This window comes from Cupriavidus basilensis (assembly GCF_000876015.1).
In the GTDB taxonomy this organism is placed as follows: Bacteria; Pseudomonadota; Gammaproteobacteria; order Burkholderiales; family Burkholderiaceae; genus Cupriavidus; species Cupriavidus basilensis_B.
On sequence record NZ_BBQM01000012.1, the window covers coordinates 447552 to 558624 of the forward strand.

The following is a 111073-nucleotide window of genomic DNA, read 5'->3' on the forward strand; positions in this document are numbered from 1 at the left end:
GGGGCAGGGCGGGATCGCCTTGGTCACAATCTACACGCGACCGGCACGGCACAGCCTTGCGTTTTACGCATAGCAGAAATGCGCCATATGCCGGGCGCGCAAGGGGGGCGGCCATAACAATCACCACATTGCCCGGCCTTGCCGCCGATCCGCCGCCGCCGCTCGCGTGCCGCGCCGCAACAATCGCGCCGTGATCGTGCTGTGAATCGCGCTGTGAATCGCGCCGTGAATCGCCATACGAATCGCGCCACCAGCCGCCGGCGCAGACCTGACCGCAGTGCATCATCCGAAGACCGACATGACCCAGACTCCTGCCGCCACCGCGTCCACCCATTCCGTTTCCGCCGCGCCGGCCGCCCGCACGGGCGGCCGCGTGCTGGTCGACGCGCTGCGCATCCACGGCGCCGAGCGCATCTTCTGCGTGCCCGGCGAAAGCTTCCTCGACGTGCTCGACGCCCTGCACGACCAGCCCGCCATCGACCTGATCGTGTGCAAGCACGAAGGCGCCGCGGCCAACATGGCCGAGGCCGACGGCAAGCTCACCGGCCGCCCGGGCATCTGCTTCGTCACGCGCGGGCCGGGCGCCACCCACGCCAGCATCGGCGTGCACATCGCCGCGCAGGACTCCACCCCGATGCTGCTGTTCGTCGGCCAGATCGCGCGCGGCCACAAGGGCCGCGAGGCGTTCCAGGAAGTGGACTACGGCGCCATGTTCGGCTCCATCGCCAAGTGGGTGGTGGAGATCGACGACCCCGCGCGCATCCCGGAACTGGTGGCGCGCGCGTTCCGCTGCGCCACCTCGGGCCGGCCCGGCCCGGTGGTGATCGCGCTGCCCGAGGACGTGCTCGACGGCCTGTGCGAGGTTGCCGACACCCCCCGCTACCAGCCCGTGGCGGCGGCCCCGCGCGCGGCCGACGCCGAGGCGCTGGCCGCGCTGCTGGCCGGCGCGCAGCGGCCGCTGGTGATCGCCGGCGGCGCCAACTGGAGCCCGCGCGCGGCGGCGGACTTCGCCACCTTCGTGCGGCGCTGGGACCTGCCGGTGGCATGCGCGTTCCGCCGCCAGGACGTGCTCGACAACCGCGACCCGCACTACGTGGGCCACCTGAGCCTGGGCGTGAGCCCGGCGCTGGCCGAGCGCGTGCGCACCGCCGACGTGATCCTCGCCTTCGGCACGCGCCTGGGCGACATCGCCACCGACGGCTACACGCTGCTGGAGGCACCCACGCCGCGCCAGCGCCTGATCCACGTGCACGCCGACAGCGCCGAGCTGGGCCGCGTCTACCAGCCCGAACTCGCCATCGAGGCCGGCACCGAGACCGGCGCGGCCATGCTGGCCGCGCTGCCGGCCCCGGCCAGCGTGGCCTGGGGCGACTGGACCGGCGCCGCGCGCGCCGCGCACATCGCCTTCGTCACGCCGGGCAAGCCGCACGCCGAACTCAGCGGCGTGGACATGACCGCGGTGGTCGACCACCTCAACCAGACCCTGCCGGCCGACGCCGTGCTCAGCAACGGCGCCGGCAACTACACGGTCTGGCTGCACCGCTATTACGCCTACCGCCAGCCGCGCACCGAACTGGCGCCCACCTGCGGCGCGATGGGCTACGGCCTGCCGGCGGCCATCGCCGCCAAGCTGCGCGACCCGCAGCGCACGGTGGTGTGCTTCGCCGGCGACGGCTGCTTCCTGATGTACCCGCAGGAGATCGCCACCGCCGCCGCCTACGGCGCCAACCTCGTGGTGGTGGTGGTCAACAACGGCATGTACGGCACCATCCGCATGCACCAGGAAAAGCGCTACCCGGGCCGCGTCAGCGGCACCGACATCCCCAGCCCGGACTTCGTGGCGATGGCGCAGTCGTGCGGCGCCTGGGCCGAGCGCGTGACGCGCACCGAGGACTTCGCCGGCGCCTTCGAGCGCGCGCTGGCGGCGGGCAAGCCCGCCGTGCTGGAGCTGACCACCGATCCGCGCCAGATCACCCCGGCCATGCGCATCGCCGGCTGACGGCGGCGCGTGTCCGGCGGGCATGGGAAGACAGGGAAGACAAGGACCACAAGACCGGCCCGACCCATGACGCCGGACAGCCGCCGGCACCTGATATACGGCGTGCCGCATACGGCACGCCTCGCACCAGATCCATAACAAGAACGCAGAACAGGAGACCCTTCGCATGACCACTGGCACGCTGGATGGCCTGCGCGGCCATTTCTCCGGGCGGCTGCTGACCGCGCCCGACGACACCGCGCCCTTCCTGACCGACTGGCGCCGCAACTTCACCGGCCGCACGCTGGCCGTGGCGCAGCCGGACACCACGGCGGACGTGGCCGCGGTGGTGCGCTGGTGCGCGGCGCACCGCGTGCCGCTGGTGCCGCAGGGCGGCAATACCGGCATGGTGGGCGGCGCCGTGCCCGACGGCGGCGGCCACGCGCTGGTGCTGTCCACCGCGCGCCTGAACCGCATCCGCGAGATCGACCCGCTCAACAACACGCTGACCGCCGAGGCCGGCTGCATCCTGGCCAACGTCCAGCAGGCCGCGCAGGAGGCGGACCGTCTCTATCCGCTCTCGCTCGGCGCGGAGGGCAGCTGCACCATCGGCGGCAACCTCGCCAGCAATGCCGGCGGCGTGCAGGTGCTGCGCTACGGCAACACGCGCGAGCTGTGCCTGGGGCTGGAAGTGGTCACGCCCGACGGCGAGATCTGGGACGGCCTGCGCGCGCTGCGCAAGGACAATACCGGCTACGACCTCAAGCAGCTGTTCATCGGCGCCGAGGGCACGCTGGGCGTGATCACCGCCGCCACGCTCAAGCTCTATCCGCGCCCGGCCGCGCGCATGACCGCGCTGGCCGCCGTGGCCGACCCGCATGCCGCGCTGCGCCTGCTGGAGCTGGCCCAGCGCCGGCTGGCCGCCACGCTGACCGCGTTCGAGCTGATGAGCGGAGCCTGCATGGCGCTGGTGGCGCGCCATTTCCCCGATTGCCGCGCGCCGTTCGAGCAGGACCATCCCTGGTACGTGCTGCTGGAAAGCAGCGACCCGCACAGCGAGGCGCACGCCACGCAGGCGTTCGGCGAGCTGATGGAAGAAGCCTTCGAGGCCGGCATCGTGGCCGACGCGGCCATCGCCGCCTCGCTGGCGCAGTCCGACGCGCTCTGGCGCATCCGCCACCACCTGCCCGAGGCGCAGTCGCTCGACGGCGGCGACAACGTCAAGCACGACATCTCGGTGCCGATCTCGGCCATCGCCACCTTCATCGAGCGCACCAGCGCCGACATCGTGGCGGCCCACCCAGGCGCGCGCGTGCTGGCCTTCGGCCATCTCGGCGACGGCAACCTGCACTACAACGTCAGTGCCCCGGCCGGCCAGCCGCAGGCACCGTTCGTGCAGGCCAGCGGCGCGGCGGTCAGCGCGCTGGTGTACGAGGCGGTGGCGCGCGTGCGCGGCTCGATCTCCGCCGAGCACGGCATCGGCCAGCTCAAGGTCGGGAAGAACGCGCACTACAAGTCCGCCGTGGAAATGGCGCTGATGCAGAGGATCAAGCAGGCGCTGGACCCGCACGGCCTGATGAACCCGGGCCGGCTGCTGCCGCCGCGCTGACAGGCGAACCGGGAAAGCCCCGCAGAGGGCAGGAAGAAAGCCCGAGGAAGGTAGGAAAGAAGCCCAAGGAAGGCCAGGGAAGGCTCGAAGAAGCCCCGAAGAAAGCCGAACCACAAAGCTCGCAAAGAGCAGGAGACACCGATGCAAGATGCAACGCACAAGCGCGGCCGCCGCGCCTCGCTGCTGGCCCTGGCCGTGCTGGCCGCCACCACCGTCTGCGGCGCGCTGCCGGCGCGGGCCGAGACCTGGCCGGCCAAGCCGATCCGCCTGATCGTGCCGTTCACCGCGGGCGGCAACACCGACATCGTGGCGCGCCTGGTCGCGCGCGAGCTGCAGAAGTCGCTGGGGCAGGCGGTGGTGGTGGACAACCGCCCGGGCGCTTCGGGCAACATCGGCGCCGACACCGTGGCCAAGTCCGCGCCGGACGGCTACACGCTGCTGGTGGGCACGGTCGGCACCAATGCCATCAACGCCAGCTTCTACCGCAAGATGCCCTATGACACCGTCAAGGACTTCGCCGCGGTGGCGATGGTCGCCTCGGTGCCCAACATCCTGGTGGTCAACCCCGGCGTGCCGGCCAACAGCGTCAAGGAGCTGACCCAGTACGTCAAGCGCGCCAACGGCAGCACCACCTTCGCCTCGTCCGGCACCGGCACCTCGATCCATCTCTCGGGCGAGCTGTACAAGGTCATGACCGGCGTGTCGATGGTGCACGTGCCCTACAAGGGCAGCGCGCCCGCCGTGACCGACCTGATGGGCGGGCAGGTGCAGCTGATGTTCGACAACGCGCCGACCTCGCTGCCGTTCGTCAAGGCCGGCAAGCTCAAGGCGCTGGCCGTCACCGGCGCGCACCGCATGAGCGCGCTGCCCAACGTGCCGACGATGGAAGAAGCCGGCCTGCCGGGCTTCGTCACCGGCTCGTGGTTCGGCGTGTTCGCGCCGGCGCGCACGCCGCGCGAGATCGTCACGCGCCTGAGCGACATCATCATGGCGGCCTCGGCCCGCCCCGATTTCCGCGAGGCGCTGGTGACCGCCGGCGCCGATCCCGACCCCAAGCCCGCCGCCGAATTCCAGGCCTTCGCGCTGGCGGAGAAGGTGCGCTGGGAGAAGGTCGTCAAGGCGGCCGGCGTCTCGGTCGACGAATAAACCGGCGCCCGGCAGGCCGCGCCGGGCGCGCCCCCATCGAGGAACCATCATCATGAGCAATCCCGCCCCCGCCACTCCGCGCCCTGCCACTTCGCGCCATGACGCCGCCGCGCTGCGCGGCATGGCCCAGGCCATGTTCGCGCGCGCCGGCATGCCGGACGACCGCGCCGCCGACGTGACCGACATCCTGATCGAGGCCGACCTGATGGGCCACGACACGCACGGCCTGCAACTGCTGCCGACCTACCTGGCCGAGATCGAGAGCGGCAGCATGGCGGTCACGGAAGACTACGACGTCATCTCCGAGCGCGCCGCCGTCGCCACCTGGGACGGCAAGCGCCTGCCCGGCCCGTGGCTGACCCTGCGCGCGCTGGAAAGCGCGATGGCGCGCGCGCGCGACTACGGCACCGGCACCGTGACCATCCGCCGCTCGCACCACATCGCCTGCCTGGCGGCCTACCTGGAGCGCGCCACGCGGGCCGGGCTGGTCATGCTGCTGTTCTCGTCGGCGCCGGGCGCGGCCACCGTGGCGCCGTTCGGCGGCACCCGCGCGGTGTTCTCGCCGAGCCCGCTGGCGGTCGGTTTTCCCACGCCCGAGGGCCCGGTGCTGATCGACGTGTCCACCTCCATCACCACCAACGGCCTGACCGGCCGCCTGTACAAGGAAGGCAAGCGCCTGCCGCACCAGTGGCTGATCGACGAGCACGGCAACGCCAGCGACGACCCGGCCGTGCTGTTTCCCCCGCACGCCGGCTCGATCCTGCCGCTGGGCGGGCTCGACGTGGGCCACAAGGGCTTCGCGCTGTCGCTGATGGTGGAGGCGCTGACCGCCGGCCTGACCGGCCACGGCCGCGACGACCCGGGCAAGCGCTGGGGCAACACCGTGTTCCTGCAGATCCTCGACCCGGCCGCGTTCGCCGGCGAGGAAGCCTTCGCCACGCAGATGGGCTGGGTGGCGCGCGCCAGCACCGGCAACCCGCCGCGGCCCGGCGTGGACCGGGTCAGACTGCCGGGGCAGGGCGCGCTCGAGCGCAAGGCGCGGCAACTGCGCGAGGGCGTGGCGCTGAACCCGGCGATCCTGCCGCAGCTCGCGCCGTGGCTGGAAAAGTACGGCATGGCGGCGCCCGCGGCGCTGGCCTGAAGACCGGGGCATTGGCGGGGGCGCTGGCCGGCGGCCGGCGCCGTGCGGTAAGCTCGCGGAATCCGGCATCCGCCTGCCATCGTCCGCCGCCATCCATGCAAGCTTTCAGCCTCGACCTGTTCCTCCGCCTTTTCTCCGGCCTGCTGTGCGGGGTCCTGCTCGGGCTGGACCGCAACCTGCACGGCAAGCCGGCCGGCGTGCGCACGCTGGGGCTGGTGTCGCTGGGCGCCGCCGCCGCGGTGTGCGTGGTGACGGTGTCGGGCCATCCGCCCGATGCCATGTCGCGCGTGCTGCAGGGCCTGCTGACCGGCATCGGCTTTCTCGGCGTGGGCGTGATCTCGCGCCACAGCAACGACGACAAGCCCCAGGGCCTGACCACGGCGGCGGCGATCTGGCTGGCCGCCATCGTCGGCGCGGCGTGCGGGGCGGGGTACTACGCCATCGTGGCGATCGCGCTGGCGCTGGGGCTGCTGCTGCTCCTGATCGGCGGGCGCTTCGAGCGCGGCCTGCGCCGGCGCCTGCGGCAGGAGGAAGCGCTGCTGCGCGAGCACAAGCGCCACCGCGACTTCGGCGGCCACGGCCCGGAAGGCAGGCAGGGCGAGCAGGGCGGCAACCCGCGCGCGATGCCGCCGGGCCTGGACGAAAGCTGAGCCGGCGCGGCGCTTTCCTGCCCGCCTCCTTGCTCGCCTCCTTGCCCGTCTTTTTTGCCGGTCTGCCGTCCGTCGGTCTGACTGTCCGTCTATCCGTCCGTCTTCCTGCCCGCCGCTCAGCGCGCCTGCGCTTGCAGCGCCGCCTCGATGCCGCGCACGCTTTCCACCAGCAGCGGGCGCACCGTTTCCAGCAGCATCGCGGCCGGCACGATGGCGGTGGGGCCGCTGCATGACAGCGTCATCGGTGGCAGCGCGCGGCCCGGGCGGAACGCGGCGGCGATGGAGTTGATGTCGGGCAGCCATTCGCCGAACGACGTGGTGCAGCCCATGCGCCGCACCTCGGCGCCGCCGTGCGCCACGATGGCCTCGGCGCGCGCGGCGTCCAGCCCGTCGTGGCGGCGGAACGCGGCCAGCGCCTGCTTGCGCTCGGCCGGCGGCAGCGCTTCGAGATAGGCGCGCCCGGCGGCCGTGGTCAGCCCCGAGATGCGCGTGCCCGCCGCCACGCGCAGCGTCAGGTAGGACTCCGACTGGCAGTTCTCGTAGATCAGCATCTGCGCGCGGTCGCGCACGATCAGCGAGGTCACGCCCTGCGACAGGTCCGCCAGCGCCCGCATGAAGGGGCGCACCACCTCCAGCACGTCCACGCCCTGCTGCGCCGCCGGCGCCATCGCCAGCGCAGAGCTGCCGAGCTGGTACTTGGCCTGCTCGGGGTCCAGGCGCAGGTAGCCCAGCTCGGTCAGGGTATGGGTCAGGCGCGACACGGTGGACTTGGGCAGGCCGCAGCGCTGCGCCAGCTCGGCATTGCCGAGCCGCGTCTCGTAGCTGCGGAAGCACGCCAGCACGTCGAGCCCGCGCGCCAGCGCGGTGACGAAATGCCGGTCTTCCTTGGGCTGGGCGCCGTCGTCGGGCGGCGGCGGGTCCGGATCGTCGAGGTTGTCCATGCGCGGGCGGTGACTGGCGGGGCCGTGGATGCGGATCAGCCGGCGGCGGCCAGCATCTCGCGCAGCTTCGCCTTGAGGATCTTGCCGGACGGCGCGGCCGGCAGGTGCTCGACGACGCGCACCTCGTGCGGGATCTTGTATGGCGACAACTGCTCGCGCAGGAACGCGCGCAGCGCGGCCGGGTCCAGCGCCATGCCGGCGCGCACCTCGACGAAGGCGACGACTTCCTCGTTGCCCTCCACCGCGCGCCCCACCACGGCGGACTGCAGCACGGCCGGGAAGGCGTTGATCGACTGCTCGACTTCCTCCGGGTAAACGTTGAAGCCGGAATGGATGATGATTTCCTTGGAGCGGCCGACGATGAACACCGCGCCGTCGGCGTCGATGCGCGCGAGGTCGCCGGTATGCAGCCAGCCGTCGGCGTCGATCACCTGCGCGGTCAGGTCGGGGCGGCGGTAGTAGCCCTTCATCACGTTGGGGCCGCGCACCAGCAGCTCGCCGCTGCCGTCTGGCAGCGGGTCGCCCAGGCGGATCTCCACCTCGGGCACCACCGGGCCGACCGAGCAGTCCGCGCGCGGCGATTCCACGCGCGTCTGGCATACCGTGGGCGAGGTCTCGGTCATGCCGTAGCCGTTGTTCAGCACGATGCCGAAGCTGCTTTCGAAGGCGGCCTTGAGCGTCTCGGTGAGCGGCGCGCCGCCGGACTGCGCCATGCGCAGCGCGGGCGCGCGCAGCGGCGTGGCCTGCGCGCGGCTCCATTCGATCAGCTTGGCGTACAGCGCCGGCACGCCGTGCAGCACGGTGAGCTGCTGTTCGGCCAGCGCCCGCGCCAGCGTCTCGGGGCGGAAGCGCGCCTCGTAGAACACCGTGGCGCCGTTGGACAGCGGCCCCACCAGCAGCACCGACAGGCCGTACACGTGCGACATCGGCAGCACGCCGTAGACGCGGTCGCCCGGCTGCACGCGGCCCTGCGCGCGGTTGGAGCGGCCGATGAACATCATGTTGGCGTGCGTGAGCATCACGCCCTTGGACGCGCCGGTGGTGCCGGTGGTGTAGATCAGCGCGGCGACCTGGTCGCGCGCCGCCGGCTCGACCGGCTCGGGCACCGCCGCCGCGTTCACCGCGCCCACCAGCAGGCGGCCCACGTGCGGCCACTGCGCCGGCTGCGCGCCGCGCGCCAGGCCGTGCTCGCGCGCTTCCGCATGGGCGCCGTCCAGGTACAGCGCCACGCGGGCGCCGGCATGCTCGACGATGTTGCCGATCTCGCTCTGCGACAGGCGCGCGTTGACCGGCACGGCCCACGCGTCGAGCGCGCTGAGCGCCAGGATCAGCACCGCGCAGCCCACGCAGTTCTCCGTCACCAGCACCACGCGGTCGCCGCCGCGCACGCCCAGCGCCGCCAGCGCGCGGGCGGTGCCGGCAATGGCGCCGTCGAGCTCGCCGTAGCGCAGCGAGCGCTCGGCATCGACCAGGGCCAGGCGCTCCGGATGGCTGCGCACCCAAGGCGCGATGGTCTGGTGCAGGCGGGTGAACGCGGTGGCGGGGGAGGTGGCGGGGGTGGCGGCGATGGAATCGGCGCGCGATTCCGCCGCCGGCGCGGACGCGCCGGGCGTGGTGGTGCTCATCAATGTCTCCGGGCAAGGCTTTCCGGCGTGGCCGCCGGATTTGTTCGATGGCGGCAATAGTCCCATCGATCGCCGTGCCCGTCAACTGCACCGTGGAACCCATGTTCTGCATTGCGGAACATGGATGGGAGGACGCCAGAAGCCGGGCGTCAGAAGCCGGACGTCAGAAGCGGAAGCGCGCCACCCCGGCCGCCAGCCCGGCGGCCTGTTCGTCCAGGCTCGCCGCCTGCGCCGTCACCGCTTCGACCAGCTCGGCGTTCTGCCGGCTGGTCTGCTCGAGCTGGGCCACCGCTTCGCCGACCGCGCGCACGCCCTGCGCCTGCTCGTCGGCCACGCCGCACAGCCGCTCGGACAGCGCGTGGCTCTGGCCGACCGCCTGCTCGATGCCGCTCATGGCGCTCACCACTTCCTGGCTCAGCTGCGCGCCGCGCGCGATCTCGGCGGTGGCCTGGCCGATGGTGGCGCGGATCTCGCGCGCCGAGGTGGCGCTGCGCTGGGCCAGTCCGCGCACTTCTTCGGCCACCACCGCGAAGCCGCGCCCGGCTTCACCGGCGCGGGCCGCTTCCACGGCCGCGTTGAGCGCCAGGATGTTGGTCTGGAAGGCGATGCTCTCGATCACCCCCACCATCTCCGCCACGCTGCGCGAATGCCCGTGCACGGCGTCCATCGCGCCGCTCATCTGGCTGACCACGCCCATGCCGGCGTCGGTGGCCTGGCGTGCCTGGCGCGCCATCGCGCTCGACTCCGTGGCCTGCTCGCGGGCCTGCCCGACCAGGGTGGCGAGGCGCGCCACGCTGTCGGTGGCGGCGGCTAGCGCGCTGGCCTGCAAGGCGGTGCGGCGCGACAGGTCCTGGTTGCCGCCGGCGATGCCCGCGCTGGTGGCGGCGATCTCGCCCGACGAGCGGCGGATGTCGGCCAGCACGCCGGCGAGCTGGTCGCGCATGCGGGCCAGCATGCACATCAGGCTGCGGGTGTCGCCGCGGCGCAGCGGCACGGCCTGGCGCAGGTCGCCGGAGGCGATGCGGCTGGCCACCTCGGCGGCGTCCGCCGGCTCGCCGCCGAGCTGCGACAGCAACTGGCGCGCGGCAAACCAGGCCAGCGCCGCCGCGGCGGCCAGGCTGGCCAGCAGCATGGCCACCATCAGGCCCTGCGCGCGCAACTGGCTGGACGTCACCGCGGCCACGGTGTCGGCGGCCTGGCGCTCCTGGCGGGTGCGCGCGGCCTCCACCACGGTGGCGAGCTTCTGCAACTGCTCGCCGAGGAAATGGCCGTCCACGGAAACCGCGCTGTCGAACTGCAGCGGGTCGAGCGGCTGCTTGCGCAGCAGCGCCACGTAGCTGCCCAGCAGCGTGGCGGCGCTGTCGCGTTCCTTGCGCAGCGCTTCGGCCTGCGCCGGCGTGGCCGCGCGCACCACGGTGAGGGCCTGGTCGAGCCGCGCCAGGGTGGTGTCGATGTCGGCGCCGGCCGCGTCGCGCTCGCTGCCGCTGGTGGCCAGCGTGAGCGAAAGCTGGGCGCGTTCCAGCCGGGCCAGCGCCGACTGCGCGCGCTCGGCCGCGATGGCGCCCCGCATGTCGCGCTGGTACAGGGTGTCGGTCATCTGCTTGACCGAGACCAGGCTGACGATGCCCGTCAGCCCGACCGCGGCGCCGAACGCATAGACCAGCGCGAAGGCGATGCACAGGCGCGCGGCCAGCGGCAGCCGGCCCAGCCAGGCGGGCAGGCGCGGGCCCGCGCGGCGGGCGGGGGAGAGTGGAACGGCGGCTTGCAACACGGTGAGGACTCCGATGGGCCTCGCGGCCCGCATACTGACCCTGGTCGCCGCGATCCGGCCCGCCGTGCGCCGGCGGCCGCCGGCGGCGACTTCTCTTATGCCGCGCATGCTGGGATACCTCTGTGACAAAACCGTGACACCCTGACCGGCCATTGGGGTAATACCCATTGTCATCGGCGTGTCATATCGCTGACATGAAATACGTGTGCGCCACACCGGCCTCCCCGCGCCGCGTCCGCCTCCACCACCAGCCGCCGCCCAATCGCCATCCATTCGCCATCCATTCGCCGCGTTTTATCTCGCCTCCCGCTCACGTTTCGTTACGCCTGTCCGTTATCCGTTCATGTCCAACGCTTCCCCCCTGGCCGGCGTGACCTTGCCGCGGCTTCGCTTGCCGCCGCTGCACACCGTGTTCCAGCCCATCGTTGCGTTCGGCACCGGCGAGATCCTCGGATACGAAGCGCTGGTGCGCGGCCCGACCGGCTCGCAACTGGCCATGCCCGATGCGCTGTTCCGCCTCGCCCGCAACGAGGACGACACCGTGCAGATCGAGCTGGAGGCGGCGCGCACGGCGTTGTCCTCCAGCGCCGCGCTCGCGCTGCCGGGCAGCCTGTTCCTGAATTTCAGCACGATGGCGCTGCGCTGCCTGCTGGCCGACGGCGGGCGCGCGATGAAGGCGCTGGTGGCCGGCAGCATCGACCCCGCGCGGGTGGTGATCGAGATCACCGAGCAGGCGCAGATCGAGCATGCCGAGCGCTTCGGGCAGGCGATGGGCGTGCTGCAGGAGCTGGGCATGCAGTACGCGCTGGACGACTTCGGCACCGGCCACGCCAACCTCGACCGCCTGATCCACCTGACGCCGCACTACGTCAAGCTGGACAAGTCGCTGGTGCGCGGCATCGGCACCAGCCCGCGGCGCCTGGAGATCGTGCGCACCATGCTGGCGCTGGCCAAGGCGCTCGGCTGCGCGGTCATCGCCGAAGGCATCGAGGATGCCGACGAGCTGGCCGTGCTGCGCGACCTCGGCGTGCCGTTCGGGCAGGGCTACTACCTGGGCCGGCCAGCGGCGCAGCCGGTCATGGCGGTCGCGCCGCAGGCGCGCCAGGCGCTGGGGTCCAAGCAGATCGCGGTGTTCCCGCAGACGGTGCGCTCGGCGCGCCCGGGCGTCACCGCGGGCAAGCTGATGCGGCCCGCGCCGGCGGTGCGCGCCGGCATCACCAACAACGCGCTGCTGGACCTGTTCCACGCGCGCCCTGGCCTGCACGCGGTGGCCGTGGTCAACGACGACGGCACGCCGCTGGCCATTGTCAACCGGCATTATTTCCTCGACCGCTTCACCGCGCCGTTCCACCGCGAGCTGTACGGCAAGAAGAACGGCATGAGCCTGGCCAGCCGCGCGCCGCTGTGCTTCGACAAGGGCGCCGGCATCGACGAGATGGCGCGCGCGCTCGCCGGCGAGGACCAGCGCCCGCTGGCCGACGGCTTCATCGTGACCGAGCAGGGGCGCTACGCCGGGCTGGGCACCGGCGCGGACCTGATCCGCGCGGTCACGGAAATCCGCATGGAGGCGGCGCGCTATGCCAACCCGCTGACCTTCCTGCCCGGCAACATGCCGCTGAACCGCCATATCGACCGCCTGCTCGACGCCGGCGCGGAGTTCCATGCCTGCTATGTCGACCTCAACCATTTCAAGCCCTACAACGACCAGTACGGCTACTGGAAGGGCGACGAGATGCTCAAGGGCGCGGCCGCCCTGCTGGCGCAGGCGTGCGACCCCGCGCGCGACTTCCTCGGCCACGTGGGCGGCGACGACTTCCTGGTGCTGTACCAGAGCCCCGACTGGGAAACCCGCACGCGCACGGCCATCGCCGGTTTCAACCGCGCCGCGCGCGAGCTGTACACCAGCGCCGACCGCGAGGCCGGCGGCATTCACGGCGAGGACCGCCTCGGCCAGCAGACCTTTTTCCCGGCCGTGACGATGGCCGCCGGCGCGGTGCGCGTGGGGCCGCGGCCGGCCGACGGGCCCGCCGGCGGGCCCGGCCCGTGGCGGCTGGACAGCAGCCATATCGGCGCGGCCGCGGCCACCGCCAAGCGCGAGGCCAAGAAGGCCAGCAGCGGCTTCGTCGTGATCGACCTGCGCGAGCTGATGCGCGACGGGCGGCTCGGCGCCTGAGCGCGGCCGGCCCGGCGGCGCGCGCCTAGCCCCCGGCGCGCCGGTTGCGCCGGCTGACGCCGGCCGCGGTTTCCTCCAGGCGGTAGCCCTGCCCGTAGACCACCGAGAGGACCACGCCATTGCCCGGGTGCAGCGCCAGCGTGCGGCGCAGGCGCGAGACCAGGTTGGCCAGCGCGCGCGAGCCCGGCGGCAGCGCGTAGCCCCAGATCGCGTGCTCGATCTGCGCGTGCGGCATCACCCGCCCGGCGCCCGAGAACAGCAGCGCGGCGAGGTCGAACTCCTTGGGCGTGAGCGCCACGCGCTGGCCGCGGAAGGCGGCGCGGCGCGACAGGCAGTCCAGCGTGTAGGGCCCCATCGCGATGGCGGGGCCGGGGGCCGCCTCGCGCGCGCCGGTGCGGCGGCGCAGCGCGTGCAGCCGCGCCACCAGCTCGCGCGCGCGCAGCGGGCGGATCATGTAGTCGTCGGCGCCCGCCTGCAGGGTGTTGACGACCGAGTCCTCGTCGCGCCGGTCGGACAGCACCATCACCGGCAGCTCGCCGCTCCACGCCGCGCGCACCGCGCGCACGGCCTGCACCGCCGGCATGTCGGCCAGCTCGTGGTCGATCAGCAGGACGTCGTAGCGCGAGCGGTCGATGCGCTGGAACAGGTCTCGGCTGGCATGGTACGTGTGGCAGTGCATGCCGGCGCGGAGCAGGGAATCCGACAGGGCCTCGGCCTGAACCGAGCGGTCCGCTAGCAGTGCGATCTTCATGGGGGAATGTCCAACTGGCGTTTGGGCAAATGGCGGGCGGGCGCGCGCATCCGCCGCCCGGCCAGACGGGCAGCCATGCGCTGGACCGGGATGGGCTGGGCCTGTCCCGCAAGGCGATGCGGGCAGCATAGTCCGCGCCGGGCCGGATATTGATCGGAGCTGTCCGCAAGCCCAGGCAGAGCATTCCCAAAATACCCGGCGACTCATCCTGTGCGGCGGGCGCGCCAGCGGACGCGGGCGCGCCCGCCGCAGCGCGCATACATGATTTGTCCGAAAGCGCCGCCCGACGTTATCCACAGGATGTGTGGATAAGCGGGGCCCGCGCGGGGCGCGCGGCCAATGGGGGCGGAAGGATGCCGGCCTGCCTAAATTTTGGGCAGTCGCGCGGCGAGGCAGCGCGGGCGCGGCGGCACCCGCCGGGCGGCGGGTGCGGTGGTGGTGCCAGTGCCGGCCGGGGCGGCCGGCAGGGTCAGAACGCCGAGATCGGCCGTCCCGTCAGCGGGTAGTTGGGATCGTTGTAGCCGTGCGTGGAGGCGTGGCCCGGGCGCACCAGGCTGTCCACCAGTGCTTCTTCGTCGGCCGACAGCGCCACGCCCACGGCGCCGAAATAGTCCTCGAACTGCGCCAGCGTGCGCGGCCCGGCGATCACCGAGCTGACGATGGGGTTGGCCAGCACCCAGGCCGTGGCGAACTGCCCGAGCTGGAGCCCGCGGCCCTCGGCATGCTGCTTGAGCGTCTGCGCGATGACCAGCGATTCCTCGCGGAACTCGGTTTCCATCATGCGGCGGTCGGCGCGGCCCGCGCGCGAATCCTGCGGCGGCTGCTGGCCGGGCAGGTACTTGCCGGTGAGCACGCCGCGCGCGATCGGGCTGTAGGGCACCACGCCCAGGCCGAAGTGCTGGCAGGCGGCCAGGATCTCCACCTCCGGCATGCGGTTGAGCAGGTTGTAGTAGGGCTGGCAGACCACCGGGCGCGGCACGCCGAGCCGGTCGCACAGCGCCGCGATCTCGGCGATGCGCCAGCCGCGGAAGTTGGACACGCCCCAGTAGCGGATCTTGCCGGCGCGGATCAGGTCGCCCATCGCGCGCACCGGCTCTTCCAGGTTCTCGCCGGGGAAGTCGCGGTGCAGGTAGAGGATGTCGAGGTAGTCGGTGCCCAGGCGGCGCAGGCTTTCCTCGGACTCGCGCAGGATCCAGTTGCGCGAGTAGTGCGAGCGGTTGGGCGCGGCGTCCATCGGGTTGCCGAGCTTGCTGGCCAGCACCCAGTCGTGGCGGTCGCCGGCCAGCAGGCGGCCGACCATGCGCTCGGAGGCGCCCTTGCTGTAGACGTCGGCGGTGTCGATGAAGTTGACGCCATGCGCGCGCGCGCTGTCGACGATGCGGCCGGCTTCGGCCTCGTCGGTCTGGTCGGCGAACATCATGGTGCCCAGGCACAGGGCCGATACCTTCAGGTTGCTGGCGCCCAGGCGCCGGTATTCCATCTTGAACTCTGACATTGCGGTCTTCCTTGACGATGCGGTACTGCGGCGGAACGAAAAGCGCTACAGCTTAACGCTAGTCGCGAAATTCTGCCGGGCCTATGCCAGAATGGCGGGCATTGCGATCCGCCGCCGCCAGGCGCTCTCCGACGGCCATGCCGAGTCCTTCCCTGATTGCCGTGATCGTGCTGGCCTTCCATGCGCTCGGCGTGCTCGCGGCCCTGCATGCGGTGATGACGGTGCGCACGGCGCCCGGCGCCATCGCGTGGGCCGGCTCGCTGGTGATGATGCCGTACTTCACGCTGGTGCCTTACCTGATCCTGGGCAGCAGCAACTTCGCCGGCTACGTCAACGCGCGCCGCTTCAACAACGACCGCCTGCGCGAGGTCACGCACGACATGGACCCCGGCGAGCGCGCCGCGCGCGACGCCTGCGTGGTGCACTCGCCCGAGCAGGCCTGCCTGCGCGCCTTGCCGCGCCTGACCGGCATGCCGTGCCTGGCCAACAACGCGGTGCGCCTGCTGGTCGACGGCGAGGACACCTTCGCGGCGATCTTCGCGGCCATCGCCGCCGCGCGCCAGGTGGTGATCGTGCAGTTCTTCATCGTCCACGACGACGCGCTCGGCCGGCGCCTGCAGGACCTGCTGCGCGAGCGCGCCGCGGCCGGCGTGAAGGTCTATTTCCTCTACGACAGCATCGGCTCGCACGCGCTGCCCGGGCACTACGTCAAGCGGCTGCTGGCCGGCGGCGTGGAGGCGCGCGCGTTCGCCACGCGGCGCGGCTTCGTCAACCGCTTCCAGCTCAATTTCCGCAACCACCGCAAGCTGGTGATCGTCGACGGCGCCCGCGCGTTTACCGGCGGCCACAACGTCGGCAACGAATACCTGGGCCTGAAGCCGCCGCTGGCGCCGTGGCGCGACACCCATATCGAGATTCGCGGCAGCGCCGTGCTGGACCTGCAGATGGTGTTCGCCGAGGACTGGTACTGGGCCGCGCGCGAGGTGCCGCTGCTGCTGCCGCCGCCGGCCGCGGCCGCCGGCGGCATGACTTGCCAGGTGGTGCCGTCCGGGCCGGCCGACGCGCAGGAGACCTGCTCGCTGTTCTTCGTCGAGGCGATCCAGTCGGCGCGCTGGCGCCTGTGGATCACCAGTCCGTACTTCGTGCCCGACGAGGCCGTGTTCGCGGTGCTGCGGCTGGCCGTGCTGCGCGGCGTGGACGTGCGCATCCTGCTGCCGGCGCGCCCGGACCACCTGGTGGTGTTCGCCGCCTCCACGCTGTACGCCTACCAGGCCGTGTGCGCGGGCGTGAAGATCTACCGCTACCAGCCGGGCTTCCTGCACCAGAAGGTGATCCTGATCGACGACGAGGCCGCCGCGGTGGGCAGCGCCAACCTGGACAACCGCTCGTTCCGCCTGAACTTCGAGCTGATGGTGATGACCGCGGACCGAAGCTTCGCCGCCGGCGTGGCCGCCATGCTCGAGACGGATTTCGCCCAGGCGCGCCGCATCGGGCCCGACGAATACCTGGGCGGGTCGCGCCTGCGGCGCGTGGCCATGCACGTGGCCACGCTGTTCGCGCCGATCCTGTAGCGCCGCCGCAGCACCGTCGCGCGGCGAGCGGCGGGCGCTCAGAGGTCGCCCTGCGTCGCCTGCGAGGCCACGGCGGTAGGCCAGTCGCGGCGCATGATGATGTAGGTAAAGGAGGTCGACCAGCCGATCAGGATCAGGCCCACCAGCGGCTCGATGCTGGCGATCAGCCGCGTCGCGCCGATCGGCGCGATGTCGCCCAGGCTCTGCGTGGTGTAGGTCTCCAGCGAGAAGTAGATGTAGGTGATGGGCTGGACCGGCTGCGGCCCGCCCAGCCCGCCGAGGCCGAGCACGTGGCCGGCCACCCAGTAGCCCGCACCGAACACGATGGCTTCCAGGCAGTGGGCCACGATGATGCACAGGATCAGCACGCCCACGTTGACGCGCCCCGACCAGCGGTGCGGGCTCATCGCCGAGAGCAGCCGCAGGGCCTCGTAGTGGATGACGACCACCATCACCGTGAGCACGCTGGCGCAGAGCAGCGCCAGAAGATCGTGGGTGCTGAATTGCATCGGTCTGTCCTCGCGTTGCCAGTAGGCATAGTGACCGCCGCCGCGCCCGGTGCGTTCCGCCCGCGCGCGTATCCGTGCCGTCACGGACTGTCTGGAATGTAACGGCGGATCACGAGGATTGCCAGTACGCCGCATGGCGCGGCGCCGGACCGTGGCTAGTCGAACTCCACGTAGATCTCGCCGCGCGGGCCGTCATAGCCCAGGCGCGGCAGCTTGCCGTGCTCGCGGCTGGTGCGCGCCAGCGCGCGCAGCTCGGCCTGGCGGGCGGGCTCGCGCAGGTTGCGGCGCGCGCCGGTGCTGATCTCGGTCGGGCCGCACTGGGGGTTGCGGCAGCCGTACAGCACCCATTGCCCGTAACTGCCGCGGCGGATGCGGGTTTCTGCCGGCATGCCGCAGAGGGGGCAGGTATCTTGTTGTTTTGGGGTCATTGCGGGGGTTCCGCGCGCCGGGCGCATTGGCTCGATGGCATGGAATCCTGAGTCTGCGCAGTTCGGCGCCGCATTGCTTCCCCCCTGGCGAGGGGGGTGGTTTCGGGTGCGCGCCGCGCGCAGGACGCCGCCGGACGGGAAGGGCGGTCCGGGAAGATGCGGACGAGGCGACGCATGGGACCCGCCGGCCCCGGCGTGCGGCTTCAGCCGGCGCGGTAGCTGTCCAGGCGGTTGTAGAGCGTCTTGAGGCTGATGCCGAGCGAGCGCGCCGCCTGGCGCTTGTCGCCCTCGTGGCGGGCCAGCGTGGCGAGGATGATCTCGCGCTGGGCGTCGGCCAGCGAGGTGCCGATGCGCACGTTGACCACGCCGTCCAGCGTGGACGGGCGCGGCGGCTGGCTGGCGATGTTCGGGTTGGCGATGTCGATCACGCGGTCGGCCAGGATGAAGGCCCGGTACACCGTGTTCTTGAGCTCGCGCACGTTGCCGGGCCAGCCGTAATGGCGCAGGCGCTCCACCGCGGTGGCGGAGAAGGTCTTGTCGGTGCCTTCGATGGCGTTGAACTCGGCCAGGAAGTGCCGGGCCAGCAGGGCGATGTCCTCGCCGCGCTCGCGCAGCGGCGGGATGTGCAGCGGGAACACGGCCAGCCGGTAGAGCAGGTCCTCGCGCAGCCGGCCATCGCGCACGGCTTCGACGGGATCGCGGTTGGTGGCGGCGAGGATGCGCACGTCGCACGCGATCTGGGTGTCGCCGCCGACACGGTGGAAGGTGCGGGTCTCCAGCACGCGCAGCAGCTTGATCTGCATGTCGGGTGCCATTTCCGTGACTTCGTCAAGGAACAGCGTGCCGCCGCGCGCCTGCTCGAAATAACCGGCCTTCTGCTGCACGGCGCCGGTGAAGCCGCCTTTCTCGTGGCCGAACAGCTCGGACTCGATCAGCGCGGCCGGGATCGCGCCGCAGTTGACCGCCACGAACGGGCCGCCGCGGCGCGCGCCGCGCTCGTGCACGGCGCGCGCCACCAGTTCCTTGCCGGTGCCGCTTTCGCCCACCGCCAGCATGGTCACTTCGGTGGCGGCCACGCGTTCGATCTGGGCCAGCAGGCGCCGCATGACCGGCGACGCGCTCTGCCACAGCAGCGCCGCCGGCCCCGGGACCGCGACGCGCGGCCCGCCGTCCACCGGCGGTGCCGGGGCGCGGTCGGGGACGGGGGCGGCGGAGGCGGCGGAAGTGTCGGGCTGGCTGCTTGGCATCGGCGGGGGCAGGGCGGCAATCTGGCCCAATGCTATCGCTTGCGGAAGCCCGAGGCCACCCTTTTGCGGCCAAAGTGCGAACTTGTTCGTCAAGGCGTGGCGTTGTCAGACAGACACCGGCATCGCCGCCCGCCGCCCCCGCATAGAATGATTCATACCCCGCTTTTCCCCCTTGGCGCCGTGACCTGCTCCGGCCCGGCAGCCGCCGTGCCGGCGGCGCCTCCCGGCGGCAGCCGCGCGCTGGCCGATGGCTCCCCTACGGACGATATGCCCCACATCCTGATCGTCGACGACGACGAAAACACCTGTGCCGCGCTGTCGGAAATCGTGGCGGCCGAGGGCTTCACCTCCGCCACCGCCGGCGACCTGCGCGAAGCCTGCCTGCAGGTCGGCTGGCAGATGCCCGACGCGGTGCTGGCCGACCTCAAGCTGCCCGACGGCAGCGGCATGGACCTGTTCGGCGAAGTCGGCACCGCCGGCGTGGAAGTGATCCTGATGACCGGCTACGCCAGCGTGGAGTCCGCCGTGGACGCGCTGCGCCTGGGCGCCACCGACTACCTCGTCAAGCCGATCAACGTCACGCGCCTGCGCACCATCCTCAAGCGCATCGCCACCACCGGCGACCTCAAGGCGGAGATCCACTCGCTGCGCGGCGAGCTGCGCCGCTATGGCCGCTTCGGCCGGCTGCTGGGCAGCTCGGAGGCGATGCAGGTGGTCTACGACCAGTTGAGCCGGGTCGCGCCGACCGAGGCCACCGTGCTGCTGGTCGGCGAAAGCGGCACCGGCAAGGAACTCGCCGCGCAGACCCTGCACGAACTCTCGGCGCGCCGGCGCCAGCCGTTCCTCGCGGTCAACTGCGGCGCGATCTCGCCCACGCTGATCGAGTCCGAGATGTTCGGCCACGAGCGCGGCAGCTTCACCGGCGCCGAGCGCCAGCACAAGGGCTATTTCGAGCGCGCCAACGGCGGCACGCTGTTCCTCGACGAAATCACCGAGATGCCGGTGGAACTGCAGGTCAAGCTGCTGCGCGTGCTGGAGTCCGGCGCGTTCATGCGGGTCGGCACCCACCGCGAGCTGCATGCCGACGTGCGCGTGGTGGCCGCCACCAACCGCAATCCCGAGGAAGCGGTGGCCGAAGGCAAGCTGCGCGCCGACCTCTACCACCGCCTCAACGTGTTCCCGGTCGAGCTGCCGCCGCTGCGCGCGCGCGGCGACGACGTGGTGCAGATCGCCAACACGCTGCTCGCGCAGATGAACGGCGAGCACGGCACGCAGCGCCGCTTCGCGCCCGAGCTGCTCGACAGCCTGCTGCTGCATGCGTGGCCCGGCAACGTGCGCGAGCTGCGCAACTTCGTGCAGCGCGCCTACATCATGGCCGACCACGACCTGATCGCCGACGCCCACGTGCCGCTGCAGATGGCGGCCACCACCTCGTCGGCCACGGCGATGGTGTCGGTGCCGGTCGGCATGTCGCTGGCCGAGGCGGACCGCCAGCTGATCTTCGCCACGCTGGAGCAATGCGCGGGCGTGAAGAAGCATGCCGCCGAGATCCTCGGCATCAGCCTCAAGACCCTCTACAACCGGCTGGAAGAATACGCCGCGCGCGGCGAGCTGCCCGAATCGCTGCGCGCCAACGGCAGCGGTGCGGTGCCGCCGGGCTAGTGCTGCTGCGGTAATGCGGACGCAGGCGGCATGCTTATTGCGTGATGGCAAGGGGGCGGGCATGCAGCCCGGAAATATCGATGTCGCAACCGCATTCTCCTTCCGACGGCGCCCGGGGCAACGACGGCGATGCGCCCGCGCACACGCACGCGCCCGGCGAGGTCAGCAGCAGCGCCGAGGTGGCCGGCCTGATTGGACAGGTCGCGCACGACCTGCGCTCCGCGCTCAACGGCGTGCAGAGCTGGGCCTACGTGCTCGACCACACACTGGACACGCCGCCGGCCAGTGCGCGGCGGGCGCTGGCCGGCATCCGCACCGGCATGCAGCAGCAGGTCGCGCTGATCGAGCACATGGAAGAAGCCGTGGCGCTGCTGGCCGATGAAAGCGCGCCGCAGTGGCAGCGCACCGACCTGGACGCGGCGCTGCGCGCGGCCATCGAGGCGGTGCGCCCGTTCGCGCAGACGCGCGGCGTGGACTTGCCCGATCCGCCCGGGGCAGCGCCCGCATCCGCGTCGGCATCCGCGCCGGTGGCCATCGACGCCGACCCGCGCCGCCTGCCGCCGCTGCTGCGGCACCTGCTGATCCACTGCGTCCGCCACGCGCGCACCGGCGACGCCGTCGAGGCCGCGCTCCATGCCGGAGCGGACCACGTCACGCTGCGCATCACCGAGAGCCGCCTGTCCAGCGAAACCCGCCGGCACGAGCGCATTGCCGTGCTGTCGGATTTCTTCCTGCGGCGCCCGCTGCCCGAAGGCGGCGCGGCGCGCGCGCGCCAGGGCACCGCGCTGATGCTGGTGCGGCGGCTGGTGGAAACCCACGGCGCGCGCATCGAGGCCGAAGGGGCGGGCGGCGGCCCGGACACCGGTTCCGTGTGTATCGCCGTGTGCTTTCCGGTGCAGGCGCCGCGCGCCTGAGCGGGCGCCGCGACCCCGTAGTTTTTACCGGCCGCGGCATAAACTGCACGGCGCCGCGCGGGCGCATACCGGCCGTTCAACATCCCGCTCGCCGCAGGCGGGCGCGGGGAGGAAACCGAGGCGTCTACCGTGCCCCGATCTCTTTCACGCCGACGGCCGTCCGCCCAGGCTCCCGCCGCCATCGACGGCAATGACCTGCCCGGTCACGTAGCCCGCCGCCGGCGACAGCAGGAACGCGATCACCGACGCCACCTCTTCCGGCTGGCCGATCCGTCCCATCGGGATGGAGGCCAGCATGCGCCGCTCCTCCTCGCTGCCGGGCTGGCTTTTCTGCCGGAACAGCGCGGTCTCGGTCGGCCCGGGCGAGACCGCGTTCGAGGTGACGTTGAAGCGGGCGAACTCCAGCGCCCACGTGCGCGTGCATCCGACCAGCGCGCTCTTGGCCGCGGAATAGGCGGTCCTGTCCGCCGCGCCGCGGATGGCGCGGCTGCAGACGTTGACGATGCGCCCGCCGTTTGCCTCGAGCAGCGACGGCAGGCAAGCCTGCGTGACCTGGACGGCGGCGCGCAGGTTGGTGTCGAGCACCGTGGCCAGGCTGGAGAAGTCGAGCGTGGCCAGGCTCTGGGGCAGGGCGATGCCGGCGTTGTTGACCACGCCGGTGATGAAATGCCTGCGGTTGACGGCCGCCAGGACTTCCGCCGTGGCGGCGAGATCGGCAAGGTCGCAGGACCAGAAATCGCCGGGGAAATCCTTCGGCCGGGTGCGCGCGAGTCCGACGACTTGCTGTCCGCCGGCCGCCAGCATGTGGCTGAGGGCCAGGCCGATTCCCTTGGATGCGCCGGTGACGAGTATGGCTCGGGGGCGGGTTGTCATCGTGGTGCTTCCTCTTTTGGCAGGTTGGCGCGCTGGATGGCTTCTCCCCATTCGACCCGGCGCTTTCTCAGGTAGTTGTCCATGTCGGCGCCGTTCGCGCAGAGCGCGTCGGTGCCGCGGGTTTCCAGGACGTCGCGGAATTCCTTGTTCTTGCAGATGTCGAGCAGCGCGGCCTCCAGTCTGGCCATGACCGGCTTCGGCGTTCCCCTGGGCGCCGCGAGGCCGACCCACGAATCGGCGTCGATCGAATGGAAGCCGAGTTCCTTGAGGGTCGGGACCTCCGGGGTGTGCGGCCAGCGCGCGGGGCTCGCCGAGGCAAGCAGGCGCATCTTGCCGTCCTTCAGGTAGGGCACGATGTCCGGCGGGTTGCTGACGATCACCGCGACCTGGCCGCTGAGCAGGGCGTTCGATACCTCGGGCGCGGACTTGTAGGCAACGACCTCGAAGTGCGTGCCGAAGCGGTGGTTCATGTCGGCCAGGATCAGCGTGTTGAGCGCGGAGGACGAACCCATGAACACCCCGGGCCCGCTCTTGGCGGCCGCGATCAGTTGATCCATGGTCTTGTACGGCGACTTGCCCTGCACGGCGACGCCGTAGCGCGGCATCGCGAACGCGCCGGCATAGGCGAAGTCGTCGATCGTGAAGTTCACCGCCATCAGGTGCGGCAGCACGGCCATCGACGATCCGGTGACGATCGTCAGGTTGTACCCGTCGGGCGCCTGGCGCCTGGCCAGGTCCAGGGCCAGCGCGCCCTGCGCGCCGGGACGGTTCATGATGACGACGGGCTGGCCGAGCGCCGTCTCGAGGCGCTGGGCGAAAGCGCGCGCGAGCAGGTCGATGTAGCCGCCGGCGCCATACATGACGGTCAGCGTCACGGGGCGGGCCGGCCACGCCTGCTGCGCCATCGCCGGCGCGGTCATCGACATCAGGATCGCTGCGAGGGCAGCCAGAAATCGCTTGCGGTTCATCCGGGGTTGTCTCCATGTCCCCGCCTGTGTGAAACGGCGGTGTCTGTGTTTGTTGTTGGCGAGGTCTGCACCGTGGGCAAAACGGTGTCGCGTGGAGTATAGAGGCCGACCCTGTTTGGATCAATAAGATTATCAATAATAATATCTTATGGTTTGGAGCCGAGATCGCAGCCCCGGGGCGGGCAGCTTCGGGGGCAACGGGACGCATCGGTCCACGGCCGGTCCCGCCATGCGGCGCCGGCGGAAAGGCGGGATGGCAGGAAGACAGTTCTTATCCGCGCAGGCGAGGGGTCCGCCGTTCCTGCGCGGACCGCGCCCGCTGCGGCGGAGGCGGCGGCAGGTCGCCCGGCGGCGGGTCGCTGACCGGTGCCGGCGGGTCGGGGTCCGGCACCTCGGGCGGCGGGATCTCCGGCGCCGGCGGCGCCGGATCGGGTTCGGGCGTGATGTGGAGGCGCTGTGCCGTCATCGTTCTCTCCAGGTTCGTCGGCGGGGCCGCGCTCAGGCGGCCTCGTCCAGTTCTTCGAGGATCTTCGCCAGCGCTTCCAGGTCGACCGGCTTGACCAGATGGCGGTCGAAACCGGCCGCGCTGGTGCGCCGCAGGTCCGCCGGCTGGCTGTAGCCGGTCAGCGCCACCAGGCGCACGCGCCGCAGTTCGGGGATGGCGCGCAGCCGCCGCGCGATCTCGAAGCCGTCCATCGCCGGCATGCCGAGGTCCAGCAGGATCACGTCGGGCTGTGCCTTGACCGCGCGCACGATGGCGGCGGGGCCGTCGATGGCCGTCACCACGGTATGGCCCATCGCTTCGAGCGTGAGGGCCATCGCCTCGAGCGCGTCGATGTTGTCGTCCACCACCATCACCGTGCGCGGCGTGCCGGGCCGGGGGCGCGGCCGGCCGGCTTCCGGCTGCCAGCTCTGCCAGGGCTGGGCCGGCAGCGTGACCACGAAGGTGCAGCCCAGCGCGGCGCCGGCGCTCTGCGCATGCACCTCGCCGCCGTGCAGCTTGACCAGCTTCTGCACCAGCGACAGGCCGATGCCCATGCCTTCCTGGCCGCCCGCCGCGGCGGGCTTGTCGCCGTGATGCGCGGTGGCGGGGTCGAAGATGTCCAGCAGGGCCTGCGGCGAGAGGCCGGGGCCGTTGTCCCGCACCTTGATGGTGAGCAGCTTGCCGTCGCTGGCGACTTCGATCGCCAGCTGGCCGCCGGGCTGGGTGTAGCGCGCGGCGTTGTGCAGCAGGTTGCTGAAGATCTGCGTCAGCCGCACCAGGTCGCCGCGCACCGGCATCGGCCCTTCGGGCACGCTCAGGCGCAGCGTGTGGCCGCGCGAATCGATCAGCGGGCGCACGGCTTCCACCGCGGTGCCGAGCGCGGTGCGCAGCTCCACCACGTCGTCGCGCAGCACGATGCGGCCCTGCGTGAAGCGCGAGATGTCGAGCAGGTCGTCCACCAGCCGCGTGAGGTGGTGCAACTGGCGGGCGATGATGTCGCGCGCCTTGAAGGTGTCCTCGCGCGTCGGCGCGCAGCGCATCAGCAGGTCGGCCGCGCTGCGCATCGGCGCGAGCGGGTTGCGCAGCTCGTGGGCGAGCATGGCGAGGAAATCGTCCTTGCGCCGGTCTTCTTCCAGCAGCATGCGCTCGGCGCGCTTTTGCCGCGTGATGTCCTGGTAGATGCCGGCCACGCGGTAGAACCTGCCGGCCGCGTCGGAGACCGGAAACGCGCGCGCGCGCACCTCGCGGGTCTCGCCGTCGCCGCGCACGAGCTGGAACTCGGCGTCCATGTGGCCGCTTGCCATCATCGTGTCGAGCGCGGCGGCCATGCGCGCGCGCTCGGCGGGCGCCACCCAGTCCAGCCAGCGGCCGGGATTGTGCCTGAACTCGTCGAGCGGCCGGTCCCACAACCGGGTGAAGGCGGGGCTGACGAACAGGAACTCGCCGCCGGCGGGATCGAGTATCCACAGCACGTCGGACAGGTTCTCGGCAAGCTGGCGCAGCAGTTCCTCGCTCTCGCGCAGCGCCTGCGAGGTGTGGCGCGCGGATTCCTCGGCGCGGCGCATGCGCAGCAGCGCGTTGATGCTGGAGACCAGCTCCTCGGCTTCCACCGGCTCGATCAGGAAGCTGTCCGCGCCGCCGTCGAGCGCCTGCACGCGGTGGCGCGACTCGGTCAGCGCGGCCGAGGTCTGCAGCACCAGCGTGCCGGCGGTGCCGGGGTCGCTCTTGATCAGGCGGCACACTTCGAGGCCGTCGATGTCGGGCAGCTTGACGTCGAGCAGCACCAGGTCCGGCGCGTGCTGGCGCACCAGCGACAGCGCGGCGTGCCCGCTGGCCGCCTCCAGCACGGCGAAGCCCGCGCGCTGCAGGATGCGGCCCTTGATGTAGCGCGGCCCGTCGCTGTCGTCGACGTTGAGGATCAGCGGCCGCGCGGCGGCGTGGGGGCGTGATGATGTGTTCATGGCGTGTTCATGGCGAACTCAGCGATAGCGGGCATCGGATGGCGCGGCCGGACCGTCCCGTTCTGCCGGCAACGGGTCCGTCTCGTTTGTAAGAACTACCGGGAAGCCCGGACCGCGACCGGTAGCTTCTGCATGCGGCGTGGGCGCCACGGTTTCCCCCTCGGATGCCGGTCCCGGCGATGGCCGCCGGCCTGCAACGGTTTGCGGCGGCGGGCGCGGCCGGGCCGGTTTTTCCAGCGGCGCGGCGCGCGGCCCGCACCGGGGACGAGGGGCAAGAGCCGTGCCCGTGGGCGGGACCGTGGCCGCGGCGCAGTCCCGCGCGGGCGGGCCGCGCATCGTCCCGGTCCGGCAACGGACGGGCGCCGGCATGCTTGCCGCGGCGTGCGGGAAAGTGAAACCGGCCAGACTTCCGGCCCGTTCCGCGCCGTGCTGCCAGACCGCCGGACGCCGGTGCCGGCCGCGGCTCTCCAGCGATGGGAGCGCGCTCGTGCTACCTTAGCGGGCTGGATGCTGCCAAAGCGCGCCGCCTTGCCCTGCCAGGCCAGCACCGGCGCCAATACCGACTGACATGAATGACACAGAAATCGAGCTGATCGGCTCGGCCCGCTTGCCGACACGTTTCGGCAAATTCACCGCCACCGCCTTCAAGGGCGCGGTCTCGGGCATCGAACACCTGGCGCTGAGCGTGGGCGACATCGCCGGCGAAGCCGTGCTGACGCGCCTGCACTCCGAGTGCCTGACCGGCGACGTGTTCGGCTCCTGCCGCTGCGACTGCGGCGAGCAGTTGGAGCTCGCCATGAAGAAGATCGCCGAGGAAGGGCGCGGCATCCTGCTGTACCTGCGCGGCCAGGAAGGGCGCGGCATCGGCCTGGGCCACAAGATCCGCGCCTACGCGCTGCAGGACCAGGGGCTGGACACGGTGGACGCCAACCTGGCGCTGGGCCAGGAAATCGACGCCCGCAACTACGCCTTCGCCGCCGACCTGCTGCACCAGTGGGGCGTGAAGTCGATCCGGCTGATGAGCAACAACCCCAAGAAGAAGCAGGCGCTGGAAGCCGCCGGCATCACGGTGGTGGAGCAGATGCGCCATGTCATCCCGTCCAACGCCGAGAACGAAAAATACCTCGCCACCAAGCGCGTGCGGATGGGGCATCTGCTGGACTGAGCGCGCCGCCGCGCCACGGCCGGCGCGATGCGTAAAAGCCACGAAAGGCGCACAAAACTGGCCGGCATGTCCGGCTCTCCAGATACACTCGTGTCTCGACGCCATCATCAGCCGGTTTTGAACATGCTTGCCCAGATTCAACGCAGTTGCGGTGAAAGTGCGGTGCGCCTGCGCCGGGTGCTTGCCAGGGAAGTCCACCTCGACGTGCGCCAGCCGGCGCAGATCAAGCGCATCCGCCTGCTGGGCTGGCTGGCCTTCATCGGCTTCCCGGTGTTCTACGCGGTGTGGACGTTCGGCTTCCCCCAGCCCTACGAAAGCCTGGTGCTGCGGCTGGTGGCCATGCTCATGTGCCTGCCGCTGCTGGTCACGCGCGACCTGCGCGAGCGCAAGTGGCTGCCGGCGTATTTCCTGTTCACGCTGACCTACTGCCTGTCGTTCTTCTTCGTCTATCTGTACCTGATGAATCACGGCAACCTGGTGTGGTCGCAATCGCTGGTGATCGCCGTGATCATCCTGTTCAACTTCAGCGGCTGGGTGGGCGGCGCGGCCTCGCTGGTGGTGGGCACGGCGGCGGCGTGGCTGGTCTATACCTACGTGACGCCGCCGCCGGCCGGGCTGCTGGAGGTCAACTGGCCGGTGGAGCTGCCCATCATCGGCTTCACCATCTGCACGATCGCCGTGCTGAAGATCGACCAGCGCATCCTGATCCAGGAAAAGCTCGACGGCATGGCCATCGCGCTGGGCACGGTGGCCCACGAGCTGCGCACGCCCATCCGCAGCATCGGCTCGACGGCGCTGGGCATGGGCCGCTACCTGCCGGGCCTGATCCGCTTCTATGAAGAGAACGAGACGCCCGAGAACTCGCTCAACCTGCCGCGCGCGCACTTCGGCCTGATGAAGGACGCGCTGCCGCGCATCCAGCTGGAGGTGGAGCGCATGAACCACGGCATCGACGTGCTGCTGGTCAACGCGCGCGGCGGCGCCGACCGCGAGCCTGGCGAGCCGTTTCCGCTCGGCGCGGCCGTGCGCGAAGCGCTGGCGCGCTACCCGTTCGAGGCCGGGCAGCGGGAGCGGGTTCATGCCGATCTCGACGACGATTTCCTGGTGCGGGCCGAGCAGAAGCTGCTGGTGATGGTGCTGTTCAACCTCATCAAGAACGCGCTGCACGCGCTGGCCCGCGCCGGGCACGGCGAGATCCGCCTGCGCCTGGAGCGCGGCCCCCGGCGCAACCGGCTGGTGTTCCGCGACACCGGCACCGGCATTCCCGAGCGCGAGCTGGGGGCGATCTTCAGGCGCTTCCACACCTATCCGCGCAACGAGGGCACCGGCATCGGGCTGGCCTTCTGCAAGGAAACCATCGAGGCGTGGGGCGGGCGCATCCACTGCGATTCGGTCGAGCACGAGTACACCGAGTTCGTGCTGGAGTTCCCGCCGGCCACGCCGCGGCGCGAGGCCGCGGCGGCGGAGTGACCCGCGCGGTCAGACCACGCGATCAGGCCGCGCTGTCCGCCACTTCCAGCACGCCGCCGTCCACGGGCTGCCGCGGCGCGGCCTGGCGCGCCACCGGCGCGCGCTGCCGGCGCTGGCTGGAGCGCCAGCTGGCCAGGCCCACTTCGTCGCGGATCTCCGCGCACACCTGGATCAGCCGGTCGGTTTCCACGGCGGTCAGGCAGGCGTTCATGGTCAGCCGCATCAGCGCGCGGTCGCGCGCCGTGGCCGGCGCGCAGAACACCGCGCCGAAGATGCCGCGCGACTGCAGCGCGTCGCGCAGCACCAGCGTCTGCTCCTCGGTGCCCGACTCCAGCGCGATGATCTGCTCCGACCCCGCCGACACGTTGTAGCCAAGCCTGGCCAGCGCGCCGCGCACGTAGGCGGAAATGGCGTGCAGGCGGGCGCGGCGGGCGTCGGCCCTGGCGATGAAATCCGCCGCGGCGTCGAACCAGGCCAGCTCGTGATGCAGCAGCCCCGAACTGAAGATCGCGGGGCGCGACTCCGCGGCAAAGTAGCCCTTGAACGAGGCCGGGCACGTGACCAGCCCGGCGCGCCCGCCAAAGGCCTTGGCCAGGCTGGCGGTCTGGAAATGGACGCGGCCCGACAGCCCCAGCGCGGCCACCAGGCCGGCACCGCCGGGGCCGTGCGTGCCGAGCGAGTGGGATTCGTCGACCACGATCACGCTGCCGGTGCGCTCCGCCACCTCGACGAAATCGGCTAGCGGGCACAGGCTGCCGTTGGTGCTGTAGACCGAGTCCACCACCAGCACGCCGGGGCCTTCCTTGCGGATCTGGCGCTCGGCGTGCTCGGCGTCGTTGTGCATGAACGGCACCGCGCGCGCGCGCGCCGCGTGGGCGCCTTCCCACAGCGACATATGCGCGAGCATGTCGAGATAGACCGGCGTGCGCTCGCTGGCGATGCTCTGCAGCAGGCCCACGTTGGCGGCCCAGCCCGACTGGCACAGGATGCTGGCCTCGGCGCCGGCGAAGGCGGCCAGCTTGTGCTCGAGCCGGCTGGTCGGGTTGTCGCCGTACTGGAACACGGCCGACATCAGCAGCTCGCTGCCCGGTCCGCGCATGGCGGCGGTCTGGGCCATGACCAGCTCCTGCTCGCCCAGCAGGCTCAGATAGTCGTTGCTGGAAAAATGCACCGCGTCGGGTCCCGGCTGGCGGCCGTGCAGCAGGTGGCTGCCGCCCCAGCGCTTCTGCACCCGCTCGACCTCGTGCCCCGCCACGCGCGAGGTGATGAAGTCGGGCCATGCCGCGGCCGAAGGTGCCGGTGTGGCCGCCGCCTGACCCGCTGCACGACCCCGTTCCAGACAACCCGTATCCATTCTGTTCATTACATTCCCCTTGGAATCACTCCGACGAAAATGCCGGCCGAGGCGACAGGGTTGCCAGGCGGCCGGCGAACGTCGCCGCAGCGCGAGCGCGGTCCGCATCCATTGTTTGCAACGTATGGGATGGAGGGAACGGACCGCCCGAGACTGATCGCGTGTTGCGCCGACAAGCTATTCTGCCGTGTGGACGGGGAATTCTCCCGCCCGCTTGTCAGCACTTGTGACGCCGGGATCGCAGGGAAGTGGCTGTAAAGCCACAGAATGATGCGCGCAGGCGCCTCGATGCCGCCGACGCCGGTGCCAGCGGCGTTTCGGCGCAGCGCGCCGCCGCCATGACGGCGGCGCCTTCAGGCCATCGCGCGCGCACGGCATCGACCGCCAGCGCCGCGCCGCTGGCCTTGCCGCGCCCGCCATTCATGCCGGCAGGAACAAGCCGGCCGGCGCGCTGTAGGCGTGCGCCGACAGCGTTTCCGGGGGCCACCCTACAGCGGGGGCTGCCCGGCTTCCATATCTTGAAGAGGTGGCGCGGGGCGGCATGCATCGGTGTTCCGGTGTCCCGCCGCGGGCCAGCGTGACCGGTATGTCGTCTTCACGGCGTCATTCCTCTGTCAAACACGAATCCCTCCAAGGAGCTGACATGGCTGACAAGAACGTTTCCGTACTCAATGACCTCATCGAGGTGTCGCGCGACGGCGAGCAAGGTTTCCGCAAGGCCGCGGAAGACGCGCAGAACCCGGAGCTGAAGTCGCTGTTCTCCAGCCGCGCGAGCGAGATCGCCGCCGCGGTGGACGAGCTGCAGGTGCAGGTGGCCGCGCTGGGGGGCAAGCCGGAGGACCACGGCAGCGTGTCCGGCGCGCTGCATCGCGGCTGGATCAGCCTGCGCACCGCGGTGGCCGACCGCAACGACCTCGCCATCCTCGAAGAAACCGAGAAGGGCGAGGACGTGGCCAAGAAGAAGTACGCGGATGCGCTGCAGGAAAGCGAACTGAGCTTCGACATCCGCGCGCTGATCGAGCGCCAGTACCAGGGCGTGCTGCGCAACCACGACCTGATCCGCGACCTGCGCAACCGCTATCGCGCGGCCTGATGAACGGACCTGTCCGCGCCAGGTGCTACGGCGGCGGCCCGGCCGGACGGCGAGCGCGTGCCGCCGCTCCGGGCGGGCGGCACGGCGCGCCGCCGCCATGCGCGGAGGCGGCGCGCCGGCGCCGTCTGGCATCCCGCCGCAAAGCCCCCTAAGATCAAGATACATCCACCTCGTCCAGGACCAGGCCATGACCAAGCCCGCCGCGCCCAAGCCGCCAGCGCCGCCCCATCCCGCCACGCCGGCACCCGGCGAGGACCAGCAGGAAGACGACCTGGACGAAGCGCTGCGCGAGACCTTCCCCGCCAGCGACCCGATCGCCGTGGACCCCGACCGGCCCGACAAATAAGGCCGCGCTCGAATAAGGCCGCGCTCAGGCCAGCTGCCGTAGCTGGCCGATGACCTTCATCAGTTGCCCGTGGGCGACGATCACGCCCGACTCGTCCTGCAAGGCCTGCTGGTAGCGCTCGCGGAAGGCGGGCTCGCTCTGCGGGCCGAACAGCTTCTCCGCGGCGGCGGCCACGGCGCGGCAGGTCTGGTCGTGGTGCTCGGGAGCCTCCAGCTCTTCGTCGATCTCGATGATCAGCCGCGAGAGCGGGTCCAGCCAGCGGAAATACGGCTCCTCGGTCACTATCTGCACGAACAGCCCGGCCGGGATCGGGCCATACAGGCGCTCGTACTCGGCGCGGCTGAGCATGATCAGTTCCTTGTGCGCCTTGAGCAGCGCGGCGCGCAACGCGCGCAGTCCGCTGCGGCGGTCCTCCTGCCTGGCGAGGAATTGTTCGTTCTGCATATCCCTTCTCCCTGTTCTTGTCGCGCGGCGCGCTCGCCTGCCAGTATAGGCAGCGCCGTCCGGGCGGCGGGAGCGCAGGCAGCGCGGCGCGGCGCGGCGGGACCGGGGCGGCCGCCCGGCGGGTGCGTTCCCCGCCCGCGGCAGCCACCCGGCGGATCAGTGCTGCCCGGCCTTGCGCAGGGCCTTGTTGGCGTACATGGCGGCGTCGGCCTCGGCCAGCAGCGCGGCCACGTCGCCGTGCCGCGCCGGGGCGAGCGCGATCGCGCCCACGCTGAACTCGATGTCGTAGCCACGCGCGGCGCGGCGGTTGTGCGACGCCACGCCGGTGCGCAGGCGCGCCAGCGCGTGGGCGCCGGCCGTGGCATCGGTGCCGGTCAGCAGCGCGACGAACTCGTCGCCGCCCAGCCGCCCGATCACGTCGGAGTCGCGCAGCGCGCGGCGCAGCTCGGTGGCGAAGGCCGCCAGCGCGTAGTCGCCCTCGGCATGGCCGAAACGGTCGTTGACGCTCTTGAAGTCGTCCATGTCGAAGAACAGCAGCGTGGCCGGTTTGCCCAGCCGCTTGCAGACATCGAGCGTGTGCTGCGCCAGCGCGGAGAAGCCGCGGCGGTTCGACAACTGCGTGAGCTCGTCGGTGGTGGCCAGTTGCAGCGCCGCCAGTTCGTGCTCGGCCATGCTCGCCAGGTCGCGCAGCAGGGCGCGGTCGTCGTCGCCGAAGTGGCGCGGCTGCATGTCGATCAGGCACAAGGTGCCGAGCTTGCAGCCGCCCGCCGCCGACAGCGGGCAGCCGGCGTAGAAGCGGATGCCCGGGTCGTCCGTGACCAGCGGGTTGTCGTGGAAGCGCTCGTCGAGCAGCGCGTCGGACACGGTCAGGATGTCGTCGTCGAGGATGGCGTGCCCGCAGAACGAGATGTCGCGCGAGGTCTGGGTGGCCGACATGCCCATGCAGGACTTGAACCACTGGCGGTTGGCGTCGACCAGCGTGACCATCGCGATGGGCACGCCGAACAGGCGCCGCGCCAGCCGCGTCAGGCGGTCGAAGCGTTCCTCGGCGGCGGTGTCGAGCAGGTTGAGGGACCGCAATGTCTGCAGGCGGGTCGTTTCATCGGCGGGAATCGAAGGTACCTTCATGAGGTTTCGGCGACGGAAGTGGGGGCTGGCGGCATGCCGCATGCAGTGATAACGGCGCAATCGGCGCGAAATGTATGCCGGCCGCTTCGATCGCCCGCGTCATCGCGCACGCCCATCTCCTTGCCCGAAGGCCGCCATCCCCGCCGGAGGCAGCCGCCGCGCGGCGCTCAGCAGCGCCGCCGCTCCATCTGGTTGCGCAGGAAGAAGTAGCGTCCCCGGTAATGCTCCACCTCGGGCAGGCGCGCGCTGCGGCGCGCCGCGTAGTCGGCCTCGAGATCGCGCATCTGGCGCGCCAGCGTGGCGCACTGGTCGAGCCCGGCGGTGCGCGCCTGCTCGTTCTGCTCGCGTGCCAGGCGCGCCTGGTAGGCGCGCTCCTCGGCCGCCCGTTTCTTCAGGAACTGCTGGTTGGCCGCCTCGGTGGCCGGTTCCGGGCTGATGCGCGAGAGATTGCCGCCCACCTCGGCGGCCCGCCATCCCGGCGGGCAGGTGGTATCCGTGTAAAGGGTCTTGCCGCCGTCGACGCATTTGCCGGCGTGGGCAACGCCGATGCTCAGGCTCAGGGCGAGCAGGACAAGCCAGTGCCGCATGGGGTCTCCTGTGGGCGCCCCAGCACGGGCGCATCCGGTTGCCGCGGATGGCCGCACGCGCCGGCGCTGTCGCGCGCATCGGTCGCTGCGCGGATTGGTCGCTTTGTCTGTGTTGTCCGCGTGTGGCCTGCCCGGCATTCTTATGCCGCGCATGCGGCTTGTCCAGCCCCGTTGGGCGGCCGCGACACGTTGCGCGGGTGCCGAGCCCGGGTGCCGCCCGGGCGCTCACTTCTCGCCGCCGTCCAGCGTGCCGATCAGGTCGGCCGCCACCGAGCGGCGCGCGTCCGCCGCGCGGAAATAGCGCACCAGCGTCGCCACGCTGGTATGGCCGGTCATGGCCATCGTTTCCGCCAGCGGCACCTGCCGCGCCGCCGCCTCCGTGACGAAACCGGAGCGCAGCGAGTGCGCCGAGAAGTCGCCCTCCAGCCCCGCCAGCTCGCAGCGCTGCCGGACGATCTTGCGCACCGCCGCGGGCGACAGCGCCTCGCCCACGTGCCCGCCGCGGCGCACGCGCCGGAAGATCGCCCCCTCGCTCAGCCCGGCCGCCCGCAGCCAGGCCGCCAGCGCCGCGCCGGCCGCGCCGATCACCGGCTTGGCGTTGTCCGGCAGGTCGGAGCCCGACTGGTTGGTCTTGGACCAGCCCAGTTCATAGACGAATTCGCCCGGCCCGAGCCGCGTCAGGCTGGCCAGCGTGGCGCCGGCCACCTCCGAGCGCCGCCGGCCGCCGCTGGACCACGCGAACAGCAGCAGCGCGCGGTCGCGCAGGCCGATCAGCGAATCGTCGCAGGTAGCCAGCAGCCGCGCCAGCGGCTCGCGCGTCAGCGCCGCCTTGCGCGCCGGCCGCTCTCCGCGCCGGGCATAGGCGCGGCGCGTGCGGGACAGCAGTTCGCGCACCGCCGGGTCGGCGCAGGGGTTGGCATGGCCCTCCAGATGATGCGCCTTGGCGATGACCGCCAGCCGGTGCGCGAGCGTGGCCAGCGCGGGCGGGCCGGCACGGGCCTTGAGCCCGCCGGCGACCAGCGCCGCGTCGATGGCCGGCGGCAGCTCGCATACCGGGCCCTGCGGCGTGCTGCGCGTGGCGTGGTCTACCAGGAACTGGAGGACGACCGCCGGCTGGAGGGGAAGGGCGACCGGCTGGCCGTAGCGCAGGGCGAACCAGCCCGCCCAATAGCGGAGTGCGGAACGATAGCTGGCCACCGTGTTGGCGGATTCGCCTTCGCGGTACAGCGCTTCAGCGGCCTGGCGGCCAAGCGGATCGAGTTCGGACGGACGAAGCGGCGCGGGGAAGTCGACATCGGAAAGGGCGGAAGAAGGATCGGACCGGCCCGCCACGCCTTGCGGCGCGGCATCGGCGGCATTCTTCGCTGCGTTTTCCGGGCTCCGGCCAAGGCTAGGGGGCGTTTTACGGGAAATCATATTAAATATGATGTAAGCTGTATCAAATTATACATCAAGGCAGGATAAGGCGCGATAACTATTCCTTATCGAGCCTTATCTGCTTGTCTGCCGCCAACACCGCCAGGACGATTGCCCAACCATGCAAAACGCCGACTTTCCCGCCGCCACCCGCGCCCGCGCCATCACCCGCGAAGACGTCTGGCAGGCCGCCGACGCCTTGCTGCTGGCCGGCCAGCGCCCGACCATCGAACGCATCCGCCTCCATCTGGGGCGCGGCTCGCCCAATACCGTCAGCCCGCACCTCGACGCCTGGTTCGCTGGCCTTGGCGCGCGCCTGCAGGACCCCCAGGCGTTTGCGGCCCCGGCCAGCCTGCCCGATCCGGTGAACCAGGCGGCCCGCTACCTGTGGGAAGCCGCGCAGGCCGAAGCCCGCGCCGCGGCAGCAGCCGGCTTTGCCGACCGCGAGGCCGCCTTGCGGGCCGCGGAGCAGACACTGGAAACGGAGCGGGGCGCCCTGGCGCAGGAGCGCGCGGTGCTGGAAGCCCGCCTGCAAGCCGCCGACAGCGCGCTGGCCGAACTGGCCCGCGCCCGCGACGAAGCCGGCGAGCGCGCCGCTCGCGCCGAATCGCAATTGCAGGCCCGCGAGGCCGACAACCAGGCATTGCGCGACCGGCTGGCGCAAGCCCAGCAGGAGAAAGACACCCAGCGGACCGAAGCCGCCAGCCAGCGCGCGGCCTGGGATAAGGAGCGCGAGACGATGGCCGAGCGGGCCAGCGCGAACGAGCGCCGCATGGCGCTGGAACTCGATGCCGCGCGCGTGGCGGCGAAAGAAGGGCAGCGACTGCTGGAGGGCGAACGCCGCGCGGCGCAACAGAAACTGGCCGAAGCCGCGGACGCCGCCGCGCGTCAGGCCGGCGAGGCGACGCGGCTCGGCAATCTGGTGGCGGTGCTGGAAGAACGGCTCAGGCAGCAGGAGGGGATGCTGACGGAATACCGGCAGTTGCTGGAGAGCCGTGGCGGTGCTGTGCCGGAGACCCAGCGCGCGGTGCGGCCGGGTGTGGCAAGGAGTCGTCAGTTACGGGCGGCTAGGGCGCCACGGGTGAAGATTTGAGGGCGACTCTGTATAAAGCAAAAAATTAAGATTGAATCGTAAGATTCTGATTTATATATGGATTTATAAATATCTAACGTATCACATCAGAAGGCATCGGAACCCCCTTGTCCACCACGCCATGCGTGGGCAGGCTACAGCATGCGTGCGGGCACGCGGGAACAAACTCGATCTGCGCCGAGCGCGAAGGCAGGCCAGCGATCGGCACGTTATAGGAATCTCCCGGCTCCACGACGTGAACGCGGTCGACCTGAAATCCTCTGATGGCCAGAAATCGCCCAATTGTCTCTGCCCGGCCCTTTGCGAGCGACTTGCCCGCCCGCTCGCTGGCGTCTGCATGACCGTAGATACCGAAGTCGCTGTAGTTCGGGTAATGCACTTTCAGGTCCGCGAGCCAGCCGCCAAGGCGAAGAGCATTTTCGGCGTCGAGCGCCGCGGAATTGTCCGGGAAAACAAGGTCCAGACCCTGTGCCGGGCTACATGCGAGCGCCGCTGTTGTCATGCAACTGGCGACCATTGCGAGGATATTATTCAGAGCAAACGACATAGCCGGCGATGTTATCCGCATTTACAAGAGTCCTTGGATCTTTAGCATTGGCCATTTTCTTCGCGGTCAAAGTGGAATACCAAGGATCGCGCGAACCAAATACGTCATCGAAGTGAGAGACCTCATGCACTAAGGTCAGCAGTTGAGAGTCGAATAGCGGATGACGGTGGCGCAAAGTGCAAAAATCCAATCGGATGGCAATAGTATGGGTAGCCGTGTCCGGCGCGCAAACTTCTGCAACAGCGCCTGGACTTTCCGGGCGAGAGACACATCCCACCGTACGCATCGCCTCGTAGGAATATCGGATGAAGTTGGCCGGGCCTAGAATCGCTAGAACGTGCCGCATCCTTTCTAGTCCCGAGGAAATGGCAGAACGGGCTTCCTGATCTGCCATGCCAAACCAGGTCCGAAACCACTCCTGATCGGAGGCATTCCATCGTGCCAGTTGTTGGACTCGCTCGTTTACGAGGCCAAGCGCTTCATCACGAAGTATCAGGATATGCTTGCGAAAGTCCTCATTGCTCATGTTCGGGCAGATCAGATCCGGGTGATCTCTCAGGTTGCCGGACTCGTCTTCCGTAAATTTTTCACTGGTTGCTGGCCTGTAAGTACTTGGCACCCCTTTGGGCTGGCCGAGATCGCTCCGAATATTGACAGCAACGACAAAGCTGTTTTGCGAAGGAATGACCAGCGCCTTGTCTTTGCACTGGCACATCACTCTAGCTCCCAGGACAAGAATCTTACGCCCGTCCGTGAGCGTGAAGGAGGGAGATACATCATTCAACACTGGCCCACCTACATTGCAAACCGGGCAGGTAGCAAAATCCCCCTCTGCGGCGACAGGGACGCCGTGGTGGCTGAAGGTTGACACGGTTGAAATCAGCACTCCGTTATTGGCTGTCCTGTCCCCATGTTTCAACACCTCCCGCATGTCGCTCACATTCGTCTCCGCTATCTCGCTACACATCGAGGATGGATGCGTAGGATCTAATTTTCGTAAGAAATTAGAAACCCCGCACTAAGATTTTCTCCCATGTCGCAGAATGCTGCTGTTTTGGTACTATTTGTTGCGCTTTGGGTGTGGACGGAATGTAAAGGTAAGTGAAATCTGAGTTGAGGCGGGCAGGATATTTGGTATTGCCAAATAATTTAAATGCTTCTGCCTCATTTTTCGATTTCGAAAAATAGAAGATTAATCTGATCTGTATGGGGGAGGCGAGAGGCAATGGGCCTTCCTATGGCGAATAGAGAACCATTCGGGAGATGGTTCCCATGCCAGCACTACTGACTAGTATTGAAAACCCAGCTTCTCGCCAGTTTCAATCCAGATGCTTATAAAAAAACGTCGTCCCGCAAAACGCCCCGTCCGGCATCAGGGCATATTTCGGCACGGTGCCCACCGCTTCCCATCCCGCCCTTTGATATAGCCGCTCGGCGTCGCCGCCGGTAACGGTATCGAGCACCAGCACGGTCTTGCCTTCCGCGCGCGCCACCGCGTCGACGGCCGCCATCAGCCGCTGCGCAACCCCGCGGCGGCGTGCCCGGCGGTGGACCAGCAACTTGGCAACGTCGGCCCGATGCGGCTGGTTGTCGGGCTGGGCAAGGATCAGTTGCACGGTGCCGAGGATGCCGCCGTCGTGGTCTTCGGCGACCAGCAGGGCGCGTTCCTCGCGCGAAACGCCCTCGGCCACGCCGCGCCAGAATGCCTCGGCCTTGTCGCGCGGCAGCGGCAGCATGAAGCTGACCGAGGCGCCGCCTTCGACACAATCGACCAGCACGTCGGCCAGGGCCGGCACGCTGGCCGCCGCTTCGTCGGCGCCGAGCCGGCGCACGCGGACATCGTCAGTCATCTGTTTCTCCGTGGCGGTGAAACCTCAAGTCATTTCCAGAAATGACCTGCAACCTGCTGATTAAAATGCGATTTACTGCGAATCAACCATTCCGCAGCAAATGCTTCTGGATCTTGCCGCTGGTGGTCTTGGGCAGCGCGTCGAGCAGGTAGTAGCGGCGCGGACGCTTGTAGGCGGCCAGCCGGTCGCCGTGCACGAGGAAGGCATCGAGCACTTCGGCGCCGATCTCGGCGCCGGGCTTGGCGACCACGTAGGCGGTGACGATGTGGCCCCAGGTTTCGTCCGGCTCGCCGATCACGGCGGCTTCGAGCACGCCGGGGTGTTCGATCAGCGCATCCTCGACTTCGCGCGGGTACACGTTCTCGGCGCCCGAATTGATCATGTAGTCGATGCGGTCGCGTACCCAGAGATAGCCGTCTCCGTCCAGGCTGCCGAGGTCGCCGGTGTGGTACCAGCCGTAGGCGAGGGCGCGCTCGTTGGCGTCCGGGCGGTTGAGGTAGCCGGCCATCATGCACGGCCCGCGCACCAGGATCTCGCCGACTTCGCCGGGCGCGCACGGTTGGGACGGGTCGGTGGGGGCGCCGTCGTCGCTCAGGGCGGCCACCACGAGGTCGTGGTTGAGCGAGGGCAGGCCGGCCGAGCCGGCGTGGCTGAGTTGCTCGTGCGGATACAGCACCGACATGCACGGCCCCATCTCGGTGGTGCCGTAGACCTGGACCAGGCCGGCGCCGATGGTGCGGTCCCACTCGCGGATCAGGTGCGGCGCCATCGACGCGCCGCCATACTCGACCAGCCGCAGCGAGGACACGTCGCGCGTGCTGACGTCGGGGTGGTGCAGCATCATGGTGATCATGGTCGGCGCGGCGAAAAAGTGCGTGACCTTTTCCTGCTCGACCAGCGCCCATGCCTCGCCGGCGTCGAAGCGGCGCAGCAGCACCTGCGTGGCGCCCAGGTGCAGGCGCGGCAGGAAGCTGGTGTGCAGCTCGGCGGTGTGGTTGAGCGGCGCGATCGACAGGCCCACGTCCTCGCGCGACAGCGTCATGACCTGATGCATCATCGCGTTGTGCGCCAGCTTGCTGCGGTGGGTGTGCAGCACGCCCTTGGGCCGGCCGGTGGTGCCGCTGGTGTACATCAGGATGCAGGGATCGTTCTCGTCCACCGCGATGCCGGGCGCGTGGTCCGGCTGCGCGGCGGTCAACGTGTCCAGCCGGTGGGTGGCGAAAGCCGGCGCGGGGCCGGGATCGGCATAGATCCAGTGCGTGGTGCCGGGCACCAGCTCGGCCGCCTTTTGCACCACGGACGCGCCTTCTTCCTCGAACAGCAGCGCGCGGGCCTTGCCGTCTTCGAGAATGAACGCCAGCTCCTGCGCCGCCAGCCGGTAGTTGACCGGGTTGAAGATCGCGCCCACGCGCGCCACCGCCAGCATGCTGAAGACGAAGGCCGGGGTGTTGTAGAGGAAGGCCGCTACCACGTCGCCGTGGCCGATGCCGATCGACCGCAGCGCGTGGGCATGGCGGTTGACCTCGGCTTCCATCTCGGCATAGGTCCAGGCGCGGCGCGCGGCGCCCATGCCGGCGACCAGCGCGGTCTTGCGCGGCAGGTAGCGCGCGGGCCAGGAAAGGGTGTCGCTCAGCGTAAGGACGTGACTCAAGGCAATGCTCCGACGGCGAGAAAAGGGAAAAAAGGGGGAAACCGGGCGGCATGGCGCCGGCCGGTCAAAACCCTCGAATATAAGCGGCGGGCCGCTTTTTGGGAAATAACCAATCGCATTGTGCATATGCGCGGTGGCCGGGGTTGCCGCCCGCCAGCGTTGATATGGCGCATATGGCATGCCGTGCGGGCAAGCCGCGCGCAACCACTTGGCGCAAGACCGCCGGCTGGCCCGGGGCGCACAATCGTAGCGACCGCCGGCCCGCCCGGCCGCCCGCCAAGACCGTCCACCAAGACCGCCCATGAAAGACACCTGCCAGGACCTGCTGGTCGAATACCGCGAGCTCGACGCGCTGGCCGCGTCCCTGAACGCCGCCCAGTGGCGCCAGCCCGGCGCCTTCTACGGCTGGAGCGCGTGGGACGAGATCGCTCACCTGTGCTACTTCGACCAGACCGCGCTGCAGTCCGCCACCGAGCCCGAAGCCTTCCTGCGCGGCGCGCAGGCGCTCGGCGCGCTGATGGCGGCCGGCGGCCATATCAGCGCGGTGGCGCGCGAACAATACGGCCACCTCGACGGCCCCGCGCTGCTGGCGTACTGGCGGCCTGTCCACGAACGGCTGGCGGGTACGCTGGCGGCGCTGGACCCCAAGGCCCGGCTGCCCTGGTACGGTCCGCCGATGAGCGCGCGCAGCTTTGCCACGGCGCGCCTGATGGAAACCTGGGCGCACGGACAGGATGTATGGGATACCGTCGGCCGCATACGCCAGCCCACGGCGCGGCTGCGCCATATCGCCCATATCGGCGCCACCACCTATGGCTGGACCTTCGTCAACCGCGGCGAGGCGGTGCCGGGGCCGGCGCCCCATGTCGCGCTGACCGCGCCGGACGGCCAGACGTGGACCTGGAATGACCCGCAGCCGGACAACTTCGTGCGCGGCAGCGCCGAGGATTTCTGCCTGCTGGTGACGCAGCGCCGCCACCTCGACGACACCGCGCTCGCATACAGCGCGGGCCCCGCGCAGATGTGGCTGGCGCAGGCGCAGTGCTTCGCCGGCCCGCCCGCCACCGGCCCGGCGGCCGGCACGCGCGTGGTGCGCGCGGCGCGGGCCGGGTGAACGGCCCCGCCCTGGCGCTGGCCGCGCAGGCGGGGGCGCCGCTGGCCATCGCGCAGGCAGCCGGCATCGACGCCGCCCTGCGCGCGTGCAGCGCGGACCCCGGCGAGACCTGCCTGTCCGAGCACGCCTTCGCCAACCTCTATCTGTTCCGGCAGGCGCACGACTACCGTTTCGTCGCCGGCAGCCATCCGCGCGTCACCGGCCTGACCTACGACGGCGCGCGCCACGTGCTGCCGCTGTTCGCGCTCGACACCGCGCCGCGCGCGCTCCTGCAGGCGCTGCTGCGCGGGCACGACTGCTTCTACCCGCTCTCCGCCGCGCAGGTGGCGCGGCTCGATCCCGCCGTGTTCAACTGGAGCGCGGTGCGCGCCGATGCCGACTATCTCTATCCAGCCGCCAACTTCGCGGCCTACCGCGGCACTACGCTGTCCAGGAAGCGCAACCTGATGAAGCAGCTGCTGGCCGCGCATGCCGTCACCGCGCGGCCTTATCACGCCGGGCTGGCGCGGCAGGCCATGACTGTCCATGCGCAGTGGATGGCGGCCAAGCGCAAGGCGCAAGGGGAGGCCGACGACGCGCCGTGCGCCGAGGCATTGCGCGAGGCGGAGCGGCTCGGCCTGGAAGGCTTTCTCTACGAAGCAGGCGGCCAGCCGGTCGGTTTCGTGCTCGCGCAGGAGATCCGCCCGGCCGTGTTCGCCATGCGCTTCGCCAAGGGGCTGGATGCGTACAAGGGCATCTACCAGTACATGTTCCACCACTTCTGCACCGCCTTTGCGCGGCCGGTGGCGTGGCTGAACTTCGAGCAGGACCTCGGGCTGGACAACTTCCGCCAGACCAAGCAGTCGTATGCGCCCAGCGCGCTGCTGCCCAAGTACCGGGTCACGCTGCGCACGGACTGACTCGCGCGCACGCTCCAGCCGCTGCCGCCACAGCCACAGCCGCAGCCGCAGCCCGCGCAGCAACAGCCAGTTCTCGCAAGACCCGCGCCAGGGCCGCCCCTACCATGCTTTCAAGCCGGCGCGCACCCGCGGCGGATCGTCAAGCACATTGCTCATGGCCCATATCGAATCCAGAATTTCACCGACCAGCGAAACCGCCCAGGCCAACCGCGCCGGCATGCTGGCGCTGCTCGACCACATCCGCGCGTTCGAGCAGCGCGCCGCCGACACCTCCGCCGCGTCGCGCGAGCGCTTCGAGAAGCGCGGCCAGCTGCTGCCGCGCGAGCGGCTGGCGCTGCTGCTGGACCCGGGCGCGCCGTTCATCGAGCTGTGCTCGCTGGCCGGCCTCGGGCTGGACAACCCGGACCTCGACAAGAGCGTGCCCGGCGGCGGGCTGATCGCGGGCATCGGCGTGGTGTCGGGCATCCGCTGCATGATCAGCGCGTCGGACTCGGGCATCAACGCCGGCGCGTTGCAGCCCAAGGGGCTGGACAAGCAGTTGCGCGTGCAGGAGATCGCGCTGGAGAACAAGCTGCCCTACGTGCAACTGGTGGAAAGCGCCGGCGCCAACCTGATGACCTACAAGGTGGAGGACTTCATCCGCGGCGGCAACCTGTTCCGCAATCTCGCGCGGCTGTCCGCCGCGGGGCTGCCGGTGGTCACGGTGACGCACGGCTCGTCCACGGCCGGCGGCGCCTACCAGACCGGTTTGTCCGACTACATCATCATGGTGCGCGGCCGCTCCCGCGCGTTCCTGGCCGGCCCGCCGCTGCTGATGGCCGCCACCGGCGAGGTGGCCACCGAGGAAGAACTCGGCGGCGCGGTGATGCACACCAGCGTCTCCGGCCTGGGCGACTACCTCGCCGAGGACGACCGCGACGCGCTGCGCATCGCGCGCGAGATCCTCGGCAAGATCGACTGGCCGCGCGAGCAACCGGCGCCGCGCGCGTTCAAGCCGCCGCGCTATGACGCCGAGGAACTGCTCGCCATCATGCCGATGGACCACAAGCGGCCGGTGGACATGAAGGAGGTCATCGCCCGCATCGCCGACGATTCGGACTTCCTGGAATTCGGCGAGAACTATGGCGGCGCCACCGTCTGCGGCCATGTGCGCATCGAAGGCTGGCCGCTCGGCATCATCACCAACAACGGCCCGATCGATCCGGCCGGCGCCACCAAGGCCACGCACTTCATCCAGGCCTGCTGCCAGTCGCGCACGCCCATCCTGTACCTGAACAACACCACCGGCTTCATGGTGGGCCGCAGCTACGAGGAAGGCGGCATCATCAAGCACGGCTCCAAGATGATCCAGGCCGTGAGCAACGCCACCGTGCCGCAGATCACCATCTACTGCGGCGCGTCGTTCGGCGCCGGCAACTACGGCATGTGCGGGCGCGGCTTCCACCCGCGCTTCTGCTTCTCGTGGCCCAACGCCAAGACCGCCGTGATGGGCGGCGAGCAGGCCGCGCGCACGATGGCCATCGTCTCCGAGGCGGCCATGAAGCGCAAGGGCGGGGAGGTGGATGCGGCGCAGCTCGAAGCGTTGCAGAAAGGCATCGTCGAACGCTTCGACCGCCAGATGAGCGTGTTCGTCACCAGTGCCCACGTGCTGGACGACGGCGTGATCGACCCGCGCCACACGCGCGCCGTGCTGGCCGGCGTGCTGGCCGTCTGCCGCGAGGGCGACGCGCGCGCGCCGCAGGCCATGCAGTTCGGCGTGGCCCGGCCCTGAACCGCGCAGCCGTCGCACCGTCACAGCACATCCACCGCACGCCATCCATCCGATACCAGATACCGCATACCAGGAACCGGAACATGCAACTCACCCCCGAACACGAGGCGCTGCGCGCCACCATCAAGCGCTTCATCGCCGAGCAGGTCAATCCGCACGTGGACGCCTGGGAAGAGGCCGAGATCTTCCCCGCGCACGAGGTCTTCCGCAAGATGGGCGCGCTCGGGCTGCTGGGCCTGTCCAAGCCGGAAGCCGACGGCGGCGCCGGGCTCGACTATTCCTACAGCGCCGTGCTGGCCGAGACGCTGGCCGACGTCAACTGCGGCGGCGTGCCGATGGCCATCGGCGTGCAGACCGACATGGCCACGCCCGCGCTGGCCCACCACGGCAGCGACGAAGTCCGGCGCGAGTTCCTGGCGCCGGCCATCAGCGGCGAGTACGTGGCCTGCCTGGGCGTGTCCGAGGTCGGCAGCGGCTCGGACGTGGCCTCGATCAAGACCACCGCCCGCCGCGACGGCGGCGACTACGTCATCAACGGCGGCAAGATGTGGACCACCAACGGCACCCAGGCCGATTTCTGCTGCGTGCTGGCCAACACCTCCGAAGGCGCGCCCCATCGCAACAAGACCCTGATCGTGGTGCCGATGAACACGCGCGGCGTGTCGGTTGCCAAGAAGATCCGCAAGATCGGCATGGACTCGTCGGACACCGCGCAGCTGTATTTCGACGACGTGCGCGTGCCGCAGCGCTGGCGCATCGGCGAGGAAGGCATGGGCTTCACCTACCAGATGGAGCAGTTCCAGGTGGAGCGGCTGTGGGGCGCGCTGAACACCTGCGGCGTGTGCCAGAAGGCCATCAACCTGACCATCGACTACACGCGCGAGCGCAAGGCGTTCGGCCACTCGATCCTGGACAACCAGTGGGTCCACTACACGCTGGCCGAGCTGCAGACCGAGGTGGAAGCGCTGCACGCGCTGTGCTGGCGCGCCGTGGAGACGATGGTGCGCGGCGAGGATGCCACGCGCCTGGCCACGATGGCCAAGCTCAAGGCCGGGCGGCTGGTGCGCGAAGTGTCGGACCGCAGCCTGCAGTTCTGGGGCGGCATGGGCTACGTGATGGAAAGCCCGGTCTCGCGGATCTTCCGCGACGGACGGCTGACTTCCATCGGCGGCGGCGCGGACGAGGTGATGCTGCAGATCCTGTGCAAGTTCATGGGCACGTTCCCGCAGGGCAGGTAAGCGCGGCGCGCACGCCGGCCTCGCGCCCGCCGGGCGCGGCGCCGGATCGAGAGAACACCATCCACACCGGGGCACCATGAAGTCCACGCCATTCCACAAGATCCTGATCGCCAACCGCGGCGAGATCGCGCTGCGCGTGATGCGCAGCGCCGCCGCGCTCGGCTACCGCACGGTGGCGGTCTATTCCAGCGCCGACGCCGGCGCCCGCCACGTGGCCGAAGCCGGGCAGGCGGTGCACATCGGCGAGGCCGCGCCGGCGCAGTCCTATCTGCGCATCGACGCCATCCTCGACGCCGCGCGCCGCACCGGCGCCGACGCCATTCACCCCGGCTACGGTTTCCTGGCCGAGAACGCCGCGTTCGCGCGCGCGTGCCGCGAGGCCGGGCTGGTGTTCATCGGCCCGTCGCCCGAATCCATCCTGGCGATGGGCAACAAGGCCGGCGCCAAGCGCCTGATGATGGCGGCGGACGTGCCCTGCATCCCTGGCTACCAGGGCGAGGACCAGAGCGACGCGCGGCTGGCGGCGGAGGCCGCGCGCATCGGCTTCCCGGTCATGATCAAGGCCACCGCCGGCGGCGGCGGACGCGGCATGCGGCTGGTGCCGGACGCGCGCGCGTTCGCCGAACTGCTGCGCAGCGCGCGCTCCGAGGCGCTGGGTGCCTTCGGCGACCCCGAGGTGATCCTCGAGCGCGCCGTGGTGGAGCCGCGCCACATCGAGATCCAGGTCCTGGCCGACCGCCACGGCAACGCCATCCACCTGGGCGAGCGCGACTGCTCGGTGCAGCGCCGCCACCAGAAGCTGATCGAGGAAGCGCCGTCGCCGGCGGTGAGCGCCGAGCTGCGCGCGCGCATGGGCGCCACCGCCGTGGCCGCGGTCAAGGCCATCGGCTACGAAGGCGCGGGCACGCTGGAATTCCTGCTCGACCGCGACGGCAACTATTACTTCATGGAGATGAACACGCGGCTGCAGGTGGAGCATCCCGTGACCGAGGCCATCACCGGGCTGGACCTGGTGGCGCTGCAACTGCGCATCGCCGCCGGCGAGCCACTGCCGCTGACGCAGGAAGACGTGCGCCTTGCCGGCCACGCCATCGAGGTGCGCCTGTGCGCCGAGGATGCGCAGCAGGGCTTCATGCCGCAGAGCGGCACCGTGGCGCTGTGGCAGGCGCCGCCCGCGCTGCGCACGGAGCACGCGCTGTGCAGCGGCGCGGCCATCCCGCCGTACTACGACTCGATGATCGCCAAGGTGGTCAGCCACGGCGCCGACCGCGACGAAGCGCGCCGCCGGCTGGCGCGCGGGCTGGAAGACCTGGTGGCGCTCGGCGTGACCACCAACCAGGCCTTCCTGGGCCGCTGCCTCGCGCATCCCGCGTTCGCGGCGGGCGAGGCCACCACCGCCTTCATCGGCCTGCACCAGGACGCGCTGCTGCGCGAAGACCCGGCGCGCCGCGCGCGCACCGCGGCGCTGGCGGCGCTGCTGCTGTACGAGACCGCGCCGGGCCGCGTGGCGGGCGCACCGGCCGCCAGCCTGGCGCCGGCGCTGCCGATCGGCCTGCGCTACCGCGTCGGCGGTGCGGAGCATCAGGCGCGGCTGGCGTTCATGGGCGCCAGCCGTTTCGACATCACCGTGGGCGAGGCCCGCCATGCTTTCGAGACCATCGCGCTGGGCGAGCATTCGGTGCGCTTCGCCTGCGACGGCGTGACCGAGACCGCCATCTTCCACCGCGACGGCGACACGCTGCTGCTGCAATACGACGGCGAGCCGGCGCGGGTGCGGGACCACACCCGCGCCGCCGCCGAGCGCGCCGATGCCGGCGCCGGCGACGGCAAGCTGCGCGCCTCCATGAACGGCCGCGTGGTCAACGTGATGGTGGCCGCCGGCGACCGCGTGGAAGCCGGCCAGCCGATGGTCACGCTGGAGGCCATGAAGATGGAGCACATCCACGTGGCTCCGGCCGCCGGCCGCGTGGGCGCGGTGCACGTGCAGGTCGGCGACCAGGCCGCCGCCATGCGCGTGATTGCCGAGATCGAATTCGAAGCGCGCGCCGCCTGAGCGCCGCCATTCCGGGAGACCACCCATGAGCGAAGCCGACACCCCGGCCGTCCTCCACGACAGGCGCGGCGCCGCGTTCTGGATCACCATCAATCGGCCCGACAAGCGCAACGCGCTCAACCAGGACGTGATCGCCGGCATCCGCGCCGGCTACCGCGCCGCGCACGCGGACCCGTCCGTGCGCGCCATCGTGCTGACCGGCGCCGGCGACAAGGCCTTCTGCGCCGGCGCCGACCTCCAGCCCGGCAAGGGCTTCGCGTTCGACCTGTCCCGGCCCAACCTGGACTATGCCGACATGCTGCGTGAGTCGCAGCAGGCCACGCTGCCGACCATCGCCCGCGTCAACGGCACCTGCATGGCCGGCGGCATGGGCCTGCTGTGCATGACCGACATGGCCGTGGCCGCGGACACCGCGCTGTTCGGCCTGCCCGAGGTCAAGGTCGGCGTGTTCCCCATGCAGGTGCTGAGCCTGCTGCAGGCGCTGGCGCCGCCGCGGCTGGTGCGCGAATGGTGCATCGGCGGCGAGCCGTTTACCGCCGCCGAGGCCCGGGCCGCCGGCCTGCTCAATTACCTCGCCGCACCCGGCGAGCTGGATGCGCGCACCGACTGGCTCGTGGCCCGCGTGGCCGACAAATCGCCCACCGCCATCCGGCGCGGCAAATATGCCATGCAGGCGATGGCCTCGATGAGCTTCGGCGAGGGCATTGCCTACACGGAAAGCCAGATCGCGCTGCTGGCCATGACCGAGGACGCGCGCGAAGGGCTGGCCGCCTTCAACGAGAAGCGCAAGCCGGTGTGGACCGGCAAGTGACCGCATGGCGGCATAGCGATCTGGCGACATGGCGGTATGACAGCGTGACGACATGACCATGCCGGCGGCGACCGGCAGCTTGCGAGACAGGGGACATCGCGTATGGGAGACACCATGACCGCCTCATCATCCTCACCAGACGGCGACAGCGCCGGCATGCTGGCCCTCGGCATGGCCGACTGGCTGTGCCGCCGCGCCGCGCGCGGCCCGCAGCGCCCGGCGCTGACCAGCGGCGGGCAGACCTGGAGCTACGGCGAACTCGTCGCCCGCGCCGGGCGCATGGCCGCCGTGCTCGCCGCCGGCGGCGTGCGGCCCGGCCAGCGCGTGGGCTATCTCGGCCTGAACGACCCGCTGTTCCTGGTCACGCAGTTCGCATGCGGCTGGCTCGGCGCCATCTTCGTGCCGCTCAATTTCCGCCTGACCGGGCCCGAGCTGGCCTTCATCCTCAACGATGCCGGCGTGCATACTCTGTTCGCCGACGACGGCTACACCGACGTGATCGACGAAGTGCGCGGCCGGCTGGAGTGCCGGCGCTACCTGGCCCGCGCCGCCGCGCCCGGCTGGGAAGGGCTGGACGCGCTGCTGGCCGATGCCGGCGGCGGCAACGCACACGGCAATGCGCACCACAACGCCGCGCCGCCGCTGGCCGCCACCCGCCCCGACGACGTGGCCGCCATCATGTACACCTCCGGCACCACCGGCAACCCCAAGGGCGCCATGCTCACGCACGGCAACTTCTGGATCAACAACCTCAACGTCACCATGATGAGTGACATCGCCAGCACCGATGTCGGGCTCAACTTCGCGCCGCTGTTCCACGTCGGCGGCATGTGCTGCATCACGCTGCCGATCCTGATGGCCGGCGGCCACCTCGTCCTGCAGCGCAGCTTCGACCCCGCCGCCGTGATGCGCGACATCGCCACCCACCGCGTGACGCTCAGCTTCGCCGTGCCCGCCATGCTGCTGTTCATCAGCCAGCATCCGGACTTCGCGCGCGCCGACCTCTCCAGCGTGCGCGGCATCTCCGTGGGCGGCGCGCCCATGCCCGAGCCGCTGCTGCGCCTGTTCTCCGCGCGCGGCATCCCCGTCAACCAGGGCTACGGCCTGACCGAGACCGCCGCCGCCACCACCTTCCTCGCGCCCGAGCGCGGCGCGGACAAGCTCGGCTCGTGCGGCACGCCGGCCATGCTCACCGAAGTCTGCATCCGCGCGTTCAACGGCGCTCCCGTTGCCACCGCGCGGGAGCGCGGCGAGATCTGCGTGCGCGGCGGCAACGTCATGAAAGGCTACTGGAACCGCCCCGACGCCACCGCCGGCGCGTTCTACCCCGGCGGCTGGTTCCGCACCGGCGACGTCGGCTATACCGACGAGGAGGGCTTCTACTACATCTGCGACCGCCTCAAGGACATGGTCATCACCGGCGGCGAGAACGTCTACCCGGCCGAGGTGGAAAGCGTGCTGTACGACCACCCGGCCATCGCCGAAGTCGCCGTGATCGGCGCGCCCGATGCGCAATGGGGCGAGCACGTGGTGGCCGTGGTGGCGCTCAAGCCCGGCGCCAGCCTGACGCTGGAAGCACTGCAGGCGTTCGCCGAGCCGCGGCTGGCGCGTTACAAGCTGCCGCGCGAACTGCGGACGGTGGCGGCGCTGCCGCGCAATCCGACGGGCAAGGTGCTGAAGATCCGGCTGCGGGAGCAGGGCGGGCAGGGCGGCTAGCCGCCGTGAGGCTCGCGGCTCGTTGATTTGCCGCGTCGGTCAGGCAATATCCGGGTAAATACCGAAGCGCGTTTCTCCGGCCAGAACCGCCCCATTTCCGGGATTTTCCGCCGCAGATGGCGTCTTTATCGCTTCGTGTGCACCAATGCAGATCCGGTTGCCGGCTTTTCCTAACCAAGCTGGCGCATTGTGAAAGTCCGTCATAAGCCGTTCATCTTTTGTCCGTAGCGGGTCCCGGCCGCACCACGTAGATTCTGGTGCAACTCGTGGTCCGAGATACAGAAAAAAGGATGGATTGACATGACTGCCCCCATTGCGATGCCGCCCGAGATTGCAAGAAAGATCGCCTGGCGGCTGGCGCCGCTGATGATCCTGATGTACATGGCGAACCAGCTCGACCGTGCCAACATCGGCTACGCCGCGCTGACCATGAACCATGAGCTTGGCATGACGGCGGCCCAGTTCGGCCTCGCGGCAAGCCTGTTCTTTCTCGGTTATGTCCTGTTCGAGGTGCCAAGCAACCTGTGCATGTACCGCTTCGGCGCGCGCCTGTGGATGACGCGGATCATGCTGACCTGGGGCGTGGCGTCGTCGCTGACCAGCCTCGTGCCCAATGCCCAGTGGCTTTACGTGGCGCGCTTCTGCCTGGGCGTGTTCGAGGCCGGGCTGTTCCCCGGCATGGTCTATTACCTGACGCTCTGGCTGCCCACGCGCGACCGCGTCTGGATGATGTCCCTGTTCGTGACCGCGATCCCGCTGACCGGCGTGCTGGGCGCCCCGGTTTCCACCTGGCTGATGGAGAACGTGACGGTGTTCGGGCTGTCGGGCTGGCGCGCCATGATCTTCCTCGAAGGCCTGCCGTCCGTGATCCTCGGCATCGTGGTGTATTTCTACCTGCCGGACAGCCCGGCCAAGGCACGCTGGTTCTCCGCGTCCGAGCAATCGACCATCGCCGCGGTGCTGGCGCAGGAACAGGCCTCGGCAAGCAAGCGGGCCGGCCACGGCCTGGCCTGCGTCATCGCCAACGGGCGGGTCTGGGCGCTGGGCGTGGTGTACTTCGGCATCAACGCCGGCATCGTGTCCCTGCTGTATTTCCTGCCGCAGGTGGTCGCCTCGTTCGAGAAGACGCTCGGCGTCAAGTACACGATTCCCCAGATCGGCATGATCACCGCCATCCCCTTCGCGTTCGCGGTGGCCAGCATGCTGGTGTGGGGCCGCATCGTGAAGCGGCACCGCATCACCAGCCTGCACATCGCCGGGCCGCTGCTGGTGTGCGCCGCCGCGCTGACGGTCGCCATGTGGATGCGCTCGCCCTACGGCACCATCGCCGCCTTCGCGGTGGGAACGGCGGCTTGCTTCTGTACAATGACGACCTTCTGGCAACTGCCCAGCCGCTTCCTGGCCGAGCGCGCCGCCGCGGCGGGTATCGCGCTCATCACCAGCCTGGGAGTCTGCGCCGGTTTCGTGCTGCCCTATTTCATCGGCTGGTCCAAGGACGTCTCGGGCCACTTCGCCATCGCGTTCTATGGCGTCTCCGCCCTGATGCTGGTGTCGGCCTGCGTGGTCGTGGCGCTGGAGAGCAGCCGGGCGCCGGGGGCGGCGGCAAGGCCACAAGCGGTAAGCTGACCACAAGCGGTAAGCTGACCACAAGCGGTAAGCTGACCTTGTCGGCAGCCTAAGGGTGCGGTCCGGCGGACCGCGCCCTTTTTACCTTTGATCTGCCCGTACCGGACAAGCCGAAGGGCCGCCAACCAGGGCAAGGAGTAAACAATGCGTCGTGGCGTACCAAGCCTGGGATCGTTGCAGGCGTTCGAGGCGTCCGCCAGGCACGAGAGCTTTTCGAAGGCCGCCGCGGAACTGGCCCAGACCCACGGGGCCGTCTGCAAGAAGGTCAACGAGCTGGAAGAAGACCTGGGCGTGGCCCTGTTCCACCGCGTGCGCCAGCGCCTCGTGCTGACGCCGGCCGGCGCCGAATACGCGCGCCGCATCCGCGTGCACCTGGACCAGATCCGCCGCGACACGATCGAGCTGATCCGCTCGGAGAGCGAGCTGCATCTGGACGTGGCGGTCGGCGTCTCGTTCGCCGCGCAGTGGCTGGTGCCGCGCCTGCAGAGTTTCTATGACCTGAACCCCGACATCCGCCTGCACATCATCGGGCGGGACCAGCCGAATTTCTTCGACGACTCCAATTTCGACGCGACCATCTATTTCGGCCAGCATCTGTGGGCGGGCATGACCGGCGCCGCGCTGGTCAGCGACGACCGCCTGGTGCTGGTGTGCGCGCCGGTCTGGTGCGACGGGCAGCGCGAGCTGCCGCTCGAGCGCATTGCCGCGGCGCCGTGGATCTACACGCGCGACATCCCGGCGGCCTGGACCGACTGGGGCGAATCGCTGGTCGGGCGGCCGCTGGAGCACGACGCGCCGACACCGCACTACGACATGTTCGTCATGTCCATCAACGCCACGGTGGCGGGGCAGGGCCTGGCGCTGCTGCCGCGCAGCCTGGTCGACCGCGAGCTGGCCAGCGGGCAACTGGTCATCGCGCACCCGCACTTCGTGCCGAGCCCGAGCAACATCTATTTCGCGTTTCCCGAGCAGCGGCGCCACTGGGAGCCCGTGCGCCGGTTCGAGGCATGGCTGATCGACGCGGCGGCCAGCTACGTCCGGCGCGTGCAGGGCGCCGGTTGAAGCGGGCGCGCGGCTACCGGATGGCCGCCTGGTAGGCGCGCAGGTCCGGGCTCTCGCGCAGCAACTGTTCGAACAGGCCCTGGAAACCCAGCCACGCCACATAGTCGGAGCCGATCTGGCGGCGCACGGAGCGCGCTTCCTCATCGGACAGCACGCTGAACTCGCCGGCCGCCTCGGCCAGCAGCTGGATCTGGCAGCAGCGTTCCATCGCCACGAAGCGGAAGGCCGCCGCGTCGACCGAGGTGCCGACCGTCAGCAGGCCGTGATTGACCAGCACCGCCGCCCGCCGGTCGCCCATCGACTGCGCGATGCGCCGCCCTTCGTCCGCCGCCAGCACCAGCACGTCGCCCTGAAACGCCACCTGGTCCTCGAAGAACAGGCAGGCCTCCTGGTTGATCGGCAGCAGCGTCCGGCGCCGCGCCGAGAACGCGCGGCCATAGACGGAATGCGTGTGCGCGGCGGCAACCACGTCGGGATTGCTGCCGTGAATTCCGCAATGGATCGCCGCCGCCGCCGCGTTCACCGGGCCGGTGCCCGCGTGGACCTTGCCGTGCTCGTCGATGCAGATCAGGTCGTCGGGGTGGATGGCGGAGAAATGCTGCGCATAGGCATTGACCCAGAAGCGGTCCGCATGCTCCGGGTCGCGCACCGTGATGTGGCCGGCGATGCCTTCGGCCAGCCCGAAGCGGGCGAAGATGCGGAACGCGGCGGCCAGCCGCAGCTTGCGGTCCCGGCGCGTGGCGTCGAGGGAATCGAATGCCTTCGGTGCGGGCAGGGCGCCGCCGATGGGCGTCGGGATCTGCAGGGCGCTATTCGCGATGTCGTTCACAAAGGTTCCAGATGGCTTGAGCAGATCCCATTCTGGGCGAGGCCGGCAGGCGCCGCTATCGATGAATACTCACAGGCTGTTGATGGATTGGCAGCAGCGCGCCGCGGGCCCCGCCGGGTGGCCGCTGGCGTGCCGGCAGCCTCGCCCGCCAGCCACTACAATGGCGCATCGCCCGGCCTCCCGCCGGGCCGGATTCTGGAGTCGAAGATGCGTATTCTGGTTGTCGGAGCGGGCGCCACTGGCGGCTATTTCGGCGCGCGGCTGTTGCAGGCCGGGCGCGACGTGACGTTCCTGGTGCGCCCGCGGCGCGCCGCCCAACTGGCCGAGCACGGCCTGAAGGTCAAGAGCCAGCACGGCGACCTGCATTTCCCCAACCCGCCGCTGGTGCAGGTCGGGCAGATCGCGCAACCGTATGACGTGGTGCTGCTCAGTTGCAAGGCCTACGACCTCGACAGCGCGATGGACGGTTTCGCGCCCGCCGTGGGCCCGGGCACGGTCATCATCCCGCTGCTCAACGGCATGCAGCATCTCGACAAGCTCGATGCCCGCTTCGGCGCCGAACGGGTCATGGGCGGCCGCTGCCTGATTTCCAGCACGCTGGACGAGCAGGGCACCATCCTCCATCTCTCGGCCTTCCACGTGCTGTCCTTCGGCGAGCGTCCGTCCGGCAGCAGCGACCGCGCGCAGGCCCTGGCCGCCGTGTTCGGGGACGCCGGCTTCGACGTGCAGGGCAGCGAGGCCATGCTGCAGGACATGTGGGAGAAATGGCTGTTCCTGGCCACGCTGGCATCCTCCACCTGCCTGATGCGGGCAGCCGTGGGCGACATCCTGGCCGCCCCGCACGGGCGCGACGTGATCGCGGCCCTGCTCGACGAGTGCACCGCCATCGCCGCGGCCAACGGCTATCCCGCGCGCGCGCCGGCGCTGGAACAGGCGGCGGCCTCGCTGTTCAAGGAAGGCTCGCCGATGACGGCGTCGATGCTGCGCGACCTCGAGCGCGGCGGCGCCATCGAATCCGACCAGATCGTGGGCGACCTGCTGGCGCGCCGCGGCCCGGTGCCGGCGCCGACGCTGCGGATGGCGCTGGCCAGCCTGAAGGCCTACGAGGCGCGCCGCGCGCGCGGCGGCTGACCGGCCATCCCGCCGGGCGGCACCTCAATCCGGCTTGCCGGCCCGCAGCGCCGCGATCAGCCGCCGGGCCGCCGCCGAGAGCGTGCCGCCGCGCCGCGTGACGATGCCGAAGGTGTCGTTGCGCGACTGCATCTTCACCGGCAGGATGCGCAGCATCTTCTGGCGCGCGTAGGGCTCGGCCACGCTGGTCGGCAGCAGCGACACGAGGTTGGCACTGCCTTGCAGCAAGGCCACCGTGACCAGCGTGGAGGCCGTGGTGATGGCGTTGGCCGGCATGCTCATGCCGGCCAGGTCCAGTTCGCGCAGCAGCAGCGCGTGCATCGGCATCTGGGCGGGATAGATGACCCAGCGGTATCTCGCCAGGTCGGCAAAGGCGAGTTCGCGCGCGCGCGGCGCCGCGTGGGCGTGGCCGACCACCACCGAGATCGGCTCGTTGCCCAGCGCCTCGTAGCGGTAGCGGGCGGGCTGATCGCTCACCAGCGCGCGGCCGATGACGAGGTCCAGCCGGCCGTCGTCGAGCAGGCCCAGCATGCGCAGGCTGGTGTCTTCCACGATCTCGATCGACAGGTTGGGCTGCTCCGCCTGGAGGCTGGCCAGCGCGGGCGCCAGCACGCCGGTGACGGCGCCCATGATGACCCCCACGGCAAGCCGCCCGGCCGTGCCCGAGCGGATTTCGGCCATGTCCTGGCACAGCGCGGTAAGGTCCGTGGCCAGCAGCCGCGCATAGCGGATCACGCAATGGCCGAACGGGTTGGGCCGCATGCCGGTCCGGGTCCGCTCGAACAGCGGCGCGTCCAGCATGCTCTCCAGTTCCTGCAGGGCCTTGCTGGCGGCCGATTGCGTCATGGCCATGACGGATGCCGCCTGGTGCAGCGATTTGTGGTCGTCCAGCGCGATCAGCAACTGCAGTTGCTTCATGCGCAGGCGCGACATCAGTACGTCGAGGGTGGCTCTCATGGGCGTGCGGCGTTCCTGGTCAGGTCTTGTCCGGCAGGCCGGTGAGTCGCAAAAGCGATCACCAGATGGAAAGGTTTCAATATACATCGGACGCCGGACGCTCTTATATTGCGCAAGCACCCGAGACAAGAACACGGCCCCCGCGCACGACAAGGAGACAGACATGACCCAGCCCGCCCGCCAAACCGCCTACCGGGGCGTATTCCCGGTCGCGCCGACCATCTTCGACGAGCAGGGCGGCCTCGACCTCGACGGCCAGCGCCGCTGCATCGACTTCATGATCGACGCCGGCTCCAACGGCATCTGCATCCTGGCCAACTTCTCGGAGCAGTTCGTGCTGACCGACGCCGAGCGCAGCACGCTGATGGCCACGGTGCTCGACCACGTGGCGGGGCGCGTGCCGGTGATCGTCACCACCACGCACTTCAGCTCGCGCATCTGCGCCGAGCGCAGCCGCGCCGCGCAGGACGCCGGCGCCGCGATGGTGATGGTGATGCCGCCGTACCACGGCGCCACCATCCGCGTGCCCGAGCACGCCATCCATGCGTTCTACGCCACGGTGTCCGACGCCATCGACATCCCCATCATGATCCAGGACGCGCCGGTCAGCGGCACCACGCTGTCCGCGCCGTTCCTCGCGCGCATGGCGAAGGAAATCGCCAACGTGTCGTATTTCAAGATCGAGGTGCCGCAATCGGCGGCCAAGCTGCGCGAGCTGATCGCGCTCGGCGGCGACGCCATCGTCGGCCCGTGGGACGGCGAGGAAGCCATCACGCTGATGGCCGACCTCGACGCCGGCGCCACCGGCGCCATGACCGGCGCGGGCTTCCCGGACGGCATCCGCCGCATCGTCGATGCCTACCAGGCCGGCGACGCCGAGGGCGCCGCCGACCACTACCAGCAATGGCTGCCGCTCATCAACTACGAGAACCGCCAAGGCTGGCTGGCCACCAGCAAGGTGCTGATGAAGGAGGGCGGCGTGATCGCCTCCGACGCGGTGCGCCATCCGCTCCAGCCGATGCACCCGGCCACGCGCGCGGGGCTGCTCCAGATCGCGCGCCGGCTGGACCCGCTGGTGCTGCGCTGGGGGCGTTGAGCGGGCGGCGGACATGCCCGAAACGCCATCCTGCAAGGATCGGCGATTCGGGCTACCCTGTCGGGCCATCCTGACCTTCTATCGGGCCGGCCGCACCGCAGGCCGCGCCACCAGATCCGCCATGACACAGCCGCTCAGAATCGATTTTGTCTCCGACATCGCCTGCCCGTGGTGCGCCGTCGGCCTGTCCTCGCTCCAGCTTGCGCTGTCGCGGCTTGGCGACGCCGTGGACGCCGAGATCGTGCTCCATCCGTTCGAGCTGAACCCGCAGATGGGACCGGACGGCGAAGCCATCGTCGACTATCTCGGCAAGAAATACGGGCGCACGCCCGCGCAGATCGCCGAGACCCAGGCCATGATCCGCGAGCGCGGCGCCGCCGTCGGCTTTGCCTTCGGCCCGCGCGAACAGGTCTACAACACCTTCGACGCGCACCGCCTGCTGCACTGGGCCGGCCTGCACGGCAAGCAACTGCCGCTCAAGCTCGCGCTGCTGCGCGCCTACCATAGCGACGGCAAGGACCCCAGCAACCACGACGTGCTGGTCGAAGCCGCGCAAGCGGCGGGGCTCGACCCCGCGCAGGCGCGCCAGGTGCTGCAACACGGCGACTACGCCGACGAAGTGCGCGCCGAAGAGCAGGAATACCAGGGCATGGGCATCCAGTCCGTGCCGTCGATCATCTTCAACAAGCGCTATCTGCTGACCGGCGCGCAGCCGGCGGAAGCCTTCGAGCAGGCCATCCGCCAGATCCTGGCCGAAGGCTGAACGCGGCGCGGCGCGCGGCTGCCCCGGTATTGCCGCGCGCACGGACCCACGTGACTGCGGCGGCCCGCCCCGAGGGGGCGGGCGAAACTTCCGTGCCATCCCCGTGTCCTTCCCTGCATAATCGCCGCAGTCGCGACGACACAGGACGACCGACCGATGAACATGGCAATCCTCCTCGCCCATCCCTGGTTCGGCACATGGACCGCGGCCGTGGTCGCCGTGGCCGTTGCGCTGCTGGCGCACCGCCTCGGCGGCCTGCTGCTGTTGCGCATCACCCGCCACGCGCCGCTGCTGCATGCCGTCGTCAGGAAAGCGCGCGCGCCGTCGACGGTGGTCCTGCCCCTGCTGGCGCTGCAAACGGTCTGGCAGGCCGCGCCGGACGAACTGCGCTGGATCGACAGCGTGCGCCATCTCAACGGCCTGCTGATGATCGCCGCCACCACCTGGCTGGTGGCGCGCATCATCGCCGGCTGCGCGCAAGGCATCATGGACCGCCACCCCGTGGACGTGGCCGACAACATGAACGCGCGCCGCATCCACACGCAGGCCCGCGTGCTCGCGCGCACCGCCATGACGCTGGTGGTGGTCATGGGCGCCGCCATGCTGCTCATGACCTTCCCCGGCGCCCGCCAGGTCGGCGCCAGCCTGCTGGCCTCCGCCGGCGTGCTCGGCCTGATCGCCGGCTTCGCCGCCAAGCCCGTGTTCAGCAACCTCATCGCCGGCCTGCAACTCGCGCTGACCCAGCCGATCCGGCTCGACGACGTGCTCATCATCGAAGGCGAGTGGGGCCGCGTGGAAGAAATCACCGGCACCTATGTCGTGCTGCGCATCTGGGACGAGCGCCGCCTCATCATCCCGCTGCAGTACTTCATCGAAAAGCCGTTCCAGAACTGGACCCGCAACAACGCCCAGATCATGGGGTCCGTGTTCTTCTATGTCGACTACGGCATGCCGCTGGCGCCGCTGCGCACGGAACTGGAGCGCATCGTGCGCGCGGCGCCGCAGTGGGACCAGCGCTTTTTCAACCTCGTGGTGGCCGATGCCACGGAGCGGACGATGCAGCTGCGGGTGCTGTGCACCGCGGCTTCTTCGGGGCTGGCGTGGGATTTGCGCTGCGTGGTGCGGGAAGGGCTGATTGATTTCATGCAGCGGGAGTATCCGCAGTTTTTGCCGAGGCTGCGGGTCGAAGGTGATGAAAGCGTACCGCCGCGAAACACGCCACCGCAAGAGTCACCCGCAGAACAATAGATCCGCGCCCCGGGGGGGCTACACAGAGATACAAAGCCACACACCGGGGATACATACGCCATCTAGTATTCCGTCCACCTGCACAGCGACAGCATAAGGTGGATCACGATGACCTACGTAAAGACTCCCGCTTACAGGCGCCTGCTCGTCACTTCAGCGCTGGCTGGCGCGATGGCGCTTCTTTTTCCCGTGGCGTCCCACGCCGCAACCGCAACGCCGACGGCAGCCCCGGCAGGCGCGGCAAAAGCATCCTCGGACGCGCAGCATGCCAGCGACACCGCCATCCGTCCGTTCCGGTTCCACGCCTCCGACAAGGAGCTCGCCGACCTGCGCCGCCGGATCGCCGCGACCAAATGGCCAAGCCGCGAACTGGTCAACGACGCGAAACAAGGCGTGCAACTGGAGACGATGCGCAAGCTCGCGCAATACTGGTCGACCGACTACGACTGGCGCAAAGCCGAGGCGAAGCTCAACGCCTTGCCCCAGTTCGTGACCCGGATCGATGGCGTGGACATCCATTTCATCCACGTCCGCTCGAAGAACACGAACGCGATGCCGCTCATCGTCACGCACGGATGGCCGGGCTCCGTCGTCGAGCAGCTCAAAATCATTGCCCCCCTGACCAACCCGACCGCGCACGGAGGCGCGGCCTCGGACGCCTTCGACGTGGTCATTCCCTCGCTGCCCGGCTACGGCTTCTCCGGCACGTCCACCGAGACCGGCTGGGACCCCGCCCGCATCGCACGCGCATGGACCGTGCTGATGAAGCGGCTCGGTTACACGCGCTTCGTCGCGCAAGGCGGCGACTGGGGCGATGCCGTGACCGAGCAGATGGCGGTACAGGCGCCGCCGGAGCTCATCGGCATCCACACCAACATGCCCGGTGCGGTCCCCGCCGAGATCGAGAAAGCGCTCCAGTCCGGCGGCCCGGCGCCGTCCGGTTTGTCGGCGGACGAGCAATATGCCTACGGCCAGCTCGATTTCTTCTACAAGCATGGACTCTCCTACGCCCAGGAGATGACCAACCGGCCGCAGACGCTGTACGGTATCGAAGACTCGCCCATCGGCCTCGCCTCCTGGATGCTCGATCATGACGCGCGCAGCTACGCGCTCATCGCGCGCGTCTTCGACGGCAAGCCCGAAGGCCTCACGCGGGACGACGTGCTGGACAACATCACGCTCTACTGGCTCACCAACACCGCGGTGTCGTCGGCACGCCTTTACTGGGAGAACAAGTTTGCGTTCTTCGCCCCGAAGGGCATAAAGATCCCGGTCGCGGTCAGCGCGTTCCCGGACAAGCTTTATCAGGCGCCGAGGAGTTGGGTGGAGAAAGCGTTCCCGAATCTGCTGTACTACAGCCGGGCGGAGAAGGGTGGGCACTTTGCGGCTTGGGAGCAGCCGGAGGTGCTGACTAGGGATTTGAGGGCTGGGTTCAGGTCGTTACGTTGATGGGGTGGTGGGATTCTTCCGGGGAGATTCTGTGTCGCGGCTTGGTGGAAGTTCTCAGCTTGTTGGCTACAAGGTGGCCAGTCCAGACGGGCCAAATGCTGACCCCGCAATTTGGGCGTCAAGAGGCTGGTTGTTGTAGCAACTGATCAAGCTTCTGCTCACTGAGTGGGTCGGCAGGAACATATACATTCAGACGAAGATCCTGCTGGTCCCCTACATCAAATAGGGTGTACTCAAGCCGCAACTCTCCAACTCGAGGATGTGTGAACACCCGAACCTCCTCCGAGCGTGATGCTACCTCGGCTTCGCGCCAGAACAGGTCAAAGAGGGTACTCTGCTCCCTGAGCGCCGCTACAAGGTCCACCATTTCTGGTATGCCCGCCTCGGTGAGGTCAAGCCGGAATTTGGCGACAGCTTTTCTGGCATCGTGCTCCCAATGTGGCATCAAGGCTTTGTGTCGTTCATCGAGGAAGATCAGTTCAAGCACATTCTGCCGATATCCGATCGACGGAAGATCAATGTCGAACAGCGCTTTTGCATAGCGGTTTGCAGCAAGAATGTCCCATCGCATGTTTATCACAAAGGCGACGCCGCGCACCGCCGACAACAAGCGTGCGAGTCCCTGACTCACATCGCTGCTTGTCAGTAGTTTACGACCGGAGTTGAGCTGTAGACCGCAGAGTCGGAACAAGTAACGACGTTCGGCCTCATTCAGTCGCAATGTATTCGCGAGCCTTGATAGCAGCCCGGGAGAGACGTTGATGTCTCGCCCCTGCTCAAGCCACGTGTACCACGTCAAACTCACATGAGCTAAGTGCGCGATGTCTTCCCGACGCAGCCCCTTCGAACGCATCCTCCCGGTGTGGCCAATCCCAAAGTCGTCTCGATTCAGTTCCGCGCGCTTCGTCTTTAGGAATTCGCTTAATTCTGTTCTCGGTTTCACAGCTCTTTTCTCGTCCATCTTCTCCACGTTGTCCTCTGATCATCAATGTTCCTTGAGGCGCACTGTAAAGCCTAGTACTCGGAGTAATAGTACAACAGGCCATATTGGATATTGCAGCCCGTGTGGATAGTATTTGGCGTATCGCTCTTCGAAGGAGACCACCGTGAATCAGACTTCGCACTGGGACCGTGTTATCGAGGCCACGCAGGACGAGTTCGCCCGAACTTACTCGGCGCATCCACTCATTGAAAACACTCTTTGCGGGCAGCTCTCGATCAGGGTCTACATGCAGTACCTGACGGAGACCTACCACATGGTAAGGCACACAGCACAGATGCTTGCACTTGGCGCGGCCCGCTGCGGCGTCGATCGGCCCGCACTGCGGGACTGGTTTCTGGAACAGTTGGAAGAAGAGCGCGGACACGACTTGCTTCTGCTTAAGGACTTGCGCACGCTTGATGTGGACACGGACAAAGTAGCCGCCTCTACGCCTGGCCGCGGGGCCTGGGGCCTGGTCACCCAGAACTACTTTATGACGACCTACGGAAATCCGGTCGGGATTCTGGGGGTCGCCTCGCTGACCGAGGGACTTGGCGCTACGATGGCGACTGAGCTTGCCGATTGCCTGAACCAGCAATATGGCCTTCCGCCGAGTGCGACAACCTTCCTACGCAGTCACGGAGGCTTCGATGTGAAGCACGTGGAGGAAGTCAAATCAGCAATCAACGAAATTGCTGCTGCGGAGGAGGTGCCCTACATCATTCACGCTCGCCGGATGACAATTCAGACGTATGCGCAGATGTTTGACGATGCACTGCATCATCCTGCCGTCCACGAGAGCGCGACCGACGCAGTTGGCGTGTAGCCCACCAGCATAGGATAAGGAGCGAGACATGGATGCGTCCCCTCGGCACAACACGTTGTCGAATGCCGTCAGACTTGCGAACCGTGAAATACCTGTACATGAGTTTCGGCTGCTGTCGAGCCACGCGGAGTTCACCGCCTTTGACGAACTGGTTGAGGAAACCTACCGGCCGCTTCAATTTCTAGAAGGGCAGGCCAAGGCGCAGTTCCTGCCCACGTCAGCTACCACCCGATACGGACTCTACGTGGATGGTGTTATGTGGGGCATTTGCGCGCTTAACCCCGTCACATTGGACGACACTCCGTTTCACCGCTATCTACCACTGTCGGTTAGGAACGGACGTCGCATGATTGAGGTCAATAACGTCATCCTTACCCGAAATCGCAATGCGGGTCCCTGGCTGAACGTCATGCTCTATCGAAGTGTGTGCGAGGCCATCCGGCTCGGCTTCGATTTGGTCGTCGGTATTACGCGTTTCCAGACACTGAAGTACTTCATCGATTCCGGGGCAACGCCTGTCTATCACCCGCCGCTGCACCTGTTGGGGCGCGATGATGTGAGTGATTTCATTATCTATTACGATGCCACTGATGGTGAATCGGTCGACTATCTGCTTCGCCACATCCCGAGAACCATCGATGCGTGTGCCATCTATGCGAAGATTAAGACTGATTTTCTGAAGCATAGGCAGCACGTGCGAGCCGCATAACCGTGGAGGTGTACATGTCGCTAGAACAGCGTATTGCCACTTTCCGGGAGGGGCTGTGCCCATTGGATAAGATTGTCCGGAGCGACCGGCTTGAGTTGCTCGACACCTGTCCGGAGAGGGCGGTCACGGATCGGATCGTTAACGACATTGAACGAGTGAGCCAATACATCGGATTACGGCGATTACTCGTGCAGCGGATTGCAAAGCAGGTAGAAGCGGTTTTAGCACCCCCGGGAGAAGTTACGCGTATCGCGGAGATCTGTTGTGGCAATGGGTGGGTTCTACGCGCACTCGATGGTTACTTGGCGCGACGCGGGATTGATGTCGAATTGACAGGCCTCGACATGAATCCTGACTCCCTGCGAACGGCTGAAGGTCTATCCCGCGGACGCGCCATCCGGTGGCGACGGGAAAATGCGCTGGCGTTGCCAATGGCTGACCAGTCCGTTGACGTGCTGGTCAACGTGCAGAGTCTGCATCATTTTCGACCCGATGAACTCGTTCGGATCATGCGCGAATCTAGCCGCGTCGCAAAGCGAAGCTATTTTTTTGATCTGCGAAGAACGACACATGGGTTCTTAATCGTACATCTGCTGCGCCCGCTTACTTCCTGGGCGTTCATTCACGATGCCGCACTATCTCATCGCCGAGCCTATCGCGTGGAAGAACTCCAGTTCATTGCTCAGGAGGCTCTGGTAAATGCGGACATAGCAAAGTTGACGCCGATAGGACTAGAGATCGTCATCGGGGGGAAGCAAGCATGAGGCGGGGCATTCGTGATTCCGCAATGGCCCACGCGCTGGCTTTCGCCTATCCGTGCATGATCTGTCTTGCGCTAGCGTATCGTGGGCCCTTTGTCTGGATGACACCAGTCCTTGGTGGAGTTCTCTTTCCGATTCTGGATGAGCTACTGCCCAAAGGCAACTATGCTCACGGAAGGCTCGGGAAACATAGATGGGTCCTACTGGTCTGGGGCTACGTCCTCAGTCATTTTGTTCTTCTGCTGACATTGCTGTACTTGACTGCATCCGGCGGACTGGGATTGCTGGAACTGTTTGGTCTGACCCTCTCATTCGGCATCATGGCCGGAGCACTCGGGTTTCCGGTGGCACATGAACTTATACACAGCAGAGCGCGCATCGAACGGAGCATCGGGCTTGTACTGCTTTGCTCATCGATGTATATGCACTTCCGCATCGAGCATGTACACGGTCACCATCGGAATGTGGGCACGCATCGAGATCCGGCAACGGCGCGGTTTGGCGAGTCTCTGGGAACGTTCTTGCTCAGGAGTGTCACTGGCCAGTTTGTTAGTGCATGGGCGTATGAGCGCGAGCGCGTGCGGAAACAGCACGGAGCTGGGCATTTCGCCTTCAGCCGCACAGTGGTCTATCTTTGCGTCCAGCTTTGTCTCGTGACAGGTCTCTGGCTTCTACTGGGCGGGGTAGCCGCTCTGCTATTCATCGTCCAAGCCTGCATCGCGGTGCTGTTGCTGGAGACGGTCAACTATATCGAGCACTATGGTCTGGTTCGGCGGATCAGGCCAGACGGTCGGACCGAGCGTGTGACGGTAGAGCATTCGTGGAACTCTAGCCGTCTGGCTACGAATGCCGCGCTGTTCAATCTCGGGCTGCATTCGCATCATCACGTGCATCCTTCTGATCGTTACTGGGAGCTGACCGATGCAGGCCAACCTCCCGAACTGCCATATGGCTATTTCGTCATGATCGTTCTCGCAACGATTCCGCCTGCATGGAGGCGTGTTATGCATCCCCATCTCGCACGACACCGTTCGGACACGGCACGCCAACGACCTCTCACCTCTACCCGCTTTATCTCGGAAAGGATGTGATATGCATGAATCAATCTCAGAGAGTAGTCTCTTTTCAATGATAGTTAGTGGGAAGATTCCGCCGCCGCCTGCTGCTAGGCTGCTAGGCTTGGAAGTCGTGAGCGCGACTCGTGGAACGGTAGAGCTCACCTTTTTTGCGGATCGGTCATTTCTGAATCCCGCTGGGGCTGTCCAGGGCGGCATGCTATCGGCGATGCTGGATGAGGCGCTGAGCATCGCCGCGCTCACTGCGCTTGATCAGGGAGAGCATGTTCTTACGCTGGAAATGAAGGTTCAGTTCATCGCTGCTGCGAGAGACGGGCAGCTTCGGGCCCAGGGCCGCCTGATCTCACAAGGTGGGCGCGTTGGATTCGTTGAGGCGGATCTTACTCAAGAAGGCAAACTGATTGCACGGAGCACAGCCACGCTATTGGTCCGATCTTCGGATAAGTAGGAAGCATTGCGCCGAGGCAGGCGCCTTGCCCTGTCATACCGCCGTACGCCACGCTGCGCCACTATCGTGGGCGTGCCATGTTGCCTGTTGGATTGATGCCCGGCCACCTGCACGCAGGCGTCTCTGCTGCAGTGTGCTTGGAGGATCTTTGTGTCGAACTCCACTAAGCCTATTGCCATGACCGAGACGGGCACTGAGTACCCGCACAGCACCACCCGCTTGTCCCTCCAACCCCTAATGTTTTCCTATGTGGCTTGCACTGCAGCGCTCATGGCCTTTGTCGTGGTCATTGGCCCGGTCAGCCGCATTCTCGGCATGCCGGGTTGGCAAACGGGTGTGATCTTGACGATCGGAGGCGTCTCTTGGACGCTTTCCGCGAGACCATGGGGGGATGCGAGCGACCGCGCGGGACGTCGCAGGATTCTGCTCCTCGGGGTCGGCGGATTTTCGATCGGCTACGCCGCCCTGTGTATGGTGCTAGCCTACTCACTGAGCATCGGGATTTCCGGTTACCTGCTGTTCGCATGCCTGGCGCTTGCAAGAGGCACAGTGGGCATCTTCTATGCCGCAATCCCGTCGGTGAGCCACGCACTGGTTGCCGACCATTTTGTATCGGGGGAGCGGGCAAGAGTGCTCGCGCTGGTCGGCGCCGCCAATGGGTGCGGCCTTGTCATCGGCCCCGCGCTCGCGGCAGCGCTCACGCAAGTTAACGTGATATTGCCAATAGTGGTGATCGCGGTCGTGCCTTTTCTTGCGTTGCTCGTGCTATGGCGTAGCCTACCCAAGCGCAAGCCGTCCACGTATGGACCAGTTCCGCGTCTGGCACTGACAGATCCTCGACTGCGCCGCCCCATGCTGATCGCGTTCGTAGCCATGCTGTGCGTCTATATTGCGCAGGTGACCGTCGGCTTCTATGCCCTGGACCGATTGCACCTTGCCCCCGACACGGCCTCTCGTGTCGCGGGTGTCGCCTTGATGATAGTAGGTGTCGCGCTGATTGCCGCTCAGGTTTGCGTACGGCGCATTCCCTGTCCGCCGAGGCGGCTGTCGCGGATTGGTGCCTTCGTCAGCGCCGCGGGTTTTTCCTGTGTTCCCTTCGCCAACAGCGCCGTGGCGCTGGAGGCGTCTTTTTTTATCGCCGCGTTAGGAATGGGCTGGGTGTTTCCTTCGGTTTCAGCTATGGCTTCGGTGGCAGTTCCCTCGCAGAAGCAGGGCGCAGCAGCCGGCTCCGTTAATGCCGCGCAAGGACTAGGCGTCGTCGTGGGGCCGCTTGTTGGGACGCTGCTATATGAAGCCGGTCCGGCGATTCCATACATTTTCGCCAGCTTGCTGTTGTTACTTGTCGCGGGATGGCCAGAGGCGGATCGCATATAGCAATTCGACTCTCTAATGAAGCTTGGATTACTCTATTTTAAATTCTGCCTAGATATGGTGTGGCGGCATTGTGGAAATAATTTAATCATCATATGTCTTTCCTGAACTTGCTGGAACTCCAGGCCGAAGAGCAGGCGGCCAACAATGGCCTGCACGCCTTGCTGACTCCGCTGAAACAGCAACTGGATCAGGCGGTGGACCGTGTTCAAGCCCTGTATTGAGGCCCGCGCAAAAGAGCATCCTCCGCCTAAACCACCCGCCCAAACCACCACAACGACAGCATCCCCGCGCAAGCCGCCAGCAACGCCCCCAGCGCAGCAAAGAACGCAGTGATCTCGACCTGATCCCGCTTGTCGAAGGCCAGCCGGGCATTGAGCGCGCGGTACACCTGCTTGAGCCTGTTGGCGTCTTCCAGGCGGAAGTATTCGCCCCCGGTCGCGTCGGCGACTTGCTTGAGCACCTGCTCGTCCAGCTTGACGCGGGCGGACCAGCCGTCGACCGTGAGCACCACACCGTCGGTGGTGCCCACGCCCACGGTGTACACGCGCACGCCATTCGCGGCGGCGAGTTGCGCGGCCTGCATGGCGGCGGGGCCGGCGTTGCTTTCGCCGTCGGAGAACAGGACGATCGCGCCGGCGGCGTAGGAGCCGGGCTTGGCGGCGTCGGCGCCGCCGGTGCTGCCGGGCGAGGCTTGCTGCCCCTTGGCTGCCTTGCGCGATGCGGCGGCTTTGGCGGGCGAGTCGTCGTCGTCCAGCAATTGCGCGGCGTCGCTGCCCAGTTGCGGCAGCAGCGTGGTGAGGGCGATGAGCAGGCCGTTGCCGATGGCGGTGCCGCCCTGGGGCTTCAGGTTGTCGATGACCGTGGCCACGTCTTCCTTGCGGCGGATGGGGGCTTGCGCCAGGGCGGCGGTGCCGGCCATCGCGACCACGCCGACGCTGACGCCGGCGGGCTGGGCGTCGAGCAGGGTCTTGGCAGCGCGCTGGGCGGCGCGGATGCGGCTGGGCTGCACGTCCTGCGCGCGCATGCTGCCGGACAGGTCGATGACCAGGACCACGGTTTCGATGCGGGAGGGCAGCATCATCACGGCCTGGGGCCGGGCGATGGCGACGATGAGCGCGGTCAGGGCCAGCAGCATGAGCGCTGGCGCCACGTGGCGGCGCCAGCGCGCGCCGCCTTTGATGGCAAGGCCGACGGTCTTGAGCGTGGGGTAGGGCACCGATGCGCGGCGGCGGCGGGCATCGAGCCAGACGTAGGCGCCGGTCAGCAGCAAAACCAGCGCGAGCAGCCACAGCATGCTGGGCCACTGGAAGCTGAAGGCGGGCAGGCCGGTCAGGGCGTCGGTCATGCGGCCCCCTTGGCGTTGCTCTGGACACCTTGGGCGCTTTGCAGGTGGTGGCGCTGGCGGGCGAAGTGGAGCAGGGCGAGGTCGAGGTGCGCGTAGGTGGACAGCGTCAGGCATTCCACGCCGGCGCGCTCGAAGCCGAGGCGCAGCTCGGTCTCGCGCGCTTCGGCGGCGGCGGCGAAGCGTTTGCGGAAGGCGGGGTCGTGGGTGTCGACGAACATCTGCTCTCCGGTTTCGGCGTCCTGCAGCACGACCAGGCCGAGGTCGGGCAGGGCCATTTCCAGGGGGTCGACCAGCCGCACGGCGATGACTTCGTGGCGCCGCGCCAGCAGGCTGAGCGAGGCCTGCCAGCCGGGGGCGCTGATGAAGTCGGAGACCACGAACAGCACCGAGCGCCGCTTGGCGACGGCGCGCGCGCGCTCGAGCAGGTCGCGCAGGCGGGTGTCGCCGGGGGAGGCGGCGGGCGTGGCGCGGATGCGGTCGAGCAGATGCAGCAGGTGGCGGCGCCCGGAGCGCGCGGGCACCACGGCGGCGGCGGTGTCCGCCGCCCCGCCGTAGAGCACGGCGCCGACGCGGTTGCCATAGCGCGTGAGCAGGCTGGCCATGACGGCGGTGAAGTCGCTGAGCAGGTCGCGCTTGCGCACCTCGCCGGAGCCGAAGTCGATCGAGCCGCTCAGGTCGAGCAGGAACCACGCGCAGACCTCGCGGTCTTCCTGGAATTCGCGCACGTGGGGCGTTTGCAGGCGCGCGGTGACGTTCCAGTCGATGTGCCGCACGTCGTCGCCCGGGTGGTATTCGCGCAGGTCGGCGAGGTCGAGCCCGAAGCCGCGGAACAGGGTGCGGTAGTCGCCTTGCAGCAGGCCGTCGAGGCGGCGCACCACGGTCCACTCGAGGCGGCGCAGCAGGGCCTCGGTCTGGCTGGCGCCGACGCGGGCGGGCGGTCCGTCGGCAGGCGCGGTGCCGGCGGGGGGCTGTGCGGGCGCGGCGTCCGGGCCGCCCCGGCGCCTAGCGCGCAGCCGCCCGAACATGGGATTCCAGCGGCCGCTCGGGCACGGGCAGCGCTTGCAGGATGCGCGTGATGATCTGGTCGGCCGTCATGCCGTCGGACATGGCTTCGTAGGAGAGCGTCATGCGGTGGCGCAGCACGTCGGGCACGAGGTCGATCACGTCGTCGGGCAGCGCGTAGTGGCGCCCGCGCAGGAAGGCCAGCGCGCGCGCGCCTTCGATCAGGCCGATGGTGGCGCGCGGGCTGGCGCCGAAGGAGACGTAGCGGTCCAGCTCGGCCAGGCCGTAGCCGCCCGGCTTGCGGGTGGCCGCCACCACGCGCACCGCGTACTGGATCAGGCCGGGGTCGACGTAGACCTTGCGGCATTGTTCCTGCAGGCCGGTCAGGTGCTCGGGCGTGGCGACGGGGCTGACGCTGATGCGCGGGCCGGTGACGCGGTTGACGATGACGACTTCTTCTTCCTCGGTGGGATAGCCCACCAGCACTTTCATCATGAAGCGGTCGACCTGCGCCTCGGGCAGCGGGTAGGTGCCTTCGGTCTCGATCGGGTTCTGCGTGGCCATGACGAGGAAGGGCGTGGGCACGCGATGGGTTTCGCCGGCGATGGTGACTTGCCGCTCCTGCATGACTTCCAGCAGCGCGCTCTGCACCTTGGCCGGCGCGCGGTTGATTTCGTCGGCCAGCAGCAGGTTGGCGAAGACCGGCCCGCGAACGGTGGAGAACTCGCCGGTGCCCTGGTTGTACATGCGGGTGCCGACCAGGTCGGCCGGCAGCAGGTCGGGCGTGAACTGGATGCGCTTGAAGGAGCCGCTCATGGTCTTGGCCAGCGTGTTGACGGTGAGCGTCTTGGCCAGCCCCGGCACGCCCTCCACCAGCAGGTGGCCGCCGGCGAGGATGGCCACCAGCACCCGTTCGAGAAAGTGGTCCTGCCCCACCACCACGCGCTTCACCTCGTACAGCAGGCGTTCCATCAGATTGGCGCTGTCCACAGCGTCCCGGGCTTGGTCGTTCATAGGCCTCCGCGTCCGTCTAGAAAGGAGAAGATCCGATGGAACTGCCGGCGCTTTCGATCGTGATGGCAAAGCCGATGCCGACGAAGGTGCCGCTCTCGTGGGGACTGAAAATGGCGGTGACGATGCCCACCACCTCCCCGTTCATGTTCACCAGCGGCCCGCCCGAGTTGCCCGGGTTGGCCGCGGCGTCGAACTGGATGAGCTTGTCCAGGTTCTGCTTGTTGTCCGGCGAGATGAATTCGCGGTCGAGGCCGGAGACCACGCCGGCGGACACCGAGGGCCCGATGCCGAACGGAAAGCCGACCGCGACCACCTCGCTGCCGGGCGCGAGATCCCGGCTGGAGCCGAGCGTGGCTGCCGGCAGGTCGTCGGGGATGGTCTTGGCTTTGATGATGGCGAGGTCTTTCTCGGGAATGGACTGCACCACCGAGGCCTCGGACGTGGAACCGTCGAAGAACGTGACTTCCAGCCGCCTGGCGCCGGCGATGACGTGGTAGTTGGTGAGGATCATGCCGCTTTCGGTCACGACCACGCCCGAGCCGATCTGGCGGCCCTCGGGCCTGGCCGGGGGCGTGGCCCTGGCTTCGGGTGGATTCTTGCCGGCGGCTGGGTCCTTGCCGCGCGGCGGTCCGCCCGTGGCGAGCTCGTCACGCGGGGAAGCCGGGGAAGACGGTGCGGAGGGCGCGGGCGGAGCGGACTTGGGACGCTTGGCGGGCAGGTCCCGCCTGGGCGGGCGAGGGGGCGCGGCTTCCGCGGTTTTTTCCGGGGGCACGAAGCCGCGGATTTCCACCACCGATTCGCGCACCGCCTCGGCCGCGCGGGCCGTGCGCGACGGCAGGTTCTTGGTTTGCAGCGTATGCAGCACGGCGGCATCGATGTCCGCCTGGGTGAGCGCGCGCCACTTGGGCTGCAGGAGCCAGGCGGCGCCCACGCCCGCTGCGAAGACCAGCGCGGCCGCGGCCGAGACCCACCAGTAGATCGACACCCGTCTCATTGCAGCCCCCGAGGTCCCGCACTGCAAAATACAGTACCATCCTCTTACCCACGCGCCAAGGAGCAGGGCATGCAGTTTCTCTGGCCGCAGATGCTCTGGCTGTTGCTGACGGTCCCACTGCTGGCAGCCGCCTATCTATATTTGATCTCGCGGCGCAAGAAAGCCGCCCTGCTTTATGCCAGCCTGGCATTGCCGCGCGCCGCGCTGGGGCCCGGCCAACGGCTGCGGCGTCACATTCCCCCCTTGCTGTTCCTGCTCGCGCTGACCGCGGCGCTGCTGGCGTGCGCGCGTCCCAGCGCCACCGTCACGCTGCCGTCCGACGCCGTCACGCTGGTTCTGGCGATGGACACCTCGCGCAGCATGGAAGCGACCGACGTCGCGCCCACGCGCATCAGCGCCGCGCAGCAGGCCGCGCGCGATCTCATCGTCGGGCTGCCGGCCAACGTGCGGCTGGGCATCGTGTCCTTCGCTTCCACCGCCACCGTGGTGCTGCCGCCGACCGACAACCGCCATGACATGCTGGAGGCGCTCGACCGCTTCCAGCTCCAGCGCGGCACGGCGACCGGCAGCGGCCTGTACCAGGCGCTGGCGGTGCTGTTTCCCGACGACGGCATCGACCTGGAGGCGATCCTGTTCAACGGCGCGTCCGGCCGCGCCGAGCGCCAGGCGCCGTCGCTGGACGAAGCCGCGGCGGCCGAGGCCGCGCGCAAGCGCGCGCAGGAGCGGCCGGCGGCGCAGCCCGGCTCGTACCAGCACGGCGCGGTGATCCTGCTCAGCGACGGCCGCCGCACCACCGGCCCGGACCCCGCGGACGCCGCGCGCATGGCGGCCCAGCGCGGCGTGCGCGTCTATACCGTGGGCTTTGGCTCGCCGCAGGGCGGGGCGGACGAATCGAACCTGTCCTTCTACATGCAGCTCGACGAAACCGCGCTGCGCGCGGTGGCGGCGCTGACCGGCGGCGAGTATTTCCAGGCCGGCTCCGCCGCCGACCTGAGCCGGGTGTATCGCCAGCTGAGCGCGCGCTTCGCGCTGGAGCGCAAGGAAACCGAAGTGGGCGCGCTGCTGGCGGGCATCGCCGTCCTGCTGCTGGTGGCGGCTTGCGTGCTGTCGATGCTGTGGTTCCGGCGCTGACAGCGGTAACAGTAGTGACGGCGGTGCCGGGAGTCTCGCCGGCGTCACGCGGGCGCTAGCCGCACCGTGCCGCCTCTATCGCGGCGATGTCGATCTTTTTCATGGTCATCATGGCCTCGAAAGCGCGCTTGGCCGCCGCGCGGTCGGGGTCGCACACCGCTGCGGTGAGCGCGCGCGGGGTGATCTGCCATGACAATCCCCAGCGGTCCTTGCACCAGCCGCATGCGCTTTCCTGGCCGCCGTTGCTGACGATGGCGCTCCACAGGCGGTCGGTCTCGGCCTGGTCGTCCGTGGCGATCTGGAACGAGAACGCCTCGCTGTGCCTGAAATGCGGGCCGCCGTTCAGCCCGAGGCAGGGAATGCCGGCGACGGTGAACTCGACCGTCAGGATGTCGCCCTGCTTGCCGTCGGGATAGTCGCCCGGTGCGCGATGCACGGCCGTGACGGCGCTGTCGGGGAAGGTTTCGGCATAGAAGTTCGCGGCGTCGAGGGCGCCGCCGTCGTACCACAGGCAGATCGTGTTCTTGCTGGTCATGTCGTGTCTCCTGGGAAATCGGGCACCGGCACAGGTTCGGCGGCCTGGCGGAGACGACGCGGCCCATGCCGCGTCCGCTTGCTCACTTGCCGCCGGTGACGTCGAGGAACGTGCCGGTGATGAAGGAAGCCTCGGCGCTGGCCAGCCACAGGATCGCCCGCGCCACTTCTTCAGGCTGGCCGCCGCGTCCCATCGGGATCGAGTCCTTGACGCGATCGACCCGTCCCGGCTCTCCGCCGCTGGCATGCATTTCAGTGTAGATGTGCCCGGGGCGAATGCAGTTGACGCGAATCCCGTCGCGCGCGACTTCCTTGGCGAAGCCGGTGGTGAAGGTCTCGACGGCGCCTTTCGACGCGGCGTAGTCGACATATTCGTTCGGACTGCCGAGCCGGGCCGCGGCCGACGAGATGTTGATCACGACGCCGCCGCGCCCGTTGTAGCGATGGGACATCCGCCTCACCGCCTGCTGCGCGCAGAGGATGGGGCCGATCGCGTTGACCGCGAAGACGCGCTGCATGCGCTCGAATTCGAGCTCCTCGAGCCGGGACTGCCGCGCGATGATCGCGGCGTTGTTCACCAGCACGTCGATGCGGCCGAACTCCCGGTCGACCGCGGCGAACAGCCGGGCGACCTGCTCCGGGTCCGCGCTGTCCGCGCGCACGGGCAGGGCCCGGCGCCCGGCAGCTTCCACGTCGGCCGCCACCGCGAGGGCGGCGGATTCGTTGGAGACGAAGCTGATCGCCACGTCGTAGCCTTGTTCGGCGGCAAGCCGCGCAGTCGCCGCGCCCACGCCGCGGCTGCCGCCCGTTATCAGCATCAGCGGCGCCTGCGGGGCGTGGTCGGGAGTCTTTGGCATTTCGGTATTCCTCACGGAGATTCAGAACGGACGAAGAAGGCACTCGCGGGCTCACGGACTGCGCGCGGCCAGGGCGTGCCTTCAGGAAAGGGGATGTTTCGTGCGTCGAGGGGCAGTGTTTTCGCCGCGCGCAGCGGCCGGGGCCGGCCTTGGGCCAAGGCGCATCAATCGGCCCAGGCGTCGATATCCAGAACCGCGGCGGCGAACGCTTCCGGCGCCTCTTGCGGAAGATTGTGGCCGGCGTTGGGCACCACGCGGTTTTCATGGCGTCCGGTGAAATGCTTCGGGTCCGCTTGTCTGCCGCCCGGCGGTGTGACGCCGTCCGCGTCCCCTTCGAGGGTGATCGTGGGCACGGCGATCGGCGGCATGGCGGACAGGCGGCGTTCCATGTCGTCGAAGCGGGGATCGCCATCGACCAGCCCGAAACGGTGCCGATACGAATGGACCACGACGTCGACGAAATCCGGATTGTCGAACGCGGCTGCCGAGCGCGCGTAGGTGTCGTCGCCGAAGCGCCAACTCGGCGACCACAATGACCACAGGAGCCGGCAGAACGCGCGCCGGTTTTCCGTCAGTCCGGCCCGGCCGCGTTCGCCGTGAAGATAATACTGGTACCACATGCGATGCTCTTTTTCGGGGCTGGCCGGCCGCATGGCGGCGGCGATGTCCTGGATGTTGTAGCCGTTGACCGAAACCAGTCCACGCGCCCGCGACGGGTACAGCGCGGCCACGATGCATGCGGCCCGGCCGCCCCAGTCATAGCCGCCCAGCACGGCCCGTTCGATCCGAAGCGCATCGAGCAGCGCCAGCAGGTCTGCCGCCAGCGCCGCCTGCTGGCCCGAGCGCGGTGTTGCCGGAGACAGGAAGCGCGTCGGCCCGTATCCCCGGAGGAAAGGCGTGATGACGCGGGCTCCCCGGGATGCCAGGCGTGGCGCGATGTCTTCGTACGCATGGATGTCGTAGGGGAAGCCGTGCAGCAGGACGGCCGGCCAGCCGTCGGCATCGCCCTGTTCGTCATAGGCAATATCAAGCAGGTCGGTCGCAATTCTCTTGAGCATGAATCCATCCTTTCAGGCAATGCCAGGGCCCCAGGCAGACCGCCTCACCCGCGACGGCCGCGCACGCCAGCCAGCGTTTCCACTACGCGGTATGGATGATCGCCTGTCCGCGGGCCAAGCGCACGCCGATGCCGTCGATTTCGGCATGGAGCGCGCGCGGCCGGCCTGCGACCGCCGAAAGCAGGACCAGCCGTGCAGCGGGAAGAATATCTATCTTGTGGCTGCCCGGCAAACCAGATAAATTGGGGATTCGCGTTAGATAAACTCTTGTGAATGAAACGGATATTGCCGCCGCTCAATGCCTTGCGCGCCTTCGAGGCCGCTGGCCGGCTCGGCAGCTTCAAGGAAGCCGCCGCCGAGCTGCATGTGACCCACGGCGCGGTGAGCCAGCAGGTGCGCTTGCTGGAGGAATGGCTGGGCGCCGCATTGTTCGCGCGCCACAACCGGCGCGTGGCGCTGACGCCGGCGGCGCGGGCCTATCTGGCACGAATCGGTCCGCTGTTCGAGCAGATCGCGCAGGCCACCGCCGGTTATGGCCTGCCCGAGGCGGCCTCGCGGACGCTGTCCGTCAATGCGCCGGCGACGTTCACCTTGCGCTGGCTGGTGCCGAGGCTGGCGAAATTCCGCGCCGGGCATGCCGACGTGGACGTCAGGGTGGAGACGTCGAACGAGCCGGTGGAGAGCCTGACGGACAGCCATGACCTCATCATCCGGGGCGGCCCGGATACCTTCTATGGCTACGCGATGCGGCCATTCCTGTGCGAGGAGAGAGTGCCGGTCTGCAGTCCCGCGCTGTTGCGGCGCGTGCCGCTGCGCAAGCCGGAGGACATGCGGCAGCACACGCTGCTGCACACGTCGAGCCTGCCGCGGCTCTGGCCGGACTGGCTGGCGCAGGCGGGGATTGCCGCGCTCCGGCCCGCCGCGGCGCTGACGTTCGACCACTTCTATCTGACGCTGCAGGCTGCCATCGACGGCATCGGCATCGCGATGGGGCCGACCGCGCTGGTGGCGGACGATCTGGCCGCCGGCCGGCTCGTGATGCCGTTCGCCGGGCCGCGCCTGCCGTCGCGCAGCTATTGCACCTACGTCCCGGACCGGAAGTCCGGGGATGCGCTCGTCGTGCTGTTCCGCGCGTGGCTCGAGCACGAAGGGATGCGTCCGCAAGACGGACCGGGCCCGCGCGACGCGGGCTCGCTGAATGCCGTCTGAACGCCGCCTGAGCGGCGTTTGTCATGTCGCCGCCGCGCCCTTCACGGCATCCGGTTCCGCTCCGAGACCTGCTCGTTCAGCGTCCAGAAGTCATACAGCACGCCGACCAGGAACAGCCCGCCGGTCAGCAGGTAGATCAGGCCGGTGATCCATTTGCCGATATACATGCGGTGCACGCCGAAGACGCCGAGAAAGGTCAGCAGCAGCCACGCCACGTTGTAGTCGGTGCGGCCGGCGGTAAACCGGTAGTCCGCCCGGCGGTCCATGCCGGGGATCAGGAACACGTCGATCAGCCAGCCGATGCCGAGCAGGCCCAGCGTGAAGAACCAGATCGTGCCGGTGATCGGCTTGCCGTAGTAGAAGCGGTGGGAGCCGGTAAAGCCGAAGATCCACAGCAGGTAGCCGATGACCTTGCTGTGCGTGTCTCCCTGGGGATTGCTCGGTGGATACATCGTTGGCCTCGCGCGGTGGTTTGGCGCGATGATGCCATAGCTTGTGGCGCCGAAGCTACCCGGCGGGCGCCGCGTCCGTGGCCACATCCGTGGCCCCACGCGGCGCCCGCCCGTTCAGCGCGATTGCAGCTTGAACGATTCGCCCTGCATGCCGGCGCGGTCGACCGCGGCGATGCGGTTGCGGCCGTTGTCCTTGGCGTGATAGAGCTGCGCGTCGATCAGGTTGATGAACGCGGTCTGGTCCATCCGCTCGGTCGGCACGATGGTGCCCACGCCAAAGCTCGCCGTCACGCACTGGTTGTACGGCGAGCGCACGTGCGCGATGGCTTCCTCGGCGATCAGCGCGCGGCAGCGTTCGGCGGTCTTCATGGCGGCTTCCGCGTCGGTGTCGGCCAGCACCAGCATGAACTCCTCGCCGCCGAAGCGGCAGAGGAAGTTGTCCGCGCCGGCCACCCGGTCCAGGATGGCGGCGACCCGCTTCAGGCAGGTGTCGCCCTGCAGGTGGCCGTAGTAGTCGTTGTACGACTTGAAGAAGTCGATGTCGATCATGAGCAGCGACAGCGGCTTGCCGGTTGCCTTCGCCGCCGTCCATTCGCGCGCCATCACGTCGTCGAACATGCGACGGTTGCCGGCGCCGGTCAGGCCGTCGCGGAACGACAGGTGCTCGAGCTCCTTCTGCAATCGCGCGAGCTTTTCCTCGGTGCGCTTGCGCTCGCTGATGTCGAACATGAAGCCGACCAGCGAATCGACCTCGCCCTGCGCGTTGCGCACCACGTGCACCACGTCGCGCAGCCAGACGTAGCCGCCGTCGCGCGTGAGCGCGCGGTAGTCGGCCTCGTGGTCGGTGCCGGCCTTCGACTGCGCGACGCAGAATTCCAGCACCGCGGCGCGGTCGTCCGGGTGCATGCGCTCGGCCCAGTCGTTGACGGTCTTCCAGCTCGACGGCGCCCAGCCCAGCAGCGCCTCGATCTGCGGGCCGATGTAGGTGAACGCCATGCTCGCCCAGTCGATCTTCCACGGAATCGCCTTGGTGGACTCCAGCAGCGTCCGGTACACGGCGCTGTCGTCGTCGCCGAACACGCGGCCGGGCGGGGCGAGGGTTTCCTGGTGCGGCAGGAAGGCGGCTTGCAGCGGGCTGTCGGGCTGGTCGGGGCTGGGCATGCTGGCCGTGAGGTCGGGGGCTGAAGGGGGGCTCATTGTATCAACGGCGGGTTGCGGGATGCCTGCGGGGCGGTCGTCCTTGTCCGGCCGTCCGCCGGGAGGATCGATGTCCGGCGCCATCCACGCCGGACAACGCTCAACCCGCGCCACCCGCGCCGGCCTCGCGCCGCGCCCTCCCGTGGGTAATCCCCAACCCCTCCGTAGCCAGTCCGCACAAGAGCCACCCCGATAGTTTTGCTACGGTGGCACGACTGGCGAACGGGCCGGCGCCGGCCGGGCACATCGCATCGCGCGTCGCCAATCCCACCCGCGGCACCAGCACAGGAGACAAGCTTGGAGATCCTGCAACTTACCATCTCGGGCATCGCGCTGGGCTGCATCTATGCGCTGATCGCGCTGGGTTTCGTGCTGATCTACAAGGCCACCGAGACGGTGAACTTCGCCCAGGGCGAGTTCATGATGCTGGGCGCGTTCGCCGGGGTGGTGCTGACCCTGATGGGGCTGCCGCTGTGGCTGGCGGTGCCGCTGACGGTGGCGGGCATGGCGGGGTTCGGCATGCTGGTGGAGCGGCTGGCGATCCGGCCGATCCTCGGGCAGCCGCAGTTCACGGTGGTGATGCTGACCATCGGCATGGGCTACGTGATGCGCGGGGCGATCACGATGGTGCCGGGCATCGGCGCGGGCACGCATACGCTGCCGGTGCCGTACCAGGGCATGGTGTGGCGCGCGGGCGGGCTGGTGCTGAGCGTGGAGCAGGTGGCGGTGATCGCGGCCACGGCGGGGCTGTGCGTGCTGCTGTACGGGGTGTTCCGCTACAGCCGGATCGGGGTGGCGATGCAGGCGAGCTCGCAGAACCAGCTTGCGGCCTGTTACATGGGCATTCCGGTGCGGCGCCTGAACGGGCTGGTGTGGGGCCTGTCGGCGGCGGTGGCGGCGCTGGCCGGGCTGCTGCTGGCGCCGATCACGTTCGTGCACGCGAGCATGGCCTGCTGGGGCTGAAGGCGTTTCCGGCGGCGGTGGTGGGCGGCTTCGGCAGCCTGCCGGGCGCCATCGTGGGCGGGCTGGTGATCGGCGTGGTGGAGTCGCTGGCGGGCTTCTACCTGCCCGAGGGCTTCAAGGACGTGGCGGCCTACGTGGTGGTGCTGGTGATGCTGGCGGTCAGGCCCAACGGCCTGTTTGGCGAGAACCTGCGGAAAAAGGTGTAGCGGCGCGATGCGATTCCTCTTCAAGACCGATTACCGCCAGGACCTGCGCCTGGCCCGCCAGCCCGGCCAGCGGCTGTGGTACGCGCTGTTGCTGGCCTGCCTGCTGGTGGCGCCGGGCTGGGCCGGCAGCTACTGGATCGCGCAGCTCGGCTTCGTGCTGGTGTACGCCATCGCGGGGCTGGGGCTGATGGTGTTGTCCGGCTACACCGGGCTGCTGTCGATCGGGCACGCGGCATTCCTCGGCGTGGGGGCGTATGCGCAGGCGTGGCTGACCAGCCGCGGCGTGCCGTTCGTGCCGGCGCTGCTGCTGTCGGCGGCGTTGTCGGCGCTGGCCGGGGTGGTGGTCGGGCTGCCGGCGCTGCGGGTCAAGGGCATCTACCTGGCGATCGCCACGCTGGCCTTCGGCTTCATCGTGGAGGAGGTGCTGGCGCGCTGGGAGAGCGTGACCGGCGGCAACGCCGGGCTGGCGGTGGGCGCGCCGCAGGTGGCGGGCTACACGCTGGACAGCCCGGCGGCGTTCTATTACCTGTCGCTGGCGGTGTGCGTGCTGGCCACGCTGGGAGTGCTGAACCTGCTGCGCGGCGCGACCGGGCGGGCCTTCATCGCGATCCGGGATTCGGAGATCTCGGCGCAGAGCATGGGCATCCACCTCGCGCGCTACAAGACGCTGTCGTTCGCGCTGTCCGCCGCGCTGGTGGGGCTGGCCGGAGCGCTGTACGCGCACAAGCTGCGCTACATCTCGCCGGAGCAGTTCGGCATCGGGCAGTCGGTGGACCTGTTGCTGCTGGTGGTGGTGGGCGGGCTGGGCTCGGTGCACGGCGCGTTCCTGGGCGCGGCCTTCCTGATCGTGATGCCGCAGCTGATCGTGCTGGCCAAGGACTGGCTGCCGCCGGCGGTGGCGCAGGCCAGTGGTTTGCAGGCGCTGGTCTACGGGCTGGTGCTGATGGCGTTCGTGCTGTTCGAGCCGATGGGCCTGTACGGGCGCTGGTGCAAGGTGCGCACCTACCTGGAGCTGTTTCCGTTCTACCGGCAGGGCATGTTCCGGCGCCAGAAGGCGTTCCAGCGCTCCGAGCGCCTGAAATAGGGGAGGGCGCGATGTCCCACAGCCAATCCGATACCTTGCTGAGCGTGCGCGAGCTGACCGTGCGCTTCGGCGGCGTGCTGGCGCTCGACGGCGTGAGCTTCGACGTGCGCCGCGGCGAGGTCTTCACGCTGATCGGCCCCAACGGGGCCGGCAAGACCACGGTCTTCAACCTCATCAGCCGCATCTACCCGCCCACCGGCGGCGAGATCCTGTGGCTGGGCGAGCCGCTCACGCGCATGCCGCCGCACGCGATCGCCGCGCAGGGCATTGCGCGCACGTTCCAGAACATCGAGCTGTTCGAGCAGGCCACGGTGCTGCAGAACCTGCTGATCGGCCACCACACGCACCGCGCCGCCGGCTTCTGGGCGGACCTGCTGTTCACGCCGGCCGCGCGCCGCTCGGCGCTGGCCGCGCGGCGCAAGGCGGAGGAAATGATCGAGCTGCTGGACCTGCAGGCGCACCGCGACGCGCTGGTGGCCGGGCTGCCCTACGGCGTGCGCAAGGTGGTGGAACTGGCGCGCGCGCTGTGCAGCGGGCCGCGCCTGCTGTTGCTGGACGAGCCGTCGTCCGGGCTGAACGTGGAGGAGACCGAGGACATGGCATGGTGGATCCGCGACATCCGCAGCGAGCTGGGCATCACCGTGCTGATGGTGGAGCACGACATGAGCCTGGTCTCGCGCGTGTCCGACCGGGTGCTGGCGATGAACCAGGGCCAGGTGCTGGCGCAGGGCACGCCGGCCGAGGTGCAGGCGCACCCGGGCGTGATCGAGGCCTACCTGGGCACGGTGGACGACGTGGCCTCGCTGCGGAGGGCAGCATGAACCCGGCTGCCATCGACGCCGCCGCCGCGCAGCGCGGCATGGCACCGGCGCCCGTGCTGGCGCTGGCCAACGTGGAGAGCGCCTACGGGCCGGTCAAGGCGATCCGCGGCGTGAGCCTGGCGGTGGCGCCGGGCAGCATCGCCACCGTGCTGGGCGCCAACGGCGCGGGCAAGACCACCATCCTGAAGACCATCTCCGGCGTGCTGGATCCCACGCGCGGCAGCATCGCCTTCCAGGGCGAGCCGATCACCGGGCTGGACCCGGCGCGGATCGTGCGGCGCGGGCTGAGCCACGTGCCCGAGGGGCGCGAGGTGTTCCCGCTGCTGTCCGTGCGCGACAACCTGATGATGGGCGCGTACACCCGGCGCGACCGCGATGGCGTGGCGCGCGACATGGAGGCGGTGTTCGGCTATTTCCCGGTGCTGCGTGAGCGCGCGGCGCAGGACGCGGGCCTGCTCTCCGGCGGGCAGCAGCAGATGCTGGCGATCTCGCGCGCGCTGATGGCCGCGCCCGAGCTGATCCTGCTCGACGAGCCCAGCCTGGGACTGTCGCCCAAGCTGACCAAGGACATCTTCGAGATCGTGGTGCGCATCAACCGCGAGCGCGGCACCACCATCCTGCTGGTGGAGCAGAACGCCAATATGGCGCTCAACGCGGCGGACTACGGCTACGTGCTGGAGAACGGCCGCATCGTGGCCGAGGACACCTGCGCGGCGCTGCGCGAGAAGGACGACATCAAGGAGTTCTACCTCGGCATGAAGGACAGCGGCGTGCGCGGCGAGCGGCGCTGGAAGAAGCGCAAGACCTGGCGCTAGCCGCCCGCCCCGACCATCCCGACCACCCGACCACCAGATCCAGCCGGAGACCCGCCAATGGCCAGACCCGCCGCGCACGCCATGCAGCCCTTGTCCGAAGCCGCGTTCCAGACCGTGCCGCAGATGTTCTGGCACGCCGTGGACGTGCGCGGCGACGCCGTGATGATGCGGCAGAAGGACCTCGGCATCTGGCGCAGCTATACCTGGCGCGAAGTGGGCGAGATCGTGGCCGACGTGGCGGTGGGGCTGGCCGAGCTCGGATTGCGGCCGGGCGAGGTGGTCTCCGTGCTGTCCAACACCAACCGCGAATGGGTGTGGGCCGACCTGGGCGCGCTCACGGCGGGCGCGGTGGTCAGCGGCATCTACCCGACCGATTCGCCGTCGCAGGTGGAATACCTGTGCCAGGACTCGGGCACCGTGGTGCTGTTCGTGGAAAACGAGGAGCAACTCGACAAATACCTGGAAGTGCGCGAGCGCGTGCCGGACCTGCGCCGCGTGGTGGTGTTCGACATGGAAGGGCTGTCGGGCTTCGACGATGCCGCGGTGATGAGCTTCGACGCGCTGCTGGCGCTGGGCCGGCAGGCGCGCGCGCGGCAGCCGGGCTGGCTGCCGGCCATGCGCGCCGAGGGCAGCGCCGACGCGCTGGCGGTGCTGGTCTACACGTCCGGCACCACGGGGCGGCCCAAGGGCGCGATGCTGTCGCACCGCAACGTGCTGCGCAGTTGCCTGACGCAGCGCGAATTCCTGCCGGCCACCACCATCGGCGAGCGCATGGCCTTCCTGCCGCTGTGCCATGTGTCCGAGCGCCTCTTCGGGGAGTATTACGCGATCCTGTGCGGCGCGGTGGCCAACTTCGTGGAGAACCCCGACACCATTTTCGACAATATCCGCGAGATCCAGCCCGATGCCTTCCTGGCGGTGCCGCGCGTGTGGGAAAAGCTGTATTCCAGCATCACCATCGCCGTGCGCGAGGCCACGCCGCTGCAGCGCCGGGCCTACGCCTGGGCGCTGCGCGCCGGGCAGGCGCGCGTGCCTGAGCCGGGGCAGGCGCGGCGGCTGTCGCCTGGCGCGCGGATCAGGCTGTGGCTGGCCGATGCGCTGGTGCTGGGCAACGTGCGCCGCATGATGGGCCTGAACCGCGTGCAGCTGGCGGTGACGGGCGCGGCGCCGATCTCGCCGGACCTGATCCGCTGGTACATGGCGCTGGGCATCGAGCTGCACGAGCTGTGGGGCATGACCGAGATCACCGGCGCGGCCACCTGCAACCCGCCGGGCCGCACGCGCCCGGGCAGCATCGGCGTGGCGCTGCCGCATACCGAGGTAAGGATTTCCCACGAGGGCGAATTGCTGGTGCGCGGGCCGCAGGTCTTCATGGGCTACCTGAACCAGCCGGCCAGGACGGCCGAGACCATGACCGACGGCTGGCTGCGCACCGGCGACATCGGCCGCGTGGACGAGGACGGCTATTTCTACATCACCGACCGCATGAAGGACCTGATCATCACGGCCGGCGGCAAGAACGTCACGCCGTCCGAATGGGAGAACCAGCTCAAGTTCAGCCCCTACGTGACCGACGCGGTGGTGATCGGCGACCGCCGGCCGTTCCTGAGCTGCCTGGTGATGATCGACCAGGACAACGTGGAGCGGTGGGCGCAGGAGCACGACGTGCATTTCTCCGACTACGGCTCGCTGTGCCGCAGCAAGGAGGTGGTGGCGCTGATCGGGCAGGAGATCGACCGCGTCAACAAGCAGTTCGCGCGCGTGGAGCAGATCAAGGCGTTCCGCCTGCTGGAGACGCGCCTGGGCGCCGAGGACGAGGAACTGACGCCGACCATGAAGCTCAAGCGCAAGCTGGTCAACGACAAGTACAGCGCGCTGATCGAGTCGATGTATCCGGCCAAGGTGGCCTGACGCCCGCCGGCGGCAGCCTGCACAGGAGGCGCGATGGGCCATTCCGGCAAGACGGGCGGCAGCGGCCCCGCCAGCCATACCGGCAATGCCGGCGGCGTGGGCGGCGTGGGCGGCATCACCGGCGCCGGCGGCACGCGCGGCAAGGACAGCGCGGTGTCGCCGGTCTCGCGGGCGCTGCGCCACCTGTTCCTGGCCGGGCGGCAGGCCGCGCGCGTGCCGGGCCTGCCGCCGGGCACGGCGCCGCGCGCGCTGCACGCGGTGGGCGTGGTCGGCGCCGGCACGATGGGCAGCCGCATTGCCATGAGCCTGGCCGGCGCGGGCCTGCCGGTGACGCTGGTGGCCACCGGCGAGGCCGCGCTGGCGCGCGGGCTGGCCTCGGTGCGCGCGCAGTATGACGCGGACCTCCGCGCCGGCCGGCTGCGCCCGGCGCAGGTGGCGCGGCGCCTGCGCCTGATCGCCGGCACGCCGGACCACGGCGCGCTGGCCGGCTGCGGGCTGGTGATCGAGGCGGTGGTGGAGGACATGGCGCTCAAGCAGCAGGTCCATGCCCGGCTGGGCCGCATCTGCCGGCCGGGCGCCATCCTCGCCACCAATACCTCCACGCTGGACGTGGAAGTGCTGGCCGAGGCCAGCGGGCGGGCCGCGGATTTCGTGGGGCTGCATTTCCGCAACCCGTCCAACGGCGGGCGGCTGATCGAGGTGGTGCGCGCCGGCGCCACCGCGCCCGACGTGCTGGCCACCGCCATGCAACTGGCGCGGCGGCTGGGCAAGGCGGCGGTGGTGTCCGGCGTGTGCTTCGGCTTCATCGGCAACCGCATGGCCGAGGCCTACCTGCGCGAGAGCGAGTTCCTGATGATGGAAGGCGTGAGCCCGGCCCGGCTCGACGCCGTGATGGAAGCCTATGGCATGGCGATGGGGCCGTGCCGGATGCTGGACCTGGCCGGCATCGACGTGGCCGCGCGCATCGTGCTGGAGTACGGCAAGGCCGGAGGCCTGCCGCCGGACCCGGCCTACCGCGCGGTGGTGCGCACCTTGTTCATGCTGGGCCGGCTCGGCTGCAAGAGCGGCGCGGGCTTCTACCGCTATCCCGCCGGCGCGCCGGTGGCGGACCCGGAAGTGGCGCGCCTGTGCGGCGCGCTGGGCCGCGCGCACGGCATGGCGCGGCGCGGCGACATCGGCGACGAGGAAATCGCCGAGCGGCTGCTCTACCCGCTCATCAACGAGGCAGCCAAGCTGCTGGAGGAGGGCGTGGCCTGCCGGCCCGGCGACATCGACCTGGTGTGGACGGCGGGCTACGGCTTTCCGGACTACCTGGGCGGGCCGGTGTGGCTGGCCGACAGCATCGGGCTGGCGCGCGTGGTGGCGGGGCTGGAGCGCTATGCCCGGCAGCGCGGCAATCCCTATGACTACTGGGACGTGTCGCCGCTGCTGGCGGCGCTGGCGCGCGGCGGGCAGCGGCTGTCGGCGTGGTCGCCGCGGCCCCGTCCGCGCGATATGCCGCATGCGCCAGATACACCCGACCAGCCCGCGCCGTCCGCGATCCATTCGGGACTCGAGCCGCCGCAGAGCGTGCATTGAAGCAGCACGGCCAACAACGACGAACGACGACGAACAACGATACAAGGAGACAACCATGATCCGGAAAACCATCCTCGCCGCCGTGGCGCTGGCGCTCGGCGCCGGCGCGCACGCCGACACGCGCGGCGTCACCGACAAGGAAATCGTGCTCGGCCTGATCACCGACATGTCGGGGCCGATCGTCAACTACGGCAAGGAGTCGCGCAACGGCATGACGCTGGCCGTGGAGGAAATCAACGCGCGCGGCGGCGTGCAGGGCCGCAAGATCCGCGTGGTGGTGGAAGACAACGGCTACGAGCCCAGGCGCGCCGTGCTGGCCGCGCAAAAGCTGGTCACGCAGGACGGCGTGTTCGCCATCGTGGGCCACCTGGGCACCGCGCCCAACATGGCCACGCTGCCGTTCCTGCTGCAGAGCAAGGTCTTCAATTTCATGCCGCAGAGCGCGGCGCGCGACATGTACGAGCCGGCCAGCCCGTACAAGATCGCGCTGGGGCCGTCGAACTACCTGATGTCGACGACCATCATGGATTACTTCATGAAGCAGAAGCCCTACCAGCGCGTGGGCGCGCTGTACCAGGACGACGACTACGGGCGCGAATCCGTGGAGGGCGTGGTGGCCTACCTCAAGTCCCGCGGCATGACGCTGGTGGAAAAGGTCTCGTACAAGCGCGGGGCTACGGATTTCTCGTCGCAGATGGCGCGGCTCAAGGCGGCCAACTGCGACCTCGTGTTCAACGCCTCCACCATGCGCGAGTACGTGGCCTCGGCGCAGGAGGCGCGCAAGATCGGCTTCGACCCGGTCTTCGCCGGCACCACGGCCAACTACTCGCGCCAGGTGCCGCAGTTGGGCGGCCAGGCGGCGCAGGGGCTGCACGCGGCGGCCTTCATCATGCTGCCCTACGCGGATGACGCAAACCCGGCGGTGCGGCAATGGGCGGCGGCGTACAAGAAGCGCTTCAGCGAGGAGCCGGACGTGTACGCGATGTTCAGCTACTACGCCTACACCACCTTCGCCATCGTCGCCGACAAGGCGGGGCGCAACCTGACGCCGGAGACCTTCAACGCGGCGATGGAAGCCACCAAGCTGCCGCAGGACGCGCTCGGCAATCCGGGCTTCAACGTCTCGGCCGCCAACCGGCTGAGCAACGACCGCATCCGCATCATGCAGGTGGCCGGTGACAAGTGGATTCCCGCCAGCGACCTGCTGCCGCCGCCGAAGCTGTAGCCCGGGATGCCGGCCTCCGAACGTAAACGACCGCGGGATCGGGAAATTCGGGTTGCGCCAGCGCCGCCAGGGGCACTACGATGAGGCGGCTGGCACGGCTGCCCGATCGCTATCCGATAGCGGTCAGGTAGCGGTCAGGTAGCCACCTGACGCAAGACGCGGGCGGCCCTGCCGGCTATGCTGCCCCTGGCGCGCCGCTCCGTGCGGCGCCGCCACCACACACAAGCCGGCCCGGCGACGCACCCACGGGCGCGCGGATGGCGCCGGCAGGAGACAAAGGACATGCAGATGCAGGCAAGCAGCATTGCGTGCCCGCCAGCCACGACCCCGGCGCCCGGTGCCGCGGACGGAGGCGGCCGGGTGATGTGGGTCACGCCGGAGCGGCTGTTCTATGCGGGCCTGCTCGGTTCGCCGTCGGTGCGGACGATGGGCGGGCTGCTGATCTACGTGGCGCTGCGCGCGCCGATCCGCATCAGCCTGGACGGCGCGCGCTGGGACAGCACCGAGCTTGCGGTGGTGCCGGCCTACATGCCGCATTCGGTGGCCTGCGACGACCGCATGATCTGCGACCTCGGGCTGGAGGCCGAGAGCATCGACCTGGAGCGGCTGCCTGCCGTGATCCGCGGGCAGGCCGGCCCGGTGGAGGACGCCGCCTTCGCGCGCCACGTGCGCCAGGCCCATGCCTGGCTGAGCCGGCACGGCAGGGAACTCGACCTGCAGGCCGGCAGCTTCGACCAGATCTTCTTCGGACAGGCGCTGGCGCGGCGCCGGCTGGACCCGCGCATCGAGGCGGTGGTGGAACGCATCCGCGGCGCGCCGTCGGCCACCGCCACGGCGGAGTCCTGCGCGGCGTCGGCGCATCTGTCGTTCTCGCGCTTCCTGCACCTGTTCAAGGAGGAGGTCGGCACGCCGTTCCGCAGCTTCCGCACCTGGAAGCGCGCGCGCAGCCTGCTGCATTACGTCACGCAGGATTCCAACCTGGCGCACGTGGCGCTCGATACCGGCTACCCGGACTCCACGCATTTCAGCCATTCGATCCGGCAGGTCTACGGGCTCAAGCCCAGCGACATCTTCGCCGGCTCGCGCAAGCTGGCGCTGATCGGCGAGCGGCGGGTCGTGGTCGGTTAGCCGGCTGGCCAGTGAACGTCAATGAAGGCCAACGAAGGCCAGCTAGCCCGCCGCGCTTTCCTCGCGCAAGGCCGCCTTGTGGATCTTGCCGGCCGGCGTCATCGGCAGCGTGCCGCGCACCACCACCTGGCGCGGCACCTTGTAGTCGGCCAGGCGGCTCGCGCAATAGGCGCGGATCTCCTGTTCCGTGATCTCGCTGCCCGGCCTGGGCACGATGTAGTAGCGCCCGATCTCGCCCAGCACCGGGTCCGGCACGCCGATGCCGGCCACCATCATCACCGCGGGATGGTGCGCGATCACGCCTTCGATCTCGGCCGGGTAGACGTTGAAGCCGCCCTGGATGTACATGTCCTTCTTGCGGCCCTTGAGCTGGATGTAGCCGCGCGCGTCCACGCAGCCCAGGTCGCCCGAGCGCAGCCAGCCATCAGTGCCGAAGGCGTCGGCATTGCCGGCGCCGCCGGCGCCACCGATGTAGCCGCCGCACACGCCGGCGCCGCGAAAGCACAGCTCGCCGATTTCCCCGGGCGCGGCGATCTCGCCGGCCGGCGTGACCACGCGCACCTCGGCGGTGTCGAAAACGCGGCCGATCGACGCCATCAGGTCTTCGTGCGCGGCGTCCCACGGCGTCATGACGATGGCGCCCGAGGCTTCGGACAGGCCATACAGGTTCATCACGGCGGCCTGCGGCATGCGCGCCTGGAGCTTCTCGAGCAGGGCGGCGTCCACGGTGGCGCCGCCCACGATCACCAGCCGCACCGAGGAAAAGTCCATGCCGGCGGCGTCCGGATGCATCAGCAGCAGCGTGGCCATCGTCGGCACGCCGGAGAAGATGGTCGGCGGGTGCCGGCGCATCATGGCCAGCACGGTGTCGGCCTTGAACACCGGCACCAGTTCGCAGGTGCCGCCGCCGAGCAGGTAGCTCAGCACGCCGCAGGTGATGCCGCCCACGTGGTTGAAGGGCAGGGCGATCTGCACGTGGTCGTGCTCGCCGGCGCGCGTGTGGCGCGCCTGCGCCCAGGCCGAGGCCAGCAGGCTGCGGTGCGACAGGCCGGCGCCCTTGGGGCGGCCGGTGGTGCCGGAGGTGTAGATCACCATCGCGAGGTCGTCCGGCGCGACGCGCGCCTCGGCCGCCTGCAGCGCGGCGCGGTCCGGCAGCGTGTCCAGCAGTTGCGCGAAGACGGGCACGCCGGGCAGCGGCTCCGGCATGGCGTCGATGGGAATGACGTGGCGCAGCCCGGGCATGCGCGGCAGCAGGCGCCCCAGCATGCCGAGGAAGTCGAAGCCTTCGGCCCGCGGCACCGTGAAGACGGCCTTGGCGCCGCTGTCGTTGACCATGTGCTCGATCTCGTGGTCGCGGTAGCGCACGCTTAGGCCCACCACCGCCACGCCGATGCGGGTGGCGGCGAAGAACAGCTGCAGCCATTCGATCTGGTTCAGGCCGATCAGCCCGATGCGGTCGCCGTGCCGCAGCCCCAGCCCGAGCAGGCCGCAGGCCAGTTGCGCCGAGGCGGCCTCGACCTCGCCGAAGCTGTGCGCCTGCTCGCCGCACAGGTAGGCGGTGCGCTTGTCCCAGCGCTCGCTGGCTTGCTGCAGGGCGGCGCCGATGGTGGCGGGCGGCTGGGTCGGGACCATGCGGATTCTCCGTTGGGGGAAGGGAAATGCGCTTGTGCGGCAGCTTGAGCACAGGAGCGTAGCCAACGCGGCGGCGCAAGGCTTGCGGAAAGTGGCTGGCCGGGCCTCCGGCGGCGTGCGGGGCTGCGCCGCCATTTACCAATGACATGCGTAAATGACAAATACCCACTTCATTGGTATTTGCAAAATACCCATATTGTTTGTAAAGTGACATTGCCCATGTCGTAGGCAAGACCATGAAACAACAGCTTTCCACCGCCACGCAGCTAGGCCAGGTGCTGCTATCCGCACGGCGGGCTGCCGGGCTGTCGCAGTCCGACCTCGCCGCGCGCCTCGCCGTCAGCCAGAGCCGCATCTCCCACATGGAACTGAACCCCGGCACCATCAGCGCCGGCCAGCTGCTGGCGCTGGTGAGTGTGCTGGGGCTGGAACTGGTGGTGCAGGACCGCGGCGCGGCCGACGCCGCGGCGCCCGCGGTGGAGTGGTAGCGATGGGCCGCAGGTCGCACGCGCGCGCGTTGTCGCTGTGGGCCAACGGCGAGCGCGTGGGGACGTGGCGCATCCCCGCGCGCGGCGAGATGGAGCTGCTGTACGACCCGGCGTGGATGGCCTCGCCGGCCGGGCGGCCGCTGTCCCTGTCGCTGCCGTTCGGCGTGGACGCCGCGCCGCTGCGGGGCGAGCGGGTGCGCAATTATTTCGACAACCTGCTGCCCGACAGCGACACCATCCGCAAGCGGCTGGCCACGCGCTTCCAGACCGCCGGCACGGACGCCTTCGACCTGCTCGAAGCCATCGGCCGCGACTGCGTGGGCGCCGTGCAGCTGCTGGCGGAGCACGCGCAGCCGGCCGGCCACGACCGCATCGACGGCACGCTGCTGTCGGATGCGGACATCGCCGCCTTGCTGCGGCAGACCGTCGGCCCGGCCGCGCCCGGCGCGCGCGACGACGACGATTTCCGCATCTCGCTGGCCGGCGCGCAGGAGAAGACCGCGCTGCTGTGGCACGGCGGGCGCTGGCTGAAGCCGCACGGCGCCACGCCGACCACGCACATCCTCAAGCTGCCGCTCGGGCTGGTCGGCAACAAGCGCGCCGACCTCGGCACCTCGGTCGAGAACGAATGGCTGTGCCTGGCCATCCTGGCCGCCTACGGGCTGCCGGCCGCGCGCGGCGAGATCCACGCGTTCGACGGGCAGAAGGTGCTGGCCGTGCAGCGCTTCGACCGCCAGATGCATTCGTCGGGCAACTGGATCCTGCGGCTGCCGCAGGAGGATTTCTGCCAGGTGCTGGGCGTGCCGCCGCACCTCAAGTACGAGGCCGACGGCGGCCCCGGCATGCGCGACATCGCGCAGATCCTGCGCCAGTCCGTCGACGCGGACGCCGACCTGGAAACCTTCCTCGCCACGCAGGTCCTGTTCTGGATGCTGGCGGCGCCCGACGGGCACGCCAAGAACTTCAGCATTCGCCTGCTGCCGGGCGGGCGCTTCCGCATGACGCCGCTGTACGACGTGATGTCGATCTGGCCGGTGGTGGGCAACGGCGCCAACCAGTGGTCCTGGCACAAGGCCAAGCTGGCGATGGCGGTGGCCGGCAAGAACCGGCACTACCTGTTCAAGGACGTGCAGCGCCGGCATTTCAACGCGATGGCGGCGAAGTGCTTCCACGGGCCGGACGCCGAGGCCATCATCGGCCGGCTGGTCGCGCGGACCCCGGCCGTGATCGCGCAGGTGAACGCGGCGCTGCCGGCGGGCTTTCCGCAGAAGGTGGCGGACAGCATCCTGGGCGGGCTGGCGGCGTCGGCGCGGCTGCTGGCGGACATGCCGGCGCGGTAGGGGAGGCGGGCGGCGGCGCCGACCACTTAGCGCAAGACGAACCGCGGCGGCGCGGCCTATGTTCGGGACTCCCAGCCACCCGCCACAGACCGGATTGCGCATGCCCCTCCTGACCCTGCCGCCACTGCCGCACTACTTCACCGCCGAGCACGAACAGTTCCGCGGCACGCTGCGCGCGTTCGTCGCGCGCGAGATCACGCCGTTCGCCGGCGCGTGGGACGAGGCCGGCACCTTCCCGCGCGCGCTCTACCGCCGCGCCGCCGAGATCGGCCTGCTGGGGCTGGGCTACCCGGAGGCGTTCGGCGGCACGCCGGGCGACCTCTTCTACCACATCGTCCAGGCCGAGGAATTCGCCCGCAGCGGCTCGGGCGGCGTCAACGCCTCGCTCAACTCGCACACCATCGGCCTGCCGCCCATCGTCGCGGCCGGCAGCCCGGCGCTGCAGCAGCGCGTGCTGCCGCCGGTGATCGCCGGCGAGAAGATCGCCGCGCTGGCCATCACCGAGCCCGGCGGCGGCTCCGACGTGGCCAGCCTGCGCACCACCGCCGTGCGCGACGGCGACCACTACGTCGTCAACGGCGAGAAGACCTTCATCACCTCCGGCATGCGCGCCGACTTCATCACCACCGCCGTGCGCACCGACCCCGCCAACAAGGGCGCGGGCGGCATCTCGCTGCTGCTGGTGGAGGGCAACCCGCCCGGCCTGGCACGCACCGAGCTGCGCAAGATGGGCTGGCTCGCCTCCGATACCGCCCACCTGCGCTTCGACAACTGCCGCATCCCCGCCGCCAACCTGATCGGCGAGGAAAACCGCGGCTTCCCGCTCATCATGCGCAACTTCAACGCGGAGCGGCTCGGCATGAGCGCCAGCGCCTACGCCTACGGCGAAGCCTGCCTGCGCGAAGCGCTCGACTGGGCGCGCCAGCGCCACACCTTCGGCCAGCCGCTGGTGGCGCGGCAGGTGATCCGCCACAAGCTGGTGGACATGGCGCTGCGCATCGAGGCCGCGCGCAACCTCGTCTACGACCTGGCCTACCGCGTCCAGCACGAAGCCGGCGATCCCGCGCAACTGGTCGCGCGCACCTGCATGGCCAAGATCCAGGCCACCAAGGCCATGCAGTTCTGCGCCGACCAGGCCGTGCAGATCCTCGGCGGCATGGGCTTCATGCGCGGCACCCTGAGCGAGCGCGTCTACCGCGAGGTCAAGGTAATGATGATCGGCGGCGGGTCGGAGGAAATCATGAAGGACCTGGCGGCGCGGCAGCTCGGGTTTTGAGGCAGGAGTTTTGAGGCAGGAACGGCGATAGCGTATTCGTTCGTGACTTTTATGGGGCGAAACAAGGTGGCCGCCCGGTAACGTATCCGATTGAAGACGGTATATGCCTTGCAAGACTGGGAGGCACTATACTGTCTTCGTCCGCATACGTTATTTCCTTCCCGTCACCGATGCAGCATCCCATCTCGGCACCCGCGAATCTCGGGCAACTCGCCCGCGCCGCGCGCATGGCGCAAAAGCTCACGCGCGACGAGCTCGCGCGCGCCACCGGCCTGTCTCCCGCCTTCATCTCCGCGGTGGAGCGGGGCAAGGAAACCGCGCAGGTCGGCAAGGTGCTGCTGCTGCTGCAGGAGCTCGGCGTGCGGCTGTACGGCGAAGCGCCGGACGTGCAGGCGTTGATGGCCGAACAGGGCGGGCTTGCCCGCCGGCGGGTGCGCAAATGAGCGAGGACCGCACGCTTGCCGCCTACGCGAACGGCATCAAGATCGGCGAAGTCACCGACAGCAACGGCGTCTGGCGCTTTGCCTACGACGCCGGCTGGCTGCGCGAGCCGGGCCGCTTCGCGCTCTGCCCGAGCCTGCCGCTCGGCCCGCAGGCATTGGTCGACAGCAGCACCGACCGGCCGGTGCAGTATTTCTTCGACAACCTCCTGCCCGAAGAAGGACAGCGCGCCTTGCTGGCCGGCGCGGCCCGGCTCGACATCGAAGACGCGTGGGGCATGCTGGCGTTCTACGGTGCCGAGTCGGCGGGCGCGATCACGCTGCTCGCGCCGGGCCAGCAGGAACCCGCCCGCAGCCGGGTGCCGCTGTCCTTCGCGGACTTGCATCAGCGCATCCAGGACTTGCCGGGCCGGCCGCTCGACGCCAGGGCGCCCAAGCATATGTCGGTCGGCGGCGCGCAGCACAAGCTGGCGGCCATCCTGGTGGGCAAGCCAGGCGCCCGCCAGTTGCTGGAACCGGTCGGCGCCGAACCGTCCACCCACATTCTCAAGCCGGAAGCCAGGGGCACCGCGTGGCCGCATGCCGCCATCAACGAGTTGTTCTGCATGCGGCTGGCGGCGCGCGCGGGCCTGCCGGTGCCGGCCACCGAATTCCTGCGCGTGCCCGCGCCGGTCTTCGCCATCGCGCGTTTCGACCGCGACGCGAGCGGCGACGCGGTACGGCGGCGGCATGTGATCGACGGCATGCAGTTGCGCGGCAGGAGCCGGACGCTCAAGTACACGCACGCATCCACGCAGACCTTGCGCGCGCTGATCGATCTGACCCGGACCCGCGCGGCCGCGCGCCTCGGCATCTACCGCTGGGTGGTGTTCAACCTGCTGGTGGGCAACGGCGACGCGCACATGAAGAACCTGTCGTTCTTCGCCGACCTGGACGGCTACAGCCTGGCCCCGTTCTACGACATCGTCAGCACCGTGGTCTACGACACCAGGAACCACCGCGACAACGCGCCGTACTGGCCGGATTCGGAGTTGTCGATGCAGATCGGCGCGACCCGGCACTACCGCGACCTCCGGCGCGTGGACGTGATCCAGGCCGGCCAGGAACTGGGCCTGAGCCGGGCCGCCGCCGCCTTCGAACTCGATGCCGTGATCGCCGCCGTCACGGAGCACGCGAATCCCGTCCGGGCGGAGGTGGAGGCCGAGGCCATGCCGGACGGCGGGGAAAGCCGGATCCTGAATGCGATCCTGGCCATGCCGGTCAAGGAAATGTCCGAACGCCTGCGCATGCCGGGCGGAATATAGCGGCATGCCGCCTTATATAATCGGCGGCGTCCCCCGCCGGCGCTGCCGCCGGGCGGGTACCCTGGAACCGGCCGAATGCCTTCGTACCCCTTAGTTCTCTGTCTGACCTTCGCGGTCGTCGGCAGCCTGACGATGGCCCTGCTGGCCTGGACCCGGCGCGACGATCCCACCGTCAAGGCCTTCCTGGTGCTGGCCGGCGGCACGGCGCTGTGGAGCGGGGGCCGCCTGCTGGAGCTGAGTTCGTCCGAGCTGGAAGCGCGCGTGCTGTGGGCCCAGCTGCAGTACGTCGGCATCCTGGCGGTGCCGATCGGCTGGTTCTGCGCCATGCTGCAACTGAGCCGGCCGAAGCTCGCCGTCCCGCGCTGGCTGCTGTCGATGCACGCCGTGGTCAGCGTGGTGACGCTGGGCCTGGTCTTCACCAACGAGCAGCACCGGCTGATCTGGTCGGCGATCGCGCTGGTGCCGGGCGGGGCGCCGCCGGGCGCGGTCTTCACCCACGGGCCGGCCTATGCCGCGCTGGCGGCGTACACCTACCTGCTGCTGTTCGTCAGCCTCTATTTCCTGGCGACGGCGCCCGTGCCGGGCAGCAGCCTGACGCGCGGCGGCCGTGCCGTGCTGGCCGGCGGGCTGGTGCTGCCGCTGCTGGCCAACGTGGCCTACCTGACGCGGCACACGGGGCCGCTGGGCGGCGACCTGACGCCGGCCACGTTCTCGGTGATGACGGTGCTGGTGTGGTTCTGCGCGCTGCGCGGCCACCTGGAGGACGTGGGGCACTACGCCCGGCTGCGGGTGTTCGATTCGCTGCACGAAGGCTGCGTGATCGCCGACGCCAACGATGTCATCGTGGACTCCAACCCGGCGGCGCGGCGCCTGCTGGCCGACATGACGCGCGGCCAGCCGGTGCCGCGCGCGTGGCGGCATGCCGTCGAGGCCAGCCGCGCGGGCGCGCATGGCGGCGGGTCCCATCTGATTTCCGAGGAGCGGGTGGACTACGAGCTGACGGTGGAGTCCGTGCGCAACCTGAACGGGCGGGCGGTGGGCATCATCGTGTTCCTGCGCGACGTGACGCGCTTCCGCTCGCGCGAGCAGGCGCTGACGGTGGAGAACTCCAGCCTGGCGGAGCGGCTGGGCGAGACCGAGGAAAAGCTCTCGCGCATCGAGGCGGACCTGTACCGCGATGCGCTGACCGGCGCCTACAACCGGCGCTTCTTCGAGCGCGAGGCGGCCGCGGTGGTGGCCGCGGCGTGCGAGCGCGGCCTGCCGGTGGGCTTCCTGCTGATCGACGTGGATTACTTCAAGCAGTACAACGACCTGCACGGCCACGTGCATGGCGACGAATGCCTGCGCCGCGTGGCGGGCGCCATCGGCGGCGCGCTGCGCGATGGCCTCGGCAGTCCCGGTGGCGCCGGCGGCTTCTGCGCGCGCGTGGGCGGCGAGGAATTCGTGGTGGTGCTGCCATCGGCGGCGGCGCCGGACACGCGCGCCGCCGGCCTGCGCCTGCTGGAGGCGGTGCGCGCGCTGCGCCTGCCGCACGGCGGCTGGCCCGAGCACCCTTACGTGACCATCAGCGTGGGCGCGGTGTGCGAGATACCGGCCTCGCCGCGGCTGGAGGCGCTGCTGGAACAGGCCGACGCCGCCATGTACGAGGCCAAGCGCAACGGCCGCGACCGCTTCGTCATGCGCGACCAGGCAATGCTGGCCACCTGTCCCTGAGCCGGACGGACCCGGTTATTCCTCGCTGGTCCACTCCACCTGCACGCCCAGGCTGCGCAGGTTTTCCACGAAGCGCGGATGGGCGCGGCGGATCGGGGTGGCGTTGCGGATCTCGGAGCGGCCGTCGATGCTGGCGGCGACCATGAACAGGGCGATGGCCACGCGGATGATGTACGGGCTTTCCACCACCGCCGGCGTGAGCGGGTTGCCGCCGAAGGTGATGAGCCGGTGCGGGTCGGACGAGAACACGTGGGCGCCGAACTTGGAGAGCTCGCCGGTCCAGCCCAGCGCGCCGTCGTAGACCTTGTTCCAGAACATGGCGTTGCCCTTGGCGCGCACGCCCAGCGCGATGAAGATGGGCAGCAGGTCGACCGGGAAATACGGCCACGGCGCGGCTTCCACCTTGGTCAGCACGTTGCTGGTAAACGGCGTCTGCACTTCGAGCGGGCCGGGGCAGGTGGCGCGCGACCAGCCGTCCTCGTGCGTGATCTGCACGCCGAACTTGGCGAAGGTGCGATCGATCAGCGGGAAATTGCCGGGCGCGCTGTTGCGCACCACCACGTCGCCGCCGGTGATGGCGCCCAGCGCCAGGAAGGTGGTGATCTCGTGGAAATCCTCGTCGAAGTGGAATTCGCCGCCGCGCAGCGCATGGCCGCCGTGCACCGTCACGCGCGAGGTGCCGATGCCTTCGATGCGCACGCCGAGCATCTCCATGAAGCGGCAGAATTCCTGCACGTGCGGCTCGGACGCCGCGTTGGTCAGCGTGGAAACCCCATCGGCGGCGGCCGCGCACAGCACGAAGTTCTCGGTGGTGGTGACGGAAGCGTAGTCGAGCCAGTGATCGTTGGGCGTCAGGCGGCCGGCGCTGCGCACCAGCAGCGAACCGTCGGCGCGCTCGATCTGGCCGCCGAAGCGGCGGAACACGTCCACGTGCGGATCGATCTCGCGCACGCCCAGCGTGCAGCCCTTGACGTTGTCCTCCAGCCGCGCCACGCCGAAGCGCGCCAGCAGCGGCGGCACCAGCATGATGGACGAGCGCATCTCCTCGGGCAGCCGGTGGCTGGCCGCGTCGAAGCGGGTGTCGCGGTGGTGCAGCTCCAGCGTGCCGGTGGCGTGGTCCATGCGCACGTCGCTGCCGAGCGTGCGGAAGATGTCGAGGATCTTGCGCACGTCGGTGATGTCCGGCACGCCGTGCAGGCGCAGCGGCTCCGCCGTGAGCAGCGTGGCGCACAGCACCGGCAGCACCGCGTTCTTGTTGGCGGAGGGGATGATGCGGCCACGCAGAGGCGTACCACCGTGCACGATGAGATTGGACATGGATCAGGAATAAGGGGACTGGCTGGGCTGACGGAGACTTGACGGAGACGGATCGAGGCTGGCCGGAGCGCGACAGCGCGGACCGGCCGCGGGCGCGTCCCGCATTGTACTTGCGCCGGCGCGCCGCGACGCAGCCCGGCACGTCACCTTGTTCTCCTTTTGCCCGACCTTTGTCGCCCTTTGTCGCCCTTTCCCGGCACGCATGCCCGCCACGGCACCCGCGCGGCGCTCAGGAATCGGCTTCAGGGGCCGGATTCAGGGACCGAAGCTCGAGCGGGCCTGGATGCCCCAGCCGCCGGCCTCCAAGGTCATGACGTACATCGAGTCATAGACGCCGATCACGCTGTGGTCCTTGCGAAAGCGCGTGTAGCTCAGCAGCACGTGCGCCTTGCGGGCATTGCACTGCACGACCTCGCGCGATTCCCAGCGGCTGTATGACCAGCCGTCCGCTTCTTCGAGCCGCTTGAACAGGTCCATCGGGTTGCTGCCGGGCGCTTCGTAGATCGTGGTGGTGCCGTTGGCGAGCCGGGTGTGCGGGAAGTGCATGCAGCGGTCCATCGCCGCGGCGTCGTGGTCGTTGAGCGCCTGCATGAAGGCGTCGAGGACGGCGTTGCAGGCGCGCTGGATGTCTTCGCGGGCGGCGACGTTGCTGGTGGATGCGGTGGGCATGGAGGGAAGTGTCTCTAACCTTATGGAACATGAGTTCCGTTTATTTTTGATTGCACGGAACGAGAAAGTCAAATTTTCTTTGGTCTTTCGAATTTACGCCTGACACGACACTTGCATTGCCATTTTCGCTGAATATAATGGACCTCATGTTCCATTTTAAAGATCCGCAGCGTGAACACCAGGACCGCGACCACCCCCGACCCCGATGACGCCGACAAGGATCAGGTTTCCGCCCTCGCGCGCGGCCTGATGCTGCTGGACTGTTTCCGCTCGCAGGAGCGCTTCCTCGGCATCCAGGAACTGGTCGAGCGCACGGGGCTGCCGAAGGCCACCGTGTCGCGGCTGGCCTACACGCTGCTGGCCAACGGCTATCTCGAATACGCGCAGGCGCAGGCCAAGTTCTACCTGGGCGCGCGGGTGGTCTCGCTGGGCTTCTCCGTGCTGGGCGCCATGCGCGTGCGGCAACTGGCGCGGCCGCTGATGCGCGAGCTGGCCGATGGCTGCTCGGCCTCGGTCGGCATCGGCATGCGCGACCGCCACACCATGCTCTATGTCGAGAACGCGGCCAGCGCGGCCAACCAGAACTTCCGCCTCAACATCGGCTCGCGCGTGCCGCTGGCGACCTCGGCGATGGGCCGCGCCTATTACTGCGGCCTGACCGGGGACGAGCGGGAAGGGCTGCTGGCCGAGCTGTCGCAGCGCGCGCCGTCCGAGTTCGGCCAGATCCGCGACTCGCTCGAAGCCGGCCTGAAGTCCTTCCGCGAACTGGGCTTCTGCCTGTCCGTGGGCGAATGGCAGACCGACGTGAACGCCGTGGGCGTGCCTTACCGCTCGGCCGACGGCACCGCGGTGCTGGGCTTCAATTGCTGCGGGCCAGCCTACCAGCTGACGCCCGGCGATCTGGTGGAGAAGTGGGGCCCGCGCCTGCTCAACGTGGTGCGCAACGTCGAGGCGGCGGTATTGGCTGCCTGACCGGCCACCTGATTGGCCACCGAACTGGCCACCTGAGCCGGCCCGCCGCGCGGGCCTTCCCTTCCTGATTTACCGAGGCCGGGCGGCCTCGCGCCGTGTCATGCCACCGCCGGGCTGCCCGGCCAACATAACGAAGGATCACGATGAGACAAGGTTCATTCAGCATTCCGCCGATGGAACGGGTATTTTTCGGGCGGCCGTTCGTCGAGGTGGTCCTGGAGGAAGTGGAGCGGCTCGGCGCGCGCCGCGTGTTCCTGCTGGTCAGCAATACGCTCAACAACAAGACCGACGAGATCGGCAAGCTGCGCGACGCGCTGGGCCCGAGGTTCGCCGCCATCCACGACGACATCCCCGCGCACATTCCGCGCGATGCGGTGCTGCGCGCGGCGGCGGTCGCGCGCGCGGCGGACGCCGACCTGATCGTGACGGTCGGCGGCGGCTCGATCACCGACGCCGGCAAGAACGTGCAGCTGTGCCTGGAGCACGACATCACCGAGCTGGACCAGTTCGAGCCGTTCCGCCTCAAGACGGACCCGGCGACGGGCGTGGTGGAGGCGCCGGTGTTCCGCGGACCGAAGGTGCGCCAGATCGCGGTGCCGACCACGCTGTCGGGCGGCGAGTTCCACCAGAGCGGCGGCTCCAACGACCCGGTCAGGAAACTCAAGCAGAGCATCCGCAACCCGCTGATGATTCCGCGTACCGTGGTGTTCGATCCGGTGCTGACGCGGCACACGCCGCTCGGGCTGTGGCTGTCCACCGGCATGCGCGCGGTCGACCACGCGGTGGAGTCGTTCTGTTCGCCCTACGGCAGCCCGTTCGTCGACGGCACCGCGCTGCAGGCGCTGCGCACGCTGCCCGATGCGCTCAAGCGCACCCGGAAGGACCCCGGCGACATGGAAGCGCGCGCCGACGCGCAGGCCGGCATGTGGCTGTCGCAGATGGGCATGTGGTCGCTGGTGCCGATGGGCGCCAGCCACGGCATCGGCCACGTGCTCGCGGGCACCTTCCACGTGCCGCACGGCCATTGCACCTGCGTGACCTTGCCGGGCGTGCTGCGCTTCAACAAGCCGGTGACGGAGGAAAAGCAGAAGCTGCTGAGCGCGGCGCTGGGCGACGCGAACCGCGAGACGGCCGACCTCGTGGCCGAGCTGATCGACGCGCTGGAGATGCCAAACCGGCTGCACAAGGTCGGCGTGGAGCGCAAGGACTTCGAGCTGGTGGCGAGGAACGCGCTGCTGGACCGCTGGACGCACAGCAATCCGCGCAAGTTCACGGGGCCGGAGGAAATCATCGCGCTGCTGGAGCAGGTCGCGTAGGCGCGGCGCGCGGGCCGCCCGTGTATGGGCCCGCCGCCGGAAAGTTCCGTCCGCGCATGCGTCATGTAGTGATCTATTTTGTATCGTAATTTGTACAAAGTAGAAACATGGATTTTTCCCCGGAATTTCATTCGGACGAAAGCCGAATGCAAGGCGACGGTAAGCGGTTTGGAAGGCTGCGTTCATAGAGTCTCCACACGCCACGGCATCCGCGATTCATTCGCGGCGCGGTGGCGCAGAAATAGGAGACGAAAGGACCAGCCTATGTACCAAGACACCCACACATACCGCCCCGCGGCCACACGGCCGGCGGCGTCCCCCTCGCTGCCAGCGATCCGGGGAGCCGCGCAATGAGCACACCCTCCCAATTCAAGAAGGACTACTACGGCGGCGCCCTGATGACGCTGGTCGGGCTTGCCTCGGTCACGGCCGGGCTGCAATACCGCACCGGCACGCTGGCCCACATGGGGCCCGGTTTCTTTCCGGTCGCCGTGGGCACGCTGCTGGCGCTGGTCGGCGTGATGATCGCGCTGTCCGCGCGCGGCGAGAAGGCCGCGGCGGCGCCGGTGCCGGGGCATGACCACAGCCACGGCCTGCCCGACCTGCGCGGCTGCGTCTGCATCGTGCTGGGCGTGCTGGCGTTCCTGCTGCTGGGCAAGTACGGCGGCCTGATTCCCGCGACGTTCGCGATCGTGTTCATCTCGGCGCTGGGCGATCGCAGCAACACGATCAAGCAGGCCATCGTGCTGGCGCTGGCGATGTGCGTCATCGCCGCGGTGGTGTTCTGGTGGGCGCTGCAATTGCAGTTGCCGCTGTTTACCTGGGGAGGCTGATCATCATGGTCTCGAGTGCTTTGCATGACCTGTGGTTCGGCTTCGGCGTTGCCTTCCAGGGCACGAACCTGATGTGGTCCTTTTTCGGCGTGCTGGTCGGCAACCTGATCGGCGTGCTGCCCGGCATGGGCGCGCTGTCGGCGATCTCCATCCTGCTGCCGCTGACCTACGCGATGCATCCCGTGCCCGCGGTGCTGATGCTGGCCGGCATCTTCTACGGCTCGCAGTACGGCGGCGCCATCGGCGCGATCCTGCTCAACCTGCCTTCGCATCCGCCGCACGCGGTGACCTGCCTCGACGGCTACCCGATGACGCGGGCGGGCAAGGGCGGCACGGCGCTGGGCATCACCATGATCTGCTCGTTCTTCGCCGCCTCGGTGGGCATCATCGTGATGATCTTCGCCTCGCCGCTGCTGACGGAAATCTCGTTCAAGTTCGGCCCGACCGAGATCTTCTCGATCATGCTGCTGGGGCTGCTGGCAGGTTCCACCATGTCGCGCGGCTCGCCGCTCAAGGGAGTGGCGATGACGCTGTTCGGCCTGCTTTGCGGCGTGGTCGGCACCGACGTGAACACCGGCACGTTCCGCTTCGCGCTGGACATCCCGGAGCTGAGCGACGGCCTGGAACTGGTGGCCATCGCGATGGGCCTGTTCGGCGTGGCGGACTTCCTGCTCAACGTCAACCGCATGGCGGTGGTGCACAACAAGGGCTCGCTGCGCATCCGCGACATGCGGCCCTCGATGGCCGAGCTGAAGGAGGCATTCTGGCCGATGGTGCGCGGCACCGGCGTGGGCACCGTGTTCGGCGCCATGCCCGGCACCGGCCCCACCATCACCACCTTCATCGCCTATGCGCTCGAGCGCAAGATCTCCAAGACGCCGGAGAAATTCGGCACCGGCATGATCGCGGGCGTGGCCGCGCCGGAGGCTTCGTCGCACTCCAAGACGCAGGTGGACTTCATCCCCACCATGAGCCTGGGCATCCCCGGCGACGCGGTGATGGCGCTGATCCTCGGTGCGCTGATGATCCAGGGCATCTCTCCCGGCCCGCAGCTGATCGGCGAGCACCCGGACATCTTCTGGGGCCTGATCGCCAGCTTCTGGATCGGCAACGTGCTGCTGATCGTGCTGAACGTGCCGCTGATCGGCGTGTGGGTCAAGCTGCTGCAGGTGCCGTACCGCTACCTGTTCCCCTCGGCGATGTTCTTTATCGTGGTGGGCGTCTTCAGCACGCAGAACAGCCTGTTCCAGATCTGGGAAGTCATGGCCTTCGGCCTGATCGGGGCCTTGTTCATGTGGCTCGGGTTCTCGGTGGCGCCGATCCTGCTCGGCTTCGTGCTGGGGCCGATGGTGGAAGAGAACTTCCGCCGCGCCTTGCTGCTGTCGCGCGGCGACATGATGATCTTCGTGCAGCGCCCGATCAGCTGCACCTTCGTCGTCGCCTCCGCGCTGCTGCTGCTCGGCGTCACGTACTCGGTGTGGCGCGGCCGCAAGAAGCCGCGCAAGCCGATCGAAGTCCCCGCCAGCGAACCCGCGCTGAGCAAGTAATACCCCGCGTAGCGCCCCCGGCGCGGATTGCCGCGGTCATGCGCTGGCATGACCGGCAAGCCGCCGGGGAAGGCGGGGCGCGCGCCCCGCCACGAGAGAATCACACGCCGCGCCCCGAGCCTTGGCTATACTTGAGCGGATGCCGGCCGCGAGTGCCGGCCGCATCTCGCAGTCCCTTGCCGGGAGCCCGCATGGAGTTCAAGGATTACTACGCGACGCTGGGCGTGGAGCGCACGGCCACGCAGGACGACATCAAGCGTGCCTATCGCAAGCTGGCGCGCAAGTACCACCCCGACCTGAACAAGGAACCCGATGCGGAGGCCCGCTTCAAGGACGTGGCCGAGGCATACGAGGCGCTGAAGGACAGCGAGAAAAGAGCCGCCTACGACGACGTCGAGGCGCGCTACAAGTCCGGCCGGGAGTTCACCCCGCCGCCGGGCTGGGACAGCGGCTTCGAGTACAGCGGCGGCGATGGCTATGCCGGCGCCGACATGGACCACAGCGATTTCTTCGAGACGCTGTTCGGCGCCCGCGCGGCCGGCGCGCGCGGCGCGCGTGGCACGCACATGGCCGGCAGCGACCATCACGCCAAGGTGCAGATCGACCTGCGCGACGCCTACCGGGGCGCCCGCCGCACCATTTCGCTGCGCGTGCCGCAGATGGACGCGGACGGGCACGTGCGCATGCGCGAGCGGCAGCTGGACGTGAGCATCCCGAAGGGCATCCGCGGCGGCCAGCACCTGCGGCTCGCCGGGCAGGGCGGCCCCGCCATCGGCGATGCGCCGGCCGGCGACCTGTACCTCGAAGTCGCGTTCGCGCCGGACCCGCTGTTCCGCGTGGACGGCGGCGATGTCTACGTCGACATCCCGGTGGCGCCCTGGGAAGCCGCGCTCGGCGCGGACGTCATCATCCCCACGCCGGACGGCAGCGTGCAGATGAAACTGCCGCCCGGCTCGGCGTCGGGCCGCAAGCTGCGGCTCAAGGGCAAGGGCATTCCCGGCGGCCAGCCCGGCGACCTGTACGCGGTGCTGTCGATCGCCCTGCCGCCGGCGGACACGGACAAGGCGAAGGCAGCCTACCGGGAGATGGCGAAGACCTTCGACGGCTTTGCCCCGCGCCGTCCACTGGAGGCTTGATGCGATGAGCGATAACGGCATGCCCGGCTTGCAGGGCGTTCTCGTGGAGCAAGAGGTCCAGTTCACGCTGGTCGAACTGAGCGTGGCCTGCCGGGCCGAAACGGATCAGGTGGCCGCGCTGGTGGCGGAGGGCGTGATCCCCGCGCACGGCGAGGACCCGCGCCAATGGCGCTTCGACGGCTCGGCCCTGAAACGCACGCGCACGGCGCTGCGGCTGATGCACGACCTCGAACTGAGCGTGGGCGGCACCGCCGTGGTACTCGACCTGCTGGAGCAGATCGAGACGCTGAGGGCGCGGCTGCGGCAGCTGGGAGAACGATGAGGCAGGCAGGTGACGCAAGACCGGGCGCGGGCGCCCGGTCGCTGCCCGAGCTTTGCAGGTTCCCGGCCCGCATCCATCATCGCCAGTCCGCCAGTCCGCCAGTCCGCCAGTCTCCCGATCCGCTGAAGCCATGAATCTGTCCGCCGCCATCCCGATCCTCCGCATCTTCTCGATCGACAAGGCCAGGGAGTTCTATCTGGACTACCTCGGCTTCTCGCTGGAGTGGGAGCATCGGTTCGGCGACGACTTTCCGCTGTACATGCAGGTCAGGCGCTCCGGCCTGACGCTGCACCTGAGCGAGCACCACGGCGACGCGACGCCCGGATCGACGGTGTTCGTGCCGGTCCATGACATCGATGCGCTCCATCGCGAACTGGAATCGAAGCCGTATCGATATGCGAAGCCCGCCATCGAAGCCCTCGGCTGGGGACGGCAACTGCAGGTGGCGGATCCATTCGGCAATCGCCTGCGCTTCTGCGAGCTTTCCGAGGACTAGCGCGGTCCGCGCCGGCCCGGCGAAAAAAAAGCCCGCTTCGCAGCGGGCTGTCCAGCCTGTCCATGTGGAATCCGCCCGGCGGCGCATGGCCGCCGGGCAGGACATCACGGACGATTCACCGAAATGTCGAGGTACGGCTTCGTGACGTGCAGGCCGATGTTCACGCCCACGCCGGTGTTGCCCAGCGACATCGCGATCAGTTCGTCCGCGGCGCTGCCCTTGGCGCGATAGCGCAGGCCGTTTACCGGAACGTTCTGCGTCCAGGCGTCGACGCGCTTGTCGTCGATGCGGGTGCGCGTGTACGTGCTGGTCTTGGGATCGACGCTGGTGATCGTGGTGCTCCAGACGCCAAACTGGCTGGCGAGGTCGGCAAATGCCACATAGTCCCAGTACGAGTTGGTCGAACCGGCAACGGGCAGGGCGCGCACGACCTGCTTGGTGGCGACGATGAGGCCGTTCGACTGGCCGATCACCGCGGACACCAGTCCGTCCGTGCCCTTGAACGCCGCCGCCCGGCCAGTGCCGGCGTTGCTGGTCGCCGCAAAGGAGCCGTCGTTGTTGGCCGTGAGCGTGGCCAGCTCGCCGGCGCCCCAGCTCGTGCAGGCGTTATCGTCGTCGCAGCTCGAAGCGGCCGTCATCTTGCCGTTGGCGTCCAGCGTGAAGGTCAGGCGTGACGTACCGTACGTGTTGCCGTTGTCGGCGCTCTGGAAAGCCAGCGCATTCCAGTTGCCGGCGAGGTCGGCCAGCGGCAGCTGCTGTGCCGGCACGACGAAGCCCAGCAGGCCATTCGGCGCCGCCACGGCGCCGGCGCTCGGGATCAGCAGCGACACGCCCGATTTCGAGACCAGCAGGCTGGAAGGGGTGCCGGTGACGTCGAAGCGGCAGGCATCGTTCACGGCCGGCGCCAGCGGCCACGTCGGATTCACGACGGAAGCCGAGATCATGCTGGTCAGCGGCGAATTGTCCGTCAGGGTCAGCGCGTCCGCATCGACGGTCAGCGAGGAGAAGTAGCCGGCGCGCAGCCCGAAATACTTGCCCGTGCGCAGGCCCGCGCAGGTGGCGGAGGCCTTCTGCAGGATCGTGCCGATGGCCACCGGGCCCGCGTTGCTGCCGATGGCCGTGGACAGGTCGGCCACGGTGGCCTTGGACGTCGCCAGGCGCGCGGCCAGCTGGTCCAGCAACTGGTCCAGCGCGTTGCCGGCCTTGCCGCCGCTGGCCGCCACCAGCGCGCCCTTGAGCGGGTCGGTGCCGGAGATGTCGACCAGGCCGGTCAGCGCCAGGCGCACGGTATCGGTCGAGGTCGACAGGTTGGCGGCGGTCAGCCGTGCCTGGGCGTTGGCGTCGAACTGGTCGAAGAACGTGCTCGTGCTGCCTTGCGCCAGCGCGGCCGTGACCAGTTCGGTCAGCGGCGTGATGTTGGCCACCACGCTGGTGTCCGTGCCGGCTTCCACCACCGAATGCAGCACCGTGCCGTCCGGCGCCACCGCGCTCAGCACGCAGGGGCGCTTGGCGTCGGCGATGTTGATCGTGAAGGTGCCGTCGGCAGCCGTCGTGGCGCTGCCGCCGCCCACCGCGCACTTGGCCTGCACGGTGACGTTGGCCAGTGCCGCGCCCACCGCGGCAGTGCCGCTGACCTTGGTGGTAATGGGCGCAGGCGCAGTTGCTGCGCTATCCCCCGAACCGCCGCCGCACGCGGAAAGCACGGCAGCCGCCAGCCCCGCCAAAACAAGTTTCGATTTCATCCCTGAATGTCTCTTATCTGGTTGATTTCTGTCGCGCACACCGGGAGGTTCCCGACCCTTGACTCCCTTGGCTCTGGCATGCGCTCCGGCCGGCACGGGCTGTCAGGCCAATGCCAGGCGGCGTCGAGTCTCGCGCAACGGTTTTCGACCTGATACCCCGCCAAAGGTGGAGTTGACAAATATGGCGTGCTGCACACTTGGCGAGGCGGGCATTGGCGGCCGGGGCATCCGGGCGCCGTCGTGGGGGTGGTGCAGGGCGGTGGTGACGCGGGCCTGATGCGACCAGGATGGGAGCGGGATGGGAGTGGTTTCACTGCGTTGCCGGTCTTCCGTTGTGCCCCCAGTCAGGTGGCCACTCAGGCAGGCGGGCTTCAGGCGGTCGGGCGCCATTCTGTTTCCCTGAAGCAAAAGTGACATATAAGACCATTAATATGCCTGTTTCCAATTGTAACAACCGCTCCCATCCCGACTATGGCAACCCCAGAAAAACAATTCAAAACCCGGAGACTGGTCTTCCCCTTGACCGCGCTCGCGCTTGCCCTGAGCGCGTGCGGCAGTGACTCCCCGTCCTCCTCCCCGGCAGGCCCCAGCGCCCAGACTCCCGCAGCCAGCGCGCCGGCGCTTTCCTTCGCGGCTGCGCAAGATACCTACGAGCTGGAGAACTACTACTCGACGGGCAAGTACGCGCTGCCGGTAGGGACCGGAGCCAACCTGCTGGCCGCGGAGGCGTCCGGCGTGACCTACAACCAGGACACCGGGACGCTGTTCGTCATCGGCGATGGCGGCACCTCGATCACGCAGGTCACGAAGCAGGGCCAGTTGATCGACTCCATGCAGCTGGCCGCCGACGCGACCAAGCCGCAGAGCACGTATTTCTACGACACCGAAGGCATCTCCTGGGTCGGCGGCAACAAGTTCGTGCTGGTGGAAGAGCGCTTCCGGCAAGTCGACCAGTTCAGCTACGTTCCCAACACCGTTCTGGACGGCACCGGCGCGAAGACCGTCAAGCTGGGCACGACCATTGGCAACATCGGCCTGGAAGGGGTCAGCTACGACCCGATGACGGGCGGCTACATCTTCGCGAAGGAAAAGCAGCCCATCGGGCTGTTCCAGACCACGATCGATTTCGCTGCTGGCACGGCGTCGAACGGTTCGCCGACCACCGACAATTCGGTCGACCTGTTCGATCCCACCAAGACCGGGCTGTCCTCGCACAACGACGTGTTTGCCTTGTCGAACATCCTGCCGTCGACGGCGCCCGACTATGACAACCTCGTCGTCATCAGCGGGCCCGACGGCGAAGTCGTCAAGGTCGACCGGGCCGGCAACGTCCACAGCAGCCTGGCGGTGGGCAGCGCCGCCCAGAACGAAGGCGTGACGATGGACCCGGCCGGCAACCTCTACGCCGTGGGCGAGAAGGGCGATGGCACCGGTCCCGAACTGGCCGTCTTCACGCCGACCAAGAACAAGGACGCGGTCGGCGTCGGCAGCAACCTGTACCTGACTTTCCCGCAGGACGTGACCGCCGGCGACGGCTTCGTGGTCCTCAGCAACGGCGCCAAGGATGTCCGCAAGATTCCCGTGCGCGACGCGCAGGTGACCATCAGCGGCAAGGTCGTGAAGATCAATCCCGCCGTCGATCTGGCGCCGGGCTCCCAGTACACCATCAGCTACGCCGATGGCGTCATCAACGGCGCGCCGGCCATCTCCAACGCCGCCGCGCTGTCCTTCACCACCGTGGGCGAAGCCGACCACGTGGCGCCCCAGCTCGCCAGCACCATGCCGGCCGACGATGCCACCAATGTCGCCGCGAACGCCTCGATCTCGCTGAACTTCAACGAGACGGTGAGCAGGGGAGTGGGCAACATCGTGATCGAAAGCGCCGGCGATACGCGCACCATTCCGGTCACCGACACGGCGCAGGTCAAGTTCAGCGGCTCGTCGGTCATCGTCACGCCCGGCACACCGCTGCAGAACAGCATCAACTACGATGTCCGCGTGGATGCCGGTGCCGTCCTGGATACCTCGGGCAATGCCTTCGACGGCATCAGTTCGCCCACGGCATTCAATTTCAGCACCGTCTCGCTGGCCCCCGTGGTCCCGACCGTGCTGGTCAGCGAAGTGAACTCGAACGAGAGCACGCCCTCCGGCGTTGACTTCTTCGAGATCTACAACTACGGCACGGCAGTGGCCGATCTGTCCGGCTGGAAGTGGAGCGACGACCACGCGACCGCCACGGATGCCAACAACTTCGAGTTGTTCCCCTCCGGCACGGTCATTCCCGCGGGCGGGCGCCTGGTCGTGGTCAACACGACTGACGCCACCGCGTTCAAGACGGCCTGGGGCCTGGATGCGACCACGCCGGTCATCGCAATGGGCGCCAAGGGCATCGGCCTGGGCAAGGAGGACATGGTGGTTCTCTTCGACCAGCAGGGCAAGGTGGTGACGGCCTTCAACTACAAGGGCTCGGCGGTCACGACGACGCAGGCGGACGGATCGACGGTCAGCGTCCCGACTTCGGCGCCTTCCACCGGCGTGACGTTCACCGCGGCCAGCCATGCCGGCGCCGCGTTCGGCGGAACGGCAAACACCTCGGCGGTCTGGGACGGCGTTTCCACCTCGGCGCCGGCCTATAAGGCGGCGGTGGCCGGTGAACTGAACGCCTTCGCCGCGCCTGGCGACGCCACCGAGGTCGGCTCGCCCGGCAAGTAAGAAGGCCGACGCAGGACAACGCACCCCGGATGGTCGGTCGACCTCCGGGGTGCGGTTGTTTTTGCGGGGGTGGTGTGGTGTCCGGATTTGGACATTTCAACTGCGCATGCCGAACTTCCCGGTGCTATACTTGTTCAGTTAGTTGAACAAGTCTGACGGAGGGAGCCCATGCGCACCGTTCATTTCTCCGATGCCCGCAACAACCTGAAGGCGGTCATCGACCAAGCCATCGCCGATCACGACGCCGTGCTGATCACACGACGCGACGCACCCAACGCCGTCATCATGTCGCAGGAGCAGTACGACAGCTGGATGGAAACGATGCACCTGCTCAACTCGCCGGCCAACGCCGGGCGCCTGATGCGCTCGATTCAGCAGCACCGCGCCGGCATGGCCGAGAAGCACGACCTGATCGACCCGGACGCTGAATGACGCGCCCGCTGGCCTTCACGCCTGACGCCTGGGAAGACTATGTGTATTGGCAGGGCCAGGACAAGAAGACGCTCAAGCGCATCAACGCGCTGATCCAGGACGCACAACGCCAGCCGTTCGAGGGCATCGGCAAGCCCGAGCCCCTGAAAGGCAATCTGTCCGGCTACTGGTCGCGCCGCATCGACGACACCAACCGCCTGGTCTATTTCGCCAGCGACGACGAACTGACCATCATCGCCTGTCGCCTGCATTACGGCGACAAGTAGGGCTTAGGTGATCGCGTGGCGGCTTTCGGCTAGATCTGGGGCCGTTTGGGGTGCGACATTTCTAATCTAACCTGTACATCTGATGTCAAGGCTAAGTTCAGATGTCCGGTCACGGGCAAAGTTGAAATGTCCGCCTGGTATGCAATGAAGGCACAATGCTGTATCCCCAATGGATCAATGGAATAGATGCGAACAGAACAGGAAATCATCGCCGACATCGCTCAGTTCACGCCCGCTTCTGGGAATTGGTTGCCACTTGAAGGGCTACTTGAAGAACTTTGGGCAGTGGGCGTGTCTGATCATTTGTTGCCTGCGCTATTTTCCGTTTTCGAACGGTTTCCGGACGACGATGGCGCTGGGGTGTTTTGGAGCATCGTGCACGGCGTTGAACATCTAGATCTTCCGTACGAGGCGATGTTGCGCAGTTCGTTGGCGAGACAGCACTCCACGATGGGTGCTCTGATGCTCAAGCGACTCGAGAACACCAAGTAATCGGCGTCTCGGCCCCGTAGCTCCTTGACCAGCCGGTCCTGCAGGGTCAGGTGAGTCCGTTCAACGCGGCCCTTGGCCTGGCTGCTGTTGGCGCAGATACCTTCGATGTTCAGCTCGAACAGGGCTCGGGCGAACTGGGTGTGGCCGTCGCCGCTGGTCGCTCCTTTTTTGTTGACTCGGAACACGCTGGCCTTGTCGCTGTAGAACGCCACCGGCTTGCCATGGCGCTCCAGGTAGGCGCGCGTCGCTGCGAAGTATGTGAACGTGGCCTCCGAATGGGTAAAGCGAAGCTCCATGATTCGGCTGGTGGCGTCGTCGACGTAGACCAGCAGCGTGCAGGCCGAAGCCCGGTCCTCGAACCAGCGGTGATCGCATCCGTCGATCTGGATAAGCTCGCCATAGCAGGCGCGCCGGTTGCGGAGCTGATAGACCTTGGGCGGGCGCTGCTTGCGCGGCACCCACAGGCCGGCAGTCGTCATCAGTCGTCGGATCGATTCCTTGGACAACGTCAGTCCATGGCGCTCGCGCAGCTTCTCGCAGGCCAGCGTCGGCCCGAAGTCGGCGTAGTGTTCACGGATCAGGGCAAGGGCTACGGATTCGCGGTCCGCCGACATCCGATTGTTGCTTGGCCGGGCACGCCGTCGCGACACTAGCCCGGACGGGCCTTCCTGCCTATAGCGTTCCAGCAGCCGCCGGAACTGCCGGTCCGTGATCTCCAACCGTTCGGCAGCCACGCCGGGCCGCAACTGACCATCCACGACCGCCTGGACGGTCTTGAGCCTTTCTAACTCACGCATGCTTACTGTAATGACCTCGGATCCAGCCATCGCCGGGCGTCCTCCATTGCATTCAACCGGGCAGGCTGAATACCACGGACGGGGCGCCTCAGGCGGACATTTGAACTTTGCCAGAACCGGACATTACAACTTTGCCGCTACATCTGATTTTCGCATAATCATCATTATGTCAAATCCGTTCAGTGGGACTGCCAGCCAACACCGGCGCGGCTTTCCAGCAAAAATACCATCCGCGTCGATAATTCTGGCCCCGCCATCTTGCCGGGGTTTTTTTTCGACCACAAGAATACGAGCCATGTACCAACACGCCACTTTTCGGGAATTCGATCACTACGCCGCCGGCATCCCATCTGCCGCCCTGGCGCGCCGCCTGCGCTGCACCAGCGCCACCATCGCCGCGTGGCGCTCCGGCCGCCGGCCACCGCCCTGGTGGGCCGCCGAACTGCTGCGCCTGCAAGAGATGGAGGCGCTCGACCTGGCGCGCCAGATGGGCTACGCCAAAGCCTTGCCTCGGCTCGGCATCGTGCGCGGCGAAGTCATCGACTTCCAGTCACGGCGTCCGCCGCCGGCACCTTCCCAGCTGTCCAGCGTCACACCGCTTCCCGAACCCGGCATGTTGCAGGCCTAGTCCTTACCGATGGTCGTTTCCTTATGGAAATCGTCCGGCAGGCCTGTGAAATCCTTCATCGAGGTCTTCCGGCCCTGATCCGCCGTCCCGCCGTATGTTTGCCACGGCTGCAAGCACCCTCCCGACAGCGTTGCCGCACATGCGGGCGCTGCCTCGCTCGGCTGGCCCGCCAGCGTGCTTAGCGCCATGTGCGCACCGGTCCCTGCTGCCGCCACGGTGTCGCTGTAGGGGTCTTTCTTCATCATTTCGGCGGCGCCGCGCGCGACCTGCTGCATCTGTTCCTGTGTGCCGGTGTACCGTAGCCCGCATCCGCCCAGCGCCACCACCAACACCACCGCCCCCACTGTTCGCATACGCCCTCCCTGTTGTTTGCGCCAGTGTAACGAAAAAGCCCCGGCGTTCCGGGGCTCTTGCGTGTCGCGCGATCTGGATCTGTCAGCGCTTCTTGCGCTTGCGAAACTGGCCGTTGGCCTTGCGCGGCGGGGTCTTGCGTTTCCGAGTTGCCATGCTTCTCTCCGTTGTCACCATAAAATCCGGCCCTGCTGGTCTTTCAGCGTGACCGTGCCTTGTGTTGCGATCCACTCCTTGAGCGCCGGGAAGCGCGACAGGATGACGGCGGCGCAGATCACCCCGCCGATCACGATCAGCGTTTCCCGCCCGACCTCCGCCGGCGTGGGAATCCATCCGCGACCGCTCACC

The 111073-nt window shown here is 68.8% G+C and carries 101 protein-coding genes and 2 pseudogenes (1 of these 103 running past the window's edge); 62 read left to right on the forward strand and 41 right to left on the reverse strand.

Annotation, left to right across the window (positions count from 1 at the left end; genetic code table 11):
* Positions 1-298: 298 nt before the first annotated feature.
* The 5 genes from KF708C_RS09800 (at position 299) to KF708C_RS09820 (ending at position 6524) form a co-directional block, all read left to right on the forward strand.
* The gene (locus KF708C_RS09800) at positions 299-1999 is read left to right on the forward strand and encodes a thiamine pyrophosphate-binding protein (protein ID WP_059411616.1); all 1701 of its coding nucleotides are present in this window, start codon (positions 299-301) and stop codon (positions 1997-1999) included.
* 166 nt (positions 2000-2165) lie between these two features.
* Positions 2166-3587, forward strand: coding sequence for an FAD-binding oxidoreductase (locus KF708C_RS09805; protein ID WP_059411617.1), 1422 nt, complete (start codon positions 2166-2168; stop codon positions 3585-3587).
* A 141-nt stretch (positions 3588-3728) separates the two neighbouring features.
* A complete protein-coding gene (locus KF708C_RS09810) occupies positions 3729-4733 on the forward strand; it encodes a Bug family tripartite tricarboxylate transporter substrate binding protein (RefSeq protein WP_059411618.1) in 1005 nt (334 codons plus the stop codon).
* A gap of 52 nt (positions 4734-4785) precedes the next feature.
* Complete coding sequence (locus KF708C_RS09815; RefSeq protein WP_059411619.1) at positions 4786-5874, forward strand: Ldh family oxidoreductase; 1089 nt, start codon at positions 4786-4788, stop codon at positions 5872-5874.
* A gap of 95 nt (positions 5875-5969) precedes the next feature.
* On the forward strand, positions 5970-6524 hold the full coding sequence (locus KF708C_RS09820; protein ID WP_063922985.1) for an MgtC/SapB family protein: 555 nt from the start codon (positions 5970-5972) through the stop codon (positions 6522-6524).
* Between the two features lie 116 nt (positions 6525-6640).
* Here KF708C_RS09820 and KF708C_RS09825 read toward each other — a convergent pair whose 3' ends face one another.
* The 3 genes from KF708C_RS09825 to KF708C_RS09835 all read right to left on the reverse strand — a co-directional run bounded on the left by KF708C_RS09825 (position 6641) and on the right by KF708C_RS09835 (position 10861).
* Entirely contained in the window at positions 6641-7465 is an 825-nt protein-coding gene (locus KF708C_RS09825) for an IclR family transcriptional regulator (RefSeq protein ID WP_059411620.1), read from the reverse strand.
* A gap of 35 nt (positions 7466-7500) precedes the next feature.
* Entirely contained in the window at positions 7501-9090 is a 1590-nt protein-coding gene (locus tag KF708C_RS09830) for a class I adenylate-forming enzyme family protein (RefSeq protein WP_082079485.1), read from the reverse strand.
* 163 nt (positions 9091-9253) lie between these two features.
* Complete coding sequence (locus KF708C_RS09835; protein WP_231586422.1) at positions 9254-10861, reverse strand: methyl-accepting chemotaxis protein; 1608 nt, start codon at positions 10859-10861, stop codon at positions 9254-9256.
* Positions 10862-11204: 343 nt separating this feature from the next.
* Between KF708C_RS09835 and KF708C_RS09840 the strand changes: the two genes are divergently transcribed.
* Positions 11205-13034: an EAL domain-containing protein gene (locus KF708C_RS09840; protein WP_059411622.1), complete on the forward strand. Its 1830-nt coding sequence runs from the start codon at positions 11205-11207 to the stop codon at positions 13032-13034.
* Between the two features lie 25 nt (positions 13035-13059).
* Here the strand turns inward: KF708C_RS09840 and KF708C_RS09845 are convergent, their stop codons facing one another.
* Together KF708C_RS09845 and KF708C_RS09850 are read right to left on the reverse strand one after the other, a co-directional pair.
* Positions 13060-13785, reverse strand: coding sequence for a response regulator transcription factor (locus KF708C_RS09845; RefSeq protein WP_059411623.1), 726 nt, complete (start codon positions 13783-13785; stop codon positions 13060-13062).
* A 469-nt stretch (positions 13786-14254) separates the two neighbouring features.
* Complete coding sequence (locus KF708C_RS09850; protein ID WP_059411624.1) at positions 14255-15280, reverse strand: aldo/keto reductase; 1026 nt, start codon at positions 15278-15280, stop codon at positions 14255-14257.
* A 137-nt stretch (positions 15281-15417) separates the two neighbouring features.
* On the opposite strand from KF708C_RS09850, the gene cls reads away from it, so the two are divergent.
* The gene (cls, locus tag KF708C_RS09855; protein WP_059411625.1) at positions 15418-16851 is read left to right on the forward strand and encodes a cardiolipin synthase; all 1434 of its coding nucleotides are present in this window, start codon (positions 15418-15420) and stop codon (positions 16849-16851) included.
* 38 nt (positions 16852-16889) lie between these two features.
* On the opposite strand, the gene KF708C_RS09860 is transcribed toward cls, so the two are convergent.
* The 3 genes from KF708C_RS09860 to KF708C_RS09870 form a co-directional block, all read right to left on the reverse strand.
* Entirely contained in the window at positions 16890-17360 is a 471-nt protein-coding gene (locus KF708C_RS09860; RefSeq protein ID WP_059411626.1) for an ion channel, read from the reverse strand.
* Positions 17361-17515: 155 nt separating this feature from the next.
* Positions 17516-17788: a hypothetical protein gene (locus KF708C_RS09865; RefSeq protein ID WP_059411627.1), complete on the reverse strand. Its 273-nt coding sequence runs from the start codon at positions 17786-17788 to the stop codon at positions 17516-17518.
* 203 nt (positions 17789-17991) lie between these two features.
* Positions 17992-19035 carry a sigma-54 interaction domain-containing protein gene (locus KF708C_RS09870; protein WP_059411870.1) on the reverse strand — a complete coding sequence of 348 codons (1044 nt, stop codon included), beginning with the start codon at positions 19033-19035 and terminating at the stop codon, positions 17992-17994.
* A 267-nt stretch (positions 19036-19302) separates the two neighbouring features.
* Here KF708C_RS09870 and KF708C_RS09875 point away from each other — a divergent pair, with 267 nt between their 5' ends.
* Positions 19303-20697, forward strand: coding sequence for a sigma-54-dependent transcriptional regulator (locus tag KF708C_RS09875; RefSeq protein WP_059411628.1), 1395 nt, complete (start codon positions 19303-19305; stop codon positions 20695-20697).
* An 80-nt stretch (positions 20698-20777) separates the two neighbouring features.
* Positions 20778-21611: a HAMP domain-containing histidine kinase gene (locus KF708C_RS09880; RefSeq protein WP_059411629.1), complete on the forward strand. Its 834-nt coding sequence runs from the start codon at positions 20778-20780 to the stop codon at positions 21609-21611.
* Positions 21612-21755: 144 nt separating this feature from the next.
* Here the strand turns inward: KF708C_RS09880 and KF708C_RS09885 are convergent, their stop codons facing one another.
* From KF708C_RS09885 to KF708C_RS09900, 3 genes are all read right to left on the reverse strand, one after another.
* Positions 21756-22484 (reverse strand): SDR family oxidoreductase, encoded by a 729-nt coding sequence (locus KF708C_RS09885; protein ID WP_059411630.1) that lies wholly within the window; start codon positions 22482-22484, stop codon positions 21756-21758.
* Positions 22481-23452 carry a Bug family tripartite tricarboxylate transporter substrate binding protein gene (locus KF708C_RS09890; protein ID WP_059411631.1) on the reverse strand — a complete coding sequence of 324 codons (972 nt, stop codon included), beginning with the start codon at positions 23450-23452 and terminating at the stop codon, positions 22481-22483. Before KF708C_RS09890 ends, KF708C_RS09885 begins: the two co-directional genes overlap by 4 nt.
* A gap of 498 nt (positions 23453-23950) precedes the next feature.
* Positions 23951-25897, reverse strand: coding sequence for a hybrid sensor histidine kinase/response regulator (locus KF708C_RS09900; RefSeq protein ID WP_059411633.1), 1947 nt, complete (start codon positions 25895-25897; stop codon positions 23951-23953).
* Between the two features lie 568 nt (positions 25898-26465).
* On the opposite strand from KF708C_RS09900, the gene ribA reads away from it, so the two are divergent.
* Complete coding sequence (gene ribA, locus KF708C_RS09905) at positions 26466-27062, forward strand: GTP cyclohydrolase II (RefSeq protein ID WP_059411634.1); 597 nt, start codon at positions 26466-26468, stop codon at positions 27060-27062.
* Positions 27063-27185: 123 nt separating this feature from the next.
* Positions 27186-28532 carry a sensor histidine kinase gene (locus tag KF708C_RS09910; RefSeq protein WP_156173770.1) on the forward strand — a complete coding sequence of 449 codons (1347 nt, stop codon included), beginning with the start codon at positions 27186-27188 and terminating at the stop codon, positions 28530-28532.
* Positions 28533-28554: 22 nt separating this feature from the next.
* On the opposite strand, the gene cqsA is transcribed toward KF708C_RS09910, so the two are convergent.
* Positions 28555-29895, reverse strand: coding sequence for an alpha-hydroxyketone-type quorum-sensing autoinducer synthase (cqsA, locus tag KF708C_RS09915; RefSeq protein ID WP_231586423.1), 1341 nt, complete (start codon positions 29893-29895; stop codon positions 28555-28557).
* A 634-nt stretch (positions 29896-30529) separates the two neighbouring features.
* On the opposite strand from cqsA, the gene KF708C_RS09920 reads away from it, so the two are divergent.
* Positions 30530-30979 carry a PA2169 family four-helix-bundle protein gene (locus tag KF708C_RS09920; RefSeq protein WP_059411637.1) on the forward strand — a complete coding sequence of 150 codons (450 nt, stop codon included), beginning with the start codon at positions 30530-30532 and terminating at the stop codon, positions 30977-30979.
* A 187-nt stretch (positions 30980-31166) separates the two neighbouring features.
* A complete protein-coding gene (locus KF708C_RS35560) occupies positions 31167-31325 on the forward strand; it encodes a hypothetical protein (protein WP_156173771.1) in 159 nt (52 codons plus the stop codon).
* Positions 31326-31349: 24 nt separating this feature from the next.
* Here KF708C_RS35560 and KF708C_RS09925 read toward each other — a convergent pair whose 3' ends face one another.
* From KF708C_RS09925 to KF708C_RS09940, 4 genes are all read right to left on the reverse strand, one after another.
* Positions 31350-31769, reverse strand: coding sequence for a hypothetical protein (locus KF708C_RS09925; protein WP_059411638.1), 420 nt, complete (start codon positions 31767-31769; stop codon positions 31350-31352).
* Between the two features lie 156 nt (positions 31770-31925).
* Positions 31926-32897 carry a sensor domain-containing diguanylate cyclase gene (locus tag KF708C_RS09930; protein WP_059411639.1) on the reverse strand — a complete coding sequence of 324 codons (972 nt, stop codon included), beginning with the start codon at positions 32895-32897 and terminating at the stop codon, positions 31926-31928.
* Between the two features lie 167 nt (positions 32898-33064).
* Positions 33065-33484, reverse strand: a complete 420-nt coding sequence (locus KF708C_RS09935) for a DUF4124 domain-containing protein (RefSeq protein ID WP_059411640.1) — start codon at positions 33482-33484, stop codon at positions 33065-33067.
* 225 nt (positions 33485-33709) lie between these two features.
* The gene (locus tag KF708C_RS09940) at positions 33710-34900 is read right to left on the reverse strand and encodes a tyrosine-type recombinase/integrase (protein ID WP_082079488.1); all 1191 of its coding nucleotides are present in this window, start codon (positions 34898-34900) and stop codon (positions 33710-33712) included.
* Between the two features lie 121 nt (positions 34901-35021).
* On the opposite strand from KF708C_RS09940, the gene KF708C_RS09945 reads away from it, so the two are divergent.
* Positions 35022-35993: a DNA-binding protein gene (locus KF708C_RS09945; protein WP_059411642.1), complete on the forward strand. Its 972-nt coding sequence runs from the start codon at positions 35022-35024 to the stop codon at positions 35991-35993.
* A 73-nt stretch (positions 35994-36066) separates the two neighbouring features.
* Here the strand turns inward: KF708C_RS09945 and KF708C_RS34450 are convergent, their stop codons facing one another.
* The 4 genes from KF708C_RS34450 to KF708C_RS09955 all read right to left on the reverse strand — a co-directional run bounded on the left by KF708C_RS34450 (position 36067) and on the right by KF708C_RS09955 (position 40041).
* Complete coding sequence (locus tag KF708C_RS34450; protein ID WP_197090329.1) at positions 36067-36540, reverse strand: OmpA family protein; 474 nt, start codon at positions 36538-36540, stop codon at positions 36067-36069.
* Positions 36521-37471 (reverse strand): M35 family metallo-endopeptidase, encoded by a 951-nt coding sequence (locus KF708C_RS34455; RefSeq protein WP_231586448.1) that lies wholly within the window; start codon positions 37469-37471, stop codon positions 36521-36523. The genes KF708C_RS34450 and KF708C_RS34455 overlap by 20 nt, the downstream gene beginning before the upstream one ends.
* Before the next feature lie 388 nt (positions 37472-37859).
* Positions 37860-38390 (reverse strand): GNAT family N-acetyltransferase, encoded by a 531-nt coding sequence (locus KF708C_RS09950; RefSeq protein ID WP_059411643.1) that lies wholly within the window; start codon positions 38388-38390, stop codon positions 37860-37862.
* An 82-nt stretch (positions 38391-38472) separates the two neighbouring features.
* Positions 38473-40041 carry a fatty acid--CoA ligase gene (locus tag KF708C_RS09955; protein WP_059411644.1) on the reverse strand — a complete coding sequence of 523 codons (1569 nt, stop codon included), beginning with the start codon at positions 40039-40041 and terminating at the stop codon, positions 38473-38475.
* Between the two features lie 301 nt (positions 40042-40342).
* Between KF708C_RS09955 and KF708C_RS09960 the strand changes: the two genes are divergently transcribed.
* From KF708C_RS09960 to KF708C_RS09990, 7 genes are all read left to right on the forward strand, one after another.
* Positions 40343-41155 carry a TIGR03084 family metal-binding protein gene (locus tag KF708C_RS09960; RefSeq protein WP_059411645.1) on the forward strand — a complete coding sequence of 271 codons (813 nt, stop codon included), beginning with the start codon at positions 40343-40345 and terminating at the stop codon, positions 41153-41155.
* Entirely contained in the window at positions 41152-42054 is a 903-nt protein-coding gene (locus KF708C_RS09965; protein ID WP_197090331.1) for a phosphatidylglycerol lysyltransferase domain-containing protein, read from the forward strand. The genes KF708C_RS09960 and KF708C_RS09965 overlap by 4 nt, the downstream gene beginning before the upstream one ends.
* 154 nt (positions 42055-42208) lie before the next feature.
* Entirely contained in the window at positions 42209-43825 is a 1617-nt protein-coding gene (locus KF708C_RS09970; protein WP_059411647.1) for an acyl-CoA carboxylase subunit beta, read from the forward strand.
* Positions 43826-43908: 83 nt separating this feature from the next.
* Positions 43909-45063 carry an acyl-CoA dehydrogenase family protein gene (locus KF708C_RS09975; RefSeq protein ID WP_059411648.1) on the forward strand — a complete coding sequence of 385 codons (1155 nt, stop codon included), beginning with the start codon at positions 43909-43911 and terminating at the stop codon, positions 45061-45063.
* Between the two features lie 76 nt (positions 45064-45139).
* Positions 45140-47116, forward strand: coding sequence for an acetyl-CoA carboxylase biotin carboxylase subunit (locus tag KF708C_RS09980; RefSeq protein WP_059411649.1), 1977 nt, complete (start codon positions 45140-45142; stop codon positions 47114-47116).
* A 25-nt stretch (positions 47117-47141) separates the two neighbouring features.
* The gene (locus KF708C_RS09985) at positions 47142-47927 is read left to right on the forward strand and encodes an enoyl-CoA hydratase/isomerase family protein (protein ID WP_059411650.1); all 786 of its coding nucleotides are present in this window, start codon (positions 47142-47144) and stop codon (positions 47925-47927) included.
* 114 nt (positions 47928-48041) lie between these two features.
* A complete protein-coding gene (locus tag KF708C_RS09990; RefSeq protein WP_231586424.1) occupies positions 48042-49643 on the forward strand; it encodes an acyl-CoA synthetase in 1602 nt (533 codons plus the stop codon).
* Between the two features lie 39 nt (positions 49644-49682).
* Here the strand turns inward: KF708C_RS09990 and KF708C_RS35565 are convergent, their stop codons facing one another.
* Positions 49683-49847 carry a hypothetical protein gene (locus KF708C_RS35565; protein ID WP_156173772.1) on the reverse strand — a complete coding sequence of 55 codons (165 nt, stop codon included), beginning with the start codon at positions 49845-49847 and terminating at the stop codon, positions 49683-49685.
* 96 nt (positions 49848-49943) lie between these two features.
* Here KF708C_RS35565 and KF708C_RS09995 point away from each other — a divergent pair, with 96 nt between their 5' ends.
* Both KF708C_RS09995 and KF708C_RS10000 read left to right on the forward strand, forming a co-directional pair.
* Complete coding sequence (locus tag KF708C_RS09995) at positions 49944-51269, forward strand: MFS transporter (protein WP_059411652.1); 1326 nt, start codon at positions 49944-49946, stop codon at positions 51267-51269.
* A gap of 144 nt (positions 51270-51413) precedes the next feature.
* Entirely contained in the window at positions 51414-52331 is a 918-nt protein-coding gene (locus KF708C_RS10000; RefSeq protein WP_059411653.1) for a LysR substrate-binding domain-containing protein, read from the forward strand.
* 13 nt (positions 52332-52344) lie between these two features.
* On the opposite strand, the gene KF708C_RS10005 is transcribed toward KF708C_RS10000, so the two are convergent.
* The gene (locus KF708C_RS10005; protein WP_197090333.1) at positions 52345-53160 is read right to left on the reverse strand and encodes a class II aldolase/adducin family protein; all 816 of its coding nucleotides are present in this window, start codon (positions 53158-53160) and stop codon (positions 52345-52347) included.
* A 207-nt stretch (positions 53161-53367) separates the two neighbouring features.
* On the opposite strand from KF708C_RS10005, the gene panE reads away from it, so the two are divergent.
* Positions 53368-54291 (forward strand): 2-dehydropantoate 2-reductase, encoded by a 924-nt coding sequence (gene panE, locus KF708C_RS10010; protein WP_059411654.1) that lies wholly within the window; start codon positions 53368-53370, stop codon positions 54289-54291.
* Between the two features lie 24 nt (positions 54292-54315).
* Here panE and KF708C_RS10015 read toward each other — a convergent pair whose 3' ends face one another.
* A complete protein-coding gene (locus KF708C_RS10015; protein ID WP_059411655.1) occupies positions 54316-55248 on the reverse strand; it encodes a LysR family transcriptional regulator in 933 nt (310 codons plus the stop codon).
* A 163-nt stretch (positions 55249-55411) separates the two neighbouring features.
* Between KF708C_RS10015 and KF708C_RS10020 the strand changes: the two genes are divergently transcribed.
* The 4 genes from KF708C_RS10020 (at position 55412) to KF708C_RS10035 (ending at position 59804) form a co-directional block, all read left to right on the forward strand.
* Positions 55412-56344: a dihydrodipicolinate synthase family protein gene (locus KF708C_RS10020; protein ID WP_020205478.1), complete on the forward strand. Its 933-nt coding sequence runs from the start codon at positions 55412-55414 to the stop codon at positions 56342-56344.
* A 121-nt stretch (positions 56345-56465) separates the two neighbouring features.
* Positions 56466-57107, forward strand: a complete 642-nt coding sequence (locus KF708C_RS10025; protein ID WP_059411656.1) for a DsbA family oxidoreductase — start codon at positions 56466-56468, stop codon at positions 57105-57107.
* Positions 57108-57263: 156 nt separating this feature from the next.
* On the forward strand, positions 57264-58355 hold the full coding sequence (locus KF708C_RS10030) for a mechanosensitive ion channel family protein (RefSeq protein WP_059411657.1): 1092 nt from the start codon (positions 57264-57266) through the stop codon (positions 58353-58355).
* Between the two features lie 108 nt (positions 58356-58463).
* Positions 58464-59804, forward strand: a complete 1341-nt coding sequence (locus tag KF708C_RS10035) for an epoxide hydrolase family protein (RefSeq protein WP_059411658.1) — start codon at positions 58464-58466, stop codon at positions 59802-59804.
* A gap of 118 nt (positions 59805-59922) precedes the next feature.
* Here KF708C_RS10035 and KF708C_RS34460 read toward each other — a convergent pair whose 3' ends face one another.
* The gene (locus KF708C_RS34460; protein WP_231586449.1) at positions 59923-60765 is read right to left on the reverse strand and encodes a helix-turn-helix transcriptional regulator; all 843 of its coding nucleotides are present in this window, start codon (positions 60763-60765) and stop codon (positions 59923-59925) included.
* 145 nt (positions 60766-60910) lie between these two features.
* Between KF708C_RS34460 and KF708C_RS10040 the strand changes: the two genes are divergently transcribed.
* From KF708C_RS10040 to KF708C_RS34475, 7 genes are all read left to right on the forward strand, one after another.
* Positions 60911-61612, forward strand: a complete 702-nt coding sequence (locus KF708C_RS10040; RefSeq protein WP_059411659.1) for an iron-containing redox enzyme family protein — start codon at positions 60911-60913, stop codon at positions 61610-61612.
* 28 nt (positions 61613-61640) lie between these two features.
* A complete protein-coding gene (locus KF708C_RS35570; protein WP_156173774.1) occupies positions 61641-62321 on the forward strand; it encodes a hypothetical protein in 681 nt (226 codons plus the stop codon).
* 14 nt (positions 62322-62335) lie between these two features.
* The gene (locus KF708C_RS34465) at positions 62336-63085 is read left to right on the forward strand and encodes a methyltransferase domain-containing protein (RefSeq protein ID WP_156173775.1); all 750 of its coding nucleotides are present in this window, start codon (positions 62336-62338) and stop codon (positions 63083-63085) included.
* Between the two features lie 23 nt (positions 63086-63108).
* Positions 63109-64173: an alkane 1-monooxygenase gene (locus KF708C_RS34470; RefSeq protein WP_197090334.1), complete on the forward strand. Its 1065-nt coding sequence runs from the start codon at positions 63109-63111 to the stop codon at positions 64171-64173.
* A 37-nt stretch (positions 64174-64210) separates the two neighbouring features.
* Positions 64211-64606 carry a PaaI family thioesterase gene (locus KF708C_RS34155; protein ID WP_269432148.1) on the forward strand — a complete coding sequence of 132 codons (396 nt, stop codon included), beginning with the start codon at positions 64211-64213 and terminating at the stop codon, positions 64604-64606.
* Between the two features lie 177 nt (positions 64607-64783).
* Positions 64784-65980 (forward strand): MFS transporter, encoded by a 1197-nt coding sequence (locus KF708C_RS10055; RefSeq protein WP_059411662.1) that lies wholly within the window; start codon positions 64784-64786, stop codon positions 65978-65980.
* 92 nt (positions 65981-66072) lie between these two features.
* Complete coding sequence (locus tag KF708C_RS34475; protein ID WP_082079496.1) at positions 66073-66201, forward strand: DUF1484 family protein; 129 nt, start codon at positions 66073-66075, stop codon at positions 66199-66201.
* 26 nt (positions 66202-66227) lie between these two features.
* Here the strand turns inward: KF708C_RS34475 and KF708C_RS10060 are convergent, their stop codons facing one another.
* Genes KF708C_RS10060 through KF708C_RS10075 form a run of 4 tightly spaced genes read right to left on the reverse strand, consistent with a single transcriptional unit; the run spans position 66228 to position 70335 of the window.
* Complete coding sequence (locus KF708C_RS10060) at positions 66228-67325, reverse strand: VWA domain-containing protein (protein ID WP_059411663.1); 1098 nt, start codon at positions 67323-67325, stop codon at positions 66228-66230.
* The gene (locus KF708C_RS10065; RefSeq protein ID WP_059411664.1) at positions 67322-68350 is read right to left on the reverse strand and encodes a DUF58 domain-containing protein; all 1029 of its coding nucleotides are present in this window, start codon (positions 68348-68350) and stop codon (positions 67322-67324) included. Before KF708C_RS10065 ends, KF708C_RS10060 begins: the two co-directional genes overlap by 4 nt.
* Positions 68328-69341 (reverse strand): AAA family ATPase, encoded by a 1014-nt coding sequence (locus KF708C_RS10070; RefSeq protein WP_059411665.1) that lies wholly within the window; start codon positions 69339-69341, stop codon positions 68328-68330. The genes KF708C_RS10065 and KF708C_RS10070 overlap by 23 nt, the downstream gene beginning before the upstream one ends.
* Before the next feature lie 16 nt (positions 69342-69357).
* Positions 69358-70335 carry a S1C family serine protease gene (locus KF708C_RS10075; protein ID WP_059411666.1) on the reverse strand — a complete coding sequence of 326 codons (978 nt, stop codon included), beginning with the start codon at positions 70333-70335 and terminating at the stop codon, positions 69358-69360.
* 69 nt (positions 70336-70404) lie between these two features.
* On the opposite strand from KF708C_RS10075, the gene KF708C_RS10080 reads away from it, so the two are divergent.
* Positions 70405-71466 carry a VWA domain-containing protein gene (locus KF708C_RS10080; RefSeq protein WP_059411667.1) on the forward strand — a complete coding sequence of 354 codons (1062 nt, stop codon included), beginning with the start codon at positions 70405-70407 and terminating at the stop codon, positions 71464-71466.
* A gap of 55 nt (positions 71467-71521) precedes the next feature.
* On the opposite strand, the gene KF708C_RS10085 is transcribed toward KF708C_RS10080, so the two are convergent.
* From KF708C_RS10085 to KF708C_RS10095, 3 genes are all read right to left on the reverse strand, one after another.
* A complete protein-coding gene (locus KF708C_RS10085) occupies positions 71522-72001 on the reverse strand; it encodes a VOC family protein (protein ID WP_059411668.1) in 480 nt (159 codons plus the stop codon).
* Between the two features lie 82 nt (positions 72002-72083).
* The gene (locus KF708C_RS10090) at positions 72084-72857 is read right to left on the reverse strand and encodes a glucose 1-dehydrogenase (RefSeq protein WP_059411669.1); all 774 of its coding nucleotides are present in this window, start codon (positions 72855-72857) and stop codon (positions 72084-72086) included.
* Positions 72858-73021: 164 nt separating this feature from the next.
* Positions 73022-73915 carry an alpha/beta fold hydrolase gene (locus tag KF708C_RS10095; protein WP_059411670.1) on the reverse strand — a complete coding sequence of 298 codons (894 nt, stop codon included), beginning with the start codon at positions 73913-73915 and terminating at the stop codon, positions 73022-73024.
* Between the two features lie 273 nt (positions 73916-74188).
* On the opposite strand from KF708C_RS10095, the gene gcvA reads away from it, so the two are divergent.
* Complete coding sequence (gene gcvA / locus KF708C_RS10100) at positions 74189-75124, forward strand: transcriptional regulator GcvA (protein WP_059411671.1); 936 nt, start codon at positions 74189-74191, stop codon at positions 75122-75124.
* A 41-nt stretch (positions 75125-75165) separates the two neighbouring features.
* Here the strand turns inward: gcvA and KF708C_RS10105 are convergent, their stop codons facing one another.
* Positions 75166-75576 carry an NINE protein gene (locus tag KF708C_RS10105; RefSeq protein WP_020205462.1) on the reverse strand — a complete coding sequence of 137 codons (411 nt, stop codon included), beginning with the start codon at positions 75574-75576 and terminating at the stop codon, positions 75166-75168.
* A gap of 114 nt (positions 75577-75690) precedes the next feature.
* Positions 75691-76737, reverse strand: coding sequence for a GGDEF domain-containing protein (locus tag KF708C_RS10110; protein WP_082079497.1), 1047 nt, complete (start codon positions 76735-76737; stop codon positions 75691-75693).
* A gap of 333 nt (positions 76738-77070) precedes the next feature.
* Between KF708C_RS10110 and KF708C_RS10115 the strand changes: the two are divergent.
* The 8 genes and pseudogenes from KF708C_RS10115 (at position 77071) to KF708C_RS10150 (ending at position 86504) form a co-directional block, all read left to right on the forward strand.
* Positions 77071-77942 (forward strand): annotated as a pseudogene (locus KF708C_RS10115) (branched-chain amino acid ABC transporter permease).
* A gap of 7 nt (positions 77943-77949) precedes the next feature.
* Positions 77950-79026, forward strand: a complete 1077-nt coding sequence (locus tag KF708C_RS10120; protein WP_059411672.1) for a branched-chain amino acid ABC transporter permease — start codon at positions 77950-77952, stop codon at positions 79024-79026.
* A gap of 11 nt (positions 79027-79037) precedes the next feature.
* The gene (locus KF708C_RS10125; RefSeq protein WP_020205458.1) at positions 79038-79847 is read left to right on the forward strand and encodes an ABC transporter ATP-binding protein; all 810 of its coding nucleotides are present in this window, start codon (positions 79038-79040) and stop codon (positions 79845-79847) included.
* Complete coding sequence (locus tag KF708C_RS10130; protein WP_020205457.1) at positions 79844-80662, forward strand: ABC transporter ATP-binding protein; 819 nt, start codon at positions 79844-79846, stop codon at positions 80660-80662. Before KF708C_RS10125 ends, KF708C_RS10130 begins: the two co-directional genes overlap by 4 nt.
* Positions 80663-80719: 57 nt before the next feature.
* Complete coding sequence (locus KF708C_RS10135) at positions 80720-82573, forward strand: AMP-dependent synthetase/ligase (RefSeq protein ID WP_020205456.1); 1854 nt, start codon at positions 80720-80722, stop codon at positions 82571-82573.
* 33 nt (positions 82574-82606) lie between these two features.
* A complete protein-coding gene (locus KF708C_RS10140) occupies positions 82607-84151 on the forward strand; it encodes a 3-hydroxyacyl-CoA dehydrogenase (RefSeq protein WP_059411673.1) in 1545 nt (514 codons plus the stop codon).
* A gap of 55 nt (positions 84152-84206) precedes the next feature.
* Entirely contained in the window at positions 84207-85376 is a 1170-nt protein-coding gene (locus tag KF708C_RS10145) for an ABC transporter substrate-binding protein (RefSeq protein WP_059411674.1), read from the forward strand.
* 282 nt (positions 85377-85658) lie between these two features.
* A complete protein-coding gene (locus KF708C_RS10150) occupies positions 85659-86504 on the forward strand; it encodes an AraC family transcriptional regulator (protein WP_231586425.1) in 846 nt (281 codons plus the stop codon).
* A gap of 42 nt (positions 86505-86546) precedes the next feature.
* Here the strand turns inward: KF708C_RS10150 and KF708C_RS10155 are convergent, their stop codons facing one another.
* On the reverse strand, positions 86547-88136 hold the full coding sequence (locus tag KF708C_RS10155) for a class I adenylate-forming enzyme family protein (protein ID WP_063922988.1): 1590 nt from the start codon (positions 88134-88136) through the stop codon (positions 86547-86549).
* Between the two features lie 236 nt (positions 88137-88372).
* On the opposite strand from KF708C_RS10155, the gene KF708C_RS10160 reads away from it, so the two are divergent.
* The 6 genes from KF708C_RS10160 (at position 88373) to KF708C_RS10185 (ending at position 94697) form a co-directional block, all read left to right on the forward strand.
* Positions 88373-88624 carry a helix-turn-helix domain-containing protein gene (locus KF708C_RS10160; protein WP_020202542.1) on the forward strand — a complete coding sequence of 84 codons (252 nt, stop codon included), beginning with the start codon at positions 88373-88375 and terminating at the stop codon, positions 88622-88624.
* Between the two features lie 2 nt (positions 88625-88626).
* Complete coding sequence (locus KF708C_RS10165; protein ID WP_059411675.1) at positions 88627-89964, forward strand: type II toxin-antitoxin system HipA family toxin; 1338 nt, start codon at positions 88627-88629, stop codon at positions 89962-89964.
* A 100-nt stretch (positions 89965-90064) separates the two neighbouring features.
* Entirely contained in the window at positions 90065-91240 is a 1176-nt protein-coding gene (locus KF708C_RS10170; RefSeq protein WP_059411676.1) for an acyl-CoA dehydrogenase family protein, read from the forward strand.
* Between the two features lie 170 nt (positions 91241-91410).
* On the forward strand, positions 91411-91683 hold the full coding sequence (locus KF708C_RS10175; RefSeq protein WP_020202539.1) for a helix-turn-helix domain-containing protein: 273 nt from the start codon (positions 91411-91413) through the stop codon (positions 91681-91683).
* Positions 91680-92984: a HipA domain-containing protein gene (locus tag KF708C_RS10180; RefSeq protein WP_059411677.1), complete on the forward strand. Its 1305-nt coding sequence runs from the start codon at positions 91680-91682 to the stop codon at positions 92982-92984. The genes KF708C_RS10175 and KF708C_RS10180 overlap by 4 nt, the downstream gene beginning before the upstream one ends.
* Before the next feature lie 75 nt (positions 92985-93059).
* Positions 93060-94697, forward strand: coding sequence for a histidine kinase N-terminal 7TM domain-containing protein (locus tag KF708C_RS10185; RefSeq protein WP_059411678.1), 1638 nt, complete (start codon positions 93060-93062; stop codon positions 94695-94697).
* 15 nt (positions 94698-94712) lie between these two features.
* Here the strand turns inward: KF708C_RS10185 and KF708C_RS10190 are convergent, their stop codons facing one another.
* Positions 94713-96014 (reverse strand): UDP-N-acetylglucosamine 1-carboxyvinyltransferase, encoded by a 1302-nt coding sequence (locus KF708C_RS10190; protein ID WP_020202536.1) that lies wholly within the window; start codon positions 96012-96014, stop codon positions 94713-94715.
* Between the two features lie 255 nt (positions 96015-96269).
* Positions 96270-96683: a hypothetical protein gene (locus tag KF708C_RS10195; RefSeq protein WP_020202535.1), complete on the reverse strand. Its 414-nt coding sequence runs from the start codon at positions 96681-96683 to the stop codon at positions 96270-96272.
* A 171-nt stretch (positions 96684-96854) separates the two neighbouring features.
* Here KF708C_RS10195 and KF708C_RS10200 point away from each other — a divergent pair, with 171 nt between their 5' ends.
* The 7 genes from KF708C_RS10200 (at position 96855) to KF708C_RS10230 (ending at position 103305) form a co-directional block, all read left to right on the forward strand.
* Positions 96855-97655 (forward strand): IclR family transcriptional regulator, encoded by an 801-nt coding sequence (locus KF708C_RS10200; RefSeq protein ID WP_020202534.1) that lies wholly within the window; start codon positions 96855-96857, stop codon positions 97653-97655.
* A 173-nt stretch (positions 97656-97828) separates the two neighbouring features.
* Positions 97829-98971: an iron-containing alcohol dehydrogenase gene (locus tag KF708C_RS10205; protein WP_059411679.1), complete on the forward strand. Its 1143-nt coding sequence runs from the start codon at positions 97829-97831 to the stop codon at positions 98969-98971.
* 350 nt (positions 98972-99321) lie between these two features.
* A complete protein-coding gene (locus KF708C_RS10210) occupies positions 99322-99804 on the forward strand; it encodes a tripartite tricarboxylate transporter TctB family protein (protein WP_020202532.1) in 483 nt (160 codons plus the stop codon).
* Positions 99805-99809: 5 nt separating this feature from the next.
* On the forward strand, positions 99810-101351 hold the full coding sequence (locus KF708C_RS10215) for a tripartite tricarboxylate transporter permease (protein ID WP_029043499.1): 1542 nt from the start codon (positions 99810-99812) through the stop codon (positions 101349-101351).
* Between the two features lie 191 nt (positions 101352-101542).
* Positions 101543-102487: a DnaJ C-terminal domain-containing protein gene (locus KF708C_RS10220; protein WP_059411680.1), complete on the forward strand. Its 945-nt coding sequence runs from the start codon at positions 101543-101545 to the stop codon at positions 102485-102487.
* A gap of 43 nt (positions 102488-102530) precedes the next feature.
* Positions 102531-102809 carry a chaperone modulator CbpM gene (locus KF708C_RS10225; protein ID WP_197090336.1) on the forward strand — a complete coding sequence of 93 codons (279 nt, stop codon included), beginning with the start codon at positions 102531-102533 and terminating at the stop codon, positions 102807-102809.
* Between the two features lie 130 nt (positions 102810-102939).
* Positions 102940-103305 carry a glyoxalase superfamily protein gene (locus tag KF708C_RS10230; RefSeq protein WP_020202528.1) on the forward strand — a complete coding sequence of 122 codons (366 nt, stop codon included), beginning with the start codon at positions 102940-102942 and terminating at the stop codon, positions 103303-103305.
* Positions 103306-103409: 104 nt separating this feature from the next.
* Here KF708C_RS10230 and KF708C_RS10235 read toward each other — a convergent pair whose 3' ends face one another.
* Positions 103410-105047: a hypothetical protein gene (locus KF708C_RS10235; protein WP_059411681.1), complete on the reverse strand. Its 1638-nt coding sequence runs from the start codon at positions 105045-105047 to the stop codon at positions 103410-103412.
* 519 nt (positions 105048-105566) lie between these two features.
* Between KF708C_RS10235 and KF708C_RS10240 the strand changes: the two genes are divergently transcribed.
* The 3 genes from KF708C_RS10240 to KF708C_RS10250 all read left to right on the forward strand — a co-directional run bounded on the left by KF708C_RS10240 (position 105567) and on the right by KF708C_RS10250 (position 108457).
* Positions 105567-107759: an SdiA-regulated domain-containing protein gene (locus KF708C_RS10240; protein ID WP_059411682.1), complete on the forward strand. Its 2193-nt coding sequence runs from the start codon at positions 105567-105569 to the stop codon at positions 107757-107759.
* 168 nt (positions 107760-107927) lie between these two features.
* Positions 107928-108191 (forward strand): type II toxin-antitoxin system Phd/YefM family antitoxin, encoded by a 264-nt coding sequence (locus tag KF708C_RS10245; RefSeq protein WP_059411683.1) that lies wholly within the window; start codon positions 107928-107930, stop codon positions 108189-108191.
* On the forward strand, positions 108188-108457 hold the full coding sequence (locus KF708C_RS10250; protein ID WP_059411684.1) for a Txe/YoeB family addiction module toxin: 270 nt from the start codon (positions 108188-108190) through the stop codon (positions 108455-108457). Before KF708C_RS10245 ends, KF708C_RS10250 begins: the two co-directional genes overlap by 4 nt.
* Before the next feature lie 506 nt (positions 108458-108963).
* Here KF708C_RS10250 and KF708C_RS10255 read toward each other — a convergent pair.
* Positions 108964-109776, reverse strand: a pseudogene (locus tag KF708C_RS10255) (ISNCY family transposase); the annotation flags it as partial.
* Between the two features lie 265 nt (positions 109777-110041).
* On the opposite strand from KF708C_RS10255, the gene KF708C_RS10260 reads away from it, so the two are divergent.
* Complete coding sequence (locus KF708C_RS10260; protein ID WP_059411685.1) at positions 110042-110374, forward strand: hypothetical protein; 333 nt, start codon at positions 110042-110044, stop codon at positions 110372-110374.
* Here KF708C_RS10260 and KF708C_RS10265 read toward each other — a convergent pair.
* The 3 genes from KF708C_RS10265 to KF708C_RS35575 all read right to left on the reverse strand — a co-directional run.
* On the reverse strand, positions 110371-110727 hold the full coding sequence (locus tag KF708C_RS10265; protein ID WP_059411686.1) for a hypothetical protein: 357 nt from the start codon (positions 110725-110727) through the stop codon (positions 110371-110373). The genes KF708C_RS10260 and KF708C_RS10265 overlap by 4 nt on opposite strands.
* Positions 110728-110895: 168 nt before the next feature.
* The gene (locus tag KF708C_RS36380; RefSeq protein WP_197090337.1) at positions 110896-111072 is read right to left on the reverse strand and encodes a hypothetical protein; all 177 of its coding nucleotides are present in this window, start codon (positions 111070-111072) and stop codon (positions 110896-110898) included.
* Positions 111069-111073, reverse strand: partial view of a hypothetical protein gene (locus tag KF708C_RS35575; protein ID WP_156173778.1) — the 3' end only. Its footprint extends 157 nt past the window's final position; the window shows 5 of its 162 coding nt (coding positions 158-162); the start codon falls outside the window, past its right edge — the gene reads right to left on this strand; its stop codon occupies positions 111069-111071. The genes KF708C_RS36380 and KF708C_RS35575 overlap by 4 nt, the downstream gene beginning before the upstream one ends.

What these genes read in the sequence shown, in the direction of transcription:
- KF708C_RS09800 (WP_059411616.1), top strand. Translation starts at nt 299, where the DNA reads ATGACCCAGACTCCTGCCGCCACCGCGTCCACCCATTCCGTTTCCGCC.
- KF708C_RS09805 (WP_059411617.1), top strand. Translation starts at nt 2,166, where the DNA reads ATGACCACTGGCACGCTGGATGGCCTGCGCGGCCATTTCTCCGGGCGG.
- KF708C_RS09810 (WP_059411618.1), top strand. Translation starts at nt 3,729, where the DNA reads ATGCAAGATGCAACGCACAAGCGCGGCCGCCGCGCCTCGCTGCTGGCC.
- KF708C_RS09815 (WP_059411619.1), top strand. Translation starts at nt 4,786, where the DNA reads ATGAGCAATCCCGCCCCCGCCACTCCGCGCCCTGCCACTTCGCGCCAT.
- KF708C_RS09820 (WP_063922985.1), top strand. Translation starts at nt 5,970, where the DNA reads ATGCAAGCTTTCAGCCTCGACCTGTTCCTCCGCCTTTTCTCCGGCCTG.
- KF708C_RS09825 (WP_059411620.1), bottom strand. Translation starts at nt 7,465, where the DNA reads ATGGACAACCTCGACGATCCGGACCCGCCGCCGCCCGACGACGGCGCC.
- KF708C_RS09830 (WP_082079485.1), bottom strand. Translation starts at nt 9,090, where the DNA reads ATGAGCACCACCACGCCCGGCGCGTCCGCGCCGGCGGCGGAATCGCGC.
- KF708C_RS09840 (WP_059411622.1), top strand. Translation starts at nt 11,205, where the DNA reads ATGTCCAACGCTTCCCCCCTGGCCGGCGTGACCTTGCCGCGGCTTCGC.
- KF708C_RS09845 (WP_059411623.1), bottom strand. Translation starts at nt 13,785, where the DNA reads ATGAAGATCGCACTGCTAGCGGACCGCTCGGTTCAGGCCGAGGCCCTG.
- KF708C_RS09850 (WP_059411624.1), bottom strand. Translation starts at nt 15,280, where the DNA reads ATGTCAGAGTTCAAGATGGAATACCGGCGCCTGGGCGCCAGCAACCTG.
- cls (WP_059411625.1), top strand. Translation starts at nt 15,418, where the DNA reads ATGCCGAGTCCTTCCCTGATTGCCGTGATCGTGCTGGCCTTCCATGCG.
- KF708C_RS09860 (WP_059411626.1), bottom strand. Translation starts at nt 17,360, where the DNA reads ATGCAATTCAGCACCCACGATCTTCTGGCGCTGCTCTGCGCCAGCGTG.
- KF708C_RS09865 (WP_059411627.1), bottom strand. Translation starts at nt 17,788, where the DNA reads ATGACCCCAAAACAACAAGATACCTGCCCCCTCTGCGGCATGCCGGCA.
- KF708C_RS09870 (WP_059411870.1), bottom strand. Translation starts at nt 19,035, where the DNA reads ATGCCAAGCAGCCAGCCCGACACTTCCGCCGCCTCCGCCGCCCCCGTC.
- KF708C_RS09875 (WP_059411628.1), top strand. Translation starts at nt 19,303, where the DNA reads ATGCCCCACATCCTGATCGTCGACGACGACGAAAACACCTGTGCCGCG.
- KF708C_RS09880 (WP_059411629.1), top strand. Translation starts at nt 20,778, where the DNA reads ATGTCGCAACCGCATTCTCCTTCCGACGGCGCCCGGGGCAACGACGGC.
- KF708C_RS09885 (WP_059411630.1), bottom strand. Translation starts at nt 22,484, where the DNA reads ATGACAACCCGCCCCCGAGCCATACTCGTCACCGGCGCATCCAAGGGA.
- KF708C_RS09890 (WP_059411631.1), bottom strand. Translation starts at nt 23,452, where the DNA reads ATGAACCGCAAGCGATTTCTGGCTGCCCTCGCAGCGATCCTGATGTCG.
- KF708C_RS09900 (WP_059411633.1), bottom strand. Translation starts at nt 25,897, where the DNA reads ATGAACACATCATCACGCCCCCACGCCGCCGCGCGGCCGCTGATCCTC.
- ribA (WP_059411634.1), top strand. Translation starts at nt 26,466, where the DNA reads ATGAATGACACAGAAATCGAGCTGATCGGCTCGGCCCGCTTGCCGACA.
- KF708C_RS09910 (WP_156173770.1), top strand. Translation starts at nt 27,186, where the DNA reads ATGCTTGCCCAGATTCAACGCAGTTGCGGTGAAAGTGCGGTGCGCCTG.
- cqsA (WP_231586423.1), bottom strand. Translation starts at nt 29,895, where the DNA reads ATGAACAGAATGGATACGGGTTGTCTGGAACGGGGTCGTGCAGCGGGT.
- KF708C_RS09920 (WP_059411637.1), top strand. Translation starts at nt 30,530, where the DNA reads ATGGCTGACAAGAACGTTTCCGTACTCAATGACCTCATCGAGGTGTCG.
- KF708C_RS35560 (WP_156173771.1), top strand. Translation starts at nt 31,167, where the DNA reads ATGACCAAGCCCGCCGCGCCCAAGCCGCCAGCGCCGCCCCATCCCGCC.
- KF708C_RS09925 (WP_059411638.1), bottom strand. Translation starts at nt 31,769, where the DNA reads ATGCAGAACGAACAATTCCTCGCCAGGCAGGAGGACCGCCGCAGCGGA.
- KF708C_RS09930 (WP_059411639.1), bottom strand. Translation starts at nt 32,897, where the DNA reads ATGAAGGTACCTTCGATTCCCGCCGATGAAACGACCCGCCTGCAGACA.
- KF708C_RS09935 (WP_059411640.1), bottom strand. Translation starts at nt 33,484, where the DNA reads ATGCGGCACTGGCTTGTCCTGCTCGCCCTGAGCCTGAGCATCGGCGTT.
- KF708C_RS09940 (WP_082079488.1), bottom strand. Translation starts at nt 34,900, where the DNA reads ATGATTTCCCGTAAAACGCCCCCTAGCCTTGGCCGGAGCCCGGAAAAC.
- KF708C_RS09945 (WP_059411642.1), top strand. Translation starts at nt 35,022, where the DNA reads ATGCAAAACGCCGACTTTCCCGCCGCCACCCGCGCCCGCGCCATCACC.
- KF708C_RS34450 (WP_197090329.1), bottom strand. Translation starts at nt 36,540, where the DNA reads ATGTCGTTTGCTCTGAATAATATCCTCGCAATGGTCGCCAGTTGCATG.
- KF708C_RS34455 (WP_231586448.1), bottom strand. Translation starts at nt 37,471, where the DNA reads ATGCGGGAGGTGTTGAAACATGGGGACAGGACAGCCAATAACGGAGTG.
- KF708C_RS09950 (WP_059411643.1), bottom strand. Translation starts at nt 38,390, where the DNA reads ATGACTGACGATGTCCGCGTGCGCCGGCTCGGCGCCGACGAAGCGGCG.
- KF708C_RS09960 (WP_059411645.1), top strand. Translation starts at nt 40,343, where the DNA reads ATGAAAGACACCTGCCAGGACCTGCTGGTCGAATACCGCGAGCTCGAC.
- KF708C_RS09970 (WP_059411647.1), top strand. Translation starts at nt 42,209, where the DNA reads ATGGCCCATATCGAATCCAGAATTTCACCGACCAGCGAAACCGCCCAG.
- KF708C_RS09975 (WP_059411648.1), top strand. Translation starts at nt 43,909, where the DNA reads ATGCAACTCACCCCCGAACACGAGGCGCTGCGCGCCACCATCAAGCGC.
- KF708C_RS09980 (WP_059411649.1), top strand. Translation starts at nt 45,140, where the DNA reads ATGAAGTCCACGCCATTCCACAAGATCCTGATCGCCAACCGCGGCGAG.
- KF708C_RS09985 (WP_059411650.1), top strand. Translation starts at nt 47,142, where the DNA reads ATGAGCGAAGCCGACACCCCGGCCGTCCTCCACGACAGGCGCGGCGCC.
- KF708C_RS09990 (WP_231586424.1), top strand. Translation starts at nt 48,042, where the DNA reads ATGACCGCCTCATCATCCTCACCAGACGGCGACAGCGCCGGCATGCTG.
- KF708C_RS35565 (WP_156173772.1), bottom strand. Translation starts at nt 49,847, where the DNA reads ATGACGGACTTTCACAATGCGCCAGCTTGGTTAGGAAAAGCCGGCAAC.
- KF708C_RS09995 (WP_059411652.1), top strand. Translation starts at nt 49,944, where the DNA reads ATGACTGCCCCCATTGCGATGCCGCCCGAGATTGCAAGAAAGATCGCC.
- KF708C_RS10000 (WP_059411653.1), top strand. Translation starts at nt 51,414, where the DNA reads ATGCGTCGTGGCGTACCAAGCCTGGGATCGTTGCAGGCGTTCGAGGCG.
- panE (WP_059411654.1), top strand. Translation starts at nt 53,368, where the DNA reads ATGCGTATTCTGGTTGTCGGAGCGGGCGCCACTGGCGGCTATTTCGGC.
- KF708C_RS10015 (WP_059411655.1), bottom strand. Translation starts at nt 55,248, where the DNA reads ATGAGAGCCACCCTCGACGTACTGATGTCGCGCCTGCGCATGAAGCAA.
- KF708C_RS10020 (WP_020205478.1), top strand. Translation starts at nt 55,412, where the DNA reads ATGACCCAGCCCGCCCGCCAAACCGCCTACCGGGGCGTATTCCCGGTC.
- KF708C_RS10025 (WP_059411656.1), top strand. Translation starts at nt 56,466, where the DNA reads ATGACACAGCCGCTCAGAATCGATTTTGTCTCCGACATCGCCTGCCCG.
- KF708C_RS10030 (WP_059411657.1), top strand. Translation starts at nt 57,264, where the DNA reads ATGAACATGGCAATCCTCCTCGCCCATCCCTGGTTCGGCACATGGACC.
- KF708C_RS10035 (WP_059411658.1), top strand. Translation starts at nt 58,464, where the DNA reads ATGACCTACGTAAAGACTCCCGCTTACAGGCGCCTGCTCGTCACTTCA.
- KF708C_RS34460 (WP_231586449.1), bottom strand. Translation starts at nt 60,765, where the DNA reads ATGGACGAGAAAAGAGCTGTGAAACCGAGAACAGAATTAAGCGAATTC.
- KF708C_RS35570 (WP_156173774.1), top strand. Translation starts at nt 61,641, where the DNA reads ATGGATGCGTCCCCTCGGCACAACACGTTGTCGAATGCCGTCAGACTT.
- KF708C_RS34465 (WP_156173775.1), top strand. Translation starts at nt 62,336, where the DNA reads ATGTCGCTAGAACAGCGTATTGCCACTTTCCGGGAGGGGCTGTGCCCA.
- KF708C_RS34470 (WP_197090334.1), top strand. Translation starts at nt 63,109, where the DNA reads ATGGCCCACGCGCTGGCTTTCGCCTATCCGTGCATGATCTGTCTTGCG.
- KF708C_RS34155 (WP_269432148.1), top strand. Translation starts at nt 64,211, where the DNA reads ATGATAGTTAGTGGGAAGATTCCGCCGCCGCCTGCTGCTAGGCTGCTA.
- KF708C_RS10055 (WP_059411662.1), top strand. Translation starts at nt 64,784, where the DNA reads ATGACCGAGACGGGCACTGAGTACCCGCACAGCACCACCCGCTTGTCC.
- KF708C_RS34475 (WP_082079496.1), top strand. Translation starts at nt 66,073, where the DNA reads ATGTCTTTCCTGAACTTGCTGGAACTCCAGGCCGAAGAGCAGGCGGCC.
- KF708C_RS10060 (WP_059411663.1), bottom strand. Translation starts at nt 67,325, where the DNA reads ATGACCGACGCCCTGACCGGCCTGCCCGCCTTCAGCTTCCAGTGGCCC.
- KF708C_RS10065 (WP_059411664.1), bottom strand. Translation starts at nt 68,350, where the DNA reads ATGTTCGGGCGGCTGCGCGCTAGGCGCCGGGGCGGCCCGGACGCCGCG.
- KF708C_RS10070 (WP_059411665.1), bottom strand. Translation starts at nt 69,341, where the DNA reads ATGAACGACCAAGCCCGGGACGCTGTGGACAGCGCCAATCTGATGGAA.
- KF708C_RS10075 (WP_059411666.1), bottom strand. Translation starts at nt 70,335, where the DNA reads ATGAGACGGGTGTCGATCTACTGGTGGGTCTCGGCCGCGGCCGCGCTG.
- KF708C_RS10080 (WP_059411667.1), top strand. Translation starts at nt 70,405, where the DNA reads ATGCAGTTTCTCTGGCCGCAGATGCTCTGGCTGTTGCTGACGGTCCCA.
- KF708C_RS10085 (WP_059411668.1), bottom strand. Translation starts at nt 72,001, where the DNA reads ATGACCAGCAAGAACACGATCTGCCTGTGGTACGACGGCGGCGCCCTC.
- KF708C_RS10090 (WP_059411669.1), bottom strand. Translation starts at nt 72,857, where the DNA reads ATGCCAAAGACTCCCGACCACGCCCCGCAGGCGCCGCTGATGCTGATA.
- KF708C_RS10095 (WP_059411670.1), bottom strand. Translation starts at nt 73,915, where the DNA reads ATGCTCAAGAGAATTGCGACCGACCTGCTTGATATTGCCTATGACGAA.
- gcvA (WP_059411671.1), top strand. Translation starts at nt 74,189, where the DNA reads ATGAAACGGATATTGCCGCCGCTCAATGCCTTGCGCGCCTTCGAGGCC.
- KF708C_RS10105 (WP_020205462.1), bottom strand. Translation starts at nt 75,576, where the DNA reads ATGTATCCACCGAGCAATCCCCAGGGAGACACGCACAGCAAGGTCATC.
- KF708C_RS10110 (WP_082079497.1), bottom strand. Translation starts at nt 76,737, where the DNA reads ATGCCCAGCCCCGACCAGCCCGACAGCCCGCTGCAAGCCGCCTTCCTG.
- KF708C_RS10120 (WP_059411672.1), top strand. Translation starts at nt 77,950, where the DNA reads ATGCGATTCCTCTTCAAGACCGATTACCGCCAGGACCTGCGCCTGGCC.
- KF708C_RS10125 (WP_020205458.1), top strand. Translation starts at nt 79,038, where the DNA reads ATGTCCCACAGCCAATCCGATACCTTGCTGAGCGTGCGCGAGCTGACC.
- KF708C_RS10130 (WP_020205457.1), top strand. Translation starts at nt 79,844, where the DNA reads ATGAACCCGGCTGCCATCGACGCCGCCGCCGCGCAGCGCGGCATGGCA.
- KF708C_RS10135 (WP_020205456.1), top strand. Translation starts at nt 80,720, where the DNA reads ATGGCCAGACCCGCCGCGCACGCCATGCAGCCCTTGTCCGAAGCCGCG.
- KF708C_RS10140 (WP_059411673.1), top strand. Translation starts at nt 82,607, where the DNA reads ATGGGCCATTCCGGCAAGACGGGCGGCAGCGGCCCCGCCAGCCATACC.
- KF708C_RS10145 (WP_059411674.1), top strand. Translation starts at nt 84,207, where the DNA reads ATGATCCGGAAAACCATCCTCGCCGCCGTGGCGCTGGCGCTCGGCGCC.
- KF708C_RS10150 (WP_231586425.1), top strand. Translation starts at nt 85,659, where the DNA reads ATGCAGATGCAGGCAAGCAGCATTGCGTGCCCGCCAGCCACGACCCCG.
- KF708C_RS10155 (WP_063922988.1), bottom strand. Translation starts at nt 88,136, where the DNA reads ATGGTCCCGACCCAGCCGCCCGCCACCATCGGCGCCGCCCTGCAGCAA.
- KF708C_RS10160 (WP_020202542.1), top strand. Translation starts at nt 88,373, where the DNA reads ATGAAACAACAGCTTTCCACCGCCACGCAGCTAGGCCAGGTGCTGCTA.
- KF708C_RS10165 (WP_059411675.1), top strand. Translation starts at nt 88,627, where the DNA reads ATGGGCCGCAGGTCGCACGCGCGCGCGTTGTCGCTGTGGGCCAACGGC.
- KF708C_RS10170 (WP_059411676.1), top strand. Translation starts at nt 90,065, where the DNA reads ATGCCCCTCCTGACCCTGCCGCCACTGCCGCACTACTTCACCGCCGAG.
- KF708C_RS10175 (WP_020202539.1), top strand. Translation starts at nt 91,411, where the DNA reads ATGCAGCATCCCATCTCGGCACCCGCGAATCTCGGGCAACTCGCCCGC.
- KF708C_RS10180 (WP_059411677.1), top strand. Translation starts at nt 91,680, where the DNA reads ATGAGCGAGGACCGCACGCTTGCCGCCTACGCGAACGGCATCAAGATC.
- KF708C_RS10185 (WP_059411678.1), top strand. Translation starts at nt 93,060, where the DNA reads ATGCCTTCGTACCCCTTAGTTCTCTGTCTGACCTTCGCGGTCGTCGGC.
- KF708C_RS10190 (WP_020202536.1), bottom strand. Translation starts at nt 96,014, where the DNA reads ATGTCCAATCTCATCGTGCACGGTGGTACGCCTCTGCGTGGCCGCATC.
- KF708C_RS10195 (WP_020202535.1), bottom strand. Translation starts at nt 96,683, where the DNA reads ATGCCCACCGCATCCACCAGCAACGTCGCCGCCCGCGAAGACATCCAG.
- KF708C_RS10205 (WP_059411679.1), top strand. Translation starts at nt 97,829, where the DNA reads ATGGAACGGGTATTTTTCGGGCGGCCGTTCGTCGAGGTGGTCCTGGAG.
- KF708C_RS10210 (WP_020202532.1), top strand. Translation starts at nt 99,322, where the DNA reads ATGAGCACACCCTCCCAATTCAAGAAGGACTACTACGGCGGCGCCCTG.
- KF708C_RS10215 (WP_029043499.1), top strand. Translation starts at nt 99,810, where the DNA reads ATGGTCTCGAGTGCTTTGCATGACCTGTGGTTCGGCTTCGGCGTTGCC.
- KF708C_RS10220 (WP_059411680.1), top strand. Translation starts at nt 101,543, where the DNA reads ATGGAGTTCAAGGATTACTACGCGACGCTGGGCGTGGAGCGCACGGCC.
- KF708C_RS10230 (WP_020202528.1), top strand. Translation starts at nt 102,940, where the DNA reads ATGAATCTGTCCGCCGCCATCCCGATCCTCCGCATCTTCTCGATCGAC.
- KF708C_RS10235 (WP_059411681.1), bottom strand. Translation starts at nt 105,047, where the DNA reads ATGAAATCGAAACTTGTTTTGGCGGGGCTGGCGGCTGCCGTGCTTTCC.
- KF708C_RS10245 (WP_059411683.1), top strand. Translation starts at nt 107,928, where the DNA reads ATGCGCACCGTTCATTTCTCCGATGCCCGCAACAACCTGAAGGCGGTC.
- KF708C_RS10250 (WP_059411684.1), top strand. Translation starts at nt 108,188, where the DNA reads ATGACGCGCCCGCTGGCCTTCACGCCTGACGCCTGGGAAGACTATGTG.
- KF708C_RS10260 (WP_059411685.1), top strand. Translation starts at nt 110,042, where the DNA reads ATGTACCAACACGCCACTTTTCGGGAATTCGATCACTACGCCGCCGGC.
- KF708C_RS10265 (WP_059411686.1), bottom strand. Translation starts at nt 110,727, where the DNA reads ATGCGAACAGTGGGGGCGGTGGTGTTGGTGGTGGCGCTGGGCGGATGC.